The organism is Hymenobacter psychrophilus (assembly GCF_900107135.1).
Lineage (GTDB): Bacteria > Bacteroidota > Bacteroidia > Cytophagales > Hymenobacteraceae > Hymenobacter > Hymenobacter psychrophilus.
On the sequence record NZ_FNOV01000004.1, the window covers coordinates 172,449 to 287,791 of the forward strand.

The 115,343-nt window shown below is 60.5% G+C and carries 93 protein-coding genes (2 of these 93 cut by a window edge); 46 read left to right on the forward strand and 47 right to left on the reverse strand.

Annotated features, from left to right (window positions below; translation table 11 throughout):
- A protein-coding gene (locus tag BLW21_RS07555; RefSeq protein ID WP_092738849.1) for a SusC/RagA family TonB-linked outer membrane protein crosses the window boundary here: on the forward strand, positions 1–2,163 show its 3' portion. It extends 1,002 nt beyond the left edge of the window; only the last 2,163 of its 3,165 coding nucleotides appear in the window; its start codon lies off the left edge, out of view; the stop codon is at positions 2,161–2,163.
- Positions 2,164–2,230: 67 nt separating this feature from the next.
- Complete coding sequence (locus BLW21_RS07560; RefSeq protein ID WP_092738850.1) at positions 2,231–3,811, forward strand: SusD/RagB family nutrient-binding outer membrane lipoprotein; 1,581 nt, start codon at positions 2,231–2,233, stop codon at positions 3,809–3,811.
- Between the two features lie 83 nt (positions 3,812–3,894).
- Here BLW21_RS07560 and prfB read toward each other — a convergent pair.
- From prfB to BLW21_RS07600, 8 genes are all read right to left on the reverse strand, one after another.
- A protein-coding gene (prfB, locus tag BLW21_RS07565; protein WP_217633847.1) for a peptide chain release factor 2 occupies positions 3,895–4,972 on the reverse strand; the annotation gives its coding sequence in 2 pieces (ribosomal slippage) (positions 3,895–4,911 and positions 4,913–4,972; 1,077 coding nt in all).
- A 178-nt stretch (positions 4,973–5,150) separates the two neighbouring features.
- Positions 5,151–6,215, reverse strand: a complete 1,065-nt coding sequence (locus tag BLW21_RS07570; RefSeq protein ID WP_092738851.1) for a branched-chain amino acid aminotransferase — start codon at positions 6,213–6,215, stop codon at positions 5,151–5,153.
- A gap of 221 nt (positions 6,216–6,436) precedes the next feature.
- A complete protein-coding gene (locus BLW21_RS07575; RefSeq protein WP_092738852.1) occupies positions 6,437–6,985 on the reverse strand; it encodes a cob(I)yrinic acid a,c-diamide adenosyltransferase in 549 nt (182 codons plus the stop codon).
- Positions 6,986–7,172: 187 nt separating this feature from the next.
- Positions 7,173–7,892 (reverse strand): ABC transporter ATP-binding protein, encoded by a 720-nt coding sequence (locus BLW21_RS07580; protein ID WP_092738853.1) that lies wholly within the window; start codon positions 7,890–7,892, stop codon positions 7,173–7,175.
- Positions 7,893–7,910: 18 nt separating this feature from the next.
- Positions 7,911–10,934 (reverse strand): tetratricopeptide repeat protein, encoded by a 3,024-nt coding sequence (locus tag BLW21_RS07585; protein WP_139255124.1) that lies wholly within the window; start codon positions 10,932–10,934, stop codon positions 7,911–7,913.
- Positions 10,935–11,090: 156 nt separating this feature from the next.
- Positions 11,091–11,378: an Asp-tRNA(Asn)/Glu-tRNA(Gln) amidotransferase subunit GatC gene (gene gatC, locus BLW21_RS07590; RefSeq protein ID WP_092738855.1), complete on the reverse strand. Its 288-nt coding sequence runs from the start codon at positions 11,376–11,378 to the stop codon at positions 11,091–11,093.
- An 80-nt stretch (positions 11,379–11,458) separates the two neighbouring features.
- Positions 11,459–12,298, reverse strand: coding sequence for a lysophospholipid acyltransferase family protein (locus BLW21_RS07595; RefSeq protein WP_092738856.1), 840 nt, complete (start codon positions 12,296–12,298; stop codon positions 11,459–11,461).
- Between the two features lie 65 nt (positions 12,299–12,363).
- Entirely contained in the window at positions 12,364–12,933 is a 570-nt protein-coding gene (locus BLW21_RS07600) for an NUDIX domain-containing protein (protein ID WP_092738857.1), read from the reverse strand.
- 406 nt (positions 12,934–13,339) lie between these two features.
- On the opposite strand from BLW21_RS07600, the gene BLW21_RS07605 reads away from it, so the two are divergent.
- Together BLW21_RS07605 and BLW21_RS07610 are read left to right on the forward strand one after the other, a co-directional pair.
- Entirely contained in the window at positions 13,340–13,657 is a 318-nt protein-coding gene (locus tag BLW21_RS07605; protein ID WP_139255125.1) for a hypothetical protein, read from the forward strand.
- Positions 13,658–13,829: 172 nt separating this feature from the next.
- Positions 13,830–14,405, forward strand: a complete 576-nt coding sequence (locus tag BLW21_RS07610) for a ribonuclease HII (RefSeq protein WP_092738859.1) — start codon at positions 13,830–13,832, stop codon at positions 14,403–14,405.
- 84 nt (positions 14,406–14,489) lie between these two features.
- On the opposite strand, the gene BLW21_RS07615 is transcribed toward BLW21_RS07610, so the two are convergent.
- Genes BLW21_RS07615 through BLW21_RS07625 form a run of 3 tightly spaced genes read right to left on the reverse strand, consistent with a single transcriptional unit; the run spans position 14,490 to position 16,895 of the window.
- Positions 14,490–14,933, reverse strand: a complete 444-nt coding sequence (locus BLW21_RS07615) for a response regulator (RefSeq protein ID WP_092738860.1) — start codon at positions 14,931–14,933, stop codon at positions 14,490–14,492.
- A 29-nt stretch (positions 14,934–14,962) separates the two neighbouring features.
- Positions 14,963–16,504 carry a sensor histidine kinase gene (locus BLW21_RS07620; RefSeq protein ID WP_092738861.1) on the reverse strand — a complete coding sequence of 514 codons (1,542 nt, stop codon included), beginning with the start codon at positions 16,502–16,504 and terminating at the stop codon, positions 14,963–14,965.
- A gap of 28 nt (positions 16,505–16,532) precedes the next feature.
- Positions 16,533–16,895, reverse strand: coding sequence for a CZB domain-containing protein (locus BLW21_RS07625; RefSeq protein ID WP_092738862.1), 363 nt, complete (start codon positions 16,893–16,895; stop codon positions 16,533–16,535).
- A 186-nt stretch (positions 16,896–17,081) separates the two neighbouring features.
- Here BLW21_RS07625 and gcvT point away from each other — a divergent pair, with 186 nt between their 5' ends.
- Together gcvT and BLW21_RS07635 are read left to right on the forward strand one after the other, a co-directional pair.
- Complete coding sequence (gene gcvT / locus BLW21_RS07630) at positions 17,082–18,188, forward strand: glycine cleavage system aminomethyltransferase GcvT (protein WP_092738863.1); 1,107 nt, start codon at positions 17,082–17,084, stop codon at positions 18,186–18,188.
- 258 nt (positions 18,189–18,446) lie between these two features.
- Entirely contained in the window at positions 18,447–19,172 is a 726-nt protein-coding gene (locus BLW21_RS07635; protein ID WP_092738864.1) for a 2-phosphosulfolactate phosphatase, read from the forward strand.
- A 144-nt stretch (positions 19,173–19,316) separates the two neighbouring features.
- On the opposite strand, the gene aceA is transcribed toward BLW21_RS07635, so the two are convergent.
- Positions 19,317–20,603 (reverse strand): isocitrate lyase, encoded by a 1,287-nt coding sequence (aceA, locus tag BLW21_RS07640; RefSeq protein WP_092738865.1) that lies wholly within the window; start codon positions 20,601–20,603, stop codon positions 19,317–19,319.
- A 192-nt stretch (positions 20,604–20,795) separates the two neighbouring features.
- The gene (aceB, locus tag BLW21_RS07645) at positions 20,796–22,421 is read right to left on the reverse strand and encodes a malate synthase A (protein WP_092738866.1); all 1,626 of its coding nucleotides are present in this window, start codon (positions 22,419–22,421) and stop codon (positions 20,796–20,798) included.
- A gap of 180 nt (positions 22,422–22,601) precedes the next feature.
- Between aceB and BLW21_RS07650 the strand changes: the two genes are divergently transcribed.
- Both BLW21_RS07650 and mltG read left to right on the forward strand, forming a co-directional pair.
- The gene (locus tag BLW21_RS07650) at positions 22,602–24,086 is read left to right on the forward strand and encodes a helix-turn-helix domain-containing protein (RefSeq protein WP_092738867.1); all 1,485 of its coding nucleotides are present in this window, start codon (positions 22,602–22,604) and stop codon (positions 24,084–24,086) included.
- 155 nt (positions 24,087–24,241) lie between these two features.
- Complete coding sequence (gene mltG, locus BLW21_RS07655; protein ID WP_092738868.1) at positions 24,242–25,276, forward strand: endolytic transglycosylase MltG; 1,035 nt, start codon at positions 24,242–24,244, stop codon at positions 25,274–25,276.
- A 125-nt stretch (positions 25,277–25,401) separates the two neighbouring features.
- On the opposite strand, the gene BLW21_RS07660 is transcribed toward mltG, so the two are convergent.
- Positions 25,402–26,925 (reverse strand): hypothetical protein, encoded by a 1,524-nt coding sequence (locus tag BLW21_RS07660; RefSeq protein ID WP_092738869.1) that lies wholly within the window; start codon positions 26,923–26,925, stop codon positions 25,402–25,404.
- Positions 26,926–27,062: 137 nt separating this feature from the next.
- On the opposite strand from BLW21_RS07660, the gene dtd reads away from it, so the two are divergent.
- Both dtd and BLW21_RS07670 read left to right on the forward strand, forming a co-directional pair.
- Entirely contained in the window at positions 27,063–27,503 is a 441-nt protein-coding gene (gene dtd / locus BLW21_RS07665) for a D-aminoacyl-tRNA deacylase (RefSeq protein WP_092738870.1), read from the forward strand.
- Between the two features lie 42 nt (positions 27,504–27,545).
- Positions 27,546–27,872, forward strand: a complete 327-nt coding sequence (locus BLW21_RS07670; RefSeq protein WP_092738871.1) for a nucleotide pyrophosphohydrolase — start codon at positions 27,546–27,548, stop codon at positions 27,870–27,872.
- Positions 27,873–28,087: 215 nt separating this feature from the next.
- Here BLW21_RS07670 and BLW21_RS07675 read toward each other — a convergent pair whose 3' ends face one another.
- The gene (locus BLW21_RS07675; RefSeq protein ID WP_092738872.1) at positions 28,088–29,338 is read right to left on the reverse strand and encodes a ribonuclease D; all 1,251 of its coding nucleotides are present in this window, start codon (positions 29,336–29,338) and stop codon (positions 28,088–28,090) included.
- 237 nt (positions 29,339–29,575) lie between these two features.
- On the opposite strand from BLW21_RS07675, the gene BLW21_RS07680 reads away from it, so the two are divergent.
- Complete coding sequence (locus BLW21_RS07680) at positions 29,576–32,632, forward strand: SusC/RagA family TonB-linked outer membrane protein (RefSeq protein WP_245711836.1); 3,057 nt, start codon at positions 29,576–29,578, stop codon at positions 32,630–32,632.
- A gap of 34 nt (positions 32,633–32,666) precedes the next feature.
- Positions 32,667–34,040, forward strand: a complete 1,374-nt coding sequence (locus tag BLW21_RS07685) for a RagB/SusD family nutrient uptake outer membrane protein (RefSeq protein ID WP_092738874.1) — start codon at positions 32,667–32,669, stop codon at positions 34,038–34,040.
- 135 nt (positions 34,041–34,175) lie between these two features.
- Here BLW21_RS07685 and BLW21_RS07690 read toward each other — a convergent pair whose 3' ends face one another.
- Positions 34,176–35,081, reverse strand: coding sequence for a prohibitin family protein (locus tag BLW21_RS07690; RefSeq protein WP_092738875.1), 906 nt, complete (start codon positions 35,079–35,081; stop codon positions 34,176–34,178).
- Between the two features lie 96 nt (positions 35,082–35,177).
- Positions 35,178–35,651, reverse strand: coding sequence for a hypothetical protein (locus BLW21_RS07695; RefSeq protein WP_092738876.1), 474 nt, complete (start codon positions 35,649–35,651; stop codon positions 35,178–35,180).
- A 182-nt stretch (positions 35,652–35,833) separates the two neighbouring features.
- Here BLW21_RS07695 and BLW21_RS07700 point away from each other — a divergent pair, with 182 nt between their 5' ends.
- Positions 35,834–36,094, forward strand: coding sequence for a hypothetical protein (locus tag BLW21_RS07700; protein ID WP_092738877.1), 261 nt, complete (start codon positions 35,834–35,836; stop codon positions 36,092–36,094).
- Between the two features lie 131 nt (positions 36,095–36,225).
- Here BLW21_RS07700 and BLW21_RS07705 read toward each other — a convergent pair whose 3' ends face one another.
- Entirely contained in the window at positions 36,226–38,163 is a 1,938-nt protein-coding gene (locus BLW21_RS07705; RefSeq protein ID WP_092738878.1) for a CocE/NonD family hydrolase, read from the reverse strand.
- 180 nt (positions 38,164–38,343) lie between these two features.
- Here BLW21_RS07705 and BLW21_RS07710 point away from each other — a divergent pair, with 180 nt between their 5' ends.
- The gene (locus BLW21_RS07710) at positions 38,344–40,944 is read left to right on the forward strand and encodes a M14 family metallopeptidase (protein ID WP_092738879.1); all 2,601 of its coding nucleotides are present in this window, start codon (positions 38,344–38,346) and stop codon (positions 40,942–40,944) included.
- Positions 40,945–41,026: 82 nt separating this feature from the next.
- On the opposite strand, the gene BLW21_RS07715 is transcribed toward BLW21_RS07710, so the two are convergent.
- The 3 genes from BLW21_RS07715 to BLW21_RS07725 all read right to left on the reverse strand — a co-directional run bounded on the left by BLW21_RS07715 (position 41,027) and on the right by BLW21_RS07725 (position 43,659).
- A complete protein-coding gene (locus BLW21_RS07715) occupies positions 41,027–41,362 on the reverse strand; it encodes a hypothetical protein (RefSeq protein WP_092738880.1) in 336 nt (111 codons plus the stop codon).
- Positions 41,363–41,519: 157 nt separating this feature from the next.
- Positions 41,520–42,746, reverse strand: coding sequence for an S-adenosylmethionine:tRNA ribosyltransferase-isomerase (locus BLW21_RS07720; protein ID WP_092738881.1), 1,227 nt, complete (start codon positions 42,744–42,746; stop codon positions 41,520–41,522).
- 145 nt (positions 42,747–42,891) lie between these two features.
- Positions 42,892–43,659, reverse strand: coding sequence for a class I SAM-dependent methyltransferase (locus BLW21_RS07725; RefSeq protein WP_175470897.1), 768 nt, complete (start codon positions 43,657–43,659; stop codon positions 42,892–42,894).
- A 223-nt stretch (positions 43,660–43,882) separates the two neighbouring features.
- Here BLW21_RS07725 and BLW21_RS21485 point away from each other — a divergent pair, with 223 nt between their 5' ends.
- A complete protein-coding gene (locus BLW21_RS21485; protein ID WP_092738882.1) occupies positions 43,883–44,464 on the forward strand; it encodes a hypothetical protein in 582 nt (193 codons plus the stop codon).
- Between the two features lie 306 nt (positions 44,465–44,770).
- A complete protein-coding gene (locus BLW21_RS07735; RefSeq protein ID WP_092738883.1) occupies positions 44,771–45,316 on the forward strand; it encodes a hypothetical protein in 546 nt (181 codons plus the stop codon).
- A gap of 104 nt (positions 45,317–45,420) precedes the next feature.
- On the opposite strand, the gene BLW21_RS21080 is transcribed toward BLW21_RS07735, so the two are convergent.
- Positions 45,421–45,600 carry a hypothetical protein gene (locus tag BLW21_RS21080; RefSeq protein WP_139255126.1) on the reverse strand — a complete coding sequence of 60 codons (180 nt, stop codon included), beginning with the start codon at positions 45,598–45,600 and terminating at the stop codon, positions 45,421–45,423.
- Positions 45,601–45,814: 214 nt separating this feature from the next.
- On the opposite strand from BLW21_RS21080, the gene BLW21_RS07740 reads away from it, so the two are divergent.
- The gene (locus BLW21_RS07740) at positions 45,815–46,567 is read left to right on the forward strand and encodes a hypothetical protein (protein WP_139255127.1); all 753 of its coding nucleotides are present in this window, start codon (positions 45,815–45,817) and stop codon (positions 46,565–46,567) included.
- A gap of 29 nt (positions 46,568–46,596) precedes the next feature.
- Here BLW21_RS07740 and priA read toward each other — a convergent pair whose 3' ends face one another.
- The 6 genes from priA to rpsF form a co-directional block, all read right to left on the reverse strand.
- The gene (priA, locus tag BLW21_RS07745; protein ID WP_092738885.1) at positions 46,597–49,146 is read right to left on the reverse strand and encodes a replication restart helicase PriA; all 2,550 of its coding nucleotides are present in this window, start codon (positions 49,144–49,146) and stop codon (positions 46,597–46,599) included.
- Between the two features lie 295 nt (positions 49,147–49,441).
- Positions 49,442–52,087: a GSCFA domain-containing protein gene (locus BLW21_RS07750; protein ID WP_092738886.1), complete on the reverse strand. Its 2,646-nt coding sequence runs from the start codon at positions 52,085–52,087 to the stop codon at positions 49,442–49,444.
- A gap of 315 nt (positions 52,088–52,402) precedes the next feature.
- The gene (locus BLW21_RS07755; RefSeq protein WP_092738887.1) at positions 52,403–53,659 is read right to left on the reverse strand and encodes a toxin-antitoxin system YwqK family antitoxin; all 1,257 of its coding nucleotides are present in this window, start codon (positions 53,657–53,659) and stop codon (positions 52,403–52,405) included.
- Between the two features lie 102 nt (positions 53,660–53,761).
- Positions 53,762–54,205, reverse strand: coding sequence for a 50S ribosomal protein L9 (rplI, locus tag BLW21_RS07760; RefSeq protein WP_092738888.1), 444 nt, complete (start codon positions 54,203–54,205; stop codon positions 53,762–53,764).
- Positions 54,206–54,315: 110 nt separating this feature from the next.
- Positions 54,316–54,567, reverse strand: coding sequence for a 30S ribosomal protein S18 (gene rpsR / locus BLW21_RS07765; protein ID WP_019947036.1), 252 nt, complete (start codon positions 54,565–54,567; stop codon positions 54,316–54,318).
- 10 nt (positions 54,568–54,577) lie between these two features.
- The gene (rpsF, locus tag BLW21_RS07770) at positions 54,578–54,949 is read right to left on the reverse strand and encodes a 30S ribosomal protein S6 (RefSeq protein WP_092738889.1); all 372 of its coding nucleotides are present in this window, start codon (positions 54,947–54,949) and stop codon (positions 54,578–54,580) included.
- A 467-nt stretch (positions 54,950–55,416) separates the two neighbouring features.
- Here rpsF and BLW21_RS07775 point away from each other — a divergent pair, with 467 nt between their 5' ends.
- The 20 genes from BLW21_RS07775 (at position 55,417) to BLW21_RS21085 (ending at position 81,970) form a co-directional block, all read left to right on the forward strand.
- Positions 55,417–56,694 carry a cytochrome c3 family protein gene (locus BLW21_RS07775; RefSeq protein WP_092738890.1) on the forward strand — a complete coding sequence of 426 codons (1,278 nt, stop codon included), beginning with the start codon at positions 55,417–55,419 and terminating at the stop codon, positions 56,692–56,694.
- A gap of 177 nt (positions 56,695–56,871) precedes the next feature.
- Complete coding sequence (locus tag BLW21_RS07780; RefSeq protein WP_092738891.1) at positions 56,872–59,901, forward strand: TAT-variant-translocated molybdopterin oxidoreductase; 3,030 nt, start codon at positions 56,872–56,874, stop codon at positions 59,899–59,901.
- 112 nt (positions 59,902–60,013) lie between these two features.
- On the forward strand, positions 60,014–61,468 hold the full coding sequence (nrfD, locus tag BLW21_RS07785; protein ID WP_245711837.1) for an NrfD/PsrC family molybdoenzyme membrane anchor subunit: 1,455 nt from the start codon (positions 60,014–60,016) through the stop codon (positions 61,466–61,468).
- Positions 61,461–61,985: a DUF3341 domain-containing protein gene (locus tag BLW21_RS07790; protein ID WP_092738892.1), complete on the forward strand. Its 525-nt coding sequence runs from the start codon at positions 61,461–61,463 to the stop codon at positions 61,983–61,985. Before nrfD ends, BLW21_RS07790 begins: the two co-directional genes overlap by 8 nt.
- Positions 61,985–62,728 carry a c-type cytochrome gene (locus tag BLW21_RS07795; protein WP_092738893.1) on the forward strand — a complete coding sequence of 248 codons (744 nt, stop codon included), beginning with the start codon at positions 61,985–61,987 and terminating at the stop codon, positions 62,726–62,728. The genes BLW21_RS07790 and BLW21_RS07795 overlap by 1 nt, the downstream gene beginning before the upstream one ends.
- Before the next feature lie 9 nt (positions 62,729–62,737).
- The gene (locus BLW21_RS07800) at positions 62,738–64,081 is read left to right on the forward strand and encodes a quinol:cytochrome C oxidoreductase (RefSeq protein WP_317040223.1); all 1,344 of its coding nucleotides are present in this window, start codon (positions 62,738–62,740) and stop codon (positions 64,079–64,081) included.
- A gap of 97 nt (positions 64,082–64,178) precedes the next feature.
- A complete protein-coding gene (locus tag BLW21_RS07805; protein ID WP_092738894.1) occupies positions 64,179–65,255 on the forward strand; it encodes a cytochrome c oxidase subunit II in 1,077 nt (358 codons plus the stop codon).
- 24 nt (positions 65,256–65,279) lie between these two features.
- Complete coding sequence (locus tag BLW21_RS07810; protein WP_245711838.1) at positions 65,280–67,130, forward strand: cytochrome c oxidase subunit I; 1,851 nt, start codon at positions 65,280–65,282, stop codon at positions 67,128–67,130.
- A 260-nt stretch (positions 67,131–67,390) separates the two neighbouring features.
- Positions 67,391–68,473 carry a COX15/CtaA family protein gene (locus tag BLW21_RS07815; protein ID WP_092738895.1) on the forward strand — a complete coding sequence of 361 codons (1,083 nt, stop codon included), beginning with the start codon at positions 67,391–67,393 and terminating at the stop codon, positions 68,471–68,473.
- 57 nt (positions 68,474–68,530) lie between these two features.
- On the forward strand, positions 68,531–69,382 hold the full coding sequence (gene cyoE / locus BLW21_RS07820; RefSeq protein ID WP_092738896.1) for a heme o synthase: 852 nt from the start codon (positions 68,531–68,533) through the stop codon (positions 69,380–69,382).
- 154 nt (positions 69,383–69,536) lie between these two features.
- Complete coding sequence (locus BLW21_RS07825; RefSeq protein ID WP_092738897.1) at positions 69,537–70,124, forward strand: cytochrome c oxidase subunit 3; 588 nt, start codon at positions 69,537–69,539, stop codon at positions 70,122–70,124.
- A gap of 25 nt (positions 70,125–70,149) precedes the next feature.
- The gene (locus tag BLW21_RS07830) at positions 70,150–70,923 is read left to right on the forward strand and encodes a cytochrome c oxidase subunit 3 (RefSeq protein WP_092738898.1); all 774 of its coding nucleotides are present in this window, start codon (positions 70,150–70,152) and stop codon (positions 70,921–70,923) included.
- Between the two features lie 72 nt (positions 70,924–70,995).
- Entirely contained in the window at positions 70,996–71,325 is a 330-nt protein-coding gene (locus tag BLW21_RS07835; protein ID WP_092738899.1) for a cytochrome C oxidase subunit IV family protein, read from the forward strand.
- 3 nt (positions 71,326–71,328) lie between these two features.
- A complete protein-coding gene (locus BLW21_RS07840; protein WP_139255128.1) occupies positions 71,329–71,970 on the forward strand; it encodes an SCO family protein in 642 nt (213 codons plus the stop codon).
- Positions 71,957–72,514, forward strand: a complete 558-nt coding sequence (locus BLW21_RS07845; RefSeq protein WP_092738901.1) for a DUF420 domain-containing protein — start codon at positions 71,957–71,959, stop codon at positions 72,512–72,514. The genes BLW21_RS07840 and BLW21_RS07845 overlap by 14 nt, the downstream gene beginning before the upstream one ends.
- A 69-nt stretch (positions 72,515–72,583) precedes the next feature.
- On the forward strand, positions 72,584–72,859 hold the full coding sequence (locus BLW21_RS07850; protein WP_092738902.1) for a hypothetical protein: 276 nt from the start codon (positions 72,584–72,586) through the stop codon (positions 72,857–72,859).
- Positions 72,846–73,259 carry a DUF983 domain-containing protein gene (locus BLW21_RS07855; RefSeq protein ID WP_245711839.1) on the forward strand — a complete coding sequence of 138 codons (414 nt, stop codon included), beginning with the start codon at positions 72,846–72,848 and terminating at the stop codon, positions 73,257–73,259. The genes BLW21_RS07850 and BLW21_RS07855 overlap by 14 nt, the downstream gene beginning before the upstream one ends.
- A 122-nt stretch (positions 73,260–73,381) precedes the next feature.
- Positions 73,382–77,125 (forward strand): sensor histidine kinase, encoded by a 3,744-nt coding sequence (locus BLW21_RS07860; protein WP_139255129.1) that lies wholly within the window; start codon positions 73,382–73,384, stop codon positions 77,123–77,125.
- Positions 77,126–77,342: 217 nt separating this feature from the next.
- Entirely contained in the window at positions 77,343–81,269 is a 3,927-nt protein-coding gene (locus BLW21_RS07865) for an RHS repeat domain-containing protein (RefSeq protein WP_092738904.1), read from the forward strand.
- Between the two features lie 26 nt (positions 81,270–81,295).
- Positions 81,296–81,970, forward strand: coding sequence for a hypothetical protein (locus BLW21_RS21085; RefSeq protein WP_139255130.1), 675 nt, complete (start codon positions 81,296–81,298; stop codon positions 81,968–81,970).
- 11 nt (positions 81,971–81,981) lie between these two features.
- Here the strand turns inward: BLW21_RS21085 and BLW21_RS07870 are convergent, their stop codons facing one another.
- The 7 genes from BLW21_RS07870 to BLW21_RS07900 form a co-directional block, all read right to left on the reverse strand.
- Positions 81,982–84,045: a beta-N-acetylhexosaminidase gene (locus tag BLW21_RS07870; protein WP_092738905.1), complete on the reverse strand. Its 2,064-nt coding sequence runs from the start codon at positions 84,043–84,045 to the stop codon at positions 81,982–81,984.
- A gap of 153 nt (positions 84,046–84,198) precedes the next feature.
- Positions 84,199–85,551: a DUF58 domain-containing protein gene (locus BLW21_RS07875; protein ID WP_092738906.1), complete on the reverse strand. Its 1,353-nt coding sequence runs from the start codon at positions 85,549–85,551 to the stop codon at positions 84,199–84,201.
- A 189-nt stretch (positions 85,552–85,740) separates the two neighbouring features.
- Positions 85,741–86,850, reverse strand: a complete 1,110-nt coding sequence (locus tag BLW21_RS07880) for an AAA family ATPase (RefSeq protein WP_262490435.1) — start codon at positions 86,848–86,850, stop codon at positions 85,741–85,743.
- A 147-nt stretch (positions 86,851–86,997) separates the two neighbouring features.
- Positions 86,998–88,293 (reverse strand): DUF4350 domain-containing protein, encoded by a 1,296-nt coding sequence (locus BLW21_RS07885; protein ID WP_139255131.1) that lies wholly within the window; start codon positions 88,291–88,293, stop codon positions 86,998–87,000.
- A gap of 6 nt (positions 88,294–88,299) precedes the next feature.
- Positions 88,300–89,133, reverse strand: a complete 834-nt coding sequence (locus BLW21_RS07890; RefSeq protein ID WP_175470899.1) for a DUF4129 domain-containing protein — start codon at positions 89,131–89,133, stop codon at positions 88,300–88,302.
- Positions 89,134–89,212: 79 nt separating this feature from the next.
- Positions 89,213–90,238 (reverse strand): hypothetical protein, encoded by a 1,026-nt coding sequence (locus BLW21_RS07895; RefSeq protein ID WP_092738909.1) that lies wholly within the window; start codon positions 90,236–90,238, stop codon positions 89,213–89,215.
- A 106-nt stretch (positions 90,239–90,344) separates the two neighbouring features.
- Positions 90,345–91,289, reverse strand: coding sequence for a stage II sporulation protein M (locus BLW21_RS07900; RefSeq protein ID WP_092738910.1), 945 nt, complete (start codon positions 91,287–91,289; stop codon positions 90,345–90,347).
- A 95-nt stretch (positions 91,290–91,384) separates the two neighbouring features.
- Between BLW21_RS07900 and BLW21_RS07905 the strand changes: the two genes are divergently transcribed.
- On the forward strand, positions 91,385–92,122 hold the full coding sequence (locus tag BLW21_RS07905) for an RDD family protein (RefSeq protein ID WP_092738911.1): 738 nt from the start codon (positions 91,385–91,387) through the stop codon (positions 92,120–92,122).
- A gap of 234 nt (positions 92,123–92,356) precedes the next feature.
- Here the strand turns inward: BLW21_RS07905 and BLW21_RS07910 are convergent, their stop codons facing one another.
- Positions 92,357–94,381 (reverse strand): DUF4394 domain-containing protein, encoded by a 2,025-nt coding sequence (locus tag BLW21_RS07910; protein WP_092738912.1) that lies wholly within the window; start codon positions 94,379–94,381, stop codon positions 92,357–92,359.
- A 277-nt stretch (positions 94,382–94,658) separates the two neighbouring features.
- Positions 94,659–96,278 (reverse strand): bifunctional GNAT family N-acetyltransferase/carbon-nitrogen hydrolase family protein, encoded by a 1,620-nt coding sequence (locus BLW21_RS07915; RefSeq protein WP_175470900.1) that lies wholly within the window; start codon positions 96,276–96,278, stop codon positions 94,659–94,661.
- Positions 96,279–96,603: 325 nt separating this feature from the next.
- Here BLW21_RS07915 and BLW21_RS07920 point away from each other — a divergent pair, with 325 nt between their 5' ends.
- Positions 96,604–97,071: a hypothetical protein gene (locus tag BLW21_RS07920; RefSeq protein ID WP_175470901.1), complete on the forward strand. Its 468-nt coding sequence runs from the start codon at positions 96,604–96,606 to the stop codon at positions 97,069–97,071.
- A 157-nt stretch (positions 97,072–97,228) separates the two neighbouring features.
- Here the strand turns inward: BLW21_RS07920 and BLW21_RS07925 are convergent, their stop codons facing one another.
- The 9 genes from BLW21_RS07925 to BLW21_RS07965 all read right to left on the reverse strand — a co-directional run bounded on the left by BLW21_RS07925 (position 97,229) and on the right by BLW21_RS07965 (position 109,000).
- Positions 97,229–97,885: a 3-oxoacid CoA-transferase subunit B gene (locus tag BLW21_RS07925; RefSeq protein ID WP_092739009.1), complete on the reverse strand. Its 657-nt coding sequence runs from the start codon at positions 97,883–97,885 to the stop codon at positions 97,229–97,231.
- 117 nt (positions 97,886–98,002) lie between these two features.
- Positions 98,003–98,701, reverse strand: coding sequence for a CoA transferase subunit A (locus tag BLW21_RS07930; protein WP_092738915.1), 699 nt, complete (start codon positions 98,699–98,701; stop codon positions 98,003–98,005).
- Positions 98,702–98,731: 30 nt separating this feature from the next.
- Positions 98,732–99,964, reverse strand: coding sequence for a carboxypeptidase-like regulatory domain-containing protein (locus BLW21_RS07935; protein ID WP_092738916.1), 1,233 nt, complete (start codon positions 99,962–99,964; stop codon positions 98,732–98,734).
- 56 nt (positions 99,965–100,020) lie between these two features.
- Positions 100,021–100,965: a bifunctional riboflavin kinase/FAD synthetase gene (locus tag BLW21_RS07940; protein ID WP_092738917.1), complete on the reverse strand. Its 945-nt coding sequence runs from the start codon at positions 100,963–100,965 to the stop codon at positions 100,021–100,023.
- Positions 100,966–101,055: 90 nt separating this feature from the next.
- Positions 101,056–101,925, reverse strand: a complete 870-nt coding sequence (gene truB / locus BLW21_RS07945) for a tRNA pseudouridine(55) synthase TruB (protein WP_092738918.1) — start codon at positions 101,923–101,925, stop codon at positions 101,056–101,058.
- Positions 101,922–102,728, reverse strand: a complete 807-nt coding sequence (locus BLW21_RS07950) for an undecaprenyl-diphosphate phosphatase (protein ID WP_092738919.1) — start codon at positions 102,726–102,728, stop codon at positions 101,922–101,924. The genes truB and BLW21_RS07950 overlap by 4 nt, the downstream gene beginning before the upstream one ends.
- A 117-nt stretch (positions 102,729–102,845) precedes the next feature.
- Positions 102,846–103,151 (reverse strand): DUF3098 domain-containing protein, encoded by a 306-nt coding sequence (locus BLW21_RS07955; RefSeq protein ID WP_092738920.1) that lies wholly within the window; start codon positions 103,149–103,151, stop codon positions 102,846–102,848.
- A 142-nt stretch (positions 103,152–103,293) separates the two neighbouring features.
- Positions 103,294–104,181: a cell division protein FtsX gene (locus BLW21_RS07960; RefSeq protein WP_092738921.1), complete on the reverse strand. Its 888-nt coding sequence runs from the start codon at positions 104,179–104,181 to the stop codon at positions 103,294–103,296.
- Between the two features lie 211 nt (positions 104,182–104,392).
- Entirely contained in the window at positions 104,393–109,000 is a 4,608-nt protein-coding gene (locus BLW21_RS07965; RefSeq protein ID WP_092738922.1) for a translocation/assembly module TamB domain-containing protein, read from the reverse strand.
- Between the two features lie 226 nt (positions 109,001–109,226).
- On the opposite strand from BLW21_RS07965, the gene tsaD reads away from it, so the two are divergent.
- The 6 genes from tsaD (at position 109,227) to BLW21_RS07995 (ending at position 113,574) form a co-directional block, all read left to right on the forward strand.
- Complete coding sequence (tsaD, locus tag BLW21_RS07970) at positions 109,227–110,228, forward strand: tRNA (adenosine(37)-N6)-threonylcarbamoyltransferase complex transferase subunit TsaD (protein ID WP_092738923.1); 1,002 nt, start codon at positions 109,227–109,229, stop codon at positions 110,226–110,228.
- Positions 110,229–110,372: 144 nt separating this feature from the next.
- A complete protein-coding gene (locus BLW21_RS07975; protein ID WP_092738924.1) occupies positions 110,373–110,768 on the forward strand; it encodes a thioesterase family protein in 396 nt (131 codons plus the stop codon).
- Positions 110,769–110,882: 114 nt separating this feature from the next.
- Positions 110,883–111,488, forward strand: coding sequence for a hypothetical protein (locus BLW21_RS07980; protein ID WP_092738925.1), 606 nt, complete (start codon positions 110,883–110,885; stop codon positions 111,486–111,488).
- A 78-nt stretch (positions 111,489–111,566) separates the two neighbouring features.
- Positions 111,567–112,040 carry an SsrA-binding protein SmpB gene (smpB, locus tag BLW21_RS07985; RefSeq protein WP_092738926.1) on the forward strand — a complete coding sequence of 158 codons (474 nt, stop codon included), beginning with the start codon at positions 111,567–111,569 and terminating at the stop codon, positions 112,038–112,040.
- A gap of 9 nt (positions 112,041–112,049) precedes the next feature.
- Positions 112,050–112,853: a C40 family peptidase gene (locus BLW21_RS07990; RefSeq protein WP_245711840.1), complete on the forward strand. Its 804-nt coding sequence runs from the start codon at positions 112,050–112,052 to the stop codon at positions 112,851–112,853.
- 226 nt (positions 112,854–113,079) lie between these two features.
- Positions 113,080–113,574: an HNH endonuclease gene (locus tag BLW21_RS07995; protein ID WP_092738927.1), complete on the forward strand. Its 495-nt coding sequence runs from the start codon at positions 113,080–113,082 to the stop codon at positions 113,572–113,574.
- Between the two features lie 143 nt (positions 113,575–113,717).
- On the opposite strand, the gene BLW21_RS08000 is transcribed toward BLW21_RS07995, so the two are convergent.
- A complete protein-coding gene (locus BLW21_RS08000) occupies positions 113,718–114,584 on the reverse strand; it encodes an alpha/beta fold hydrolase (protein WP_092738928.1) in 867 nt (288 codons plus the stop codon).
- Positions 114,585–114,733: 149 nt separating this feature from the next.
- Here BLW21_RS08000 and BLW21_RS08005 point away from each other — a divergent pair, with 149 nt between their 5' ends.
- Positions 114,734–115,343, forward strand: partial view of a DUF3298 and DUF4163 domain-containing protein gene (locus tag BLW21_RS08005; protein ID WP_092738929.1) — the 5' portion only. 686 nt of this gene lie beyond the right edge of the window; the window shows 610 of its 1,296 coding nt (coding positions 1–610); its start codon is at positions 114,734–114,736; its stop codon lies beyond the right edge, outside the window.

The following is a 115,343-nucleotide window of genomic DNA, read 5'->3' on the forward strand; positions in this document are numbered from 1 at the left end:
AACACGGGTACTACCTTCCTGAACACGCTCTCGCTGCAGGGTGGCAACGCGAAGACCAACTACTATCTTTCGTTCTCCGATGCAGTGCAGAAGGGTATTGTGCCGGACGATAAGTTCCGTCGCAACAACCTCAAGCTGACGGCCGCTACTACCGTTGCCGAGAAGCTGACGGCCAGCACGTCCATTGCTTACAACCACAACTTTACCGACGTTACGTTCCAGGGCAGCGGAATTATTGACGACCTGTACAACGTTTCGCGCGGTATCAATACCCCGGACTACAAGGACATCAATAGCCCTTTCGGATCGAAAGAAGGTTTCTTCTCGGGCTATTACTACAACCCTTACCAGTCTATCAACGACGACCGGTTTGAGAGCAAGCTCGACCGTATTATCGGCAACGTAACGCTGAACTACGCCCCGGTTGAGTGGTTCAACCTGACCTACCGCGTTGGTTCCGACTACTCTTACGACCGTCGTAATGGGCGGAACGCAATCAAAGTTGGTACTACGGCCTACACCCGCCCAACCGATGATCCAGGGCGCTACAACGAAACCCGCATCTTCCTGCAGGACTTTACTACTGACCTGCTCGGTACGTTCCGGAAAAATGTTACGCCGGACCTGAGTGTGCAGCTTATCCTGGGTGGTAACGTGCGTGCTAGCGAGCAGAATACGCTTTCTACGACCGCCAATGCCTTGGTATTGCCTAACTTCTTCAACCTGGCAAACCGTTCGGGTGAGGCGGCTACGGACACGGAGATATTCCGTCGCCGTTTGATCGGTGCCTATGGTGACTTGACGGTAACTTTCCGTGATTACCTGACGCTGACCGCTACAGGACGTAATGACTGGTCGTCGACGCTGCCTAAGAATAGCCGTTCGTACTTCTATCCCTCGGTAGGTCTGGCCTTCGTCTTCACTGATGCTATTCCGGTCCTCAAGGATAACAATACGCTGACTTACGGTAAGATCCGGGCCAGCTACGCAAAAGTGGGTAACGATGCAACGCCATACTACCTCCAGAACACCTTCCCGGTAGCAGCCGGCTTCCCTTTCGGTGGCCAGACGGGTTTCACCGTAAGCAACCGGGCTGCCAACGACCAGTTGAAGCTGGAGCAGATTACATCGTTTGAGGCGGGTATCGAATTGGGCTTGCTTAATGACCGGGTCAATGGTCAGGTAACTTACTACACGACTACCTCCACCGACCTCATCAGTTCGCTGGCTGTTCCGCCATCGACGGGCTTTACGTCTGCAATCCTCAACATTGGTGAGGTATACAACAACGGTCTGGAAACCACTCTGCGGATTACGCCAGTAAAGCTGGACAACGGTTTCCGTTGGGATATTGGGGCCAACTTCACTATCCAGGACAGCGAAGTGAAGAAGCTGTTCGGCAACGCCCGCGAGCTAGCTGCGGGTGCCGGTAACCCTGTTCCGACATTTATCATTGGCGAGCCTAGCCCAGTTTTGAAGGGCACCGCCTTCCTGCGCGACCCAGCCGGCAACATCGTTGTACGTCCTACGGTTGCTTCTAATGGTGACATCCTGGGTTACGATCCAGTAGCTGATCCTGTACAGCGCATCCTGGGCCGCGTATCACCTAAATACCTGTGGGGTGGCAATACCACTTTCAGCTACAAAGGTCTGCGGGCTACGGTAGTAGTAGACGCCAAAGTGGGCGCGAGCATCTATTCGGGTACCAAGAGCACACTGGCCTTCACCGGTTCGTCGGCTGAGACGGCCGAGTACAACCGCGAAGCATTCGTGTACCCCAATTCGGTGGTAGAAAATGTGGACGGCAATGGCAACGTTACGTACTCGCCCAACACCAACGTTACCTCTGACGGCGGATTTGGCCTGTGGTACAGCCGCTTGAGCAATCCAATTGCGGAGTTCAACATCATCAGCGCCGACTTCCTCAAGCTGCGGGAAGCGTCCATCACCTACGACCTGCCGCAGGGTCTGCTACAGAATACCTTCCTGGGCAGAGCCTCAGTTGGTTTCTCCGGCCGTAACCTGTTGTTGTTCGTGCCAAAAGAGAACAAGTTCATCGACCCAGAAGCCAGCATTTTTGGTACTGGTAACTCGCAGGGACGGGAATTCGGTACCATTCCTACGACTCGCTCTTACGGGGTGAATCTGTCGGTAACTTTCTAAGGCATGTTCGGAAACTTAAATATTCTCACCGAATGTTTAAGTTTCCGGACCCTAACTTCTTCATTATATGACTTTCCTTTTTAAGCGAAATGCGCTGCTCGCGACTCTGGGCCTGTCGCTGGGACTAGCTTCCTGCGACTCGTACCTGGACGTAAATGACAACCCTAACACGCCTACCAGCGCGCCCGCCAGCCAGTTGTTGCCCAACGGTATCCTGCGTACTGCAGTTGTAACCGGCAACACCCTCAATGTGCTGGGCAACTTATACGCCGGTAACTGGGCTCAGGCTCAGGACTTCCTGTTCTATGTGCCCGAGCAGAGCTACCAGTTAACGTCTACCAGCTACTCGAGCATTTGGGATGAACTGTACGCTGGCAGCTTGCCCGACCTGAATGTCATCGTGCAAACCTCGAAAGCCAACGGTGACAAGAACTCGCTGGCTATTGCCCGCATCATGCAGGCCTACAACTACCAGTTGTTGGTTGATGCGCATGGTGACGTACCCTTCACCGACGCCCTCCAGGGTGTGAGCCTGCTCGCTCCCCGATTTGATAAGGACGTCGATGTATACACGGGCCTCATCACATTGCTCGACGAAGCCCTAGCCAACATCACCCCAACTGCTGCTGCCCCTTCTGCCGGCGACATTATTTTCCGCTCGGCCGGAACCAACGAAATGGTTCGCTGGCGGCAATTCGCCAACACGCTTAAGTTGCGTATTTACCTGCGTCAGTCGGGTGCCCGGCCCGCAGTGGCTGAAGCCGGCATCAAGGCTATGCAGGCGGCGAATGCCGACTTCCTCGGCCCCGGTGTACAGGTTGGCGTAAACCCGGGTTTCCTGAATTCGGCTGGTAAAGTCAATCCGCTAGTAGCCCGCGTAGGTTACACCGTAACTGGAGCAGTTACCAGCGGTAGTCGGGCAACTCGCGCCAACACGCTGGCCCTGAACTACCTCAAGGTAACCAACGACACGTTGCGCCTGAAGCAGCTTTACACCAAGCCTGCTACGCCAGCCACGCTTCCCAACAACGTCAAGAACTATCGTGGTATCCAGAGCGGTGCAAACCCTGCCGGCACGTTGGGCTACCAAGCTGTTCTGTCTCCGCTCGGGCCGGGCGTTATCCGGCCTTTCGCCCAGAATGGCTTTGCTCAGCCAGTTTACCTGATGACGGCTGCCGAGTCGTACTTCCTGCAGGCCGAGGCTGTGCAGCGGGGTTGGCTCACTGGTTCCGCCCAGACGTTGTACGAAACCGGTATCAAGGAGTCGTTCAAACTGCTCGGTCTGACCGAGGCCCAGGCAACCACCTACTACTCGCAGACAGCTGCGGTTAACCCCGTTATCAACGACGTGGTTGTGGGTGGCAGCTTCGATACGAAGGCTATTAGCCCTAACTTCACGGCGGCAGCTAATAAGATTGAAGCCATTATCAACCAGAAGTGGATTGCTAACAATGGTATCAATGGCTTCGAAGCTTGGACGGAGTACCGTCGGACCGGTTTCCCTAAGGGCAACTACATCTCGCTGAACGCCGCGACGCAGGCTTTCCCAGTGCGCTTGCCTTACCCGCAAAGCGAAATTTCCAACAACCCCAACACACCAGTAGGGGTGACTATCTTCTCGCCTAAGATTTTCTGGGACGTAGACTAGTCTGGACTTTATGCTTGCATAAGCCAATAAAAAAGGGCTCCTCAATCGAGGAGCCCTTTTTTATTGAGCTATAATCAAGCGGGTCAATTCTGCATCAGATACCCCTTGATATACTCCTCCAGGTCGCCGTCGAGCACGTTTTGCACATCGGTGCGCTCGATGCCGGTGCGCAGGTCCTTGATGAGTTTGTAGGGGTGCAACACGTAGTTGCGAATCTGGGAGCCAAAGTCGATGCGCTTCTTACCAGCTTCCACCACATCGCGGGCGGCGTTGCGCTTGTCCATCTCAATTTGATAGAGGCGCGACTTAAGCATACGCAGAGCGTGCTCCTTATTCATGAGCTGGCTGCGCTCAATCTGCACGGCGATGATGATGCCGGAGGGCGCATGGGTGAGACGCACGGCGGTTTCCACCTTGTTTACGTTCTGGCCGCCGGCTCCACCGGCTCGGAAAGTATCCCAGCTGATGTCGGCGGGGTTGATTTCGATGTTGATGGTATCATCAATCACCGGGTAGGCAAACACCGAGGCGAAGGAGGTATGGCGGCGGCCGCTGCTGTCGAAGGGCGACATGCGCACGAGCCGGTGTACCCCGATTTCGCTTTTCAGATACCCATAGGCAAACTGACCATCGATTTCAAGCGAGGCCGACTTGATGCCGGCACCCTCGCCGGGCTGGTAGCTGAGCTGCCGTACGGTGAAGCCCTGCTTTTCGCCCCACATAATGTACATGCGCATGAGCATTTCGGCCCAGTCTTGGCTTTCGGTGCCACCGGCACCGGGGTTGATGTCGATGACAGCCGACAGTTGATCTTCCTCATCGGAGAGCATGCGCTTAAACTCCAGACGCTCCACCGACTGCTCGGCCGCCGCGAATTCGCGCTGCATTTCGACCTCGGGCACGTCGCCTTCGCGGTGGAACTCATAGAGCACCTCCACGTCATCGACCTGCTTTTCCACGGCCTCATAGTCGTCAGTCCAGACTTTGACGCCCTTCAGCTCGCGCATGGTGGCTTCGGCCTGCTTGGAGTCGTCCCAAAAGCCGGCGGCCATGGTCTGGGCCTCAATTTCTTCTACTTGTTCTTTGCGGGCATCGTAGTCAAAGATACCTCCTCAGGGCCTCAGCGCGGCCCTTCAATTCCTTCACCTGGTCGTGGGTCATGGAAAAAAAGTGTGGGTTCTGAAATAGGAAAACAGCCGGCGCAATGGCTCGGCAATAGGCAAATATCGTGAAAATACCACCGCCGGACGCAACAGAGCCGGCCCCCGCCCGAAAGCAGGAACCGGCTCTGTGCCGGCGTGGCGCCCCAGCGGGCTGCTACAGAAAAAATGGGTTGGCTTTACACCGGCACCATCCAGCCATGCGAGTCGGGAGCCTCGCCGCTGCGGATAGCTGCCAGGGCGGCGGTGGCGCGGCGCGAGAAGGCGTCGGCCGGGGGAGTAGGCAACTCGTAGTCCTGGCCCTGATAGCCGATAACGGCAATAGTCGCAATGGTAGCGGCCGTGCCTACCCCGAAGGCTTCCTGAAGCGTGCCGTTGCGCTGGGCTTCGAGCACTTCAATGGCTGATACCTTACGTTCCTCTACGGGCATGTCCCAGTCGCGGGCCAACTGCAGCACACTGCGGCGGGTGATGCCGTCGAGGATGGAGCTGCTTAGAGCGGGTGTAATCAGGCGGCCGTCAATGATGAAAATGGCGTTCATCGTGCCCGATTCCTCCACGTACTTGTGCTCGGAGGCATCGGTCCAGATGAGTTGGTTGTAGCCTTCCTGCTGGCCCAGCTTGGTAGGGTACATGGCCGCGCCGTAGTTGCCGGCGTTTTTGGCCGCACCCGCGCCGCCTTCGGCCGAGCGCACGTACGTTTCCTCGAAACGAACCCGTAGTGGCTTAACGTAATACAGGCCCACCGGGCAGGTAATAATCATGAAGCGGTATGACTCCGAGGGGCGCACGCCCAGCATGGCATCGGTGGCGAACATGAAGGGCCGGATATAAAGGGCGCTACCGGCATCGGTGGGTACCCAGCCGCTGTCGAGGCGGATGAGCTGCAGCAGGCCCTGCATGAACACTTCTTCGGGCAATTCGGGCATGCACATGCGCCGGGCCGAGGCGTTGAAACGGTGGAAGTTGTCGAGCGGGCGGAACAGGGCTACCGCTCCGTCATGGCTCTTGTAGGCCTTCATCCCCTCAAAAATCGACTGCCCGTAATGGATGGCCGAGTTGGCCGGGCTCACGCTCATATTGCCGTAGGGCACAATGTGCGGTTCCTGCCACTGCCCATCGTGGTAGTCAACCACCAGCATATGATCAGCGAAAGTTTTGCCGAATTCGAGCTGGGCGAAGTTTATTCCGGGCAGGCGTGGGGCGTCGGTGCGCTGGGTAGTAATGGTCAGAGTATCGAGCATGGGGGTGGGATGGTTGAGTAGATGGAGAGGATAAATCAGCCAGCCGGCTGGTGTGGCCCGGGATTCGGCCGGACTTTTACCGGTGGCGAAGTAGCGGCCGATTAGTCGAAAGTTTGGCGGCCAGCAATTTATCAGCCGGCTGCGACCTCAGGGCTTTGGCCAGCTGACTTAAAGATGCGAATTTTCTGCGTAAGCTGCCAAACGCCCGTTAGGCAATCGGGTTACATGCGCGGCTCCCACTTCACTTCCTCGGCATTCAGCTCGTGGGCCATCTGGCGGCTGAGCACGAACAGGTAATCGGAAAGGCGGTTGAGGTACATCACCACCAAATCAGCCACAAACGACTCCTCTCCCAAGTGAATGACCAGCCGCTCGGCCCGGCGGCACACGCAACGGGCCAAGTGGGCAAACGATACTGACTGATGGCCACCGGGCAGCACAAACACCCGTAACTCGGGCAGTGTCTCATTCATGCGGTCTATTTCCTGCTCCAGCAGCGCCACATCTTCGGCGTGCAGGTCCGGAATCTTCATTTTCGATTTCTCGGGGTCGGAGGCCAGCGAGGAACCCATCGTGAACAATCGGTCCTGAATTTCCTTGAGTAGCGGCCGCCGCGCTGCGTTCACTTCCTGGTCGCGCACAAGGCCGATGTAGGAGTTCAACTCATCGACGGTGCCGTAGCATTCGATGCGCAGGCTGGATTTAGGTACACGCGTACCGCCGATAAGCGAGGTGAGCCCCTTGTCGCCGGTTTTGGTATAGATTTTCACGAGGAGGAATTAAGTGAGAGGATGATAGGGTAAAGGGGTAATGAGGTTGGGAGGGAAAAGGTTTGTCATCCTGAGCAGCGCGAAGGACCTTTTCACGATAACATGGCCGCGGTAACGGCCTGTGCTGCCATGGAAAGGTCCTTTACGTTGCTTAGGATGACAAACCTATTTCCCTCCCAGCCAAAAATTACCCTTTTGCCAGCTGGCCGTTCACCACATTTTCATTTACCTCATCCGTTTCTACCAGCCCATCGCGCAGGCGCACGATGCGGTGGGCGTGCATGGCAATGTCCTCTTCGTGGGTTACCATGATGATGGTGTTGCCGCGGGCATAGAGGGCCTCGAACAGCTCCATTATTTCATGGCTGGTGCGGGTGTCGAGAGCGCCTGTGGGTTCGTCGGCCAGGATGATGCTGGGGTTGTTGACCAGGGCGCGGGCAATGGCCACGCGCTGGCGCTGGCCGCCGCTCAGCTCGTTGGGCCTGTGCAGGGCCCGGTCGGCCAGGCCCACGCTCCGTAGCGCCTCGCGGGCCATCTCGTGCCGCTCGGTTTTGCCGTAGCCAGCATAGATGAGCGGCAGGGCTACGTTATCGAGGGAAGTGGCACGGGGCAGCAGGTTGAACGACTGGAATACGAAGCCGATTTCACGGTTGCGCACATCGGCCAGCTGATTGTCGCTCATGTTGCTTACGTCGTGGCCGTTGAGCACGTAGGTGCCACCGGAAGGCGTATCGAGGCAGCCGATGATGTTCATGAGCGTAGACTTGCCCGAGCCTGATGGCCCCATAAAGGCTACGTACTCGCCCCGCTGAATAGTAATGGATACCGATTGCAGGGCGTGAATTTCCTCGGCCCCCATGCGGTACATCTTGGAAATATCGTCGGTCTGGATAATGGGAGGCTGCATAGGGCGAGGGGCTACAGGTTAGTTCCAGGAGTCCTTACGGGCCGCCAGGGCCGCGTCGTACTCCTTGCGAAAGGTACCATAATCCGCTGCCGAAAGCAATGTGCCGAGGCGGTAGAGCGGTGCCTGGGCGTACTCCATCAGGCCCACCGGTACGGCCGCCAGCACGTAGGCCTTCAGCAACGGCACCGATTCGGGGTTGTACTCCACGCCGCGTAGCAGCACGTTGTAGGCCGTCGGAAAGTCTTGCCGGCGGGCGTGGAAGCTGGCGGCGGCCACCAGCCCGTTTTCGGCAAACGGGGCCTGCTGCACCAGCCGGGCGTAGAGGCGGCCGGCCTCGGTGGGCTGCTTGGCCACCTCGGCCAGCACCGCCCGAAAATATAGCCGCTGATATGCATCAAAGCCGGTAAATACGCCTTTTTGCACCAGCTCGCGTAGCTGCGGCCACTGCCGGCCCCGCACGTACAGTTCGCCCCGCAGCACGTTCCAGGCCGAAGCCCCCGCGGCCCCAACGGGCGGCGCCACGCGGGTCAGGGTTTCGCCTACGGCCTCAAGCTGGCCCGCGTTGAGCGCGCGCGGCAGCTGGGCCAGCAGGGCGGTGGTTTGCAGCGCTGGCGCAGTTACGGAAGCGGCGGCCGGCAGCAAAGCCGAAGCTGGCAGCTCATCGCCGCGCAGCACCAGGTACTGGGTTTTTACTGAGTCGGGCACCTGGGTGTAGGTGGTGCGTAGCTCGGGCTGCAGGGCCGTGAGCAGCAGCCGGGCTGCCGCGCCGGCCGGGGCCCCGGCGGCTACTTGCCGGGCCGAATCAGGCTCGCCGCTCAAGGCCAGGGCGTAGGCCAACGGCAACGCCGTTGCCGCACCGTTTTCGCGGGCTTCCTGGAGGCGGCCTGCTGCCGGAGCTGGCAGGCCCTGGTCGAGCAGCCACAGGCCCTGCAGCTGCTGGTAGTAGGCCGCGCCGATTCCCGAGCCGCTGGCCAGAGGCAGCAGCGCCTGCTGCGCCGCTACGGGCCGGCCGCCGTAGTGCTGGGTGAAGGCCCGTAGCAGCGTCAGATGGTCGAGGAAGGGGGTGTTGGCGGGGTTGGCGGTCAGGGCGGGCAGCAGCGGCAGCAGCGTGGTATCGTGGCGGGCCGCGCGGCCGAGGGCATCGTGGTAGAGCCGGGCGAAGCGGGCGTCGTCGAGGCTGCGGGTGGTGTCGGGCAGCGGGGTGGGAGCCGGAGCGGGGCGGCCGGTGAGCTGGGCCAGCAGCAGGGCGTTGGCCTGAAAAGCGACATTCTCGGGGTCGGCAGCCCGGGTAGCAGTTACCAGATCAGCGGCCCCGGTCCAGTCTTGCTGCCGGATGCGGTAGGCCAGCTCGTTGGCCGCCAGCACGGGGTTGGCAGGGTCGGCGGCGGCAGCCCGGGCCCGGTAGTGGGCCACCGAATCGGCGAGGGTGGAGCGGGAGTAAAGCTGCGCCAGGTCGGCATTGAGGGCGGCGTTGGCCGGACTGGCCTGCAAGCCTTCCTGCAGCACGGCGAGGCGGTCGAAGAAGTCCTTCGGCTCGTTGTAGAGGGCGGCCAGGCGCAGCGAAATGCGGGGGGAGGGCCGCCGCTCCAGGGCCCGGCGCAGAATGTTGATTTCGTTCTGGCGCTGCAAACGGAACCGGTAGAGCGCCGCCCGGCCCAGGCTGGCCTTATGGTTGTGCTGGTCGAGCACGTCGCTTTCGGCGTAGTAGCGCTCGGCCAGCAGGGCCCGCGACATATCCTCGGGCGTCAGCTCGCTTTCCAGCCGGGCCAAATCGCCCAGGTTATTGAACGCGCCGGCCTGCACTTGGTCGAGCACGAAGAAGTTGTTGCGCAGGCTCACGCCCACTACGGCCACCAGGCCCAGCGCGTACATGGCGTAAAACGGAAACCGCCGGGGCTGAAACACCACGCGGTATACGGCCTTCTTCTGGCGCAGCAGTGGCCCGAAATTCAGCAGTATGTAGAGCAGAAATGCCCCCCCGACGCACAGCAGGGCCAGGGCCGTAAAGTCGCGGCCGGCCTGCAGCAGCGGGTCGTTGGCAGTGGCCAGGGCGTAGCCGAGCGTGGCCGCCGCCAGCAGCGTGAGCACCAGCAGCAGCGTAGCGGCGGCTCCTGGCGGCACTCCTTCGGGCAGGGTGGCGGCCCGGCGGCGCTGGCCCAGCCAGGCCACTGCCACGGCCGGCAGCAGCAGCAGGTAGGGGTCGAGGTAGAGGCCGGGCAGCACCAGCAGCTGGCTTTGATTGAGGTAGTAGAGCAACAGTGCGCCCAAATACAGCCCACTGGCCAGCAGAAAAGGCCATAAGCCGTAACGACCAGCGGGCGTATCGGCCTGGGTGTTGAGCCAGAGCAGGCCGTGCACGTTTTCGAAAGCCACCCACAGCACCAGCAGCGCAAAGGCCACTGCCCCGGCCGTCGTGAAGTAGGCGCTCAGGTGCAGGGCCGTATAATCGGCCGGGTTGGGGTTGCGCAGAAACAGCAGCAGCCCCAGGCCCGCTACCAGGGCGGCAAATGTGCCCAGCCGGGTGGTAAAGCGTACTTCGGGCCGGAAGGCGTGGAAGTAATACGCCGGCCCCACCAGCAGCGCCAGGCTCAGTAGCAGCACGTACTGCTTGCCCACAACAAACACACCCAGCAGGTCGGCATTTAGCGACATCAGCAGAAAGATGACCAAGGCCATGGCCGCCACGAAATACAGCCGGCCCAGCGGACTAACGGCCGCCAGAAAATAGGCCAGTGCCACGCCCAGCAGCGCCACCAGTCCCAGGGCCGCTTCGGGCCGCAGAAACGGGCCGGCTACGTCGTAGGTCTGGGTAACGAGGTAGCCGTTGGCCTGCACCGGCAGCCGGGCCAGCCCCACGGCCACCTCAGCCACGGTGGTAGGCACGGGTGTTAGCTGGGCTACAGCCTGCAGGGGCAGCACCGCATCGGTAGCCGTGAAGTAGTGCCAGCCGGCCAGCCCCACGGCCAGCGCGGCGCACAAAGCCAGCAGCAACAGCGGCCAAGGCCAGCGGGACGGGTTCGGGGAGGAAGCGGGCGAGGTCAAGCGGGGTAGGGGCGTTTATTGAGTCTTACCGGAACGAGTCATGCTGAGCGCCGCCGAAGTATCGCTACCGCAGCGGTAAATCCAATGGTAGGATTAGTAGTGCGGTAGTGATGCTTCGGCGGCGCTCAGTATGGCAACTTTGTTTTACGCACAACGCTACTCCAGCACCTTCGGTACGCGGAAGTAGTCAGAATCTTTGCGCGGGGCGTTGCTCAGGCCCGCCTGGTGGCTGACCGTATTGTGGGCCTCGTCGGGGCGCAGCACGTTAATCTCCTGGCTTAAGTGCACCAGCGGCTCCACATCGGTGGTGTCGAGCTGGCGGAGTTCATCCACCCAGTTCAGGATTTTGTTCAGGTCGCCGAGCACCTGCTGCTCGTTGGCGGGGTCGAATTCGAGGCGGGCCAGGTGGGCCAAGCCGCGCAGGGTAGCCAGGTCGGTACTCACAGTTACGGGGGAAGTCAGAAGTGAAAGAAAGGGCAGCTGCCAGCCGGCAAGATACGGCCCGCCGCCCGGTTACGCCCGGCTTACTTAACCGGTGCGGGCTGGCGGGTGGGCTCCGGCGCGACGAGCAAGGCCGGGGCCGCCGGGCGCCGCCAGCTGCCCGGGCCGGGAATGCCGCCGGCCTCGGGCCGCAGGCCGCTGGTAATAACGTCGGACACGCGCTGCTGCAGCGCGGGCGCATCGGCGGCGGTCAGGCCCGCCGTGCTGATGGGTGCGTGCACGATGATGGCCAGCCGGGCCCAGCGCACCCGCAGCCCGCCCACATCGGGCAGAAAATGGTGGTTGAGGGGCATGGTAATGGGTACAATGGGCACGCCCGCCGCAATGGCCAGCTGGAAGGCGCCCTCCTTAAACGGCTCCAGCTGCTGGCCGGGGTGGCTGGAAATCTGCCCTTCGGGGAAGACAATAACCGAGCGGCCGGCGGCCAGCTCCTGCCGGGCCCGTATCATCGAGCGGCCCCGGCTCACGGCACTATTGCGGTCGACGGTGATGTAGGCGCGCCCGAAAATGGGTCCCCAAAGCGGAATTTTGGCCAGCGAGATTTTGCCCAGCACATTGGGGCCGCCCGGCAAAGTCTGGAACAGCAGTGGAATATCAATCAGGGAGCTATGGTTGGCCAGATACAGGCAAGGCTGTCCCGGGGGCACCGTTTCGGGGGCCCGCACGGTTTCTACCGGCACGCCCCACATGGCAATAAAAAAGCGCGACCAGCCCTTGTTGATGGCCCGCAGGTAGGGGTGGCCGGCCGGCCAGTGGCTCAGCGCCCACTGCAGGGGGTACGTAACCACGAAGGGCAACACGAACCAGAACGTGGCCCAGGTGGTGTACAGGCGCTGGCCAACGTAACGAAGCAGATGCGTCATACCAGCAAAATTACGCCTTTAAACATGAGGGTCGGATTAAGCGGCCGCTGCCCTGGCTGCCCGCCCTACACGCCCAGCAGGCGGCCCGCTTTCAGCAGGCCAGCTACGCTTACGGCGTCGGTGATGCGGCCGTCCATCACCAGCTGCACGGCCTCGGCCAGCGGTAGCTTCCATAGGCGCAGGTCTTCAGTTTCCTCGGGCTCGGTGTCGCCCTGCTCCAGCTCCTGGGCCAGAAACACGAAGCCCTCCTCATCGGTAACCGAGTTGGAGGTGTGCAGGCGCATGATGTTGGTCCAGCGGCGTGCGAGCAGGCCGGTTTCCTCGCGCAACTCGCGCCGGGCAGATTCGAGCACATCAAGCTCTACCGGCCCACCACCCATCGGAATTTCCCAGCTGTACTCGCTGAGCGGGTAGCGGTACTGGCCTACCAGCCAGGTGTTGCCCTGCTCATCGACCGGCACAATGCCCAAGGCCTTGTTTTTCATCGTAACCACCCCGTAGATACCGGGCGTGCCGGCGGGCGTAATTACTTGGTCCTCGCGCACCTGTATCCAGGCGTTCTGGTACTTGATTTCGGTGGCCTGCACCTGCCAGGGGTTGTGGGTCTCGTCGAAATCGGCGGTGGCGTGGGCCATATGCGGAGTGGGTAAGCAGAAGGTGAAGGGAGAAGCCAAAGGTACGACGGCGGCAAAAAGCGGCCTCTTGGCTGGCTACCCCGCCGGGTAAAAGCACCTGTTGAGCGGGTGAAAGTTTCCGTTGGGCCAAAAAATCCATTAAGGTGGTTCCGCTCGTATACTTTTGACCTACTAATTATTCAGCGCTGGTAAGGTTTATGGAAAGGAAGGCTCTTACCGCGTAGTATTGGCACTCTGGCAGCAATTAGTAGGGTGGATGAATTTAAAAGCTGTCAGCCAATATGATCGAAAAGGCCGCTACCTAGGGTAGCGGCTTTTTTATTGCCCGATTTTGCCAGTGGCCAGCCACACCACGCGGGCCGGTGCAGCCACGCGGCGCGGCCGGGGCCAACCTCCCGCCAAACTGGTGCGTACCCTACTACTGCCGGCCGTTCACATTCCGCCCGGTACCTTACCCATTATGGCCAATCAAGCCCCCAAGCAGCCCCATAACAAGCAGCCCGATAAGGCGCCGCAGGAAGGTGATCCACTATTCAACCTCAAGCACGCCGAAGCCGAATCGGCTCTGGTTGAGAAGAACGGCGGCCTCGGCCCCGTTACCAACGTGTACATGACCGAAGCCGAAGAGTCGGACATCGATAACGGCCCCCGCGACAGCCAGGGCACACGCCGCGGCGAGCAGAACCCCTCGCGCGAGGGCTCCAACGCCGGAACGCATCAGTAATTTCCAGTGCCCGGCGCTTAGTTGCCAGCGCGTAGAACCGCCTAGCACTCCAAGGTTACGTAGGACCTTATCCCGTCAGAACAACCATCTTTGTGGTCGCTCCGACGGGATAAGGTCCTTCCTTTGTTGGGGCGACGGGTCATCCGAAACACTATCAACTGAGCACCAACGTATGCTACTGGTTTCCTACACCGGCGAGCCGCTCGAAGCAGGACTCGATGAGGCCGGCCGGGGCTGTCTGGCCGGGCCCGTTTTCGCGGCCGCCGTGTTACTGCCACCCGATTTCCGGTCGGAGTTCCTCAACGATTCCAAGCAGCTTACGGCCCGGCGGCGCGAACTGGTACGGGTTGAAATCTGCCGCGAGGCCGTGGCCTGGGCCGTGGCCGAAGCCTCAGTAGCTGAAATTGGAACCCTCAATATTGCCCAGGCCAGCTACCTGGCTATGCACCGGGCCACCGACCAACTCCGGCCCCAGCCCACACATCTGCTCGTCGATGGCAACCGGTTCCGGCCGCATGCCGCGCTGCCCCACACCTGCGTAGTGGGCGGCGACGGCCTCTACCGCCACATTGCGGCCGCCTCGGTGCTGGCCAAAACCTTCCGCGACGACCGGATGCGGGAGTTGGCGGCCGCTTACCCGGCCTACGGCTGGCAGCAGAATGCCGGCTACCCTACCGCTGCCCACCGCGCCGCCATCCGCCAGCACGGCCCCACCGAACACCACCGGATGGGGTTTCGGCTTTTGTAAGGCAGGAGGGATATAAGCCAGAAGAGCGGTCCTCAGGTATATCCGAGGACCGCTCTTCTGGCTTATATCCCTTCTTTGAATAGGCTAGCTTTTCAACTTTAACAGATCCAGAAACAGGCTGAAACCATCGACTGTGGTGCCACCTTCACCAAAGGTGTCAAAGCTCAGAGGCTTGATGATATAGCCGCTCACGGCCAGTTGCTGAGCCTTGAGACGGTCGGTTTCCAGGTCGGAGGTAGTCGTGATGAATACGTTCAGATCCTGGAATTCGGGGTCGGCGCGCAGAATTTCTAGCAGTTCCAGGCCGTTCATGCGGGGCATGTTCAGGTCGAGCATAACTACGCTGGGCGGCTGAATGCGGGTCTGGCCGCCTTCGCCCCGAAGTAGGTCGAGGGCTTCGCGGCCGTTGCGGGCCACGTGCAGTGGCACGTTTACGTTGTTTTTGCGCAGTTCGCGCTGCACGTTCATAATATCAAGCTGGTCGTCTTCGACAAGCAGAATAGTTGGTTGCGGGGAGGGGAATGACATGGGCAGGTAGAGCAGCTAAAGATGATAGATTACTTGCCTATACGGGCGGGCGGCTCCGAAGGGCGGGTAAGGCGGGCGGGCACCTGCTTGGGCCAGGTGAAAATGAAGCTCGCTCCGGCTCCCTCGGCCGACTCGACGCGGATGGTGCCGCCGCGGCGCTCCACTATTTTCTTGACGATGGCCAGGCCCACGCCGGTGCTTTCTAGCGTGTCGCGTTCGGTTAGGGTCTGGAAGATGATGAAAATACGCTCGTGGTACTCCGCCGCAATGCCCGGCCCATTATCGGTAACCGAGAAAGTGTAGAACTCGGGCATCTCGATGCAGCCGATTGCCACGCGGGCCTCGGCCGGGTTGTGGTGGTACTTGGCGGCGTTGCTGATCAGGTTGGTAAAGACCTGTTCGAGCTGCACCCGGTTGGTGTGCAGCGTGGGCAGAAAGAAGGGCAGCTCCACCTCGAAGCCGGCTGGCAGCTCCAGCGAATCGATGATTTCGCGCAGCAGCTGGCGTACAAACACGGCCTCATCGGCCTGGGGCGTGCGGCCTACCCGGGCCAAATCCAGGATACCGGTAATCAGGTTCTCCATGCGCCGCACCCGCGTGCGCATTAGCACCAGGAATTCGCGGATGTGGTCCGGTACATCCTGCCCCAAATCCTCCTCAATCCAGCGCGAAGCCGTTTCGATGCCCCGCAGCGGCGCTTTCAGGTCGTGCGACACCACGTAGGCAAACTGGTCGAGCTCTTGGTTGCGGCGCTCCAGCTGCCGGATGGTGGTATTGATGGTATCGGTCATGGTGTTGAGCGAGACGGCCAGCTTGGTCAGCTCGTCCTGCTCGGTATCCGGAATATGGGTGGAGTAGTCGCCGCCGGCAATGCGCTGGGCCTGGCCCACCATGCCCCCGATGCGCCGTGAAAGCTGCCGCACCAGGTAGGCCGCATATAGCAGCCCCAGGGTAATGGTGAAAAGCGTAACGCCCACCGACAGTATGCGGGTTTCGCGGATGCTGCCTTGCAGGCGCAGGCGCTGCTGGTAGCGGGTCTGAGCCTCTTCCCGGTCGAACCCGGCAAACAGTACCCGAATCTGGTCCATCAGAACCTTGCCTGTGAGGCTGGAGGCTATGTTGGCATGTTCGAGGCCATTAATGCCAATCTGGTCCGGGTTGCGGCGCAAAGCCTCGCGCTTCTCGCTGATAAGCAGGTGGGAGTAGGCGTCCCATTGCTCGAACAGCCGCTGGGCCCGTTGCAGCCGCCCGAACTGCTGGCCGGCCACCGGCATTTCGTTGCGCAGGTTGGCAAAACGGCCCAGCAGGTTGCGCTCGCCTTCGTAATAAGGGCCCAGCAGCACCTCATTGTTGAGCAGCATATAGCCCCTAAACCCGGCCTCCATATCAATAATGTTGCGTAGCAGCGAGGTGGCCTCGTTGGTGATGCGCTGCGAGTTGGCCACCCGCTGCGAGTTGCGCAGTACGGCCCGCGAAAGCTGGTAGTTGAGAAACATCACGGCCGCAAACAGCGCCGAAATGGTCAGAAACCCTGCAAAGAGCTTGGTGGAGAGCCGGAGCTTAAGTTTCATGGGCAGAAAGAGCGAGGGCGGGGGCGGCTCAGCTGGCTCGCAGCCGGGCCTCTATTTGGTGCAGCAAATCGACGATGGCTTCGGCCAACGCATTTATTTTGCCCAGGCCGGCCGTAGCCACATCCGACTGCCCGGCCAAGTGCAGGTCCATGAGGCGGCTGCCTTCAACATGAATAAGCCGGTGCAGCCGGTCGAGCTCCTGGGTTTCGGGCAGGTGACCGTAGGCGGGCAGGGCACGCTGGGTGATCCACTGGCCCATGGCACACTGCTCGGGGTCGCGGATGGGCCCCTGCTGCGTGTCGCTGCCGTAGAGAAAGGAACGCAGCTTCGATTTAAAGAGCAGATGCCGGATGCGGGCCGCGTCAAATTCTTGTTTCAGGTCGTCGGTCATGCAGGAAAAGAGGCCGGCAGGGAGTGGAGTGCCGGCGGGGCAGACCGGCAACCGGGGCAGCGTTGAGCCAAAGATAGGCAACCGCCACCGTAACACCCGGCCATAATTGGCTACTTTCGCCCCACCGTCCAACGGCCTCAACCGGCCCGCTCCGGTCGGTACGTTTCACCTTCCCACCCTACTCTCATGTCCGATACGCTCAAAACCGTTCCCCTCAACGACGTGCACCAGCAGCTCGGGGCCAAAATGGTGCCCTTCGCCGGCTACAACATGCCCGTGCGCTACTCCTCCGACCTCGAAGAGCACCACACCGTGCGCCGGGCCGCGGGCATGTTCGACGTCTCGCACATGGGCGAGTTCCGGGTGCGCGGCCCCCAGGCCTTGCCCCTGATTCAGCGCGTGTGCAGCAACGACGCCAGCAAGCTCGCCCCCGGCAAAGCCCAGTACAGCTGCCTGCCCAACCAGGAAGGCGGCATCGTGGACGATTTGCTGGTGTACATGCTGGCCGAGGAAGACTACCTGCTGGTAGTGAATGCCTCCAACATCGAGAAGGACTGGAACTGGATTCAGCAGTTCAACACCGAGGGCGCCGACATGCAGAACGTGTCGGACGAAATGAGCCTGCTGGCCGTGCAGGGCCCCAAAGCCGCCGCCGCCCTCCAGACCCTCACCGACGCCGACCTGAGCGCCATTCCGTACTACTCCTTCGTGCAGGGCACCTTCGCCGGTGCCCCCGACGTCATCATCTCGGCCACCGGCTACACCGGGGCGGGTGGCTTCGAGCTGTACGTGCCCAACGCCTACGCCAAGCAGGTCTGGGACGCGGTGATGGAAGCCGGCCAGCCCTATGGCCTGAAGCCCATCGGCCTCGGGGCCCGCGACACGCTGCGCCTGGAAATGGGCTACTGCCTCTACGGCAACGACATCACCGACACCACCTCGCCCCTGGAAGCCGGCCTGGGCTGGATTACCAAATTCACCAAGGACTTCACCAACTCCGAGAGTCTCAAAGCCCAGAAAGCGGCTGGCGTGGAGCGCAAGCTCGTCGGCTTCCTCATGGACGGCGCCGGCATCCCGCGCAGCCACTACCCGCTGGTGAACGAGGCCGGCGAGGTTATCGGCGAAGTCACCAGCGGCACCCAGTCGCCGAGCCTGAGCAAGGGCGTGGGCCTGGGCTACGTGCAAACCGCCCTAGCCGCCCCCGGCACCCCGATTTTCGTGCAGGTGCGCGGCAAAAACCTGCCCGCCACGGTGGTGAAACTGCCCTTCGTCCCCGGCACGGAAGAGGCGTAACTGGTTGTCAGTTGCTAGTTGTCAGTTGCTAGTTGTCAGTTGTTCGTTGTTAGTAACAGAACAGTCATCCTGAGCGGAGCGAAGGATCCTATCACGTTTGAACGATAATCGTTTTAACGACTCGTTGTTACGTGATAGGATCCTTCGCTCCGCTCAGGATGACGTTCTTTTACTGACAACTGACAACTGACAACTGACAACTGACAACCAACAACCAACAACTAAGCACGAGGCACTACTCACCAAGCACTAAAGTATATGCCTACTCTCGATATCTGTTTCTCCCCCGAGCTGCTGCCGCTCTTCGATTTGAAGGGCAAGGTGGCGGTGGTGGTGGATGTGCTGCGGGCCACCTCCAGCATCGTGACGGCGCTGGCCTCCGGCGTGACGCACCTCGTGCCGTTCAGCGAGCTGGCCGAGTGCCGGGCCATGGTGGCGCAGGGCTACCTCACGGCGGCCGAGCGCGACGGCCGCCAGGCCGAGGGCGTGGACCTGGGCAACTCGCCCTTCGGCTACCTCGATGGGGTGGTGCCGGTGCGGGGCCGGACCGTGGCCATCACGACTACCAACGGCACCCGGGCGCTGCACCTCTCAGCCGCCGCCGATGAAATCGTGGTCGGGGCCTTCCTCAACCTGGGGGCCGTAGCCGATTACCTGCGTCGCCTGAATAAGGACGTGGTGGTCGTCTGCGCCGGCTGGAAGGGCCATTTCTGCCTCGAAGACACCCTCTTCGGCGGCGCCCTGGCCGCCCGCCTGGCCGAAGCGGACGGCTTCGACACCACCAGCTCCGACGCCACCCTGGCCGCCCTCGACCTCTGGGCCGCCGCCGCCCCCGACCTTGCGGGCTACCTGCTCCGCTCGGCCCACGTGCGCCGCCTCAACAGCCTCGAAGCCCACCAGGACATGGACTTCTGTATCCGGGAGGATGAGTACCACCTGGTGCCGGTGTTCCGGGACGGCCGCATTCAATCACTAGAGCACTGATTGGCGCTGATTAATCGTGATTCCGCTGATCTTATGTTCGGCTAAATCCAGTTGGTAAACAAAGAAGCCGTTCCAGTTTGGAACGGCTTCTTTGTTTACTGCTTAACGTCAAAAATCAGCGAAATCCAGATTCATCAGCGGAAATCAGTGATTAAACTGGGCTTCCTCGGTGCTGCCGACCAGGGCGCCGGTGCTGCCGAGGCCGGCGGTTACCACGTCCTGCACGGCGTCGAAGTAGCCGGTGCCCACGAAGCTCTGGTGCTTGACGGCCTTGAAACCCTTCTTTTGGAGGGCAAACTCGCGCTCCTGAAGTTCGGAGTAGCCGGCCATGCCCCGCTCGCGGTAGGCCGAGGCCAGCTCGAACATGCTGGTGTTGAGGGCGTGGAAGCCGGCCAGCGTGATGAACTGAAACTTGTAGCCCATAGCGGCCAGTTCCTCGCGGTAGGTTTCCATTTCGGCCACGCTGAGCTTGGCGGCCCAGTTGAACGAGGGCGAGCAGTTATAGGCCAGCAGCTTGCCGGGGAACTGGGCGTGGATGGCTTCGGCGAACTGCCGGGCCTGCTCCAGGTCGGGGTGGGAGGTTTCCATCCAGATCAGGTCGGCGTAGGGGGCGTAGGCCAAGCCGCGGGCAATGCCGGCCTCCAGGCCGCAGCGGACGCGGAAGAAGCCTTCGGAGGTGCGCTCGGCCTCCTGGAGCACGAAAGGCTGGTCGCGCGGGTCGATGTCGGAGGTGAGCAGGTCGGCGGCGTCGGCGTCGGTGCGGGCTACTACCAGGGTGGGCACGCCCATGACATCGGCGGCTAGGCGGGCGGCTACCAGCTTGTTGATGGCTTCCTGGGTGGGCACGAGCACCTTGCCGCCGAGGTGGCCGCACTTCTTGGCCGAGGACAGCTGGTCTTCGAAGTGGACGCCGGCGGCCCCGGCTTCAATCATCATCTTCATGAGCTCAAACGCGTTCAGGTTGCCCCCGAACCCGGCCTCGGCATCGGCCACGATGGGCACCAGCCAATGCACGTCGCCCTCACCGGCCACGCTTTGAATCTGGTCGGCGCGGAGCAGGGCGTTGTTGATGCGGCGCACCACGGCCGGCACCGAGTCGGCGGGGTAGAGGCTCTGGTCGGGGTACATCTGGCCCGAGTTGTTGGCGTCGGCGGCCACCTGCCAGCCGGAGAGGTAAATGGCGTTGAGGCCGGCCTGCACTTCCTGCACGGCCTGGTTGCCGGTTAGCGCCCCGAGGCCGGCCACGTACTCCTCGGAGTGCAGCAGCTGCCACAACCGCTCGGCTCCGTTGCGGGCCAGCGAGTATTCAATGGTCACGGAGCCGCGGAGCTTCATTACGTCCTCGGCGGTGTAGGGGCGGACGATGCCCTTCCAGCGCGAATTCGTGGCCCAGTCCTGTTCAATGGCGGTAATGCGTTGCTGCTTGTTCATGGAAGTAGGGGGTAAGAGAGGTGAAATGAGAAGGCAAAGTGAAGGCAAAAGCGTAGCTGCCCGCTCCGGAATGCGGGTTTGAAAATGCAGTAAGATGGGGGCTATGCTCAAGGTCCCAGGGCTGAAGCCCTGGGCTACGCAGAGGTCAACGACGCGCTGATTAGCCCAGGGCTTCAGCCCTGGGAGCCCTAGCTACGCCAGCTGGTCGTAGGCGGGCAGGGTGAGGAACTCGATGAACTGCTCGCTCATCACTAGCCGGTCGAAGAGGCGGGCGGCTTCCAGGTACTTGCCCTGGCTGTAGGCTTCTTCGCCGATTTGCTCCTTGATGCGGGTGAGTTGGTCGGGCAGCAGGGCGCGGTAGAGGTCCACGGTTACGGGGCGGCCGTCGGCGAGCTGGGTGCCGGGCGTGTGGAGCCACTGCCACACCTGGGCCCGACTGATTTCAGCGGTGGCGGCGTCCTCCATCAGGTTATAAATCGGCACGCAGCCGTTGCCCCGCAGCCACGATTCGAGGTAGCGGATGGCCACGTCGATGTTGAGGCGCAGGCCGCCCTCGGTGATGTCGCCGGCCGGGGCCTGCACCAGGTCCTGGGCCGTCACGTGCACGTCGTCGCGCTTGTTGTCAATCTGGTTGGCCTGGGGCATGAGCTCGTTGAAGACCGCCATAGCAATGGGTACCAGGCCGGGGTGGGCCACCCAGGTGCCGTCGTGGCCGTTGCGGGCCTCCCGGATTTTATCCTGGCGGACTTTCTCCAGGGCCAGTTCGTTGGCCTCGGGGTCGTTTTTGATGGGAATCTGGGCCGCCATGCCGCCCATGGCGTGCACGCCCCGGCGGTGGCAGGTCTGAATCACGAGCTGGGAATAGGCGCTCATGAAGGGCACCGTCATGGTCACGGCAGCGCGGTCGGGCAACCGGAATTCGGCCCCCAGGCCCAGGCGCTTGATGTAGCTGAAGATGTAGTCCCAGCGGCCGCAGTTGAGGCCGGCCGAGTGCTCGCGCAGCTCCCACAGAATCTCGTTCAGCTCGAAGGCGGCCGGCAGCGTCTCAATCAGCACGGTGGCTTTAATCACGCACTTGGGCATTTTCAAGGACCATTGCGCGAACCCGAACACGTCGTTCCAGAGGCGGGCCTCCAGGTGGCTCTCAATTTTGGGCAGGTAGAAGTAGGGGCCGCTGCCGCGGGCGCACAGCTCGTGGGCGTTGTGGAAGAAGTAGAGGCCGAAGTCGAACAGGGCCCCGCTCACCGGCTCGCCATCCACCAGCAGGTGCTTTTCGAGCAGATGCCAGCCCCGGGGCCGAACCATGAGCACGGCGGTTTTATCGTTCAGCTTGTACTCTTTTTTAGGCGTGCTCAGCGAGATGGTGCGGCGCACGGCGTCTCGCAGGTTGCGCTGGCCCTCCACCACGTTGGCCCAGGTGGGCGAGTTGGAGTCCTCCAGGTCGGCCATGAACACCTTGGCCCCCGAGTTGAGGGCGTTGATAATCATTTTGCGCTCCACGGGGCCCGTGATTTCCACGCGCCGGTCGAGCAAATCCTCGGGGAGCGGGGCTACGGTCCAGGGCTTTTCGCGCAGCATCCGGGTTTCGGGCAGGAAGTCTAGCCGCTCACCGGCCAGCAGGCGCTGCTGCCGCTCTTCGCGGCGCTGGAGCAGGGCCCGGCGGGTGGTTTCGAAGCGGCGGTGCAGCTCGGCCACAAACGCCAGGGCCGAGGGCGTCAGGATTTCAGCGTACTCAGGCGAATACTCGCCCGTCACCTTCACCCGCTCGGGCGTGATGTACGACGGAGTAAGGGTTTGGGGCTCAGCAAAAGGCGACATACTGCTGGGGGTTTAGCGTGAAAAAGAAAGGTACTACCCGAAGGATTGATTCAAAGGTAGTTTAGCGAATTTTATTAAACAAGCGAATATTCGCTAATTATTAAACGAGGTTCTAAAACTGTAGCTTTGCGGGCTTGGCGGTGAGGTAGCTCACCACTTCACTATCTCACTATCTCCCCTATGCTGAGTCACGGCCAGGTTGTGCGCTTGATTTTTGGGCTGAAGCTGCGCGAGCTTCGGCAGGAGCGGGGCCTGACGCCCGCCGAAATGGCCCGCGCCTGCGATGTGTCGGTGTCCTACCTCAACGAGATTGAGAAGGGCAAGAAGTACCCCAAGGCCGATAAGATTCTGAGCCTGAGTAAGGTGCTGGGCGTTAGCTACGACCAGCTGGTGTCGCTGACGCTGAGCCGGCGGCTGGAGCCCATTTCGGAACTGTTGCAGTCGGATCTGCTCAAGGAGTTTCCGCTGGAAATGTTCGGGCTCGACCCATTGCGCATTGTGGAGCTGATTGCCAACGCGCCGGCCAAGATGAACGCGTTCATCAGTACGCTTTTCGAAATTGCTCGCAACTACGAGATGCGGCAGGAAAACTTCTTTCTGGCCGCGTTGCGCTCCTTCCAGGAGATGCACGACAATTATTTCGAGGAGCTGGAGCAGGACGCGCGCACGTTTGTAGTGGAGCACAACCTGGCCACTCCCCCCCCCGACCGGGCTGAGCTGGAGCGGGTGCTCACTGAAAAATATGGGTACACCCTCGACCGGGACGGGCTGCGCGAATACGCCCACCTGGGGCGGCTGCGGTCGGTGTTTCAGCCTAAGTCGCGGCGGCTGCTGCTGCGCCAGGGCCTGAGCGGGGCCCAGGAAGGCTTCGTGCTGGGCCGCGAGGTGGCCTTCAACTATCTGGGCCTGAAGGACCGGCCCTACGTGAATGCCTCGTTTCCGGTGCGCTCATTCGATGAGGTGCTCAACAACTTCAAGGCCTCGTACTTCGCCGGCGCGCTGCTGATGGACGAGGAAACGCTGGTGCGCGACCTGACGGCCCTGTTTGCCGCCAAAACCTGGCAGCCGGCCGATTTGCTGGCTTTGCTCACGCGCTACGATGTGTCGCCCGAGATGTTCATGCAGCGCATTACCAACCTGCTGCCCCGCCATTTTGGGCTGCAGAGCCTGTTTTTCCTGCGCTTCGACCAGGCCAACGCCTCGGCCGATTACCGCCTGACCAAGGAACTGCACCTCTCGCGCCTGCACAACCCCCACGGCAACGAGCTGCACGAGCACTACTGCCGCCGTTGGATTTCGGTGCGGCTGCTGGCCGAGCTGCGCCAGCAGCCGCCGGCTACCGCGGCCCCGGCCTACACGCTCGGCGCCCAACGCTCGCGCTACCCCAACGGCGACGAGTACCTGTGCCTGACGCTGGCGCGGGCTGGCACGGCCACCGAACCCGCCGTGAGCGTTACGGTAGGCCTGCTCTGCGACGACACGCTGAATCAGAAAATCCGCTTCGCCGCCGATCCGGCCATTATGCACAAGGAAGTAAACGAAACCTGCGAGCGGTGCACCATCCCCGACTGCGAGGTGCGTGCCGCCGCTCCGCTCGAAGTGGAGCGCCGCCAGCGCCAGCAGGAGCTGCAGGACGCCGTGGCGGCGCTGGTGAACGAGGCGTGAGCGGGGAATGAACGTAGAAACCTGTCATTCTGAGCAGGGCGAAGAATCTCGCGTGCCGAAGCAATCTTGCTGATAGGCACACTGCTCCACACCAGCACGCCAGATTCTTCGCGCTGCTGAGAATGACGCTGCTGTAATTTCCCCCAAACCGACCAATGCGCAGATTCTGGCTCCTTTTCCTGTTGGCTTTCAGCACCTTGATTCTGGCGGGACTGGGCGCCGCGTGGTGGCTGCTGCAGCGGCCCAATGTGCGCGAGTCGGCCTTCGGGTCGGCCTACCTGCATATCGGTACGGGGGCCGATTACGCGGCGGTGCTCGATTCGCTGCGCCACTACGATCTGCTGAAGGATGAGCAGACCTTCGACCGGGTGGCGCGCTGGTACAACTACCCGCAGCGCGTGCGGCCGGGCCGCTACCGGCTGCGGCCCGAGCTGGGCAACCGGGCCCTGGTAGAAATGCTGGCCCGCGGCGAACAGGATACGGTGGCCTTCACGCTCAACGCCTTCAAGTACAAGCCCCAGCTGGCCCGGCAGCTGGCCCGCGCCTTCGAGGCCGACTCGGTCGGCTTACGGCGTCTGCTCAACGACAACGCCTATTTGCAGCGCCGCTACCAGCTCGACACGACCACCGTGCTCACGCTGTTTCTGCCTGGGCCCTACCGCCTGCTCTGGAACTCCTCGGCCCCGCAGCTGCTCGATTCGGCCGCCGCCACCCACGGCCGGTTCTGGACCGCCGAGCGCCGCCGCCGGGCCGATTCGCTGGGCCTTTCGCCCACCCAGGTGCACGTGCTGGCCAGCATCGTGCAGCGCGAAACGGCCCAGCCACTCGACAAGCCCATCATTGCCGGGGCCTACCTCAACCGCCTGCGCAAGGGTATGCGCCTGCAAGCCGACCCCACACTGCTCTGGGCCATTGGCAATTTCGGGGTGAAGCGGGTGCTGAACAAGGATAAGCTGGTAGACTCGCCCTACAACACCTACAAAAACAAGGGCCTGCCGCCCGGCCCCATCACGTCGGCCAACCGCCAGACCCTCGATGCGGTGCTGCGTCCTACCCAGCACAAGTTCGTGTTCTTCTGCGCCCGCCCCGATGGCAGCGGCTTCTCCGATTTCGCCGAAACCTACGCCGAACACCTGCAAAACGCCCGCCGCTACCAGCGCCGTTTGGATAGTCTGGGAGTGAAAAGGTAAGGAACGTCATTCTGAGCGAAGCCGGAGGCGAAGTCGAAGAATCTCTACCGCTTTGTTGAGGCTGAAAGGATTAGCACTACGGTAGAGATTCTTCGACTTCGCTCAGAATGACGTTCCTTACCTCTTCACTTTTCACCTCTCACCATCTCATACACCCGCAGCTGCGCCGTGTCCTGGCGGGCCTGTTGCTGTCGATTTAGGGTTTGCTGGTAGCTGAGGCCAGTGTATTCGGAGTGCTCCAGAAAGAGCAGGGGCGAGGTGAGGGCCGGCTCGGGCCAGGCAGCCAGCGGCGGTAGGCGGCGTAGCGAATCGAACTGTTGCACGTTGGTCACGCGCCAGTAAGCGTCGAGTAGCACGTAGCGGTAACCCTGGCGGGCCAGCATGGGCAGGGCTTTTTCGCTCGTTATCGAATACACTGTGTCGGGGCGAAAGGGGGCCAGGCCCAGTCCCATAGTGCTGGCGACGGGGCCGCTGCCGTTGGCTGCCAGCCAGGTAGCCACGGCCGGGTAGCTGCTGGGTTGGGCGTAGGCGTACACTTCGCGCTGAATCCGGTAGAGGTTGCCGGCCAGTGCCGCCAGCAGCAGCGCGGCCAGCAACGGCTGTGGCAGCCGCCGCAGCTGCCAGACTTGCCGCAAACTCAGCAAGCCCAGCGCGTACCACAGCCCGTAGGCCCACAGCAGGCCCCGCGGCGCTTTCAGCAGCAGCGACATGCCCGCCAGCAGGCACCAGCCCCACACGGCCAGGTACAGCACGAGCGGCAGCGGCCGGCCCCGCCCGAGCCGGCCGGCCCGCCACTGCCGGCCCAGCAGCACCAGCGGCCCCAGCAGCCCCACCCACACCAGCCACGATTCAAAATCGAGCAGAAAACGCAGGTAGTACAGCAAATCGAGGTGCATGGTAGCCGTGCGGCCGGCGGCGTTGGCGGCCCCAGGGAACAGCACATTGTAGTACACGGCTACCCAAGCGTACCAGCGCAGCCCCGCCAGCCAGCCTACCGCGCTCAGCACGACAAACGGCGCGGCCAGCAGCAGGCCAACCCGCCACCAGCGGCCCCGGCGTAACAACAGCCCATCGGCCTGACACCACTCCAGCAAGGCCAGAATGGGCAGCGTCAGCAAGAATTTGTAGTTGAAGCTCAGCCCCAGCAGCAGCCAGCCGGCGGCCCGATACAGCGTTGCTGGGCCGGGCTGCCGGAGCCGCCGGTAGTAGGCCGCCAGCAACCCAGCGAAGCACAGTAGGCTGCCGGCGCTCATCGTGAAGTCGCGGCCGCCGTAGGTGAGGAAAGTGGCCGTGCCCATCAGCAGCGTGAGCAGGCCGGTTTGCCAGCCCGGCAGCCGGGTTTCGCGGGCAACAAAGGCCGCCAGCAGCCCCACGGCCGCCAGGGCCAGCAAGGCATTAAGCACCAGAAACACCCGGTAGTCGGCAGTAAGCCAAGCCACCGGCGCGTAGAGCAGCATGAACAGCGGGCTGGCGTGCCGGAACAGATGGCGCAGGTCGCCGGCTGCCACTTCCTGCACAATCTGCCAGTTGCGCACCGAGTCGTAGTCGGGCAGCGTGCCCGCCGTGAGGCCGTGCAGCCGCACCGGCACCAGCAGCAGCAGCGCGAAGGCGATATAGTGAGATGGTGAGATGGTGAGCTTGCTGTTCAACGGGCGCTGGTTAAAGCAGGAAAAACCGGGCCAGCAAAGAACGTCATTCGGAGGCAAGCGCTGAATGACGTTCTTTGCTGACCTGAAAACTGCCCGCCAACCATTGGCAGCACGTAAGATTCACCACTTCACCGCCCATGCGTCTTGTACTCCAGCGCGTCCGCTATGCCCGCGTTACTGTGGAAGGCCGCGTTACCGGCCAGATTGGCCCCGGCCTGCTGGTGCTGGCGGGTTTCGCCCCCGACGACGACGCGGCCAGCCTCGACCGGCTGGCCCGCAAAATGGTGCAGCTGCGCATCTTCGCCGACGAAGAAGGCAAAATGAACCGCTCGGTGCAGGATGTGGGCGGCGAGGTGTTGGTCGTGAGTCAGTTCACGCTGCTGGCCGACACGCGCAAGGGCAACCGCCCCAGCTACATCGGGGCCGCGCCGCCACCGGTGGCCGTGCCGCTCTACGAGCAGTTTGTGCAGTTGGTGGCCGGACTGCTGGGCCGCCCCGTGGCGACCGGTGAGTTCGGGGCCGATATGCAGGTAGAGCTGCTCAACGACGGACCCGTAACCATCGTGCTCGACAACTAGCGTTGGCCAACTCCCCCTTATTATCCCTCAAACCCTCGATTCATGACCATTGAAGAAGCCCAGAAAACCGTGGATGAGTGGATCAAGACCACCGGCGTCCGGTATTTCAACGAGTTGACCAACATGGCCATGCTCACGGAGGAAGTGGGCGAGGTGGCCCGCATCATCGCTCGGCAGTACGGCGAGCAGTCGTTCAAGGAATCGGACAAAGACAAGGTGCTGGCCGATGAACTGGCCGATGTGCTGTTCGTGGTCATCTGCCTGGCCAACCAGACTGGAATAGACCTCACCGACGCCCTGCACCGCAACCTGGCCAAGAAAACCCAGCGCGACGCGACGCGGCACAAGAACAACGAGAAGCTGTTTTGAGAAGGGAGAGGTGAGTATTGAGAAGGGAGAGGGGAGAAACCGAACGTCATGCTGAGCGCAGCGCAGCGGAGTCGAAGCATCTCTACCACAATGGTAATCCTGTCGGCTGGTTAGCGTTGCAATAAAATGGTAGAGATGCTTCGACTCCGCTGCGCTGCGCTCAGCATAACGTTCGGTTTCTCCCCTCTCTCCTCTTAATACTCCCTTCTGCCTTCCTACTTCTCAAACGGCCCGGCTACTTTCGAAAAGTCCAGGTTGTGCTGCTGGGCGGTTTCGGTGAGTAGCTGGTGCTGCCAGGGGCGCAGAACCTGGTTGGCGCCCTGCTCGATGATGTCGTTGATGAGGCGGTTGCTGAGCACCAGGTTGGCCATGATGGGGCTGTGGTCGGCGGCCAGGTGGGCTTTGAGCGTGGTCAGCAGGGCTTCGCGGGCATCGGCTTCGGCGGCTTTGGCCCCGCTCAGGCGGCGGCGCGACGGAAAGCCGCGCCGGTCGGCGGGCAGTGGCGGCTCGGGCGCCCGGTCTTCCTGGCTCAGGGCCACCAGGCGGTCGGCGAAGGAGCCGCGCTTGAGTTCGGGGTGCAGGCCGTTGGCATTGCGCAGGTGGCCGGTGCTGGTAACGGGCAGGCGCGTGAGCTCGGCCAGCCGGTCGTTGCTGGCAATCATGTACGACGGCCGGTCGATGTGGCGGGCTACCTCATCGCGCAGCATGAACAGGTCGCGGAACATCGGCAGCTCGTTGGGCTGAATGCGGTATTTGCCGGCCAGGCGCATGTACGGGCGCTCGTCGCGCGAGTAGCGCACGGCTTCGAGGGCCTCGTTTTCCTGCTCGGCCCAGGCCGTGCGGCCCAGGGCGGCCAGCTTGGCGCTGAGCCGGTCGGTCAGTTCGAACAGGTACAGCACGTCGTTGGCCGCGTACTGCTTCTGGGCCTCGGTGAGCGGGCGCTTCAGCCAGTTCGATTTCTGCTCACCCTTGTCCACTTCCAGGCCCAGCTCTTCCTGAATGAGGCGACCCAGCGAGATATTGTTGTCGGCTTCGGCCAGCAGCGTATGCTGCACGCTGGTATCCACGATGTTGCGCACGTGCACGCCGTAGAGCTCATCGAGCAGCAGAATATCAGACTTGCAGCTGTGGAATACCGTGGTGATGGCCGGGTCGCGCAGCACCTGCCAAAGCGGTTCCAAGTCCTCGGCCTCGTTCTCCAGCTCCAATGGGTCAATCAGGTAAACGGTCTGGCCATTGAACACCTGAATCAGGGCCAGGTGGCGGCCGTAGCGGTGGCGCATGTCGTCGAACTCCAGGTCGAGGGCAATGCGGGTGCTTTGGTGCAGGTTGCGGGCCGCTTCGGCGACAGCTGCCGCTTCGGTGATAAATTGAATATCAAGCATTAAGTAATCGGCAAGGATGATAGCCCGCACGAGTTGGCGGACGATGGAGGTAAAGGTAGGTAGCAAGCGGCGTTTGGCCATAAGCAGGAGTGGTCGAACTTGAAGCCATTATGTTTTCAATAAAATATATTGTTTATTGTAGATATATTGCAGTCCTCTCGGAATCCAGACTATTACAGTGGTTGGATTTTGGTTTCGGCAGCAGCGCCCGGCATTGCGTCCCGGCCCCTCCCCGATGCTGTGGCTGCTTCACTTTAGCTGCCTCTCTGAGAGGTCCCACGCATGAGAAAAAACTACTTGTTTCCTCTGATGGGAGGAATGTTGCTGACTGCCAGCGCGGCCGTTGGGCAAACGCGCGTCCTAAGTGGGCGCGTAACGGACGCGGGCGGCTCGGGCCTGCCTGGCGTAACGGTGCTGGAACGCGGCACCACCAACGGCACCAGCACCAGCGCCGACGGTAGCTTCACGCTTAGTGTGCGCCCCGGTGCTACGCTCACCATCAGCTCCATTGGTTTTGTTACCCAAACTCCGAGCGTGGGTGAGCGCACCAAACTCAGTATCACGCTGGTCAGCAACGCCACCGCACTGAGCGAGGCCGTAGTGGTAGGCTACGGCACCCAGGCCAAGCGCGACCTGACGGGTTCGGTCGTGCAGCTGAGCGGCAAGGAGGTGGCCAATGCGCCGCTGCCTTCGTTCGAGCAGGCCCTGCAGGGCAAGGCCGCGGGCGTTTTTGTGGAAAGCGGCAGCGGCAAGCTGGGCCAGGGCATCCGGGTGCGGGTGCGGGGCGTATCGTCCATCAGCGGCGACAACCAGCCGCTGTACGTGGTCGACGGTATTCCGGTCGTGTCGGACAACCTCTCATCAACTTCGGCCACCACCAACCCGATTGCCGACATCAACCCCAACGACATTGCCAGCATCAGCGTGCTGAAAGATGCGGCGGCGACGGCTATTTACGGCTCGCGGGGCACCAATGGGGTGGTGATTGTTACGACCAAGCGAGGCCAGCAGGGCGGCACGCGCTTCACGCTCGGCTACCAGACCGGCTGGAGCACACCTACCAACAAGCGTGAGTTTCTTAATGCCACGGAGTACATTGAGCTACTGACGGAAGCCGGCCTGAATGGTGGCTTCTCGCAAGCTTCCATTAATGCCCGCCTCACCCGCTATGCCGCCCAAGCCGATTACGCCACCAACGGCGTGAACACGAACTGGCAGGACCGCGCTTTCCAGAAGGCTCCGTTCAGCCAGTACGACCTGAGTTTGAGCGGGGGCAACGAAAAAACCAAGTTCTTTTTCTCGGGCCAGTACAGCGACAACAACGGTATTCTGGTCGACAACCGCTACCAGCGCATCAATACCCGCTTCAACCTCGATAACCAGGCGACCGACCGGCTGAAAATGGGCCTCAACATCGGCCTCTCGCGCTCGGTGAACGAGCGGCTGCCCAACGATAACGCCTTCAGCTCGCCCATGCAAATCGTGGCCCTGGCCCCGATTACGCCCTTCATCGATCCGCGCTCGGGCCTGATGAGTGGCCTGCTCGACCCGGCCACCGGCGAGCCGAACACCACGTTCCCATTCTACTACAATCCGCTTATCAGCGTTCAGAACGGCGACTACGTTACCACCTCCTACCGGATTTTGGGCAACGTGTATGCGCAGTACCAACTGCTGCCGGGGCTGATGTTTAACTCGCAGCTGGGTACCGATATTATCAACCAGAGCGAAAACCAGTTCCTGGGCCGCGTTACTTCGCGCAACACCGGCCCTACCAACGGCTTCGGCTTCAACGCGACGACCAACAGCGCCCGACTTGTAGTGAATAACTACCTGGGCTACAACAAAGTGCTGAACGAGGTGCATACCCTCGACCTGACGCTGGGCACCTCGTATGAGGAAACGCAGATTAAAACCAACAGCGTTGAAGGGTCGCAGTTTGCCTCCGATGCTTATAAAACGCTAGTCAGTGCGGCGCAGATAACGGCTGGCTCGTCGGGCGAAACTGCGAGTACGCTGGTATCCTACTTTGGGCGCGCCAACTACAACTACGCCGGCAAATATCTGCTGGGCCTGAGCGCCCGCCTCGACGGCTCCTCCCGCTTCGGTGTCAACAACCGCTACGGCTTCTTCCCGGCTGCATCGGTGGGCTGGTTGGTTTCGGAAGAATCGTTTCTGCAGAATAACGCGGTGCTGAGCTTGCTCAAAATCCGGGGTAGCCTGGGTCGCACTGGCAACCAGGGCATTCCCAATTTCGCGGCTCTGCCCCTGTATTCGGGTACTTCGGGCTATGTGGGCATTCCGGGCCAGCGGCCGTTGCAGCTGGCCAGTCCCGACCTCACCTGGGAGTCGACTACCCAGGCGGATGTCGGCATTGAGTTTGGCTTTCTGGATGGACGCTTCAGCGGTGAGGTGGGCGCATACCTGAAGAAAACCAGCGACCTGGTGCTCTCGCAGCCCGTACCCGGCACCTCGGGCTTCGCCTCCGTGTTCCGGAACGTGGGCGATATGGAGAACCGGGGCATCGAGTTGTCTCTGACCACCCGCAACATTGAAGGTCCCTTTACCTGGACGACCAGCTTCAACGCGGCCCGCAACCGCAACCGCGTAACCAACCTCGACGGGCCGCCTATCCTGGGCTCCAACCTTAACCGGGCGCAGGAAGGCCAGCCGCTGGGCGTGTTCGTGGGGCCGGAGTTCGCCGGGGTAGACCCGGCCACCGGCAATGCGCTCTACTACCTGAACACTCCCGACGCCAACGGCAACAACGACCGGAGCACAACGGACGTCAGCAACGAGGCCGGGCTGGTGCCGCTGGGCGACCCCAACCCAACCTGGACGGGCGGTATTACCAACACGTTCACCTTTAAAGGCTTCGACCTGAATGTGGTGGTAGTGGGCGTGTTTGGCAACAAGATTTTCGACTCCGGGGCGCAGTTCTACTCGGTGGGCTTCAACAACGGACCCGACAACCAGACCCGCGACCAGCTCCGGCGCTGGCGGCAGCCGGGCGACATCACCGATGTGCCGCGGGCCGAGCTGTTCGGCGGCAACGGTATCGCCCTGTCGTCGAAGTTTGTGCGCGACGGCGACTATGGTCGTCTGCGGACCGCTACGCTGGGCTACACGCTGCCCGTAACGCTGGCGCAGCGGGTGCGGCTGCAGTCGGTACGGGTGTTTGCGCAGGGGCTTAATCTGCTCACCTTCACCAAGTACAAAGGCTGGGATCCGGAAGTGAGCACCGACTACCTGGCGGGCAACTCCAACCCCACGGGCAACGGTACTAGTACGCAGGGCAACATCAACCAGGGCATCGATTTCTACACTGCCCCGCAGCCCCGCACCTACACTTTCGGCGTCACGCTGGGCTTTTAGCCCCGGCAACCGGACATCTTAAACCGCTGAACTCATGAAAAAGATACTGTATCAGGCGATTACCGCCGCATTTCTCGGCCTGGGCCTGCTGGTGAGCGGCTGCAACGACAAGCTCAACGTGGAGCCGGTCGATAATATAAATGCCGATGTGGCCCTGAGCACGTCCAACGACGTGGAGGCGGCCATGGTGGGCAGCTACACCGGCATTCAGAACATTGAGGCCTACGGGGGCTACTTTCAGCTGACGAGCGACTTGCTGGCTAATTCCGGCGACATCGAATTCGTTGGCACCTTCATTCCGCCCAACCAGTACCAGCGCAAGGTAGTGCTGCGCGACAACGGCTTTACCGAGAGCACCTGGCTGGTGTCGTACAACGCCATCAACCGGGTAAACAACGTGCTCAGTGCCATCGACCGGCTCGATACGCCGGCCAAGAAGGCCCGGGTGGAAGGGGAAGCCAGATTTATTCGTTCGCTGGTGTACTTCGACCTCGTGCGCCTCTACGCCAAAGCCTGGAACGATGGCAGCCCCCAGAGCAACCTTGGCGTGCCGCTGGTGCTTACACCCACCAGCATCATTGCGCCGGCCAACCAGGTGAGCCGCAACACGGTGGCCGAAGTGTATGCGCAGGTAATTACCGACCTAACGGCGGCCGAAACGCTGCTGCCGGCCAGCAACGGCTTCTTCGCCAGCAAGTACGCCGCCGCCGGCCTGCTGGCCCGCGTGTACCTGCAGCAGGGCAACTACCCCGCCGCCGCTGCCGCCGCCAACCGCGCACTGCAGGTACCCGGCGGGGCCCTGGTGCCCGACTATGCCGATGAGTTTACCTCCAACAACGACCTGCTGGGTAATACGACCGAAGACCTGTTTGCTATTCAGGTAACGGCCCAAAGCGGGCGCAACGAGCTGAACACCTTTTACTCGGCCGACCGCCGGGCCGATATTGAGGTGCAGGACCAGCTGCTGGACCAGTTTGAGGAGGGCGACGCACGGGCTGAGCTATTCCAGACCATCAGCGGTGTGGTGTACAGCGCCAAGTACAACGTGCTCTACGGGAATGTTAAGCTGCTTCGGCTGGCCGAGATGTACCTGACCCGTGCCGAGGCCAACTTCCGGGCCGGCACCAGCGTGGGCGCCGCGCCACTAGCCGATATCAACCGCATTCGGACGCGGGTGGGCCTGCCAGACTTGGCGATGCTTACGCTGGCCGATATTCTCAAGGAGCGCAGGCTAGAGTTGCTCTTCGAGGGTTTCGGGCTGCACGACCTCAAGCGCACCCAGGGCAGCACTTCGCCGCCCAACACGACGGAGGTTCTGCCCTTCAACTCCAATCGGCTGGTGCTCCCGATTCCGCTCCGCGAAATCAACGCCAACCCCAACCTAGTGCAGAACCCCGGCTACGAGTAATCGGCCCCTGGGATTTCAACCAAAAAGCCGCTCCGGATACCGGGGCGGCTTTTTGGCGTTTGAGCGGGATGAGGACTGCCTGCCGCCAGTCAGCCCCAAAAAGCAACAACGCTCAACTAACAGCGCGAATAAAATCTACTTGTCCGAAATCAACACCTGCGAGCCTTTGCCGCCGCCCATGATAATGACTTTAGCGTTGGGTGAGAGGGCAATTTCCTTGTTGGCCTTGATGGATTCGTACTGCAGCAGTTTGTCGCTTAGTTCGTTGTTGATGATTTTCTGGTAATCGGCAATGCCCTGGGCCTCCACGCGCTTGCGGTCGGCTTCCTGACGCTCTTTCTGCAGCACGAACTGCATTTTCTGGGCGTCCTGCTCAGCCGAAATCTTGCTCTCGATGCTGCGCTTAACCGGGGCCGGCAGTTGGATATTGCGAATCAGGAGCTGGTCGAGCTGCAGGCCGTTCTTGCGAAAATCGTCCTCGATGGTTTTGTAGATGCGGGCCTGAAACTCGTCGCGGCGGGTCGAGTACAGGGCCACGGCGTCGTAGTACACGGCATTGTCGCGGATGCGGGTGCGGGCAATGGGCCGCACGATTTTGCTTTCGTAGTCGGCCCCGATGGTGGAGAGGATCCGCGGCGTTTCGGCCGGAATAACGTGGTAGAGGGCCGTTAGGTCAATCACCACTTCCAGCCCGTCGGCCGACAGCACCCGGATGGCGTCGTCGCCGGCCTGCTGGCCCTCGGTCTGGATGGCCGACATGGTGTAGTTCTGGGTTTTGGTGTCGAAGCGCGTGACGTCGACCAACGGATTTACCACGTTCAGGCCGCTGGGCAGCACCCGCTGCTGCACCTGCCCAAACAGCGTCTGCACGCCCACTTCACCGGCATCCACCTGAATAACGGTGCTCAGGGCCACGCCCAGCAGCACCAGCAACCCCCCGCCGGCCAGCAAAGGCACCCGGTAGGCCCCCAGCGCCGACACGTTGCGGCGGGCCGTGAAGCCGACCGCCAGTAAAATCAGCCCCAGAATGGAAAGCAGCATAGCAAAAAGAAAAAAAGGAGCGGATTATTCCGTCAGAAGATAACAACCAAGAACCAAAAAAGGCCGCGCTAGGCGGCCTTTTCGGAAGCGAGGCAGCTAGTCCTCATCGTCTTCGTCGCGGCTGAAATCCAGCGTTGGAACCAGCTGCAGCGCCTCCTGGATGACGCTGTCCATCAGGCGCTGGGTGTCGGCGTCGAGGGTGCGCTCGAACAGGTGCAGTACCTGCTCGCCGTCTTCGTTCACGTAGAGGTTGGCGTAGAGGCGGTCGAACGTGGTAGCTCCCTTCTGCATAGCCTTGTCGATGCCGGCTACGGAGGGGGCCTGGAGGGCATTTTTCAACACGTCGAGTACCTGGCGGGCTTCCTCCATGTCGCCCAGCTCGGCCAGCAGCCGCAGCAGGGCCAGGGCCACGCCTAGCCGCACCCGCTCGAAGCGGTAGGCAATGTCGGCGGGGGCCGCCTGCCCGAAGACGTGATAGGCCTCGCGGGTGGCTGGCGTCAGGTATTGGGTGGCGGCGGCCGGGTCGGCAAAGGCCAGTTCGAGCAGGCGCTGGTAGGGAGAGTTGGGCATCGACAGCAGGAGTGGCGCCGGAGTAATCCGGAAAATCTGGTTTGAAAAATTCTGGCTTGAAAACGGGAACCTTGGGCCGCGAAGGTACGATTACAGGAGCAGCAGTAGCCAAAAAGCCGGCCGACTGGTTATATTAGCAGATTCCCGCTCGTTCCGTTTAACTCCGCACCTGTAGCTCTATCATGACGCACAAAGAAAAATGGCTGGCCTTCGCTCCGGCCGGCCTCCTAGCTATCGGCCTGGGTACCTGTCTGGTGCAATGGGCTTCCGACAAAAAACGCCGCCGCGAATCAACCGCCGAATGGGTTTCGGCCGGTACGGCAGCCCTGCTCGTGCTCAACGCCGGCATCAGTCTCTTCGGCCGCGGCGTGGTAGAAAAAGTCAAGCACGACCTGCGCCATCAGATTCCCGAGCCCGACTACGGCAACATCGGCCGGCTGTAAGGTAAAGAGTCTAAGAAAAACGTCATTCTGAGCGAGGTCGAAGAATCACTTCCGCAATGCTAACCCTTTCGTTAGGTTAGCATTGCGGAAGTGATTCTTCGACCTCGCTCAGAATGACGTTTTCTCTTTTTCTAAAGCACCCGTACTTTCAATTGGGAGGCTTTGGCAGGGGTGTGGTAGAGGCGGTGGGAGGCGGTTTGGAAGTCCTTTTCGTCGGCTTCGAAGATGTTGGGCATGAAGGTCTGGGGGTTGCGGTCGACCATCGGGAACCAGCTGCTCTGCACCTGCACCATCAGGCGGTGGCCTTTCTGGAAAGTGTGGCACAGGTCCTGCACCGTAAAGGGCACGGCCGTTACCTGGCCCGGCACAAAGGCTTCGGGCTGGCTGAAGCTGTTGCGGAACCGGCCGCGCATTACTTCCGAGCGCACCATTTGCTGGTAGCCGCCCAGCTTCACGGCCGGGTTCAGGCGCGGGTTGTCGGGCGTGTCGTTGGGGTATACATCAATAATTTTTACCACCCAGTCGGCATCGGTGCCGGTGGTCGCTACCTGCAATAGTGCCTCAATGGGGCCGGCCAGGGTCAGGTCCTCCGTCAGCACCTCGGTCTGGTAGGTGAGCACGTCGGGGCGGCGGCTGGCAAAGCGCTGGTCGTCGGTCATGTACTCGCGGGTCATGCCCGTGGCCATGTTTTCGTTGGCCGGCACCGGGTGGGCCGGGTCGCTGATATACTGGTCGAACTCGGCCAGGCCGCCGGTGGGCGCCTCGAAGCCAATCTTGCCGTCGGCCTGAAAGTAAAGTGTGCGCTCCTGGGCCTGCCTGGGCGGCCAGGCATCGAAGGTGCGCCAGCGGTTGGTGCCACCCTCAAACACGGTGGCTTCGGGCATGTTGGGCCGCTTGTTGTCCTTGAGGTAAGCTTTGAAAAACGGGGCCTCAATCTCCTTCTGATAGTACAGGGAGGGCGACTCGCCGTAGGCCACGTTGCCCACCACCTCGCCGGTGCCGCGGGCCCAGCCGCCGTGCACCCAGGGGCCCATCACGAGTCCGTTCTGCATGCCCGGATTCTGCTGCTCGATGCTCTCATATATTTTGAGTGCCCCGAACAAGTCCTCGGCATCGTTGAAGCCGCCCACCGTGAGCACGGCGGTTTGCTTGTTGAGATTTTTGAGGTGGGGCCGCAGGTTGCGGGCCTGCCAGAATTCGTCGTAGTTGGGGTGCTGCATCATCTCGTTCCAGAACGCCACCTGCCCCTTGTAGTAGCGGGCGTCGGCATTCTTGAGCGGGCCCATCTTCAGGAAGAAGTCGTAGCCGTCGGGCGTGCCGTGCTTGAAACCGGGGTTGCCGGTGGGCGTGGGCGCGGGCCGGGGCAGGCCGAACGAGGCCAGGAAGTTGAAGGCGTGGGGCAGGAAAAAGGCTCCGTTGTGGTGGAAATCGTCCCAGAACCAGTCGGCAATGGGGGCCTGGGGCGAGGCAGCCTTGAGGGCCGAATGGCGGCTGAGCAGGCCGGTAGCGGTGTAGAACCCCGGGTAGCTGATGCCCCACTGCCCCACGCGGCCGTTGTTTTTCGGACCCTTCTTTACCAGCCACTCAATGGTATCGAAGGTGTCGGTGCCCTCGTCGATGTCATTCTTGCCTTTATGAGCATCCTTTTCAGGCCGCATATTAACGAACTCGCCCTCCGACATATAGCGGCCGCGCACGTCCTGGTAGGCGAAAATGTAGCCCTCGCGCATCATCGTAGAGCTGGGACCCAGGCTCTTTTTATACTTGCCCGCCTCATAGGGGCCCACGGCGTAGGGCGTGCGGCTGAGCATGATGGGGTAGCGCACCTTGTCGGCGTCGTTGGGCGTGTACACCACCGTGTAGAGCTTCACGCCGTCGCGCATGGCAATGCGGTATTCCGTTTTGGTGTAGTGCTGCTGAATGTAGAGCGTATCGGCCAGCACCTGGGCCAGCTGCTGCCGGTCGGCTTCGGAGGTTAGCGGGTACGAAACGGGTTGCTGAGCCCGGGCGGCGAAACCAGCTGTTAGCAGGGCCGCGAGTAGGGTGGGGCGAAGGTAGGAGTGGAGCATAGGTGAGGCTGTTAGCGGACAGCTACCAGCTGGTAGCTTTTGTGCATTTATTGCGTTGATGACCACCTGCATTTAACGCGAACAGCTATCAGCTAATAGCCAACAGCTAAGCAGGGGCTGGTAAATATGCTTTCTTTGAGCCAAAGTTTCACTGCCCTCCGATTTTACTTTCGCTGCTTGATGAAAAACCTACCCCTGCGGGCCCTGAGCCTGCTGCTGCTCGGGCTGCTGACGTGCTTCGGCACGCTGGCCCAGACGCCGGTCCCGGCCGCTTACCCTAACCCGCTGGCCGGTCCGGCCGATGGCCCGTTGCTGACGCCCGCCCAATTCCTGGGTTACGAGTTGGGCGCGCGCTTTACCCCCCACGCCGAGCTGTTGCGCTACATGGCTCACGTGGCTGCTCACAGCCCCGACCGGATGAAGCTGGAGCGCTACGGCAGCACCTACGAGAACCGCCCGCTGGAGCTGGTGTACATTGCCTCGGCCGCCAACCTGGCCCGCCTCGACGATATCCGGCGCAACAACCTGCGGCTGGCGAGCCTCGAACCCGGCACCGTGAGCGGGCCCACGCCAGCCGTGGTCTGGCTGAGCTACAATGTGCACGGCAATGAGGCCGTGTCGTCGGAGGCCGTGATGCAGGTGCTTCACGACCTGGCCAACCCCGCCAATACCACCGCGCAGGGCTATTTGCAGAATCTGGTGGTGATTGTAGACCCCTGCGTGAACCCCGACGGCCGCGACCGGTACGCGCAGTGGTACAACCGCGTGGCCAGCCAGCAGCCCAACGCTTCGCCCCTGAGCTGGGAGCACCGGGAGCCCTGGCCCGGCGGCCGCTACAACCACTACTACTTCGACCTGAACCGCGACTGGGCCTGGCAGACCCAGCAGGAAAGCCGCCAGCGCATTGCCGTGTACAACCAGTGGCTGCCGCAGGTACACGCCGATTTCCACGAGATGGGACCCAACAACCCCTACTACTTCTCGCCGGCCGCCAAACCCTTCCACGCCGACCTAACGGCCTGGCAGCGGCAGTTCCAGGACATTATCGGCGACTACAACCGCCGGGTGTTCGACAAGAACAACTGGCTCTACTTCACCCGCGAAACCTACGATTTGTTCGCGCCCTTCTACGGCGACACCTGGCCGAGCTTCAACGGGGCTATCGGCGTCACTTACGAGCAGGGCGGTGGCGGCGTGGCCGGCATAGCCTACGCCAAAACCGATGGTGATACGCTGACGCTCAGCCAGCGCATCGAACACCACCACGCCACCAGCCTGGCCACCCTGCAGGCCGCCGCCGAGCGCCACCAGGACCTGACCCGCGAGTTCCGCAAGTTCTACGACGACGCCCGCACCCGGCCCAAGGGCGAGTACAAATCCTACGTGCTGGCTGGCTCCTCCGACCCCGGCCAGGTGCGCGCCCTCACCCAGTACCTCGACCGCCAGCAGATTGCCTACGGCTTTGCCGCCAAGCGCACCCGCCAGGCGGGCTACAACTACGCCACCGGCCGCACCGAAACCGTGCAGATTGAGGCCCAGGACGTGGTTATCAGCATGTACCAGCCCAAATCAACGCTGGTAAAAGTGTTGTTCGAGCCCCAGGCCCAGCTGGAAGACTCCCTCACCTACGACCTCACTGCCTGGTCGCTGCCCTACGCTTTTGGCTTGAACGGCTACGCGCTGAAGGGCCAGTTGCCGGTAGTTGGCCGCCAGGTGCCAGTCAGCTCAGTTACCATCAGCAAGAGCACCTCGACCACCAACGATGCCCCTTATGCCTACCTGGCCCGCTGGAACAACCTGCAGGATGTCCGCTTTCTGAGCCGGTTGCTGCAACAGGGCGTGAAGCTACGGGTGGCCGAGGAGCCGTTTGAAACCGAAGGGCAGAAGTACGGCCGCGGTACGCTCATTATCGCCCGCACCGGCAACGAGCGGCTGGGCGCCCGCTTCGATCAGCTGGTGCGTGCCCAGGCCGACTCGGCGGGCGTGCTGGTGCAGGCCGTGCAGTCGGGTCTCTCTACTACCGGCGGCGACCTGGGCTCGCGCTCGGTGCGGCCGCTGGCCGCGCCCAACGTGGCCGTGCTGGCCGGGCCCGGCATCGATGCCACAGCATTTGGCGAAGTCTGGCACTTCTTTGAACAGCAGGTGGGCTACCCCGTCACAGTGCTCGGTACCGACTACTTCGGCAGCGTGCCACTCAGCAAGTTCGACGTGCTCATTCTGCCCGACGGCCGCTACGACGACATCCTGACGGAGAAAACAATGGCCGCCGTGAAAACCTGGGTGCGGGGAGGCGGCCGCCTCATTGCCCTCGAAGGTGCTTCCCGCTTCCTGGCCGGCCAGAAGGACATACTACTCAAAAGCAAGCCCACCGACTCGACCGCTACTGCCAAAAAGGCCCCATACGCCGCCCTGCGCCGCTACGCCGACGCCGAGCGCGAGGGCCTGGGCGGGCGGGTGCAGGGCAGCGTGTTCCGGGTACAGCTTGATAATACGCACCCGCTGGCTTTTGGCTACGGCAGCACCTATTTTGCCCTGCTTCGCGAAGCGCCTAACTACACATTCCTGCCCGAAGGCGGCTGGAATGTGGGCGTGCTCAAAAAGGACAGCTACGCCGCTGGTTTCGCCGGCCGCAAAACTCGCCTCGGCCTCACCGACAGCTTCGTGCTCGGCACCCAGGACCTGGGCCGCGGCCAAATCGTCTATCTGGCCGACAACCCCCTGTTCCGGGCCTTCTGGCAGGGCGGTAAGCTGCTGTTTGGCAACGCCGTGTTCATCCTGTAGTCGAAGTTTTTAGCCGAGTTTTGCCATAAAAAAAGAGCTTGCCCGGGGGCAAGCTCTTTTTTTATGGCAAAACGAAGTCCGTTTAGTCAACGATGTCAACGGCCTTGTTCTTAACTGCCTTAGCGCCTTTCTTCGTGGCACGGGCAGCTTTTTTGGCACCGCGAGCTGTTTTCTTGGCGGCTTTCTCGGCGAAGTTGCCAGTTGCCTGAGCGCCGGTTTCTACCGCGTTACCAGTTGCGTGGGCGCCGGTTTCTACGGCATTGCCGGTGGCCTGGGCCGCGTTTACGGTGCCCTGCTTGGCATCCTGAATTACTTCACCAGCCCTAGTGCGGTCTTCGGTATTGGTGGTAGTGCTGGTTTGAGCGAAAGCAGCCGCCGAAGTGAACGTTAGGGCGGCTAGCAGAAATATCTTTTTCATGGTCGAAAATCAAAAGGAAAGGAAAGAATTTGGGCCTTATACGGCGCAAAACAGAAAGGAACGGAAAAACATCCAACAGCCCATGCCGCCTCCCTCGTTCAAAGCGAGAGTAGCACCAGCAACAAGGCCCGTTGGTACAGTGGCTTTGGGTGCCCGCTTAAGGCAGTAGTAGCGACGAGTCGCCGTAGCTGAGGAAGCGGTAGTCGTGGGCCAGTGCGTGCTCGTACACGCGCCGCCAGTCGGGGCCCAGCAGGGCGGCCACCAACAGCAGCAGCGTGCTTTCGGGCTGGTGAAAGTTGGTGATGAGCCCGCGCACCAGCCGGAAACGGTAGCCGGGCGCAATGAGGAGTTGGGTGGTAGCGTGCAGTGTATCGGAGCCCGTAAGTGCTAACTGAGCCAGCAGTGCTTCTAAAGACTGCTGAATAGATACTTCGACGCCGGGTTCGTAGGGCTGCCACTGGCTCACGTGCCAGGCGGGCAGCTTGGCCGGCTGTTGCACCATTCTGGCCCCCAGCCAGTACAGGCTTTCGAGCGTGCGTAGGCTGGTAGTGCCCACCGGAATTATCGGGCGGTCCGCCGCCAAGTGCTCGTACAGCCGCCGCAACGTGTCGGCCGTTACGCTGAACGGCTCGCCGTGCATGGGGTGGTCGGCCATCTGCCCGGCCTTCACCGGCTGAAACGTGCCTGCACCCACGTGCAGCGTGACGCGGGCGGCGGCGGTGCGGCGCTCGGCCAACTCAGCCAACACGGCTTCCGAGAAGTGCAAACCGGCCGTGGGGGCCGCCACGGCGCCCTCGTGGGCAGCGTACACGGTCTGGTAGCGTACGGCGTCTACGTCCGTATCGGGGCGGTTGAGGTAGGGCGGCAGGGGCAGGTGGCCGGCAGCGCGCAGCACTTCGGCAAACGGCAGCTCGGCCGGCTCCCAGTTGAAGGCAATCAGGGCATAGCCGTCGTGCTGCTCGGTTCGCTCAGCCCGCAGAGTGGCCGACTGGCCGTGGGCCTCGAATTCCAGCGTTACCGGGCCATCCTTCCAGCGGCGGCCGTTGCCCACCAGGCATTTCCAGACGCAGGCGCCGGTTTGCTGCATGGCCGGCTCAATGGCGCGGTGCGGTGCTACCGGCTCTAAGCAAAACAGCTCGACCATGCCGCCCGTGGGCCGCTGGGCAAACAGCCGTGCCCGCACCACCTTGGTATCATTAAAAACCAGCAGGCTATCGGGGGGTAGCAGAGCGGGCAGGTCGCGGAACGTCCGGTCGGCCAGCAGCCCCTGTTGGTACACTAAGAGCTTCGATTGGTCGCGGTTGGCCAGCGGCTCGGGCGCAATGCGCTCGGGCGGCAGCTGGTAAGTGAAATCATGAATAGAGAGCCGGCGCGGGTCAGACATTTTTTAGAGCTGATGGCTGTTCGCTTTTGAGCGATTATGATAAAGCCGTTTGCTTTTGCTGAAATCCAATCAGCAAAAGCAAACGGCAGCGCAAAGAACGGGAGCGAACAGCCAACAGCTGTCAGCTAATGGCTAAGAAAAAAGCCTATTTCTGAAAAAACAGCAGGTGCTGTTGGGGCAGGGTTTCCACCGAATCGGTAAGGCGCAGGCCCACGGCGGCCATTTCGCGGCGGGCCTGCGCCACGCTCATCTTATGAATACGTTTGATAGGCACGTCGGGGTCTTCGGCCCGATACTCGACCAGCGCCAGCCGGCCGGTGGGCGACAGGGCCTGCCGAATGGCGCGAGTCATTTCGCGCGGGTAGTCGAATTCGTGGTACGCATCTACCAAAAGCACCAGGTCTACCTGTCCGGCGGGCAGATTGGGGTTTTGGGTGGTGCCGCGCACCGGCACCACGTTGCGGGCGCCCAGCTTGGCTTTGGTTTCGCGCAGGCTGGCCAGCATCTCGGGCTGAATATCGACGGCCAGCACCCGCCCCTGGGGCACGAGCGCACTCATCTTAAAGGTGAAATACCCCGTGCCGGCCCCAATGTCGGCTACCACATCGGTGGGTTTGAGCTTGAGCGCCCGTAGCAGCTGGTCGGTATCCTCCTCGCGGGCCCGGTCGGAGCGGTCGAGCCAGGCGGCTCCTTCGTGGCCCATTACGTGGGCAATCTGGCGGCCCATATAATACTTGCCGATGCCGTTCAGGTCCTGGGGGGTGCGGCGTTCGTAACCGCTGGTGTCGGGGGCCGCGGCACGGCGCTGCTCGGTAAGCTGAACGGCAGTACCCTCACTCAGCGACTGAGTGCAGGCACCGATACCCAGTGCCAGGGCGCCCAAAGGCAGAAAAAGTCTTATTTGATGGACCATAATCAGGATGCAAATAACGGACTTGTGGCTAACAAGAAGGTCGGCGGAACGGTTCGGCGCGGGGCCGATTGCGGGGTGGCAGCAGCAGTAAGGCTTTTACTTGCTGGACAGAAGAGCCAGGCCAGGCCAGTTGGGCGGACAATTTATCGGGTTTTGCGGGCTATTTGTCTAATTTCGCCCGTATAAGCTGCTTTCACATCTTCCAACCTTTCTTGCTTTTCTTATGAAACACTTGTCCAATCTGTTGCGCAAACTCACGGCCGTAGCGGCCATTGGTATTGCCCTAACGAGCTGCAACCGCGCCGAGTATGCCATGCTGCCCAAAACTGGCTCGGCTTACCACGGCACCCAGCGCGCGACCATCATCAAGCCCGCGCCAGCTCCTGAAGTAGCCGTAGCCCCGCAAGCTGCTGCCGAGGTAGTAGTAGCCCCCGAAGCTGTGGCTCCCGTAGCTACGCCCGCCCCGGCTGTTGCCAAAGCCGCTCCGGCTGCCAAAGCGGCTCCGGCCAATGTTGCCAACGCTGCCAAAGCCGTTAAGTTGAACTTCATGCAGAAGGCGCTGGTGCAGAAAATCACCAAGAATGCCGACAAGCTGGCTGCCAAAGCCGGCATGGTGAAAAAATCGTCGGAAACGGCCGCTACCAACCGCATCGACGGTAAGCTGCGGCAGGGCCTCATTCTGGTTCTTGTTGGTCTGCTGGTGGGCCTGCTGTCCGGAATCAGCAATATCTTCGCTGTTCTGGGCGGTATCATTGTCATTATTGGCGTCGTGCTCATCATCCTGTACCTGCTCGACGAGGTATAAGCAGACTTGCTTCCCAAACGAAAAACGCCCCGGTTGCCAATTGGTGAACGGGGCGTTTTTCGTAAAGTCTGATCTGAGGGCCAGTCAGCGGGCTGCATACGGTAGTATGAGGCAATTTATAGCCTCTTGTAAAGTCAGATATAGCTGAAGGACGGAATGGCTGGTACTAGGCGGTGCAGTACTTTTCATCATCCGTTACACGCGGCCCTGCTTTGGCCACCGCAGGCCCCAATGGGGTTGCGCCTACTGGGAGCTCCATTAGTGCTTGCGGTCCATTTCTGCTATGCGTACCTGTTCCTGACTACCATGATGCGAAATGCCATCGTAACTTCCTTACTGGCCTGTTCCGTGCTGGCCGGCTGCCAGAGCGCCCGCTTCGTGCCAACCCTTCCGCGGGTTAGTGAGTATGGTGCGGCCCGCACGCAACCCGCCGATGCGCCGCAACTGCCGGCTAAGCCCGCCGACGAGCTCGTGCTATCGGCTGCCCTGCCCGGCCCCGAATCTGGGAACGGCGCCACCCAGGAAACCCGGCTGTTATCGTTGGGAGGCAACAACGCGCGGTACGTTCAGGTTGCACCGCTATTCGCCGCCCCCGATACTGCCCTGAACAAGCTATTGCCGCTACCACCTGTCCGCCCAGCCGACTCCTTTACAACGGCCGTGAATGTGGTGGGGGGGATAGTCGTGGCAGGAGGGATTGGCTCCGGAGTTGCCGCCTTCAATTCCGACAAAGACCTGAGCGCAGGCCTGTCCCGGCTGCTGATCGGTGTTGTCCTGCTGGTGGTAGGCGCCACGATGTTATTTTTTCGGGGTAAAAACAGCCGGCGGCGGCAGGCGCAGAAGAACCGGTAGGATGCACTCCGGATAACTTTGTTCCTGAACAAGTCTGAGCGCAGGAGCGAAACAGCCAGCGGCCGATTCCGGGCGGCAGCCCGAACCAGCCCTAATACCTGCTGCTACATCGGGCCCACGTCGGCGGCCACACGCACCTGCTTGAACTCCTTCTGGTCGCGCACCACTTCCGTGAAGGCCGTCATATCGGCTTTGGTGGCTTTGAGCACGGTATGCTCGCGGCTGAGCTTGGTGGGCCTGCTGGTTTCGCTGCTCTCCGGCACCTCCGGTATCTTCGGCCTCATTGGTGGTGGTTTTCGCCGTTATCGGCCCGATCCTCCTCCTTTGGCTGCCGCGACTTTTTGCTTAGCCCTCCCTGGCTTCAGCGCGGGCGGGCTGCTGGCAGAAACAGGACGCCAGAAAGCGGGGGATGCATGCGAATGGCGCCGAAGCATTAAAAAAGCGCGTTATTGGGCGTATTCCCGCTCCTAATCTTATCCCATTCTGTAGCCCCAACTCATGAGCAACCTATCCATAAGTCGTTATTGGCTGATGCTGGTGTTACTGACCGGCTGCCAGAGCACGCGGCCGGCTTCTTTTTCCTTTGCTCAATCACATACTGCTCCATCACATGCTGAGTACTACCGGCGCCAACCGGCACCAGCCGGGGTAATTGCGGAAGTGGAACTGGCCCAACTCACCGCGAGCCTGCCCGATACGGCCGCCGACACGATGCCGGCCCGCCGATCCGGGAACCTGGCTGCCTACTCGTCCCGCGCACTGCCCAAGGCCGCCGTTATTCTGCCTGATACAGTCACTGAGCGGCTTTCGCAGCCGCTGCCCGCTGGTAAGCCCGATCCGCTGACTACGGTTGTGAATGTAAGCGGGGCGGTTTCGCTACTCGCGGGGGTGGGCCTGATTGCGGCCGGGGCCTACAACGACAAGGGTGGTCTCAGCGGGCTGGGCTATGTATTATTTGCCCTACCGCTCCTGGTTATTGGGGTTCCGCTGTTGCTTTTCCAAGGTAAAAACGGCCGCCAGCGCAAGCGCCATGAGGCCCGGGTTGCGGCCCGGCAGCCTACCGCTGTTCCCGCCACCAACAGCCCCGCTGCCAACCGGCCCCTTAAACGGCTGGGGGTAAGCATGATGCTGGCCACCGGTCTGTTACTGTTGCTGGGGTTGCTCGGTGGACCAGGTGGGGTAGCGCTGGCCACGTTTGTGGGCTTGCCCTTGGCGGTAGTAGGACTCGTGTTCTTTATTGTCGGCTCGTAAGGCCGTCCGGGGCGAAGCGGCACTTTGCCCTACATCGGGTCCACATCGGCAGCCAGGCGCACCTGCTTGAATTCCTTCTGGTCGCGCACTATGTCCATGGCGGCCATCACGTCGGCTTTGGCGGCCTTGAGCACGGTATGCTCGCGGCTGAGTTTGATGGTGATTTCCTGGAGGTAGAAGTTGCGGATGCGGAAGATGTAAGGGGCTTCCGGCCCCAGCACGGCCTCGCGGCCCAGCCGGTCCACGAGCTCCTGGGTAAGTAGCAGCGCCGCCCGCTCGCCCACCGAAACGTCGACGTGCTTTACGGTAAGGCGGATGATACGCATAAACGGGGGGTAGCCGTGCTCACGGCGCTGGGTGATTTCGTACTCGTAGAACTCCAGGTAGTCGTTGCGCATCACCTTGTCGAAGATGACCTGCTCGGGGTCGGCGGTCTGGATGATCACGCGGCCCTTTTTGCCCTTGCGGCCCGCCCGCCCGCTCACCTGCACAAACATCTGGAAGGCCCGCTCGTGGGCCCGAAAATCGGGGTAATGAATGATGGAGTCGGCGTTGATGATGCCTACCAGACTCACGTTAGCAAAGTCGAGGCCCTTGGTCACCATCTGAGTGCCCACCAGCACGTTGGTCTTCTGCTGCTCGAAATCGGAAATAATCTGCTGGTAGGAGTTCTTGGCGCGGGTGGTGTCGAGGTCCATGCGCTGCACGTTGGCCTGGGGCAGCATCACCTTCAGGTCGTCCTCGATTTTCTCGGTGCCGAAGCCCACAGTTTTCACGTTGCGTGAGCCGCAGGCCGGGCATTGGGCCGGCATCCGGTCGTGGTGGCCGCAGTAGTGGCAGCGTAACTCGTGGGCCTGCTTGTGGTAGCTCAGGCTCACGGCGCAGTTAGTGCACTTCGGAATCCAGCCGCAGTCGAGGCAGTTGATGAACGGGGCGTAGCCGCGGCGGTTCTGGAACAAAATCACCTGCTCCTGCTGGGCCAGTTTGCTTTCCATTTCGGCCATCAGCTCGGGCGTGAAATGGTTGAGCATGGTCTTCTGCTCCCGGCTCTTGCGCGTGTCCACGAGCACGATTTCGGGCAGGCCAGCCTCGCCGAAGCGCTTGGTGAGGCTCACCAGCCCGTAGCGGCCGGCCCGGGCCTGGTAGTAGGTTTCTACCGCTGGCGTGGCCGAGCCGAGCAGGGTTTTGGAGCCCTGGAAGTGGGCCATCATCAGGGCCACTTCGCGGGCGTTGTAGCGTGGGGCCGGGTCGTACTGCTTGTAGCTCGATTCGTGCTCCTCATCCACAATCGTGAGCGAGAGGTTATCGAAGGGCAGAAACACGGCCGAGCGCACGCCCACCACCACCTGAAACCGGCCCGAGAGCACCCCGTTCCACACCTCCACCCGCTCATTGTCGGAGAACTTGGAGTGGTACACGCCCAGCCGCGAGCCGAACACGCGCATGAGCCGGGTAACAATCTGGGCCGTGAGGGCAATTTCGGGCAGCAGGTACAGCACCTGCCCGCCGCCGTCCAAGGCCTGCTTTATCAGGTCGATGTAGATTTCCGTCTTGCCCGCGCCCGTTACGCCGTGCAGCAGCACAATTTCTTTGGTCTGAAACTCGCGCATTACCGCGTCGCGAGCCTCCACCTGGGTATCACTCAGCGTGAAGTGCATATTGGCCTGGGCATCGTCCTCATCCAGTGGGAAGCGCGATACAATCTGGTCGAATTGCTCCAGAATGCCGTTTTTGATGAGCGTATTCACCGCCGAAGCCGACAGGTGCGGGGCCGAGGTGAGGGCGGCCTTATCCATGCCGCGGTGGTTGGCGTGCTCGTTCTGGTACACTGGCACGCGCTGCAAATAGCGCATCACCACATCAAGCTGCTTGGCTTTGCCGGCCAGCTGCCCGAACAACTCCTCCAGGGCCGCCTCAGCCACGTAGCGGTGCGCCAGCCGCACTTTCTTCACCACCTTGGGCGCAAACTTATCCTTGAGATGCTCGAACAAAAACACCACGTCCTTCTGCATCAACGACTTGATGTACTTGTGGAAAGACGCAATGCCCAGCAGCTCGCCCACCTCGGTAAACGTCAGCGACTTGCCAACTTCCTCGCCGGTGCTCAGCGCGTCCACCACCTTCTGCTCCTGGTCGCCGAGCGGGTAGGGGTGGGTTTCGGGCTCGTAAGCCGGATGCAGCTGCACCCAGCTCTCGGAGCTGAGCTTGAGGGCGGAAGGCAGGGCCGCGTTTATCACCTCGCCCAGGGTGCAGAGGTAGTACTCGGCAATCCAGGCAAACAGCTTCAGCTGGGGCTGCGTGACGACGGGCGCATCATCAATAAACTCCAGGATGTACTTGGCCTGGTACTCCTTGGGCGGCGACTGGTGCACGGCGGCCACAATGCAGCTCAGCGTCCGCTTGGCCCCAAACTGCACTAGCACCCGGCCCCCAATCACCACCTGGTCGTTTAGCTCGAACGGGACGCGGTAAGTATAAAGGCGGGGCAGCGGCAGGGGCAGAATGACGTCGGCAAACAGCGTGACGCGGTCGGCCGCCGGTTCCGGCGCGGGCTGCACAAAATCAAACGAAAGACTCAATAGAAGGCAAAAACAGAAAGAGAAGCATCGGCCGGCCGGCCACCGGCCGCCCCGGCGGAACAGTAAGTAAAGATACAGTACCCGCCGCCCCCGCAAAAACTGCCGCCGCAAATTTCGCCCGCCGCTACAGCGGAGAAGGGCAGCTTGCTTTGTTGGCTAGAGCGGTTTTGAAGGGGCGTTTCGGCGAGGAAAATGTGCCTGGGAGAGGGCCGCACTGATGAGCAAGCCAGACTGCAGAAGCATCGGAATCTGGTGCTAAAAAAGAAACCCAGCCGAGTAGACTGGGTTTCTTTTTTTATTCGTTTTCCGCCGCTTCGGGTTCGGCCTTCTTGGCGGGTTTGGCCGCCGCCTTGGTTCGGGTTTTAGCTGGCGCTGGTTTTGGCTCGGCCGGATCCGCTTTAGCTTTGGCCGAAGTCTTGGCCGCTGCCTTCGGTTTCGCCGCCGCTTTTGGTGTTGTCGCCTTCGCTGTGGCCTTGGTAGCCGCTTTAGCTTTCGGCGCAGCCAAAGGGGCAGCCGTAGCTGGCTCCGGTGTGGCATCGGCCTTATCCGGCTTGGTTGCTACCGCCAACTTAGCATCAGCTTTGGCTGGTGCCTTGGGCTTGGTAGCTGCCCGTTTTTTGGCCGGAGCCTTGGCTGGCTCTGCATCCAGAGCTACTTGCGCATCAGTAGGCGCAACGGCAGCCTGCAGTACTGTGGTCTCGACAGCAGCAGCAGTGGGTGCAGCTGCCGATGCCCTGGGCTTCGCGGCAGGTTTGCGGCGGGCCGGCCGGGCTGCTGCAACCGGTTCTGTTGGTTCTGCAGTGGCTGGCTCTGTTGCGGCGGGTGTTGCCTCGGCTATCGGTTGCTCTTGGGGAGCTTTCGAGTTCGACGGCCGCTTTCTGGCTGCTGCCTTCTTTACCGGGGCAACCGGGCTGGCAGGGGCCGAAGCTACCTCGGGCACTACGACGGCCGGGGTTGCTACAGCCTCAACCGGAGCTGAAGGAACTGCTGATTCGGCCTCTTCGGCAGATGAAGTGGGAGAGGCAACTGTATCTGCTGGTTGTGCTTCGGCCGGAGCGGGCCCCTCGGCATCAATGGCGTATAGCGGCTGGCGGCTGGGCCGCCCCCCGTAGCGGGGCGCCTGCTCGCGCTTGTTGCCGCGGCGGTTATTGCGGCCCCGGCGGGGCTCTGGTGTCGTTTCGGCAGTCGCCGGCTCCGAACCGTCTTCTTCGCTTGGCGCGTTGGCCGTAGCTTCTGGTTCGGTTGGGGCAAGTTGAGGGCGTGGCTGGCGCAGCTCAGCTTCCGTTACGTACACAACTTCCGATGCGGGCTCGTCATCATCTCCAGCCTCGTCGGCAGAGGCGCGGGCGGCGGGCAATGGCTCATCGGGCAGCGGTGCGGGCGCAGTGGCTACAGCGCTGGCTTCGGCTTGCCCTTCGCCCTCGGCCTGTTCGGCGGCCAAACGGGCGTGCTTGCGCTTGGTGCGCTTGGCCCCGCCCCGCGACCGGCGTTTTTTGCGGCGGGCCGCCTCCTCAACTGTTTCCTGCGGATCAATTTCCTCGCTGTCGTCCTCGTTATCGGCATCAGTGATGTCAGTCTCATCCGTCAGGTTGCTGATGGTGGGCGAGTAAGCGTGGTCGTAAGCCGAATCAGAAGTAACGGCCGATTCTTCCGTAGCGGTATCCTCCGTTTCCAGTTCGTTTTCTTCCGCTTCTTCTACCAGCAGGCCCGAACCAGGCCGGATGATACTAGCCTGGGACGTAAGCCGGGGCTGGGCGAATACAGCTCGGCGAATTTCCTTTTTGCCGGCCTCTTTCTTGCCCGCATCTGGCTTGGAAACTGCTTCCGGAGCTGCCGCCGCAGGGGCAGCTACCGCCACGGGTTGGGTTTTTTCTGTAACTACCTGCTCATCGAACGAACCGATATCGATGCGCTCCTCGCCATCATCGTACGTTTCCTCCACTGGAGCGGCAGATTTGGGTTCGGGCAGGTTTGCCAGCTCCCGCTCCACGTGGAGCAGTTCCATGCGTACATCGGCCGTGCCACTGAGCTTGCGCAGGCGCTCCAGCGTGCTTCGCAGAAATTCGCGGTGCTCGGGCGCGGCCGGGTGCAACGGCCGGTGGCCCAGGTTCTGGCGGATGCCTTCCCACTCCTTCTTGAAACGGCCGAAAGCGGCATCGAAGTAGGTCCGCGTAAACCTCTCCCACACGTAGTTCTCGGCGCTTTCCGAGAGGTGCAGCATGTCGGTGGCGTAGAAGCGGTAGTCGCGCAAATCGTCTACCAGCAGTTCGTAGGCCGGGAAGTACGTCACGTCGGGCAGCAACTCGCTCAGGTAATGGCAGGCCACGCGCAGCATGGCCTTGCTGGCCGAGTTGAGCACCAGCGTGTCCTTGAGGTGGCGCACGGGGCTCACCGTAAGCACAAACTGCAACTTAGGGTTGATGCGGCGCAGGTAAGCGTGGGTTTCGGCTACGGCCGCAATTATTTCGTCGGCCGTCAGTAATTCTTTGTCGAAATGCTCGGCCGGCACCTTGTGGCAGTTGCTCACCAGCTCGCCGGTTTCGCGCAGGCGGTAGGCAAAGGCCGAGCCCAGCGTGAGCACCACCACGTCGGCGGTGGCCAGAAACACGCCTACCTCGCGGGCCAGCTGGTTGATATGCTGCAACAGCTCTACCGGCGAGTCGGCCCCGATTTCGGCGTGCAGGTCGTAGCTCTGCCAGCGGCCGCGGGCCTCCACTAGGTGCTGCTGCCAGTCCATATCCTCCCCGGCCGCCGCGCGTAGCAGCTTGCAAGCCGAAATCGGGTTGAACACGGTGCCGAAAGGATTGACCAGGGCCGCGACCTTGAACTCGGTCAGGCGCGCGCCGATGGAATCCGAAAAGCAAGACCCCAGCGTGAGCACCCGGGCCGACGGCGGCAGCTGGTGGGGGAGGGGAGTAAGCGGAATTTCAGTACGAAACATTGGGCTGAATTAGGCCCGGAGGGGCCGGAAGCGGGCGGGCAACCTACTCAACCGCCCGCCTCCGGCCAAACAGACCGGTAAGCGGGGCGCATCGCCGGTAATGGGACGCGGCTCAGTTGCTGCCTTGAAGATGGGAGAGAGATACTGCCGGCCGCTCCGTAAAGCAGCCGACTGAACTGTTGTACGAACAAAGGTCGTAATAAGTGCTGCAGTATACGGCGGCGCCGACAAACAAAATGCCCGGCTGTCAAAGCAAGCAACGTGAAAGAGCAAAAGTAACGTACAGTTCAGCGCTTGTAGTAGGGCTGCGAGATATCAGGGGCGGACACTGCGGTTAATAAGAAATCCCTGCTTCTGCTTGTACTCTTCTGCCGGGGCTCCCGCAGCAGAAGGCGTGGTTGCCATCGTGCTTAACTCCACCAACACGTCATCTCTTGTATTAGAAACTAGTACGATGAATCCTCCTGGTATGTACTTGCCCTGGTAGGTGGCAGGTATCCAGTGAGACATTGCTCTCACTTCTTTCAGAATAACGCTTTTCAATGCAGCATTGCTGCAAGAAACTTCTTTGACATAGCCTGTTGTATCAAGCTCACATCGTACAACTGTTTCAGTTGGCAACTTCCGATACCACGGCTGGCCAGAGTAAGATGCCAGGCTGCGCCGTAGTTGTTCTGCATAATCAGGAAGTGGCAACGAATTGGTTGGAAACCTTAGCGCAGCAAGGATCTTTTGGTCTTGCTGTTGGTGCTGTCGGGTTTCGCATGATACCCCTAGGTCAAATCCATCGGCGAATTTGCTCGGGCTTTCCAATGCAAATACGACATACGGGGTACTTAATGCTGCGGTGCCATAAACAGGCTTGGTCGCCAACCGCCCACTGCGAAATTTGCCCTGCACAAAATTCTCGATGGTGAATGGCTGTCTGTTGTGCCGCTGCATACTCTGCCACTGGCCATTCGGTACGCCGTCGGCTACTTCGCCCCGAAAAATAAATTTGGAGACAATGCGCACCTTCTTGCCCTCTGGTAGGGTCGTGTAAGAAGAGGCCAGTGTGCCTTCCCAGTTGCCATTACCATCAGTCACTCGCTGAGTTCCGGTAGAATCCCAATAAGATTCAATTCGCAGCTGCCCATCCGGCAAGAATTGCACCACCTGCCGGAGCTGTGAGTTGTCATACCAGTAGCGCCATTCCCCGGTTGGTGTGCCGGCAACAAGCTGCCCCCGTAGTGCCATCGTGCCATTGGCATGGAATTGCTCTATGGAGCCGTTTGCCTGGGCATTCTTGTATTGTAGCCGCATAGCTAAACGGCCGGTTTCCATCCAATAATCGAGTACCTGCCCCTTGAAGTCGGCATCAGCCGTCAGGCGGGTATGGCGACGGATGCTCGCACATTGGGGCGGAGTGAGTCTATACTCTGTATCGTAATATAGTAATACACTGTCCGCTTCGATTACACGGTAACAATCTTCTAGTTTTGCCTCTGCAATAAATACGGGAGGTGACTTCAACTGCTGAGCTTTAGTGGCGAACGATAACGTGAGCAGTAAGAGCAGCAAGGCAGAGCGCATTCGAATAAAAATGTGGCGGTGGAGCTGGGAAAGATAAACAAAACGCCCGGCTGCCAAAGCAACCGGGCGTTTTATCTGCCTCAATAGCGTTTCAACGGTAGCTTACTCCGCTACTACGTTAAAGCGAATCTTATGCTTCACCTCGCGGTGCAGGTCGGCCGAAGCTGTGTACTCGCCTACCGACGTGGGGTCGGTGTCGAACGAGAGACGCTTGCGGTCTACCTCAATACCCTTCGCCTTGAGGGCGTCGGACAACTGCAGCGTGGTTACGCGGCCGAAAATCTTGCCGCTCTCACCTACTTTGGCTACTACGTCCAATACCATGTCACCAATCTGGTCGGCAATGGTCTGGGCGTCGCCCTTCACCTTATCGGCCTTGTGAGCGGCCTGACGGACGTTCTCGGCAACGATTTTCTTGTTGGTCTTGTCGGCCAGTACGGCCAGGCCCTGGGGCATCAGGTAATTGCGGCCGTAGCCGGGCTTTACCGTCACGAGGTCGTTCTTGTAGCCGAGGCCCTTAACGTCGTCTTTCAGAAATACTTCCATGATTTTGTTTAGTTGTTAGTGCTTAGCTGGTAGTGCTTAGGCTGTTGATAAAGTCGTTTAGACCAATCCCAGTTCCTAAGCACCAGGCACTAAACACTACGCCCTACCATCTATTTCAACGAGTCGGTTACGTAGGGCATCAGGGCCAGGTGGCGCGCCTTGGCAACGGCCTGGGCTACTTTACGCTGGAACTTGAGGCTGGTGCCGGTAATACGACGGGGCAGAATACGACCCTGCTCGTTGACGAACTTCAGCAGGAAGTTCGGGTCTTTGTAGTCGACGTACTTGATACCGGCTTTCTGAAAGCGGCAGTACTTCTTACGGGCGTCCTGCTTGTGCAGACGCTCGTTGGCGAGACTCATTTTACGTTGCTTAGCCAACTGCTTCGGACGTTTTAGGTTTGGGTTGATTCATTTCGCCTTTGCGACGACGGCCAGCGTATTCCAGGGCGTACTTATCCAGTACGGTGGTCAGGAAACGGATGACGCGCTCATCACGACGGAAGGCCAGCTCCAGCACATCTACGATGTTGCCTTCGCCGGTGAACTCCACGAGGAAATAATACCCGGTGTTTTTTTTCTCGATCGGGTAGGCCAGCTTTTTAAGGCCCCACGATTCAAGGTTGATGATGTCGGCGCTATTTTCCTTAAGCACCTGCGAGAACTTCTCGACCGTCTCTTGCACTTGGCTCTCGTTCAACACGGGAGTCAGAATGAAGACCGTCTCGTAATTTCTTACTGCCATTACGACGGGGTGGAATATGATGTGAAAAAATAAATGAGGGGCAAAGGTATGCTTTTATAGCTTAATAAGCACCTATATAGGAGCACTTTGACTTAAAAGATTTGCAGCCCGGTATTTTAGCAGCAGCGGCACAAACCTTCTCTTTATAGTATAGGTTCTTGACTCGATGCGGAGTAAGTGGGAAAGTGCCCTTAATGTACCCCGGCCGCAACTACTGCCCGGTAGCGCCTAAGGCCCTGAAAGTCGGGGACAAACGGGCGTTTAGAATAAATCTAAGCTTGTTGGCAGGGCCGAAAATTAGCCCGTTCTGGTTTGTTCTCTGGCTTTCCCAAGCTACATTTGTGGCCTTGAAGCACCCCCGCGTTTCTTTTTTTTAGCTAATCTGTGCGATGGATAGCATCCGACTACGTTCCCTTCCCCGCCTCTTTCTAGCTCTGCTACTGGTCTTTGTCAGCTTTGGTTATGCCATGGCCCAGGGAGCTCAGCCAGCAGCCGGTGAAGTAGGCAGTTCTAAAAACCCCAGCGAGGTCGGCGTAACGCCCGGCACCGTGGCCGCTGCTGCTCCGGCCGCTGCCGCCGGCACCACTACTGCCGATCCGGCTGCTATTGCCGCCGGCGATGCCCTGTTCAAAGGCAACTGCGCCCAGTGCCACGCCGTCAACGATGTGGTAGTGGGTCCGGCCCTGGCTGGTATTACTAAGCGCCGCCCGATGTCCTGGATCATTCCTTGGATCAAGAACTCCAGCAAAATGGTGGCTGCCGGCGATGAATACGCCGTGAAAATTTACAATCAGTACCAGAAGCAGCAGATGCCGAGCTTCCAGCTTTCGGATGCTGAAATCACTTCTATCATCGCCTACACTACGTCGCAGGAAGGCGTTGGTGCCGTGCCTACTGACCTGAATGCCAAATCGGGCGACAATGCCATCGTAGATGGTACTGCCGCTGCTAATGGCGAAGCCAGCAGTTCTTCCATGAACATCCTGCTGATTGTCTTGGTGGTGGTGCTGATTGTGCTGGTGGTAACGCTGGTTATCATTGCCAACATCATGAAGGACGTGCTGCGTGGCCGCAAGGACCTTGATGGCCGCGACCGGGAGCAGATGGAGCAGCGTTTCGACTACAGCCGCATCTACAAGTCGACGGCCGTGCGCGGTATTGTGGGCACTGTGTTCGTACTGGCCGTTCTTTACGAAACTATCCAGGGTGCCATGGGCGTGGGCCTGAGCCAGGGCTACCAGCCTACCCAGCCTATTGCCTTCTCGCACAAACTGCACGCCGGCGAAAATCAAATCAACTGCGCCTATTGCCACACTTCGGTGTACAAAGGCAAATCGGCCAACATCCCGTCGCCCAACATTTGTATGAACTGCCACTCGCAGATCAAGACAGAGTCGCCGGAAATCAAGAAAATCTACCGCGCCATTGAGCGCAAGCAGCCTATCCAGTGGGTACGGATTCACAACATTCCGGACTTGGCTTACTTCAACCACTCCCAGCACACGCAGGTGGCCGGATTGGAGTGCCAGACTTGTCACGGACCCATCCAGAACATGGAAGTAGTGTACCAGTACTCGGCCCTGACCATGGGCTGGTGCATCAACTGCCACCGCGAAACGCCCCTCAACACCAAGGGCAACGGGTACTATGATAACCTTGTGAAGCTGCACGATGCCAAAAATGGTGCTGTTCCCTTCACCGTATCGTCGAATGGCGGTACCGAGTGTTCGAAGTGCCACTACTAGGGATTTGAGGAATTGGAGCGAGGTACCTTGGTTTGCATAGAACAGCATCCAGGAATCCAAAACTCCATAATCCCGCCCATTCACAATAACTTCCCAAGTCAAGACAAGCACCATCTTACGGACTGAGTGGCGTCGAATTTAAGACCCCTAGTGCGCAAGACCCCAAGCCCCCAACAAATGCAAGAGTCGCCCAAGTACTGGAAGGGAATTGAGGAGCTGGAAAACTCGCCAGAGTTCATCAAGAACGCTATGACCGAGTTTGCCGACTTCATGCCGGTAAAGGAAGGCCACGGTTCGACGGACGCTAGCATAGCCCCGCGCCGCGACTTTTTGAAGCTCATGGGCTTCGGATTGGCCGCCGCTACGCTGGCCAGCTGCGAAGCGCCCATCCGTAAGGCTATTCCTTATCTCAACAAGCCCGAGGAAGTTGACCCCAGCATCGCCAACTTCTACGCGTCCACCTTCTTCAATGGTCAGGACTACAACAGCGTGCTGGTTAAAGCCCGCGAAGGCCGGCCAATCAAGCTCGAAGGCAACCCTGAGTCGCCCATAACCCGTGGCGGCCTCTCGGCCCGCGCCCAGGCATCGGTACTGAGCCTCTACGACAATGCTCGCCTGCAGTTCTTCACCAAGAAGGGCCAGCGCATTGCTACCGACCAGCTCGACCAAGAGGTGCGTGCTGCTTTGGGGGGAGCCGGCCGCGTGGCCATTGTGTCACCGACCATCATCAGCCCTTCGACCAAAAAAGTCATCAACGAGTTTGCCGCCCGCTTTGGAGGTGCTGAACATGTGATGTACGATGTCAACTCCGTTTCGGCACTGCTACGAGCTAATGGGGGTGTTTTGCCTTCTTATGACTTCAGCAAGGCCGACGTAATTGTGGGCCTCGATGCCGACTTCTTGGGTACCTGGATTTCGCCCGTTGAGTTTGCCCGTCAGTATGTAGAAAACCGAAAGGTGTCGCGCGACAAGCGCACCATGTCGAAGCACTACCAGTTCGAGACCAACCTTTCGCTAACTGGCTCCAACGCTGACGTCCGTGAGTCACTGAAGCCCTCGGCTATGGGTGCCGCCACCGCCGACCTCTACAGCGCAGTCGTTGGTGGGGGCGCGGCTCCTAAGTCGAAGAAACTGGCCGAAGCGGCTGCCGCCTTACGTCAGGCTGGTTCGCGCGGCCTCGTTGTGTCGGGCATCAACGACCCCGGCATTCAGGCGCTGGTAGCTGCCATCAACCAGCGCCTCGGCTCGGCTGCCGTTGATACGGCCACCCCTTCGTTTGTTCGCCAGGGCGACGACGCCCGTATGGCCCGCTTGATTAAAGACATCATTGCCGGCCAGATTGGTGCTGTGATTTTCTATAACGCCAACCCTGTGTACGACCACCCGATGGGTGCCGAGCTAGGTAAGGCATTGCAGGGCGGTAAAGTAACGACCAGCATCTCGCTCAACGACCGGCTCGACGAAACCGGTAAACTTTGCCTCTACGCCGCTCCCGACCACCACTTCCTGGAGTCGTGGAACGATTACGAGCCTAAGCGTGGCTACCTGAGCTTGGCTCAGCCGGTGATTACACCGCTGTTTGCAACTCGTCAGGCGCAGGATTCGCTCCTGACCTGGGCCGGTAATCCCACTACCTACTACAACTACCTGCGTCAGCAGTGGCAGGCCGTACTGGGCAGCACGAATTTCGTGAAAGCCTGGGATAAGGCAGTACACGACGGCGTCGCCCGCGGTTCGGCTTTGCCTGCTCCTGTTGCTCAACTGGAAGCTTCCCTCGACGTGAACAGCGCCATTGGCGCAGCTCGCGCCAATAAGGGTGGTGGTATTGAGTTGGCTATTTACGAGAAGGTAGGCCTTGGCAATGGCGCTCAGGCTAACAATCCTTGGCTGCAGGAGTTACCCGACCCGATTTCGAAGGCTACCTGGGGTAACTACGTAACCGTACCCCGTGCTTACGCCATGGAACAGAAGTGGGAGCAGGGCGATGTGGTGAAAGTGACGGCCAATGGCCAGAGCATTCAACTGCCCATCCTGATTCAGCCTGGCCAGGCAGCCGGTACTATTGGTATTGCTATCGGTTACGGCCGGGAGGCTGCCGGTAAAGTGGCCGACCAGATTGGGGCCAACGTGCTGCCGCTGGCAGCTATGCGCAACGGTGCCATCAGCTATACCACCGCGGTGCAGATTGAGGCTACCGGCACCCAGTCGCCAATCGCCCAGACTCAGACCCACCATACAATTATGGACCGGGAGGAGGTTGTGCAGGTAGCTTCGCTGAAGCAGTACCAAAAGAATCCCAAAGAAGTAACCGAGTACGTAAAGATTCTCACGCCTGAAGGCCTTGAGTCGCCTGAGCGTGTGTCGCTGTGGCAGGATTACGAGTATAAGAACCATCATTGGGGCATGGCCATCGACCTCAATTCGTGCATTGGCTGCGGCTCGTGCGTGATTGGGTGCCAGGCGGAGAACAACGTGGCTGTAGTAGGTAAGCAGGAGGTGATCAACCGCCGCGAGATGCATTGGATGCGTATCGACCGCTATTACAGCTCCGACGCCACCAAGGAGGATTTTGAGGAGAAGGGCAAGCTTGGCACTTACGCAGCTATGGAAGACCCGTCGGCCAACCCGTCGGTGGTGTTCCAGCCCCTCATGTGCCAGCACTGCAACCACGCTCCCTGCGAAACGGTATGCCCGGTACTGGCTACTACCCACAGTTCCGAAGGTCTCAACCAGATGACCTACAACCGTTGCGTGGGTACCCGCTATTGCGCCAACAACTGCCCGTACAAAGTGCGGCGCTTCAACTGGTTCTCGTACTACAGCAACGAGAAGTTTGAAACCGTGAACGGCCACATGTTCACCGATCTGGGCCGCATGGTGCTCAACCCCGACGTAACGGTACGGGCCCGCGGTGTAATGGAAAAGTGTTCGATGTGCGTGCAGCGGATTCAGCTCGGCAAGCTCGAGGCTAAGAAAGAGAAGCGTCGTCCGAAAGATGGCGAAATCGTTTCGGCCTGCGCCCAGTCGTGCCCTACTCAAGCTATCGTGTTCGGCGATATGCGCGACCCCGAGTCGCGCCTGTCGCAACTGTTGAGCCGTGAAGATGGTGAGCGTGCATTCCACGCGCTGAGTTCCATCAATGTGCAGCCCAACATCACTTACCTGACCAAGATCCGCAACACGGATCAACTCGATTTCAACGTTTAATCTCGGCTCTTAGCTTGTTGGGGATTTAGGGAGTTGGTTTTTAGCGCCAGTCTGCCCGCCACGAAGCCAAGTCCCCGAGTCCCTGAAGCCCCAACAACCAAATTCAATCACTATGCAGCACGTATCACCTGTACGGGAGCCGCTCGTTACCGGGGGGAAAACGTACCACGACGTTACCCAGGACGTGTGCCGCCAGGTAGAAGCCGCCCCGAATATTCGGTGGATGGCCGCCCTGAGCGTCGCCCTTCTTCTCCTCGGCGTGTTCTTCTACTCCGTTTACCGCACCCTGTGGTACGGCATCGGCGAATGGGGCCTGAACAAAACCATCGGCTGGGCCTGGGACATCACCAACTTCGTGTGGTGGGTAGGCATCGGCCACGCCGGCACCCTGATTTCGGCCGTACTGCTGCTGTTCCGTCAGAAATGGCGGACCTCCATCAACCGCGCCGCCGAAGCCATGACCATCTTCGCGGTAATCTGCGCGGCCATGTTTCCGGTACTGCACATGGGTCGTCCATGGCTTGCTTATTGGGTATTCCCGTTGCAGAATACGTTTGGCTCGCTGTGGGTGAACTTCAACTCGCCGCTGCTCTGGGACGTGTTTGCCATTTCGACCTACTTCACAGTGTCGCTGGTGTTCTGGTACACGGGTCTGGTGCCCGACTTCGCTACCATCCGCGACCGGGCAAAGGGCCCGATTGCTAAAGTGGCGTATTCCATGCTGAGCATGGGCTGGAAAGGTTCGGCCAAGCACTGGAGCCGTTACGAAACGGTTTCGCTGATTCTGGCCGGTGTTTCGACTCCGCTGGTACTGTCGGTGCATACCATTGTATCGATGGACTTCGCCACCTCGGTGGTACCGGGTTGGCACACGACCATCTTCCCGCCCTACTTCGTTGCCGGTGCTATCTTCTCGGGCTTTGCGATGGTACTGACCCTGATGCTCATCACCCGGGTTGTGTTCAAGCTGGAAGACTATATTACCATTGAGCACATTGCCCTCATGAACAAAATCATGATGGTGACCGGCTCGATTGTAGGTGTGGCTTACATCACCGAGTTCTTCATCGCCTGGTATTCGCAGGTAGAATACGAGTCGTATGCTTTCATCAACCGCGCCACTGGCCCTTACTGGTGGGCTTACGCGGCCATGATGACCTGCAACGTGATTACGCCTCAGCTGGTGTGGTTCCGCAAGGTGCGCTACAGCATTCCGCTCACGTTTATCCTCTCGATTATCGTGAATATCGGTATGTGGTTCGAGCGTTTCGTAATTATCGTTACCTCGCTGCACCGTGACTACCTGCCCTCCTCGTGGGCCATGTTCTCACCTACTATCATCGACGTAGGCATTTACGTGGGTACTATTGGCCTGTTCTTTACGCTGTTCCTGCTATTTGCCAAGTTCTTCCCCGTTATCAACATGGCTGAAGTGAAAGCAGTACTCAAGTACACGGTGGATAATGGACCGACATATACCGGCCACGATCCTCACCACGCCCCTAAACCTGCCACCACCCACGGAGTGCCAGCCTCGGCCCCAGTAAACTACGATAAGCATGACTAAGCGCTTCGCCCTCGGTATTTTCGAAGACGAAGACGTGCTGCTGCACGCCGTGGAAAACGTTCGGGAAGCCGGCGTTAAAATCTACGAAGTCTTCACCCCGTTCCCTATCCATGGCATCGACGATGCTTTAGGCATCGAACGGTCGCGCCTACCTATTGCTGCGTTCTTCTTTGGCCTGACTGGCTTGGCGTTCGCACTTTGGATGCAGATTTACATGCTGGGTTTCGACTGGCCAATGATCATCGGCGGCAAACCGCACATTGCGCTGCCAGCCTTCATTCCGGTATCATTCGAGTTGACAGTGCTCTTCTGCTGCCACGGTATGGTAATCACTTTCTATACTATCAGCAAGCTGTATCCACGTTGGAAAACGCCAGTTCTGGATGTGCGCTCGACTGATGACAAGTTCGTGATGGCCATTGAGGTAAATGAGAACACCGACATGACCAAGCTCACGCAGATTCTGCGGGAAAATGGCGCATCGGAGGTCAACCAAAAAGAAATGTCCAAGTTCTAATGATGCACTCGCTGAAAATATCGCTACAGGCGTCGGCGGTGCTGCTGGCTGCGGCGCTGACCACGGGCTGTAATCAGGCCAACGATACGGGCCTGGAGTACGCTCCGGAGATGTACACTTCCATTCCGTACGAGCCGCTGAGCCAAGTTGGTGCCAACCACATCAACCCTATGGGCATCAACGAGCGGACGCCGGCTGTGGGTACTATCCCGCGCGGTAAGCTGGCTTACTACACGCACATTGCTAAAGACGATGTAGCCGCGGCTGAAACCACGCTGAAGAATCCCTACGCATACACCAAAACCCACTTGGAGGAAGGCAAGGTGCTTTACTCCCGTAACTGCCAGCACTGCCACGGCGAGGAGGGTAATGGTCAAGGTCCGGTAGGTATCAAATTCAAAGGTGTACCTAACTACTCGGCCGGCGCTTATAAGAATCAAAACGATGGTCACATCTACCACGTGATTCAGTGGGGACGCAACCGGATGATGCCACACGGCTCGCAGGTGAACCCTCAGGAACGCTGGAAAATTGCCATGTACGTACGGGCACTACAACTCGGTAAAGGTCCCGATGGGCTAGCCGATATGGTGCAGGTTGGTAGCGCTGATGCTGACGTGCCCACCGCCGATTCGACTATGACGTCGGGTCAGATGAAAACGAACCTTACCAAGGCTGGTTCAAACGAAATGTCGAAGAACCCCGGTGCGGGCGACCCGGCACGGAACGGCGAAGCTATTTAACCCCCTGCTATGGCAACTCTGACGCATCAGGAAAGCGTTACGGCGGAATACCTGGAGGTAACGCCGGGCGCCCGTAAAAACTTCATGCTCATCATCATCGCCGGCGTAGTCGTGCTTGTGGTGGGCATTATCGTCTCGCTGTTCGGCGGTGGCGGCCACGAGGCAGCCGAAGGTGCCGCTGCTGCGCACGGCGCGGCTGCGGGCCATGGCGCTGCTGCGGCCGGCCACGGCGGTGAGCACCACGGCAGCGCGCCTTGGCTCAAGCGCATCATCGTAAGCCTGTGGCACAACAATGTGTTTTTCACGGGTGTGTCAGCTATTGGCACCGTGTTTATGGCCATTCAGTACGTAGCCTACGCGGGCTGGTCAGTGGTTGTCAAGCGCATCAATGAGGCCCTGAGTGCCTGGCTGGTACCGGGGCTGGTGATTATGCTGGTCGTGTTCGGCCTCAACTTCATCAATAATGACCTGTTCCACTGGACCGTTCCTGGTATCATGGAGAAGGGCAACGCCAACTACGACGCCATTATTGCCGGCAAATCGGGCTTCCTGAACATTCCGTTCTACCTAATCCGGACGGTTATTTATTTGGGCCTGTGGATCTACTTCACCAAGCGTCTTCGTGACTTGTCACTTGCCGAAGATTTGAATGGTGGCACTTCTTACTTCCACAAGAGCATCAACGTGTCGGCCTTGTTCCTAGTATTCTACGCCGTAACATCGTCGATGTCGGCTTGGGACTGGGTTATGTCGGTAGACGTTCACTGGTTCTCGACGATGTTCGGCTGGTATGTGTTCGCTTCGTGGTGGGTATCGGGCATTGCAGCCGTTACGCTGTGCGCCATCCTGCTCAAGCAGGCCGGCTACCTGCCATTGCTTAAGGAAGGCCACCTGCACGACTTGGGCAAGTTTATGTTTGGCTTCAGTATCTTCTGGACCTATGTGTGGTTCTCGCAGTTCATGCTGATCTGGTACGCCAATCTTCCGGAGGAATCGGTATACTTCAATCAGCGTCTGGGTGGCTTCAATGGCCAGTACACTTGGTTGTTTTTTGCCAACCTGGCTGTCAACTTCGTTTTTCCCTTCTTGGTGCTGATGACTCGGGATGCTAAGCGTCAAATGATCATGCTCAAAATTGTGAGTATTGCCATCCTGATTGGTCACTGGTCCGACTTCTATTTGATGTTCATGCCCGGAACAATGAAGGGCGATAATGGGTTTATTATCGAGATTGGCATTGCTTTGATCTTCCTCGGTAGCTTCCTCATTCTCATGACCAAGAGACTAGCCCAGGCTTCGCTTACTCCGTTGCATCATCCCTTCCTCGACGAGAGCGTTCATCATACCACCTAATAATTTCAGACATGAGTATTGGAGTGTGGGAAGTTGGGCCTGATAGGATACAGGTTCTCGCTTCTGGCCTCTCAACTCTCACTTCTACATTTCGTCAATGACTACTCTGAGCATTATTCTGGTTCTGGCGCTGTTGCTGGTCGTATTCGGCCTGTTGTTCCGCCTCCAGATTCTGACTTCCATCTTCTCGGGCAGCTCTACTCGCGAGGTGAGTATCAGCAACCGTGTAAATGCTATCCTGTGCTTGGTTTTCCTAGTGGTAGGTGGCGCTTGGTTCGCTTGGTCTTTTGTTGAGAACTTCGACAAAATGAACCCGCCGATTGCTTCTGTCCACGGTTTGGCTACCGATAAGATGTTCTGGACGTCGATGATAATTCTGGGGATTGCCTTCGTGCTGACCCAGGTGTTGCTGTTCTGGTACTCCTATAAGTATCAGCATAATGACAATCGCCGGGCTTTCTTCTTCCCGCACAACAACAAGATTGAGGTTATCTGGACGCTGATTCCGGCCGTGGTAATGGCAGCTTTGGTATTTGCTGGCTGGAAGGAGTGGACCCGTATTACTGGTCCTGCTCCTAAAGACGCAGTAGTGCTGGAGATTATGGGCAAGCAATTTAACTGGTTGGTACGTTACCCCGGTCGTGATCAGAAGTTGGGCATGGTGAATTATCGCCTGATTGATGCTGTAAACGAATTTGGATTCGACTTGAGCGACCAGAACGGCGTCGACGACTTCACAGCTGGTGAAATTCACGTTCCGAAGGGGCATCCGGTACTCTTGCGTATCCGTTCGCGCGATGTACTTCATGCTGTATACATGCCTAACTTCCGGGTACAGATGTACGCTGTTCCAGGTATGCCGACTAAGTTCTGGTTTACACCGACCAAGACGACTGACGAAATGCGTGCTCAGACGAGCAATCCTGCCTTCAACTACGAAATGGCCTGCAATCAGATTTGCGGTCGTGGTCACTTCGCTATGAAGATGACCATAATCGTAGATGAACCAGACGACTATGTTGCTTGGTTCGCTAAGCAGAAATCATTCTCGGAGCAGAACCCAGAAGTATTGGCTAGCTTCAAACAGAAGTCGGACAAACTGGTTGAGAAAGCAACGGCTGTTCCGGCAGCGGCTGCAGTCGTAATTCCTACGGCCGCCAAGGCTTCGCTTTAATCATTCTTACTGCACGTTTTACCTATGGCAGCTAACTTTCCCACGCAAGAGCAGGTGCAGGGTGGCATCGGGGCAACCGAACCGGGCCACGACCACGCGCACCACGATGAGCACCACGAGCAGAGTTTTCTGCAGAAGTACGTTTTCAGCACCGACCACAAAGTAATAGCCAAGCAGTTCCTGATTACGGGTATCCTCTGGGCTGTTGTTGGTGGTACGCTGTCCAGCCTGTTCCGTTTGCAGTTGGGCTGGCCTGAAGCTACGCTCGAATGGCTTAAGCCATTCCTGGGTAAGTGGATTGAGGCTGGTAAACTGAACCCCGAGTTCTATCTGGCTCTGGTAACTATGCACGGCACTATTATGGTGTTCTTCGTGCTGACTGCTGGTCTGTCGGGTACGTTCTCCAACTTCCTGATTCCACTGCAAATTGGTGCTCGCGATATGGCGTCGGGCTTCATGAACATGCTTTCGTACTGGTTCTTCTTCGCATCCAGTGTGATTATGTTTGCCTCGCTGTTTATTGAAACCGGACCTGCCGCAGCTGGCTGGACAATTTATCCGCCGCTTTCGGCGCTGCCTCAGGCTATTTCAGGTTCGGGTGCAGGCCAGACGCTTTGGCTGGTATCGATGGCGCTGTTCATTGTATCGCAGTTGTTGGGTGGCGTAAACTACATCACCACTGTTATCAATCTGCGTACCCAGGGCATGAGCATGAGCAAGCTCCCCCTGACCATCTGGGCGTTTTTCCTGACGGCTATTCTGGGTTTGTTGGCTTTCCCGGTACTGTTCTCGGCTGCCCTGCTGCTGATTTTCGACCGTTCGTTCGGTACTTCTTTCTTCCTTTCGGATATCTACATTGCGGGTCAGGCGCTGCCCAACACGGGTGGTTCGCCCATCCTGTTCCAGCACTTATTCTGGTTCTTGGGTCACCCCGAGGTATACATCGTAATTATGCCTGCCATGGGTATGGTGTCGGAAATTCTGGCCACCAATGCCCGTAAGCCCATTTTCGGCTACCGCGCCATGATTGGTTCGCTGCTCGGTATTTCGCTGCTCTCCTTCATCGTATGGGCTCACCACATGTTCGTAACCGGCATGAACCCCTTCCTCGGATCGGTATTCATGTTCCTGACTTTAATTATTGCCGTGCCTTCAGCTGTGAAGGTGTTCAACTGGCTGGCCACACTGTGGCGCGGTAATATCCGCTTCACTACGGCCATGTTGTTTTCCATTGGCTTTGTATCGTTGTTTATTGCTGGTGGTCTGACGGGTATTGTACTTGGTAATGCTGCTCTTGATATTCAGCTGCACAACACCTATTTCGTAGTAGCTCACTTCCACTTGGTAATGGGTTCGTCGGCCTTCTTCGGTCTGTGGGCTGGGGTATACCACTGGTTCCCTAAGATGTTTGGCCGTATGATGGATGAGAAGCTGGGTTACATCCACTTCTGGCTGACTTTCATCGGTGTATACTTGGTGTTCCTTCCGATGCACTACGTAGGTATTGCCGGCTTCCCCCGTCGCTACTACGCTTGGACTGGTTTTGATACCTTCAGCCAGTTTGCTGACCTGAACAAATTCATCTCGGTAGCTGCTATCGTGGCCTTCATTGGTCAGTTCATCTTCATCTTCAACTTCTTCTACAGCATCTGGCGCGGTCGTCGTGCTACCGAGAACCCTTGGAACTCGACGACGCTGGAGTGGACGACGCCGGTAGTTCCCGGCCACGGCAACTGGCCCGGCGACATCCCAGCTGTGCACCGCTGGCCTTACGATTACAGCAAACCCGGTGCCGAGGAGGACTTCATCCCGCAAACCGTACCGTACTCGCAGACGCAGTCATCTAACCTGCCCTACGAGAAGGAAATGGAATAATCCTCCATTAGTCGCAAACACTTGGAACAGGCCGCCGTACCAACGGCGGCCTGTTTTTTTGCAATCGGCTTAACGAAAAATACATACAGAAGTACAGGTAATTCAGCAGTTTCCGACGAAGCAATATGCTGCTGAGATGGTTATATACCTGAAGTGCAACCGTTGGTGGGAGAACTTGGCTGGCAATCTGTTGTCGGTCGAACTCTTCATCTTTTCATCAGAAAGTGGCTAGCGAATAGCTTGTAGTGAACAGCTCAAAAATGGCAAATCCTGCTTTTGTGCGCCGTTTCCGGTTCGTGGGTATCCTTACCGTGGCAGCCGTGTACGTTTTGATTTTAGTTGGCGGCGTTGTGCGTAGCACCGGGTCGGGTATGGGCTGCCCCGACTGGCCAAAATGCTTTGGTACTTGGATTCCGCCCACCCACATAAGCCAGCTGCCAGCCGATTACAAGGAAGTATATACAGCTCAGCGGGTAGCCAAGAACAAAAAGCTGGCGGCCCGACTCGAAAGCCTGGGTTTCCATCAGGTAGCAGGGGACATTTTCGCTCACCCTTCGCAGTACATCGAAACTGATTTCAACCCGGTGAAAACCTGGATTGAATATATCAATCGGCTGATTGGGGCACTAATTGGAGTATTCGTGTTTGCCACGGTGCTGTTTGCTTTGCCTTATTGGCGGCGCGACCGGCCTGTATTCTGGCTGGCGCTGGCTTCGTTTCTGCTCACCGGGGTGCAGGGCTGGCTGGGCTCATTGGTTGTTTCTACCAACCTGCTGCCCATTATGGTAACGGTACATATGGGGCTGGCCCTCGTAATTGTGGGCCTGTTGCTATACGCAGTTATTCGGTCGCAGCGCCCGGGCGACGGTTTTGAGGAGTGGGTGCAGCCGTTGCCGGGCCTGAAAGCCGTATTGGCAGTAGCAGTGCTGTTTACTTTCTGCCAGATCGTGCTGGGCACTCAGGTGCGGGAGGAGGTCGATCTACTTGCTTCGGTCAGCCATTACCTGGGCCGGGCCGGCTGGATAGACCAGCTGGGCGTTACCTTCAAGGTGCACCGCTCGTTTTCTATCCTGATTTTGCTGCTGAACGCTTATTTAACCTACCGCCTCTACACGCTGTCCTCCCGGGGGCTACAGCGGCTGGCTACGGCTATAGTAGTGCTGGTGGTAGCCGAAATCGTGGCAGGGATTACGCTGGCCTACTTTGCATTCCCGGCCTTCGCCCAGCCTATTCACCTGACGCTGGCCACCGTGCTGTTCGGGGCGCAGTTTCAGGCCTTGGTAGTCTACAACCGGGCTACGAAGATGCAACCGCAGGCGGCTACTCCGGCCGTTGTTGCGTAGCTTTGCAGCCCCGTTGGGCGGCGGTTTTTCGCCGTGTATTCTGTTTTTCTCCCGTTAATGAGTAAGGCTAAGGCGTACTTCCAGTTGATCAAGTTCCGGCTGGCCCTCACGGTGGCTTTTTCCAGTGCTATCGGCTACCTGTTGGGTGCCACTGAGTTGCACTGGGGGCGGGCGTTGTTGGTTATGGTGGGCGGGCTGGCCGTTACGGGAGCCGCCAACACTATTAACCAGATTTTTGAAATCGACCTCGACCGCCAGATGAAGCGGACTGCCCAGCGGCCGTTGCCACTTGGCATTCTCAGCCCCCTGGAAGCCTGGGTGTTTACGTTTCTGCTGGGCGGGGCGGGGCTGGCTTTGCTAACGCTGGTATTCAACCCACTTTCGGCGGCGCTGGCGTTGCTTTCGCTGATTCTATACGGATTCGTTTACACCCCGCTCAAAACTATTTCCCCGATTTGTGTGGCCGTCGGAGCCATTCCAGGTGGGCTGCCACCCCTTATCGGTTGGGTAGCGGCTACCGGCGTTCTGGGCCTGCAGGGCTGGATTCTGTTTGGTATCCAGTTCATGTGGCAGTTTCCGCACTTCTGGGCCATTGCCTGGGTGCTCGACGACGATTACAAGCAGGCGGGCTTCAAGATGCTGCCCTCGCCCGGCAAGAAGGATCTGCGTACTGCGTTCCAGATTATGACCTACACGCTGGTGCTTATTCCGCTTAGCCTACTGCCCTTTTATTTCGGCATGACCGGCACGGTGTACCCCATGGTGGCCGCCGTGTGTGGAGTGCTGTTTCTGATGCAGACGTTCTACCTGATGCGCACGGTTAGTAAGAAGGCGGCCATGAGCATTATGTTCGGCTCCTTCCTGTATCTGCCTATCGTTCAGATTGCCCTGGTGCTGGACAAGATGTAGTGCTTGCCTTGGAAGTGAGATATGAAACGTGAGAAGTGAGACAAAAGCCTCCTTCTCAGTGTTTGAATCAAACAGGTGGGAGTTCCGGATTCTTTCTGTTCCGTGCTCTGCCGCCTGTCTCACTTCTCATATCTCACCTCTCACTTCCATACAAATGCTTGCTAACGAAGCGCTGAATACCAAGGAGCCGGCCACCGGAATACACCCGACCCGGTTTCTGCTCATGCTGATGATGGTCAGCATATTCATGATTTTTGCTGCCTATACCAGTGCCTACATTGTGCGGCGCAACGAGGGCAACTGGCTTGAGTTCAATCTGCCGGCAGGTTTCCTCTATACCACGCTGGTGCTGTTGCTGAGCTCGGCCACGGTGCAGTGGGCCTGGCTGGCCGCGCGTCGCAACGACCTGAAGCAGGTGCGGCTGGCGCTGGTGCTCACCTTTGGCTTGGGCCTGACATTTCTGGTGGGCCAGTGGCTGCTGTGGGGCCAGTTGGTAGACGGTCGCATCTTTTTTGCGGGTACCGATTCCAACCCTTCCGGCTCATTTCTGTATGTATTAACCGGAGTGCACGGTTTTCACCTGATTACAGGCCTTATCTTTCTGCTGGTTGTTGTGCGGAAAAGCTTTAAGTATCAGGTGCATTCCCGCGAAATGCTCTCCATTGGCAACGTTACCATCTACTGGCACTTCCTGGGCGTACTTTGGTTGTACCTGTATTTGTTCTTACTTTTGAACCACTAGATTGTTGTAAACTCCCCCGCACGCTATGTCCACCATTTCCCCGACGACGCAGGCAATTTCCGATTCCGCCCTGGACAAGCCCCGCACCGGCACCTGGGACGGCGGTAATGAGCCCTTCAATGCCAGCTATGGCAAGCTGATGATGTGGTTCTTCCTGCTGTCGGACGCCTTCACGTTCGCCGCTTTTCTGACCACCTACGGCCTTATTCGCCACAAGTACCTGGCATACGCCGGCAAGGTCGAAGATTTCGTGTTTTCCACGGCCTACTGGCCCATTCCGGAGAAGGTGTTCAACTCCTTCCCCGGCTTGCATGGCGTCGATTTGCCGCTGGCTTTCGTGGCCTTGATGACGATGATTCTCATCTTCTCGTCGGTAACCATGGTACTGGCCGTAGAAGCCGGCCAGCGTTTCGATAAGAAGGACGTGCAGAAGTGGCTGTTGTGGACCATTCTGTTCGGTACCATTTTCGTAAGCTGCCAGGCCTGGGAGTGGAGCCACTTTATTGGCGGCACCGACGAGGGTACGCTCATGAACGACGGTACGCGGTTCTTCGGAGCCAACCTGGCTGTGAACCAGTACGGTCCGGTGCTATTTGCCGACCTGTTCTTCTTCATTACCGGTTTTCACGGCACGCACGTATTCTCGGGCATCTGCCTGCTGATTTACTGCTTTATTGCCACCACCAACGGCACGTTCGAGAAGCGTGGCCACTACGAGATGGTGGAAAAAATTGGCCTCTACTGGCACTTTGTTGACCTGGTGTGGGTGTTCGTCTTCACCTTCTTCTACCTGGTTTAATTTTCCTGGCTACGCGGCCGGCTGGTGCTCTTCGGGGCGGCCAGTCGGCTGCCGTGTTTTTCCTCTCTACTCATGGCTAACCACACCACTCAAATGCCGGCCCACCCCGGCGAGATTCCGAAGCCCAATACGGCCTGGATCTGGAAAACCTTCTGGGTTATCACGGCTATTACAGCGCTGGAATTCCTGATTGCCTTCGTTATGCCCTCGAGCACGCTGCGCAATTCCATCTTTATTGTCCTGACTATCTTCAAGGCCTTCTTTATCGTGGCCGAGTTCATGCACCTGAAGCATGAAACCAAAGGACTCATCTGGACGATCCTCATCCCGATGGCCCTGCTGATCTGGTTGCTACTGGCCCTCATCACCGAAGGCAACGCCATTCATAAAGCCATTTTCTAGCCCATGAGGCCCCAACAAGTTTTGCTGTTGGGCCTGATGTTGCTGGTTCCGGTCCTGGCTTTTCTGTTTCTGAAAAGCTTCGGTACCAACCGTTACGCGCTGCCCTTTTACCTGCCCGAGCACGTCGATTCGACGCTGGTGGCCGGAAAATGGCAGCGCGATACTGTTTTCCACCAACTCGGGTCGTTTCAACTGCGCGAGGCTGCCAGCGGGCGCGAGGTATCGGGGGCCGAGTTGCGGGCCCAGAGCCTGTATGTGCTGAGCGCGATGCCGCCGGGCTGTCCGCCTGAGTGCCAGCGACAGACGGCCCAGCTGGTGCGGGTGCAGGAGAAGTTTCGGCAGGAGTCGCGGGTGCGGCTGGCTTCGGTACTCACCGGCCCCGATTCGCTGGCGGCTCGCTACGCCGAGCAGGCAGGCGCCATTGCCGGCAAATGGTATTTTCTGACCGGAAACGAAAGTACGGTAACGCGGTTGTTAGAGCAGGAGCTGCGGCTACCGCCTACTGCCGGCACTTATCCGCTCGTTGTGCAGCTCGTTGACCGCGACGGGTACGTGCGGGGCCGCTACAACGGCACCAGCGAGCGGGATATGAACCGGCTCATCACCGAAATCAGCGTGTTGCTGTACATCTATGAACACCCCTGAACCAATCGTTAATCCTGCCGGAGCCACCAAGTACAAAGTGCTGGCGGCGGTGCTCGGGGCCGTTATTCCGGTAGCGGTAGCCGTGCTGTACTACTTCCCCGGCGTATTTGTCATTCCGGGCCTCAATGTGAAGGCGCTGCCCGCCGTTAACGCTGGGCTCAACTCACTGACGGCCGTGTTCCTGATGTTGGGCTACTACTTCATCCGCCGCAAGCAGGTGGCCCGGCACCGGGCCATGATGGGGCTGGCGTTTCTGCTGGGCTCCCTGTTTCTGGTATCCTATGTAGCCTACCACTCGCAGGTTCCCAGCACCACGTTTGGGGGCCAGGGGCTGATTCGGGGTGTGTACTATTTCATTCTGCTCACGCATATTGTGCTGGCGGCCGCTACGGTGGGGCTGGTGCTGTTTACGCTGTATTTTGCCCTCACCGAGCAGTTTCAGAAGCACCGTCGTATTGCCCGCTGGACGTATCCGGTGTGGCTGTACGTATCGGTGACGGGCGTTATCGTGTATTTCATGATTGCGCCTTATTATAGCTCATAGCAGATGGCGGGGCCGAACCTGCGGCCCGGCTTCGGGGTTATAAGAAAACACGCTTAACACTTCTTCGCCATGAAAAAACTTGCTATAGTGGGCCTGCTGGCCCTGGTTGTCTCGCTGCTCCTGAGCGTGCTGGCCCCGGCGCCCGCCCAGGCCCAGTGTACGCTGTGTAAAACCCAGCTGGTAGCGGGCGGCCAAGACAAGGACAGCTACGATACAACCGGCCTCAACAAGGGCATCGTATACCTGATGGCCATTCCGTATCTGCTGATTGGCAGCGTGGGCTTCTTCTGGTACCGGCACACAAATCAGCAGAAAAAGAAGAAAGCAGGTCATGGCGGAGTCTAAAGCCTATCCCGCGCCGGCCGCTTCCATGCTGACGGGCATTCTGCAGCAACGCTGCCCGCGCTGCCGCCGGGGGCCGATGTTCACGCATTCGTCTCTGAACCTGGCCCATTTCACCGAAATGCCCGCCAGTTGTCCGGTATGCAGCCAGGCGTACGAGCCCGAGCCGGGTTTCTACTTTGGGGCCATGTACATCAGCTTTGCCTTCTCAACGGGCATAATGCTGGTAGTTGGCCTGCTGGTCTATCATTTGCTCGGCGACCCCGATACGTGGGTGTACGTGACGGCCGTGGCCGTAATAACTGTACTGCTAACGCCTTTTAGCCTGCGCTACTCCCGAATTCTGATGCTGTATCTGTTTGGTGGGGTGGAGTATAACCCCCGCTACGGGGCTGCTTCCTGAGTGCAGTGCGACTGGTGGGCCCGCAGTGCCTACCGGCTTAATTGTTCGCCGCCTTCGGGCGGCGTTTTTTTTGGCCCCAAGGTTGTAGGTTTACGGTACTGCCTTACTAGTGGCTTTTCTGTTTGAAACTTCGTCGTCATCTTCCGCTGGTGCTGCTGCTGCTGGGTCTGCAGTGCTTTGTAGCGGCTTACGTGAGTAACCGCTACGGCCAGGATCCGCAGGTGGTATTGCAGGCGTCGGCAACCCGGCTGCAGGAAGTGCTGATGGAAGCCGAGCTTACGGGCGAGCGGGAATCGACCGATGTGCTGCAACGGCTGGCCACAGGCCGCATGGATTTCCGCAGCCTGACGAGCCACACCACTTACCCAACCTTCGTATTCCGGAACGAGCAGCTGCTGTACTGGTCCGACCACGCCGTGCACCCCGACGTGGAGCAGGCCACCCAGCGCTACCACGAGCGGTTGTTGAAAACCCGCTTCGGCACGTTTCTGGTGTTGCGCCACGCCGAGGGTCCCTACATCCTGCTGACCTACATCCCGCTCGAAATTAATTACGGAATCAGCAACCGCTACCTGCGCGACGGTAACGGCCAGGGTATTTTCCAGGGCCAGAATGTGCGGCTGGTAGTAGAGAGGGGCAACACGGGCCGGCCCCGGCTGGTATCGAACGAAGGTAATTATCTGTTTTCGGTAGAAAGCCTGCAGGCCGATGCCATAACGGGCAAATACCTGCCGCTGTGGTTGCTGCTGCTGGGAGTGGGCAGCTATATGACGGCTTGGCTGCTGTGGGCCCGCCGGCGGTTTGCCCAGGGCCAGGCCCTGGCGGGGGTGGTGCTGGTGCTGCTGCCGCTGCTGGTGCTGCGCGGGGCTATGCTGCAGCTGGGGCTGCCGTTCTCGCTGCTCGAGTTCCGCCTCTTCGACCCGCGGGTGTACGCTGCCTCCTGGCTGTCGCCCTCGCTCGGCGACCTGCTGCTGAACGCGCTGCTGCTGGCGCTGGCCGCCTGGTACGGGCTGCGGCTGTTTCGGCGCTACGGGCTGTCGCGGCGGGTGCAGCGGCTGCGGCGCTGGCAGCTGCGCATGGCGCTGGGCACCGGCGTCGTGCTGAGCTTCTACGGGCTGTTGGAGCTACTCTACGATTTTTACACCAGCAGCTTCAGCAACTCCCAGTTGCTGCTCGACATCACCCAGGATATTCAGGTCAGCCCGTTTAAGCTGCTGCTGGGGCTGGCTATTGTGTTGCACACGGGCAGTTATGCAGTGGGCTTCTACCTCCTCACGCAGCTATTTATGCGGGTGGTGCGCCCCTCTACGCGCTACCTGAGCGTGAGTTTGCTGTTGTTCTCGGCGGTGGGGTTTCTGGCAGCGGGTCTGGGCTTGCAGCTGGTGCATTTTACGCTGTTGGGACTGGCCCTGACGTTTTTTCTGGGGCTGCGCGTTACGGGCCTTGTGCCCACGGCGGCGGCGCTGCCCTACCAGCTCTACTTGTTTGTGTTTGTGCTGCTGGCCCTGAGCTCGGCCGTGGGGGCGCTGGCCCTCTATGAGCATTTCAACCGCCAGCTCACCCTCAACAAGCAAAGCCTGGCCAGCAACCTGCTCACCGACAACGACCTGCAGGGTGAGTACCTGCTGGTGGAGCGCGGCCGCGAAATGGCCCGCGACCCGGTGCTGCGCACAATGCTGGCCAGCCCCTTCATCAACCTCGACCTTATCAAGCAGAAAGTAGTGAAATACTACCTGCGCGACTACTTCGACAAGTACGAAGTGCGGGTGCTGCTGTTCCGGCCCGAGGGGCGGGGCGTGGCCATTGGCGGCAACCTGCAAACCACCCGCGACTACCTGCTGCGCAACGCCAGCCCTACCGGCCACCCCAACATTTACCTGGTGCGCGACGGCAGCCGCGCCTTCAACTCGCGGCGCTACGTGGCCTTTATTGCCGTGCCCGCCCCCACGGCCGAGCAGGGCAGCAGCACCATTGCCCTGGAGCTGACGCTGAAAAAGCTCACCGCCAACAGCGTAGTGCCCGAGCTGCTGGTCGACCAAAAGTTCTTTCAGCCCCAGCTGGGTACCGACCTGAGTTACGCGGGCTTCGAGAAGGGCCAGCTGGTGTATAGCGAAGGAGATTTCGATTACATCAATGAGTTGCTGCCGCGCTTCTTCGACGACCCGCGACTGTACACTACAGGCCTGGCCCTGAATGGCTACCACCATCTGGGGGTGCGCGGGTTGGGTAAATCTGACCGGCTGGTGGTGGTGACGACGGCTACGTATTCGTTTGCCGACTGGCTGGCCAATTTCTCGTTTCTGTTTTTGCTCTACAGCTTCTGCTGGCTGCTGCTGATTGGAGCCGTGCTGCTGGCCCGCGGGCGGTACCGGTCGTTGCTGCGCACCAACTTCAGCACCAAAATTCAGGTTTTTCTCAATTTGGGCGTACTCGTGCCGCTGGTAGTGATGAGTGCGGCCATTGCCGGGCAGGTAACCAACTCGTATAAGCGCGACCTGCTGCGCTCCTACCTGCGGCGGGGCCAGGCGGTGCAGGAAAACCTGCTCAAGAACCGGGCGATGCTGGCCCAGGATGCCAACCGCGCCGACCTTGTGGAGCTGGCCGAAAACGTATCGGCCCTCACCGAAACCGACCTCAACCTCTACGACGCCCACGGCGAGCTGCTGGTGAGTAGCCAACCCCTCATTTTCGAGGCCAGCCTGCTGAGCACGCTCATGAATCCGCGGGCCATTACGGCCCTAAGCGAAGATGGCCAGCCGCGGGCCCTGCTAACGGAACGGGCCGGCACGCTCTCGTTTAACGCGCTGTACCTGCCGTTGCGGTCCAATGCGGTGCAGGGTGGCCGATCGGGGCCGGTGCTGGGCTACGTGGGTATTCCGTTTTTCGATTCGGAGAAAGACCTCGATAACAAGCTCACCGAGTTGGTAAGCACCGTACTGAACATCTTCACGCTGATGTTTATCCTGTTTCTGGGGCTGGCCTTTATTGCCGCGCGCCTGCTCACCGAACCGCTCAAGCTGCTCACCGAAAAGCTGCGGCAGACCACCCTCACGGGCCAGAACGAGATGCTGGCCTACGAGTCGGAGGATGAAATTGGGCTGCTGGTACGCGAGTACAACCACATGCTGCTCAAGCTCGATGAGAGCAAGGAGGAACTGGCCATTCAGGAGAAGGAAGCCGCGTGGCGCGAAATGGCCCGGCAGGTCGCCCACGAAATCAAGAACCCGCTCACGCCCATGAAGCTGAGCCTGCAGTTTCTGCAACGGGCCATTCAGGACCGACGCCCGAACTTGGAGGAGTTGCTCACGAAGGTGTCGCAGACGCTTATCACCCAGATTGACGTGCTGACCGACATTGCCACCTCGTTCAGCAACTTCACCAACCTGCCCGCCATGCGCCCCGAGCGCCTCGATGTGGTGCCCATTCTGCGCCGCTGCGTGCATTTGCACCAGAGCCGGCCGGGAGGCGGGGGCATCCGCCTCACGCTGCCGCCCGATATCGGACCCGACCAGTACGTGGTCTTTGCTGATGAAAGCCTGCTGGTGCGCACCTTCAACAACTTGCTCATCAATGCCCTGCAGGCCGTGCCCGAGGGCCGGACGCCCGAAGTGGTGGCCATTCTGGAGCCGCTGGATGCTGAAACGGGCGGACGGGTGCGCATCTGCATTGCCGATAACGGTACCGGCATTTCGGCCGAGGTGCAGCCCCAGATCTTCGTGCCCAACTTCACGACCAAAGCAGCTGGTTCGGGTATCGGGCTGGCCGTGGCCCGGCGCGGCATCGAGAGTGCCGGCGGCCACATCTGGTTTGAAACCGAGGAGGGCGTGGGCACCCGTTTTTTCATTGAATTGCCGCTGGCAGGGTAGCAGAAGATGAAAGTTGAAAGCAAAAGCGAAGAACCGCGCTGACAGCGAAACGCCGCAACGGGCGTTATTCCTGTCGCCGCCGAAAGCCAGCAGACCGTTATGGATTATGCGCAGCGAAGCGCGGCCCCGAGCCGACGGCCCGCCCCAGGTTCAGGCACTAACTGCTGAGCTGAGGCGTTAGACTGGCACCAAAATTCCGGTGTCGTATTTTTACTGAATGAGCAACCGCCTTACGCCCTTTTCACTGCGCTTGCGGGCGCTGCTGGCGGGGCTGTTGCTGTGGTGGTTGCTGCCGGCCGCGGCCTGGGCCCAGCAGCGCCCGGCCGCGCCGGCCGATGCGCCGCCCAGCACCCGGCGCTGCGTATGGGTGCGGCTGGCGGCGAACCAGGATACCACGCTGTTCAGCCTGCAGGATACGCTGACGGTGGTGCCGGCCTCGGTAAGCCTGAATGGCCGCTCGGTGGCCTACGAGCCCGCCACCGACCAGTACCGCTACGTGCGGCCCTCCTCACGCTTTCCGAACCCCGAACCTGGCCTCCCCGATATGGTGCTGCCGCCCGCCGGCCCCGACTCGGTGCTGGTGTGCTACCGGGTGCTGCCGCTGCGGCTGGCCGAGCCGCGCTTCCGGCGGCCCCGCAGCCTGCACGACACGCTGCAGTTCTGGCAGCGACCCACGTTTGGGACCCAGGATTTCTCGGTGAAGGAGCAGATTCTTAACACGCCGGGCATCAACAAAACCGGTAATCTGTCGCGGGGTGTTTCGTTTGGCAACGCCCAGAATGTCTTCGTCAGCTCCTCGCTCAACCTGCAGCTCGAAGGCAAGCTCACCGATAACATCGACCTGACGGCCGCCATATCCGACCAGAACGTACCTTTCCAGCCCGAGGGCAACACGCAGCAGCTGCAGGAGTTCGACCGTATCTACATCACCCTGACCAACCCGCGCTGGAGCCTGACGGCCGGCGACGTGGTGCTGCGCAACAAGCCCGATTACTTCCTGCGCTACTACAAAAACATCCAGGGCGGGGCCGGCGAGGTGAATTTCGGGCAGCTGCCGGCGGGTGGCTTCGGCGGTGGGGCCGGGGCGGGCATCAGCAACCAGCAGCTGTTCCAGTACCCCAACGCGGCGGGTGGCAGCACTGGTACCTTCATTACCACTTCGCCCACCATTGCCCCGGCGGCCGGCTCGGGCCAGGTGCAGCCCGGCACCGCCACGCCGCCCACCGCCGACCCTTACGCGCCGGCGGGGCGCAGTGGTGGCGTGCTCACGCCCAACGGTACCGGTCCCAACACCAGCCAGACCGTAACTACCCGCCGCGAAGCCGGGACGCGGGCGCCGTTGCTGTCGGTGGCGAAAGGGCAGGCCTTTGCTACCACCTCGGTGGCGGCGGGCGGGGCCAAGGGCAAGTTTGCCAGCATTGATATTGCGCCGCTGGAAAACGTGCAGGGCCCGTATCGGTTGCGCGGGCCCAACGGCGAGCAGTTTATCATTGTGCTGGCCAACTCCGAGCGCGTGTACCTCGATGGCCGGCTGCTGGTGCGCGGCTTCGATGCCGACTACATCATCGACTACAACCAGGCCGAGCTCACGTTTTCGCCCCGCCACCTCATCACCCGCAACACCCGCATTAAGGTCGATTACGAGTATTCCGACTTCAACTACGCCCGCTCGCTGGTGCAGGCCAGCCACTACCAGCAGCTGGGCCGTCTGCAGGTGCACGCCAACTTCTACCGCGAAGCCGACAACCCCGACAACTCGCCCAACCTGACCCTGAACGACGGCCAGAAGGCCCTGCTGCGCCGCAGCGGTAACGTGAGCCGCGTAACGGCCCCCGGCGACACGCTCGTGCCCTACGACCGGCGCCAGATTCAGTACCGCCGCGAAACGCTGCCCGACCCCGCCACCGGCCTGCCCACCCGCGTGTTCGTGTACCCGCCGCTCGATACGCTGGCGCTGGTGTACAACGTGCAGTTTACGAACCTGGGGCCGGGGCAGGGCTCCTACAACCTGGGTACTACCCCCGGCGAGGCCAACGCCAACGGCCGCGTGTACACCTTCGTGGGCACGAACCGCGGGACGTATGAGCCGGTGCGGGTGCTGCCCACGCCCCTCAAAAAGCAGCTGATTACGGTGGGTACCAGCTACGCCCTCGACTCGACGGCCACTGTGTTTGTCGATCTGGCTTCCTCGGAGCTGGAGCTGAACCGCTTTGCCGCCGACGGGGCCACCGGCCGGGCCATGCGGGTGGGTTACGTGGTGCAGAACCGGCCCGTGAGCCTGCCGGGACTGGTGGGCTACCAGCTGCGGAGCAATATAGATTACGAGTACACCAGCCGCCGCTTCACGCCCATCGACCGGTACCGCGACATTGAGTTCGACCGCAACTGGAGCACCGGCAATACGCTTATTGGCAACAACCAGACGCCCCGCGAGGAGAACATTTTTAATGCCGGCGTAGGGCTGATAAAAGACGCCAACAACGCCCTGGGCTACCGCCTGAGCCGCCGCTACCGGGCTGGCGAGGTGAGCGGCGTGCAGCACTGGCTCGATGCTGCTCACCAGCTAGGCCGGGTGCAGCTGCGGGGCAACCTGTTTCTGCTGAACTCGCAAGCCGGCCGGCGCGAGTCGCGCTGGGCGCGGGGCGAGGCGGCGGCCCGCTACGTGGGCGGCGCCCTGGAGCCCGGCTACGCCTACCGCTTTGATAAAAACCGCGTGGCCCGCGCCGAGGCCGGCGACTCGCTCACGTCGGCCAACTATTACGACGAGCACGCCCTGTTCGTGCAGAGCCGCGACACAGCCCGCCTAAAGTTTCGGGTAGACTACAGCTTCCGGCGCGACCAGACGCCCAACGCCGAGCAAACCAGCCTGCGCGAGCGGGGCCGGGCCCATACCTGGCAGGGCACGCTCATCTCGCACCTGAGCGCCACCCAGGACCTGAATATTCTGGCCACCTACCGCGACCTGAGCGCCCGCGACACCACCGGCCAGACCCAGCCCGGCGCGCCCGCCCCCGGCTTCGTGCGCGACCGGACCGTGCTGGGCAAACTCGACTGGAACGCCAGCTTCTGGCAGAATACGGTGCGCTCGGAGCTGAGCTACGCCGTGGCCACCGGCCGCGAACTGCGCCGCGACTTCGCTTATCTGGCCGTGCCCAACGGCCAGGGCACCCACTACTGGAACGACCTGAACGACGATGGCCTCCAGCAGAAAAACGAGTTTTTTGAGGCCCAGACGCCCGATGCGCAGTTCCGCACCTACATCAAGGTGTTTCTACCCACCGACGACTACCTGCCCGCCTTCACCAACCGCTTCAGCTACCGCCTCACGCTCTCGGCCCCCCGTGAGTGGCGCGACGCGGCCGGCTGGCGCGAACTGATCAGCCGTTTCAGCACCCTTACCACCGTTACGCTCGACCGCAAAAGCACCGAAAACACGCTCAACGCCCGCCTCAACCCCTTCGCCTTTCAAACCGCCGACTCGCTGCTACTGAGCCTGAACAAACTGCTGCGCAATACGCTGTACTTCAACCGCTCGAACCCTATTTTCGGGGCCGAGCTCACTATTCAGCAAACCCAGCAGAAGGTGTTGCTGACGCAGGGATTCGATACCCGCAACCTGGCCAGCCAGAACCTGCTGTTACGCCGCACGTTGGCCCAGTCGTTCACGGGCCGACTCAACGGCACGCGCGCCATCCGCGAAAACCAATCGAGCTACCTCGAAACGCGCAATTTCCGGGTCGAGCAGTACGAGGTGGCGCCCGAGGTCAGCTACCAGCCGTCCACGGTTTGGCGCTTCACCACCACCTACCTGTTCACCACCAAGCGCAACCTGGCCGGCGCCGATGTGGGTACGAAGGGCACCTTCCACGAACTGGGTCTGGAAACCCGCATTAGCCAGGTGGGCAAGCGCACCGTATCGGCCACCGGGCGCTACGTGGGCGTGGGCTTCACGGGCAACCAGCTCAGCCTCGTGGGCCTGGAAATCCTAAACGCCCTGCGCCCCGGCACCAACTTCACCTGGAACCTGAACCTGGAGCAGCGCCTGAGCAACGGCCTCAACATCACGCTAGCCTACGACGGCCGCAAACCCCAGGGCCTCAACGCCATCCACACCGGCCGGATGCAGGTGGCGGTGTTGTTTTAGGGTGAATTACAGAACCTCGCACTCTTATGAATTACAAAAAATTAAATGGCTGGGCCAGACGAGCATTCTTCCTACTCATGTTCATTATTTTAACACAATGTCGGTCAGACGCGAGATGGGAACAGCCGGTTCAAACTCAAATAGCTAGTGATACTCTTGATGTAACTGCTTTTAATATCGAACACGAAACAAGCAGTCCTGAGTTAGCCGACTGGGTCCTATTTGAAATTGGTCAAGAAATTATATGCGCTCCTTATGGTTGGAAAGCGAAACCAAGAAAACACGAACTTGCTCTCTTGCCACCTAGTAGCACGGATAGTATAGAACGTATAACATTCACTAGAATTTATAAAAATATTGACTCGCTCGATTACAATGCTTTTGCTCGCGGAATAAGTGAAAAAGCCTTTGATGGGTTTGCTGTTCAAGGTGCAGATACATTGAAAAAGCTAGTTTTTCAACATGATTTTGCCTATGAGCGAAACGTTGAATTTATTTATAATACAATAGCCTATAAAGGATATTGTATAGTTTACGTTGATGATAGGTTCGTTTATAAGTATCAAATTACATTATCAAATGATAGATTGAATAAATATAATGGTGATTTGTTTAAAGATATTATTGGTAATTTGCAAATTAATAAAAAATATATTATGAGAAATGAAAATCCGTTAAAGCAACTGATATTCGTTGATTAAACTAAGTGCAACTACCGCAGCTCCACCAGCCGCCGAATAACCGGCAGCACCGCCAGCTCCGTTTGCCCGGCCGGCTTATTTAGCGCGTCGAGCTGCTTCAGGGCGGTGGCTTGCCACTCGGCATCGGGCTTCTGCTGCTTCTCCAGCAGCGCCAGCCGCTCCAGGCCCAGGGCGGCGGCGGCACTCAGGGCGGCCGAGAGCGGGGCGTACTCGGTGAGGGTAGGGGAGGCGGCCAGCAGCGGAATGAGGCGGGAGTGGTTGGCCTGCCAGGCTTGCAACTGCTGACGCATGGCCAGGGCATTGCGGCGGCCGGGCACCATGGTAAACACTGAGCCACGCCCGGCAAGCGCCACGGTGGCTTCCATGAGCGAATCGACCCGGCAGTTGAAGTTTCGGGCTACGTCCGATTCGGCCGGGGCGGCATCGACGAGGCGGTTAAGGGGCGTGCTGGGCGTGTAGGTGAAGCCCTGGAAATGGCGCTTGTATTCCTTGACGGGCTCCAGCACCTGGACCAGCGTGCGCAGCGCAACCACGTCGGTGGGGCCGGCCAGCTGGCGCAGCAGCTGCTCGGGGGCGCTGCGGTGCTGCAGCCCCAGGCCCTCCAGCTGCCGCGACACGGCAGCCAGGCGGCGGTACATGTCGGGTGTGTTGTTCACGTCGCGGGCCGACCACAGCCGCTCGGCTACGGCGGCGGCGCGGGGCCAGATGCGCGAATCCACGATAACGCTGTCGGCAAATTCGCTCCACATGGTAGCCTCACCGCCCCTGATAAGCCGCTGCTGCGCTACGTTGAGTGGGTTATCGACGGGCAGCGGGTCGGTGCCGTAGGCGTTGGCAGCCGACAGGTAAAGGTCGAGGTAGTAGCCGTTGGACAGGATGGCCCGGTTGCCCGCCTTCGCCGCATCGTAGAGGCCCTTTTTACCTCGCCAGCTCTGGATTACCGCATCCTTGGGTAACCCGGGGCCCAGAATTTCGTCCCAGCCCACCATCTGCTTGTTGTACTTGGTGAGGATGCTGAGTACCCGGCGGTTGAAATAGGTCTGTAGCGCGTGCTTGTCGAGCGTTTTACCATCCGGCTTCAGCATCTTTTTGGCCTTGGCAAAAGCCATAATGCGCGGATTGCCGCGCCACTGCCGCCCATCGTTTTCGTCGCCCCCGATGTGGAAGTACGGATCGGGAAACAGGGCCGTCATCTCGCCAAACAGCGTATCGAGCAGTTGGTAGGTGGTTTCCTTTGTGGGGTCGAAGGCCACGTTGGCCAGGCGCCAACTCTGGTACACGGTTTTGTAAAGCGTGTCGCCGGAGGCCAGCTGCGGGTAGGCGGCCTGCCAGGCAATGGTGTGGCCGGGTACATCGAACTCGGGCAGCACCCGAATGCCACGGGCGGCGGCGTAACGCAGCACCTCGCGCACCTGGGCCTGGGTGTAGTACTGCCCGCTTACCTCGTGCAGGCGGGGCAGCGCGCGGCTTTCCACCCGAAACCCCTGGTCGTCGGAGAGGTGCCAGTGTAGTACGTTGAGCTTGGTGGCCGCCATGGCATCGAGGTTGCGCTTGATGACGCTGACGGGCATAAAGTGCCGGGCCACGTCAATCAGCAGCCCCCGCCAGGCAAAGCGCGGCTGGTCCTGGATATCCACTTCGGGCAGTGCTGAGTGGCGGCCATCGGGCTGGGGCAGCTGCTCCAGCGTAGCCAGCGCGTGCAGTACGCCCAGCGTGGTTGGTGCGTCGATGGTGACGCCGGTAGGCGTGACGCGCAGGCTGTAGCGCTCCTCATCAAACAGCTCGGGCCGGCCCACTTTGCCATAGCTGATTTGCAGGGGCAGCGTGGCAGCGTCGCGGGCTGTGGCCGGAGCCTGCCGGTTGAGCCGCTTGAGCGTCCGGGCCACGGCGGCGGCGGTAATCGTGTCGGCCGGCCCCTGTAAGCGGGGGCGGAGCACGACCTTCCAGCCCAGCATACCCGTACCCCAGCGCACCGTTGTAGGCACCGGTAGCAGGTTGCGGGTATCGGTGGTGGTGGGCTGGCAGAAAGCCGGGCGGGCCAGCAGAAACACAAGCAGCAGCAGAAATGGGCGCATGAGAGGCGGAGCGGGCGGGTGGGTCGCAAAGTTAGCAAGGTAGGGGCGGGGCGTACCCCCGCCCGCCCGCCGTTGACCGGCCCACCCGGGATTCGTTCAACAATAATCGTTTAATGGCGGGCGGGAGCAAGCCCCGCCCCTACAGCAGGCCACTCAAATCAGCCCCCGGGCCTTAAATTCGAGGTATTTGTTGATGGTGTTGGCCGTGAGGTTCTGAGGGGCGGTGAGCAGGGAGTGGATGCCGTACTGGTTCAACTCGCGCACGATCTGGCGCTTTTCCTGGGCGAATTTCTCGGCCACCGTCTGGTTGTAGACCTCCTGGGTGGTAGTGGCGGCAGAGTTGAGGTAGGCGCTCAGTTCGGTGTTTTCGAAGAATACGACCAGCAACAGGTGGCTTTTGGCCAGCCGGCGCAGGTAGGGTAGCTGGCGCTGCATGCCGTAAAGCGTCTCGAAGTTGGTGAACAGAATCAGCAGGCTGCGCTGCCGGATTTGGTGGCGCACCGTGAGGTAAAGCCGCTCGTAATCGGTTTCGAGGTACTTGGTTTTCTGCCGGTACAGCACCTCCAGCAGCTGCCGCAGCTGGCCGCTGCGGCGGTCGGCGGGCACCAGCGCGCCGGGCTGATGTGAGAAGGTGATGAGCCCGGCCTTGTCGTGCTTGCGCAGGGCAATGTTGCTGACGACCAGCGTGGCGTTGATGGCGTAATCGAGTAGACTCAGGCCTTCAAACGGCATGCGCATCACCCGGCCCTTATCAATGAGGCAGTACACCTGCTGGGCGCGCTCGTCCTGGTAGTGATTTACGGCCAGCGCGTCGGTGGCTTCGGGGGTAGTAGCGCGGCGGGCGGTGGCCTTCCAGTTGATGCGGCGCGGGTCGTCGCCGGGCACGTAGGGCCGGATCTGGTCGAACTCTAGGCTCTGGCCCACCCGCCGGATGCGCTTTACGCCCACCTCCGTCAGGCGGTTGCTGGCGGCCAGCAGCTCGTACTGCCGCAGCTGCAAAAACGACGGGTACACCGGCACCATGCGGTTCTCATCGAACCGGAACCGCCGCCGCACCAGCCCCAGCGGCGAGGCGGCGTACACGTTCAGGGCGCCGAACGCGTACTCGCCCCGCTTGGTGGGCCGCAGCTGGTAGCGAATCACGCTGGTTTCGCCCGGCTGCACCACGGCCCGAAACAGCACGTCGCGGCGCTGAAACTGATGCGGCACCTCGTCGATGGTTTCGGTGCGTAACGGGAAGCGGTACTGGTTTTCGAGGTAGATAGCTACGTCGTTGTCGGAGCCGTTGGCCAGCTTGTCGCCCAGTACCCGGCGCCCGAACACGCCCCCGCCGGTGCCGTAAAGCAGCGCTGCATCCAGCAACGTCAGCAGTGCCAGCAAACCCAGCGCCAGCTGCAGCGGCACCAGCCAGCCCGGCAGGAAAAAGGCCACGGTCAGCCCGATTACCAGTGCCGTGAGGGCCAGGAAAAAGCGGCGAGTCAGAAATAAGCTACGCAGAAGCTGCATCAGTAAAACCAGAGCTAGAAGCTAGTTTCCCTCCTTGAAAAGGAAGGGATATGGGTGGTTGACCTTGTTGGACGAACTTAATCATCAGTCGTTCAAACTGACGTGCAACGAGCCAGCTACCCCAGCCGCAGCAAGCTACGGCAGCCCCTCTTCAACTGAGGAAAGGCGTATCGTTCATTGTCTTCGTCCTCATCTGGGCACCTCCATCTGCTGCAGAATCTGCTTTACTACATCGTCCGGGGTGCCGCCTTCCATCTCGCGCTCGGGCGTGAGCTGGATGCGGTGGCGCAGCACCACCGGGGCCAGGTACTGGATGTCTTCGGGTGTGATGAAGTCGCGGCCGCGGAGGGCGGCCAGGGCTTTGGCGCCGTTGAGCAGGGCCAGCGAGGCGCGGGGCGAAGCGCCCAGGTACAGGCCCTTGTGGGCGCGCGTCTGGCCCACGAGGCGGGCAATGTATTCCAGCAGCTTGGGCTCCACGTGCTGGCGGCTCACCTGCGCGCGCAGCTGCCGCAGGTCGTCGGCCGATACCACGGGCTGCACTGCCTCCAGCGGGGTGCCGCCGAAACCGGCGTGGTGGCCCTGCAGAATGGCCACTTCCTCTTCCAGAGTAGGGTAGCCCACGCTTAGCTTGAACAGGAAGCGGTCGAGCTGGGCCTCGGGCAGGCGGTAGGTGCCTTCCTGCTCGATGGGGTTCTGGGTGGCCAGCACCACGAAGGGCGTGGGCACCGGATAGCGGACACCATCCTGGGTTATCTGCCGCTCCTCCATCACCTCAAACAGCGCCGACTGGGTTTTGGCCGGAGCGCGGTTGATTTCGTCAATCAGCACCACGCTAGCGAAAATGGGGCCGGGCCGGAATTCAAACTCGCCTTTTTGGGGCCGGAACACCGAGGTGCCCAGCACGTCGGAGGGCATCAGGTCGGGCGTGAACTGCAGGCGGCTGAACGGGACGCTGAGGGTGCGGGCGAGCAGCTTGGCGGTAAGCGTTTTGGCCACGCCCGGTACGCCTTCCAGCAGCACATGGCCGTCGGCGAGCAGGGCCGTGAGCAGCAGCTCGGCCAGGTCGCGCTGCCCCACAATCACCTTGCTCAGCTCACCCCGGATGGCTTCGGCGTGGCGGCTCAGGAAACTCAGGTCGGTGCGCGAAGCTAGAGTGGCCGGCGCACCGGAGCCCGCTGTTGTACCAGCCGCCGTGCCGCTACCAGTAGTTGGCTCGCTACCAAGCGCCACCGGACTGTTTGTATCCGGCTGCGGGGAGTCTATGTGTTCGGGGGAATCCATGTTCAGATTATTCTCCATATTGAGGCTTGATTTGCAGGGTGAGGACTTTATAGTATTAATAAGATCAACAAGATATTTGTGTTAATTGCTTGTCATGAGTCTCTGAGGCGTGATATTGGAATAATCATAAATAAGAAAAAGTCAATTTGATACGATAATACAATTCTAGGCAGCCTGCTGGCGGAAGCGGCTTATTGCCCGGTTTAGCGCCAGCAGCTCCTCGTCCGAAACCTGGCGCGCGGTGAGGGTGCGGTTCATGCGGCGCACCAGTTCATCCAGCTCCGGGCGCGGTACGCCAGCCTTTTGAGCCAGCCGTTCGCGGGTCGATTCATCGGCCAAATCTAGTCCGGGCTCGTGGTAGCGGGCGCGCAGGAAATCATGAAACAGCCCGATTTTCTTCTCCGCAATAAGCGCGTGGTTGCTACCCTGCCGGTAAAGGCTGGCCACGGTGCTCGTGAACAACAGCGTGGTGTTAGGCAGAGGCTTGATGATCGGGATGATGCGCTGCCGCCGCCGGGCCTCAAACAGCACGAACAACGCCAGTCCGGCCAAGCCAGTCCATAAGGCCCAGCGTAGCGCCTCGTGCGCCACCAGCACCCGCAGCAGCGACTGCTCGCCCAATGGTCCCTGCTTCTGGTATTCATCCCAGAAAACCGGCTGGCCCGCCGGCAACCTCGATAGTGCCGCGAAGGCGAAGCCCGCCGTGGCCGGCCGCAACAGGCGCAGGTTGCTGAAGGCGGAAGGAGTTGAGCTCAACAGTATTTCGCCCCGGCCCACCGGCACGCGCACCAGCACCGGCCGGCGGCTGGCATCGTGGGCCAGCACCGTAGCCCGGCTGCCCGCCGTGGCCCGGAAGAAGTACGCCACCTCGGCGGCCGGAAATGGGTAGCTTACAGCAGCCCCGGCCGGCGGATTTACCAAGGTGAGGGTGGTCGTGCGGGCCCGGCTACCGCGGCCGGCCGGGAGCCGGCCAAGCCGTATCCGCCGCAAAAGCAGCAGGCTATCGAGCTCCAGCACCGGGCGCAGCTCTAAACGCAGCGAATCCAGCAGCGCGCCGCTGATGTTCTCGCCCGTAATCAATACATGGCTGCCTTGAGCGGCATAGCGCAGCAGCGCGTTCTGGTCGAGCGGCGAGCAGAAAAAGCCGTCGTTGATGAACAGGTAGCTGGCCCGGCCAGCGCGCAGGGCGGGCACAGTGCTGCCAGCGGTGGTGTCGGGGTTTACATCGGCCCCCAGGCCGGGCAGCAGCTGGTTGGCAATGGGCAGGCGCACAGTGCTGATGGGCTGACCCGGAAACAGGGCCGGCAGCTGGTCGTAGAGCGCGTAGGTGCCGTAGGGAATTTTGTCGCGGTTGATGAATGTGGGGTTCCAGTTGGTTGGCTGGGGCCGGAAATACTCCACCGCCACAAACGCCACGAACAACGCTACCAAACCCAGCAGTAAAGCACGGAAACGAGTCATGTTAGCTTAGGCTACTAGCTTGGAAGAAATCAGCTGCCGGATAAACCCCTGCTGCTGCTCGCGCAGGGCCGGGTACTGCTCGGCCGCGAGGGGCAGCTCGCCGTACCAAACGTACTCGAACTGCCGGGTGAGGGTGCGGAATCCGGCGGCCTGGGGCGTGCCGGCCAGTTCGCGCAGGTAGTCGTGGTTGGTTTTGTCGGGTTGCCACTGAATCAGGTTCCGGTCGGTGAGGTGGCGCAATGTCTGGAGGTAGCCCAGGCGCAGGGCCAGGCGGTAGTTGCCGGCCTGCTCGGCCCGTGCCAGCGCGGCGGCGAAATCGATACCCCGGATATCCTCGGCCAGCGCTTCGTAGGGGAGGGGCAGGGCCCGACTACGGCGGCCCAGTAGCCCTGTTACATCCAGCCGAAGCAGGCGTAGCAGCAGGTAGCCGAAAGCCGCCGCAAACAGCGCGTACACCACGTAGCGGCCCCGCGTTTCGTATGCTTTTCCCGAAAACAGCCCGGCAATTCGCCGCCAAAGCTCCCGCCAGAACCGCGACCACAGGCTGTCGGAGCTGCTTTGCGCGGGTTCAGGCTCCACGTACTGAAACTCGCTCTGCCTGCGCAATTCGGCCAGCCGTTCGGCCGCCGGCCGCCGCAGCCGCCCGGCCGGAGTGGTATCGGCCCGCAGGCGCACGTAGCGTGGCGCGGCTGCGGAGCCCAGCGAGTCGGGCCCGGGCGACAGTATTGGCGGGCGGGGTGGCGCCTGAGCGCGGCCGCTTGCCGGGGCCAGCAGCACCAGGCCCAGCAGCCCGGGGAGCAGAGCGGGATAGAAACAGCGCAGGAAAAAAAGCTGGGGCATAGGAAAGGAAAGTCCTGCGTTGGCCAGGTTATTTGCCTGATTGACAGAGGATAAATGCATTGCCGGCCGCAGGATAGGGCTAGTATTCGCCCTCGTCATCGGGCCGGAGGCCCTGGGGTGCGGCAACGGGCACCGGCGCACCAATGGCCTCCACCATCAGGCGGGTGCCGGTGCCGTCGAGGCGCTCCACCAGGTTGAAATACTGGAAACTCAGGGCGATGAGGATGAAGGGGTAATATAGCAGCGTAACCAGGCTCTGCAGGATGGAATACACAATCATCAGTACCCGCATCGTACCCGTATCCAGCTCGCCGCCCATCATTCCGGCAAAGGGCAGCCCCAGAGCCGTCAGGGCCGTTACCGACAGGATGAGAATCAGGTACATAATAAACGTAATGACCATGAGCAGCCCAAACGTGGACCACCACTTGCCCCAGGCCAGCCGGAAGCTGCGGGTGAGGCTGCCAAAAAAGCCCCGCCCTTCCCGCAGCCACACAATAAAGTAGAGGCTCAAGGGCACAAAAGAGTAAAATATGCCGATGTAGAGCAGCAGCACAAGTGGGAAGATCATCCAGGGAGCCGAGCTCATCGTTGACCCCAACCCGAAGATGACGCCCCCAACAACCATGGAGGCCACCACAAACAGCAGCCCCAGCCCAATAAAAGAGCCCACCATTCCCAGGAACCGGGATTTCACTACCTGCCAGACCTCACCGGCCGTCACCGGCTCGTCGGTCGTGCGGTCGGCCTGGAGCACGACATAGCCGAATACCACCAGATGCACCACCGCAAACAGCAGGATGCCCGAAAGCATCGTCAGCCAGAGCGTAGAAGAGGTAAATACATCTGGCAGTATAGCACTAGTTAACGTGCTATTGGAACTGGTAGGTTTTTTAAGTAGACGCATAGCCTGCATCAACTGACTCTGCAACAGGCTGGTGCCGATGCCGGTGAGCAGCGCCAGCGGCAGCACCAGCACCACCAGCACCCGTGCCAGCGGCGTCGCGTGGGCCCGAATGAAGTCGAACGTGGCTTCCATTTTCTGGCTGAAGTCGCGGCGGCGCAGAAAATCGGTGGGCCGGTTAAAGGCAAGGTAACGGCGCATATTTTTAAGCTTTTAGCTATCAGCGGCCCGCTGTTAGCTTTTGTTGTTTGGTAGTGCGTATAATTCAAGAAATTGCGTTTTCCAGCTAACAGCTAACAGCTAACAGCTAAGTAGCCCGCCGCGCCAGCCACCAGGGATAGGCCACAAAATAGCCCAGAATAAAGGTGGCCGAGAGGCCGATGATGCCCAGGCTGGCGTAGAGTGGCATCTGGGTATGGCGCGTCACGAAGCCCTCGAGAAAGCCGGCCACGATGAACACCGGCACCAACGCCAGCACCAGTTTCATCCCGTCGCGGGCGCCGCGGCGCAGTGAGTCGCGGCGCGAGTAAGTGCCCGGGAACAGCAGGCTTTGCGCCATGATGGCCCCGGCCCCGCCGGCCAGCACAATGGCCGAAATTTCGAGCGTGCCATGAATCCAGATAGTGAGCACTGAGGGCAGCAGCAGGCCTTTCTGGTGAAAGAAGAACTGGAATGCGCCCAGCATCACGCCGTTGCGAAACAGCATGAAAAACGTGAATAAGCCCGCCGTAATGCCCCCGGCAAAGGCATAAAGCGCCACCCGCACATTGTTGAGCGTGATTTGCAGAAACATTAGGCTCTCGTCGGTGCCCTTGTAGATGGCCATTGGGTCGCCCTTCTCAATGTTGGCCAGCGTCCGGTTCACATAGTCGTCGCCGAGTATCAGGCGCACAAACGAGTCGTCGTAGGCAGCCGAAAGCGCCCCGATAAAGCAGGTAAGCAGGAAGAAAGCCAGCGTGGCCAGCAGTATCCGGTGATGCCGAACGATGATAAATGGCAGTTCGCGCAACCAGAAATCGGCGAAGCGGCCATGCTCCTGCTTTTTGTTTTTATAAAGCGACTGGTGTAGCTTGCCCGTCAGCGCATTCAGGTAGGCCGTGGTACCCGAGTCGGGGTAAAAGGTCCGCGAATAAGCCAAATCGTCGGTCAACTCTACGTAGCGCCGGGCTAGCTCCTCGGGACCGGCGGGGGCACTGGCTTCGTAGCGTTGCCAGCGGGCTTCGTTGAGCCGCAGAAAAACCGTTTCGCGCATCGCTTTTACTGCTTGAATAAAAGGCAGACCCGGTCCGCCGGGCTAAATATACACGATTCCAGTGGGCCATTGCGGCTCTTTTTTCAGGCTTTTCTATGAGTACGATTCGCATCCAGACTACCCAGAACGTGGTGCTCGAATACGAGGCTGCCAGCGTGGGCGACCGGGTGCTGGCCCAGGTGCTCGACGTGCTGGTGATGGTGCTGTGGGCCGCGGTGGTCAGCTTCCTGATTCGGCAGGTGGCCGACTCGCAAGATGGCCGGCAGATTATGGCCTACGTGCTGGTGTACACGCCGCTGCTCATCTACCATCCGCTGTGCGAAATCTTTTTCAATGGCCAGAGCCTGGGCAAGCAGGCGCGCAAAATCAAAGTATCCCGCCTCGACGGCACCCGCCCCGGCACCGGCGACTACCTGTTGCGTTGGCTGCTGGGGCTGTTTGAAATCGGGATGACGGCGGGCTCGGTGGCACTGGTAGCTACGCTTTTCAACGGCCGCGGCCAGCGCCTGGGCGATATGGCCGCTGGCACCACCGTCGTGAGCCTGCGCCCGCGCGCCCCCGATGTGCACACGCTCACGGCCGAAACCCAGGTGCCGGCCGGCTACCAGCCCGTTTTCGAGCAGGCCCGCCACCTCTCCGACCACGATGCCACCCTCATTCGCCAGCTGTTTCGCCAGGCCGGTACCCAGGGCGACTATGCACTGCTCAACGAACTGGCCGGCAAAGTCAAATCCGTTACCACCATTTCCACCGACCTGCCCGACGAGTCCTTCATCCGCACCGTGCTCCGCGACCATGCCTACTTCGCCGCCCAGGAAAGCCCGCACGGGTAGCCCTGCATGGCTAACCAATTGCCTTGTAGTAGCTCGGTGAGTATGGTTCCGGCAGTGCAAAATAGAGCCGGAGCGCGCAAAGCAGCAGTACCAGTAGCCTGCAACACAATACTTCTGCCAGCAAAAAGCCCCTGACATTCGCACGTCAGGGGCTTTTTGCTGGCAGAAATGTTGTGTGGTGAGCTGGTATTGCCGGCCAAAACCGAAGCAACCAAGGCTCACATAATCACCAGGCTATTGGGTTACCACGATGCGCTGCACGCCGGCAGACTGGCCATCAACGAGCAGGCGCAGCATGTAGATGCCAGCGCGGTGAGTGGCGGGCTTCCAGTTAAACGTGTGGAAACCGGCAGCGCGGTTGCCCAGGCTCTGGCGCTCCACAGTGCGGCCCAATGCATCGGTCAGCACCAGTTCGGTGGCACCGGCGCCGGGTAGGCGGAAGCTGATTTCGGCGCGGTCGGCCACCGGATTCGGGAACAGGCTGAAGCCAGTGGCGATAGCCTGATTACGGGTGCCGGTAGTGACGCCCGCACCAGCCGCAATGGCTATGTCACGCACCGTCAGGCCCAGGCCAATCTGGCGGGGGCCGGAGGCAGTGCCGGTGAGGCTCAGGTTGTAGAGGCTGGAGTTGGTTGAGGTGCCGGTAGTAGCCACCAGATAGGCCGTGTTGGCGCCCTCAGCGGTGCTGTAAATGTCCATATCCACGTTCGGGCCAGCCACTACGGTTATGCCCGAAGCGCCCACAGTAGCCAGCGTGCCGGCATTGGCGGGGTTCTGGTTGGCCAGAATGTTCAGCGCCTCATCGTAGGCGTAGAGCTGGGTGGTGCGGGTAGTGGAGCCAGTAGGGTTGCCCGGGCCGCTGTAGCTGTTGGTGTAGGCTACCGAGCCGATGGCCGGGGTGGCGGCGGCGTTGGCGTCGCCCGCTGCGTAGGTCAGGGTGCCATCCACGATGGGGGCGGCGGCCCCGTCGTTGGGGTTGAGGCGGAAGTTGGCGCGGTTCACGCCCTCTACCCGGATCCGGTCAACGGTTGGGTTGAAATCAAAGGCAATGCTGCCCGTGCCCAGCGGCAGGTCCAGATTGGTCGTGCCGCTGAGGTTGGTAGCCACGCCGGTAGCGGCGTTAAGCGTGTAGATCTGGCCGGTTTGGGTGGTAGCGTTGTAGCCCAGGGCATACAATGCGTTGTTGAGTGGCCGCACATCCATGCCTACCAGCGTCTGGCCCGTGGCCACGCCCGTAACGCCCACCGACGTGCGGATAGTGCCGGGCAGATTAGTGTCAAAGGAAATGAGGTTGCCACCGGCCAGCGCGTAGGCCAAGTTGCCGGTAACGGCCGCCAGCGTGGCGGGCCGCACAATCTGCAACGCAATGTCGGTTACGGCCACCAGCGGGCCGGTACCCACGTTGTTCACCAGCGTCGCTGCGCCGGTCGTCAGGTTTACCGTGTAGAGACGGGTAACGGCCGAGAAGGTCGCCACGTTAATTTCCGCCACCGTCAGGTAGGTTGTCTGAACGCCGGTAACGGGGTTCACATAGATGTCGAGGTCGGAAACGGTGGTGGCGCCGTTCGTGGTTACGCCCAGCGGGCCCACGGTGAGCAGTTTGCCATCATTGGGCGGGTCCTGCTTCACGAGGCGGTTATTGGCTTCGTCGAGCCCGTAGAGCGTGGTGGCGGTAGTACCGATGTAGCTGTTGGTGTAGGCCGAGGAGCCCACGCCGGGCGTCTGGCCGAAGTTCGGGTCGCCGGTGTTGTAGGCCAGCCGGCCATCGGTGGCAGCCAGGGCGCCATTGTTGGGGTTAAGGCGGAAGTCGGCGCCGTTGCCGGCCGTTACCCGGAGGCGGTCGACGGTGGGGTTGAAGTCGAAGCCGATACGGTTGAGGTCCGTGCCCAGATCAAGCGTGATGGCCGGGCCGGCGGCCGTTGCTACGGCGGTAGTGCGGCTGATGCTGTACACCTGAGCCTGCGTTCCGGTGGCGTTATAGCCCAGCCCGAACAGTTCGCCGGTGTTGGGGCGGAAATCGATGCCTACCAGATTCTGCCCGGCTGTAATGCCCGTAACCGGCAGGTTGGTCAGGAAAACGCCGGGGGCCGTAATGTCAAACGAAACTAGGTTGGTGGTCAGGCTGGTCGTCAGCGAGAGGCCGAAAGCGGTGGTGGTAACGGTTTGGGCCGAAACCGAGCCAGCGGTCAGCAGGCCCAGGGTAGCCAGTACCAGGCTACGACGTAACGCCACCGGGCGAAGGGTAGAGGAAAAGCGCATAAAAGGGTAAAGTTTGGAAATGGAGGGATGGTTAAGATGGGGAAATATTCTCCGCGTCCTTTCGTGTACGTACGTTTAAATACTTTTGGGTTCCACGTGTCTACTATTTAATCTGATTTTAATTGCAGGTAGTCGCAAGCGGCGGTTGTTGCGTCTGAATGCCCGAATTTTGTTGAGCCCGAACCAAAAAAGCCGCCCGCCATTTCTGGACGGGCGGCTTCGGAGCTTGTAGTAGCGTAGTGTAACCTCAGCCAGGGCCGGGTGCTGCCTACCCCGCTTATGCCACCGTGATGGGTGGGTGCAGCGTGGATGTTTTGGGGGCCCGCTCCTCGCCCTGGCTCAGTAGCTTCTCGTCGCGCTCCGAGGTCTTCACCCAGCTTAGCGAGTACAGATCCTTGCGCCGGTCGCGCAGGTTACGCACGGCCCCGCTGGTGTTCAGGTCCTTCAGCAGGTCCAGGTTGAGGTCGGCGATGAGCGTCATCTCGGTGTTAGGCGTTGCTTCGGCCACAATGGAGTCGTGGGGGAAGGCGAAGTCGGAGGGGCTGAACACGGCGCTCTGCGAGTACTGGATGTCCATGTTCTCGACCCGGGGCAGGTTGCCCACCGAGCCGGTAATGGCCACGTAGCACTCGTTTTCGATGGCCCGGGCCTGCGAGCAGAGCCGCACCCGCTGATAGGCGTTCTTGGTGTCGGTCCAGAAGGGCACGAACAGGATTTTCATGCCTTCATCACTCAGCATCCGGCTCAGTTCCGGGAATTCCACATCGTAGCAGATAAGGATACCGATTTTGCCGAAATCGGTGTCGAAGCAGCGCAGCTGGCTGCCGCCGCGCATGCCCCAGTAGCTGGCCTCGTCGGGCGTTACGTGCAGCTTGTACTGCTCGTCCACGGTGCCGTCGCGGCGGCACAGGTAGCTCACGTTATGCAGCTTACCATCCTCGTAAAGCGGCATCGAACCCGCAATGATGTTGATGTTGTAGCTCACGGCCAGCTCCATCATCTTCACCTTGATGGGCTCGGTAAAAGCGGCCATCGAGCGGATAGCCACCGAGGGCGACTCCTCGTTGGTGAGAGCCATCATGGGGGCGTTGAAGAACTCCGGGAACAGCACGCAGTCCGACTTATAGCCCGACACGGTATCCACGAAAAACTCCATCTGCTGGAAGAAGTCCTCCAGGTCTTTGGTGGCGCGCATCTGCCACTGCACAATGCCAATGCGCACATTGGATTTCTGGTTACCGATCAGCTTTTCGGTTTCCTCCTCGTGGTACACGTTAATCCACTCCAGCAGCGTGGCGTAGGCCTTGCTCTCGGAGTCGTAGGGCAGGTAGCCGCGAATAATTTTGCGGACGTAGAAGTCGTTGGCCAGCTGGAAGGTGAGGATGGGGTCGGTCAGTTCCTTGTTGCGCACCATCTCCACGTACTTAGCGGGCGTCATCTCGCCCGAGTGGTTGCTGTAGCCCGGAATGCGGCCGCCGGCCACCATGGCCCGCAGGTTGAGGTTCTCGCACAACTCCTTGCGGGCGTCGTAGAGGCGGCGGCCCAGGCGCAGGCTGCGGTACTCGGGGTCCACGAACACATCGACCCCGTAGAGCGTGTCGCCATCCGCGTCGTGGGTGTCGAACTTGCCGTTGCCGGTAATCTTGGCGTAGGTGTGCTTGTCGCCGAACTTGCTGTACTCCACGATGATAGCCAGGGCGGCAGCCACAATTTTGCCGTTGTCTTCGATGCAAATCTGGCCTTCGGGGAATTTCTTGATCAGGGCGTTGTACTCATCGTTGGCCCAGGAGCCCTCCATGTTGGAGTACACCTTGTCCATGATGGTTTTTACCTCCTTAAAGTCGTTGCGGCGCAGCGTGCGCAGCACCAGCTTATGGGAGGGTTCGGGCGTGGGCATATTGGGCTCCGGATGGGCTGGCATGCCGGGCAACGTATTCTTTTTGGCGGCCTTACCGCCGGTTTTTCCGTGTGAACTCGCGGGCATATACTCAGTTGCTGATTACAGAAGATTGTACCCAAAGGTACGAAAGGGGAGGCGCGGGGTTGACGAAATGGTGAAATGGGGAGGTGAAGAAATGGGGAGTTCACTGTTCCGGCGCCTGGCTACGCGGCTTGCTGGCCCCTATATATGCTTGCACCAATAGCTCCTTAAAACATCAAACTCACCACCTCACCGTTTCACTACCTCTCCACCTCCCCGTCCGTACCTTTGCCGTATGCCCATGCTGCCGGAACGCCGTTTGCAAACCCTGGCCGCCGTGCTCGAAGACCCACAGCGGTTTCCGGCCACGGCCTGGCTGTGTGCGCCGCCGCTGCTGCTCGGTTGGGCCCCCGAAAGCCTTGCGGCCGTGCTGCTCACCGCCGCCCCCGGCCAAACCGTGCCCTGCCCGCCCGGCCTGGCCCGCGTGTTGTTCATGGATGAGGTGCAGCTGCTGATGGAGCGCCTGACGCGCCAGGTACCCGGCGCCACCGCCGAGCTGCGCGTGCAGGTGCTCCACCGCTACAAAACCCAGCACGAGTTTCCCTCCCTCACCAGCCACCCCGACGAGCTGGCGGGCCATCTGGCTGCCGCCGTAAAAGCCGGTTCTCTACTCGCTCCCGCTGCCTTGGTTCACTTCCAGAAGTGCTTTTCCCACTTCACTCTCGAAGCCGCCCGCCACATTCTGGCCCAGGCAATGCTGCGGGGTTGAATGTCAGGTGTTAGCTGAGAGCTACTAGCTGTTGGCTTTCGTTCAGAAAACGCAGTTGTCCCGCAAAAAAAAGTGCGGCACTCATCACAGTGCCGCACCCTTTCCGTTTTTCAGCTAACAGCTAACAGCTAACAGCTAACAGCTAACAGCTAACAGCTCAAATAGCCATTTCCGGTACGCCGCCTTCGGGAACAACCAGCTTGCCGGCGGTGGCGGCCTGTATCTGCTCTACGCTCACGCCGGGGGCCCGCTCGCGAAGCACGAAGCCATCGGGTGTTACATCGAGCACGGCCAGCTCGGTCACGATTTTCTTCACGCAGCCAAGGCCTGTGATGGGTAGCGTGCAGGCTGGCAGCAGCTTGCTGGCGCCGTCGCGCGAGGTGTGCTGCATGGCCACGATGATGTTTTTGGCCGAAGCCACCAGGTCCATGGCGCCGCCCATGCCCTTCACCATCTTGCCCGGAATCTTCCAGTTGGCAATGTCGCCGTTTTCCGATACTTCCATGGCCCCGAGAATGGTCAGGTCCACGTGCTCGCCCCGAATCATGGCAAATGAGTCGGCCGAGCTGAACAGACTGGAGCCGGGCAGCGTGGTTACCGTCTGCTTGCCGGCGTTGATGAGGTCGGCATCCACTTCCGCTTCGGTTGGGAAGGGGCCCATGCCCAGCAGGCCGTTCTCCGACTGCAATTCCACATTAATGCCTGCGGGAATATAATTGGCCACCAGCGTCGGAATACCGATGCCGAGGTTGACGTACGAGTTGTTTTCTACTTCCTGCGCAATGCGCCGGGCAATACCGTGTTTGTCGAGCATGTTTTTGAGAATTAGGGTTGTCATGCTGAGCTTGCCGGAGTATCTCTACCGCATTAGTAACTAGATACTTCGGTGGTAGAGATGCTTCGGCAAGCTCAGCGTAACGTGGTGCTTTAATTACGACTGGCGAACTGTTCTTTGTTCGATGCGCTTCTCGTAATCTTTCCCCTCGAAAATGCGCTGCACGAAGATGCCGGGGGTGTGAATGTGGTTGGGGTCCAACTCGCCGGCGGGCACCAACTCCTCCACCTCGGCCACCGTTATTTTGCCGGCTGTAGCCATCATGGGGTTAAAGTTGCGGGCCGTGCCTTTGAAGATGAGGTTGCCGGCCGTGTCGCCGCGCCACGCCTTCACGAAGGCAAAATCGGCGTGCAGGGCGTGTTCGAGCAGGTACATCTTGCCGTTGAATTCGCGGCTTTCCTTGCCCTCGCCCACCTCCGTACCGTAGCCGGCGGGGGTGTAGAAGGCCGGGATGCCCGCGCCGCCGGCCCGGCAGCGCTCGGCCAGCGTGCCCTGCGGAATCAGCTCCACTTCCAGCTCGCCGGCCAGCAGCTGGCGCTCAAACTCGGCGTTTTCGCCCACGTAGCTCGAAATCATCTTGCGCACCTGCCGGGTCTGGAGCAGCAGTCCGATGCCGAAGTCGTCGACGCCGGCGTTGTTGCTGATGCAGGTCAGGTTTTTCACGCCCCGGCGCAGGATTTCCTGGATGGAGTTCTCCGGGATGCCGCACAGGCCGAAACCGCCGAGCATGAGCGTCATGCCGTCGGTAAGGCCTTCCAGGGCCGCTTGGGGGCCGCTTACTGTTTTATTGATCATGAAAAAAAGAAGTTGGGTGGGCCCGGAAAGTTAGGGCTTTTGGCCGGAAGGCAGCGGGGGGTAGGGCGAGTAGTCGAGTGGGAGAAACTCACCCATCTTCTCGAAGCCCCAGTAGCCGTCGGTGAACACGGCCAGCGGTTCGGCCATCTGTCCGTTGGCCAGTAGCCGTACTCCGCCGGGCCGCAGCAGGTAGAGCGTAGAAATCTGCTTGGTAGGAGCCGGTGGGGTCGTGCTGATGAAAATTGCGGGCGGGCGGTATTGCGGATCGGGCGGCTCGTTGCCGTACGTAACCAGCAGCTGGTCGGTGAAGCGCAGCCAATGCGTGCCATCGGCTCCGAGCCGCCGCACGCTGTCGATGGGCATCGGCTGGGTATAGACGTAGCGGTACAGGCGAGGTTCGGCCAGCAGCGCCAGCAACGAGTCGTTGGGCACGAATGGGGGGCCCACTGCGGCGGCGGCCCGCTGCTGCCGCAGCAGCGTATCGGCCTGGGCACGCTGGGCGTTGGCTACCTGGCGGGTGCGTTGCACCAGGTAGCCCTGCGCCGTCACCTGGTCGTCGTGCACGGCCCGCAGAAAGTGACTCAGCGAGCCATAGTAGGCGGTTTTCCGGTTCTTTTCCCACAGGGGCCGATTCTGGCGGGCCGACAGCTCACTGAAAACCGGCTGGCCCAGGAACGTCACAGTCTGCTGGCTTAAATCGGCTTCAAACTGAAAGCCATGATACCTGACCAGGTAGCCCAACGCCCGGTTTTCAATGGCCACAAAACGCGCACTACTGGCCGTCAGGCGTTGCCGCCGGGCATCGTAGCGTACTATCACATCGCGGGGGTTGATTATCCGGCACTGCTGCGAGAACGACGAATTGCCCAAAAAAAGCGCGACGAAACGCCAGTAGTCGGCGGAGATATTCCGGTGGCGACGCCCCTTCACAATTACCTCCCGCAGTTGGTTGCTGAGCGGGGCTATGAGGGGGGTGAGCTGCATGGCGGCAGGACCACGTAGTTCCACCGACCGTTGGTAGAGGCGGTAGCCCACGTAGGAAACCACAAAATCGTAGCGCCCGGGCGGCACGTCGGGCAGCACGTAGCGGCCCTGCTCGTCGGTGGTGCTGCCGTAGGTGGTATTGGCCAGAAACACGCTGGCGAAACCCAGCGGCGCACGTGTCACCGAGTCGCGCACAGTGCCGCTGATGGCGGTGGTTTGGGCGCTGGCGCCGGCAGCGAAGCAGCAGAACAGCAGCAGTAAAAAACGAGCGAATGGCATGGCAAGCAAGTGGGGTATCCTCTTTGCACTATACACTGGTTGTCTGCACAAAAGCCCTAGAGTGCGGCCCGCGCCGCCCCGGCATCCCGCGCCAGCTGGGCCTTCAGCTCCTCCAGGCCGTCAAACTTTTGCTCGTCGCGCAGCCGGGCCACGAATTCCACCGTCAGGAGCTGGTCGTACAGGTCGCCTTCAAAGCCCAGCAAATGGGCCTCCACGGTCTGAGCTAAGTTGCCGGCCACGGTGGGGCGCACGCCAATATTGAGCATGGCGGGCCAGGTTTGGCCGCCCGCGGTGGTGGCGCGCACCGCATACACGCCGCGGGCGGGCACCAGCTTCAGTGCTTCGGTACAGTCGAGGTTGGCGGTGGGCCAGCCGATGGTGCGGCCCAGCTGCCGGCCTTTCACCACGGTGCCCGTAAAGGGGTAGTTATAGCCCAGGTAGCGGTTGGCCGTGTCCACGTCGCCAGCCTCCAGGGCCCTTCGGATGCGGGTGCTGCTTACGCCCACCGCGTCCACGTCTTCGCGCGGAATTTCCTCCACGCTCATGCCGTAGCGCCCCGAATGTTCGCGCAGGTACTCGAAGCCCCCCTCGCGGTTGCGCCCAAAGCGGTGGTCGTAGCCGATAACGAGCTTGCGGGTGCCTACCGTATCGAGCAGAATGCGCTGGATAAACTCCTCCGACGACCAGGCCGCAAACTCGCGGGTAAACGGGATAATGAGCAGGTAATCGACCCCAAACTCGGCCAGCCGGGCGGCCCGCTCGTCGAGGGTATTGAGCAGGTAGAGGTCGAGCGGCTCGGGGTGGGAGGGGGGCGGGGCCAGCACCAGGCGCGGGTGCGGCCAGTAGGTAATGACCACGGCCGGCCCGCCGCTGGCCCGGGCCACCTCGCGGAGGCGGGCCAGAATCTGCTGATGGCCCACATGGACGCCATCGAACGTGCCGCTGGTAACCACGGCGTTACCGAGGTAGGGGAACTGGGCCGGGTCGTGAATTACCTCCATCGAATCACTGGTTAGCGCCGGGTTAATGGCTGATTAGCGCTGGTTGTACGGCTTACGCTACTCGCTTCTGGGCAGCTAAAGGTACCGTTATTACGCTTCGGGAGCAGTTGGTGGAGAAGCCGCCGCCGGGCCGATAGCATCCGGGGTTTCGGCTGGTTCGGTGGCGTGGGTGTTCTGAAAATACTCCAGGCCAGCGCGGCGCTCGGTACGCGGCTGCCGCTCGCGGCGCGGGCCGAGAGCAGAACGGTTGCCGGCTGCCGGCTCGCCTTCGGGGCGGGGCGGGCGCAAGGCCTCTAGCTGGGCCATGGTGAGGGCATCGGCCAGCTGGTACTCGCCAATGCGGGTGCGCACGAGCTTGGTTAGGTGGGCGCCGCAGTGCAGGGCCGCGCCCAGGTCGCGGGCCAGGCTGCGGATGTAGGTACCTTTGGAACAGGTGATGCGGAAATCTACCTCGGGCAGCGCAATGCGGGTCAGCTCAAACCCGGCAATAGTTACCTGCTTGCTTTTGATAACGGCCTCTTCGCCCCGGCGGGCCACCTCGTAGGCCCGCTCGCCATTGATTTTAACGGCCGAAAACAGCGGGGGCGTCTGGGTGATTTCGCCCACGAACTGCGCCACGGCCGCTTGAATTTCGGCCTCCGTGAGGTGCTCGTAAGGTTGCTCCTGGTCGACGGGCGTTTCCAGGTCGAAGCTGGGCGTCGTCTGGCCGAGGCGGAAGGTGCCGGTGTACTCCTTCTGCTGGGCCTGAATCAGGTCGATCTGCTTGGTTTTTTTGCCGGTGCACAGAATCAGCAGGCCGGTGGCCAGCGGGTCGAGGGTGCCGGCGTGGCCAATTTTGCGGATGCGCAGCGTGTTCTTCACCTTGCGTACCACATCAAACGACGACCAGGTGAGCGGCTTATCGACCAGCAGCACCTCGCCGGTTTCAAAATCAAAATCGGTCAATGTTTTCTCGCTCATAGCAACTGTAAATCAACACCCAATCCAATCATCACCAGTAAAATGCCGCCCACAATAATGCGGTAGATACCGAAGGCGCGGAACCCGAACTTGGTTACGAAACCGATGAAAAGCCGGATGGCCAGCAGGGCTACCACAAAGGCCACCACGTTGCCGAACAGAATCAGCTTGACGTCGGCGCCGGTGAGGCGACCCCCATCCTGGTAGAAATCAAGCAGGTCTTTGGCGGCGGCGGCGCCCATCGTGGGCATGGCCAGGAAAAAGGCGAATTCGGCCGCTGCCTTGCGCGTGAGTTTCTGGGTGAGGCCGCCAATGATGGTGGCCGCCGAACGGCTGACGCCCGGCACTACGGCCAGGCACTGGAACACGCCAATCACGAGGGCCTGGCGGAAGCTGGGCGTGGTGGCTGGGTGGCCGCCCTCCTCGATGCTTTCCTGCGGAAACCACTTATCGACGAACATGAGCACGATGCCGCCCAGCAGCAGCATCAGGGCCACGGTAGTAACCGATTCGAGCAGAATGTCGATGTACTTCTTGAGCGTGAGGCCCACCACGACTACCGGCAGAAAGGCCACCAGCAGCTTCAGGTAGAAGTCGAAGTTCTGGAAGAAGCGCCGCCAGTAAATCACGAGTACCGACAAGATGGCCCCGAGCTGAATAACGACCAAGTAGAGCTTGGTGAACGGGGTGGCCGGAATGCCCATCAGGGCCGAGGCAATAATCATGTGCCCGGTGCTGGAAACCGGTAGAAATTCGGTCAGGCCTTCAACAATGGCGAGAATCAGCGCGTGCCAGTAGGTCATTACAGGACTGGGAAGAAAAGTAGGAGCGGAGGGGCGGACCGGGGATAAAAACGGCTGTCATCCCGAGCATAGCGCATCAATTGCTATGCTCAGGATGACAGCCGTGGCCCTTTTGAATTACCGCTTGTAGGTAGGGGAAGTAGTGGTGACGGGTGGTACGGGCTGGGAAGGCACGGTAGTTACCGTGGCTTCGTCGCGGGCCACGGGGGCCGAAGCGCCGGGGCGGGCCATAATGGCCCAGAACTCGATCAGAAAGCCCACGGCCAGCAGAATCGGGCCCAGCGTGATACCCAGAAACCCTTCGCCATAGTCGGCCGAGTCGAGTGTCATGGTGATGAAGCCGGCCGCCAGCACGGCCAGCCCGATAAACATAAGACGGTAGTTGCGCGGCCCGAAAGCGAAGCGGGGAGTAGTCGGTTCCATGGCAGCAAAGGTAGCGGAGTTGCGGCAAGGTGCCGCCGAAATTCAACGAATACGGGTTTTGAGCGAATGAGTGGGTGAATGCGCTTATCGCAACGGCCGTAGGGGCGGGCACAAGCCCCGCCCCTACGGCCGTTGCGAACCACTAATACAGCTCGTCCAGCGACATGCCGGCGTATTTGCGCACGGCGCGCCAGGAGCTGAGGAAGCCGATGCCCATGCCCAGCGCCATCAGCACAATGCCCAAGGCCGCAAACAGGCGGTCGTCTTCGAGCAGGCGCAGCTCGTTGAGCTGCAGGTAAGCGTACTGCAGCAGCGCCAGCAGCAGCAGGCTCGCCAGCACGCCGCTCACGAGGCCCTGCCACACCGCCCGGCGCAGAAACGGCCACTGGATGAAGCCCGGCGTAGCGCCTACCAGCTGCATGCTCCGGATCAGGAAGCGCTGGGAAAACAGGGCCAGCTTGATGGTATTGTTGATGAGCACCACCACCACAAACGTGAGGATGGCCGCAAAGCCCAGCAGCACCAGGCTTACGGTGCGCAGGTTCTCGTTCACCGACGTAATCAGGCTTTCCACATAATCGACCTCGAACACGCCCGGCAGCTGGCCCAGCTCCTGCTTGATGCGGCTCAGGTTTTTGGTGTCGGCGTAGTCGGCATTGAGCTTGAGCAGGTAGGCGTCGCGCAGGGGGTTGTCGCCCAGAAACTGCTGGAAGTCCTCGCCGGTCTGGTCGATGAGCTGGCGGGCGCCTTCTTCCTTGGAGAGGAAGCGCACCTGGGGCTCGTTATTTTTGCGGGCCACGTAGGGCTTGCGGGCCAGGTCCTGCTGGAGCTGCAGCAGCTGGGTTTCGGGCAGGTCGCGCTGCAGATACACCTGCATCTCCAGGTTTTCCTTCACCAGCGTCGACACCTTGTGGGCATGAATCAGCAGCAGCCCGAACAGGCCCACGACCAGCAGCGCCAGCGTAATGCTGAACACCACCATCAGGTGCGGATAACTACCGAGCTTCTTTTTGCGGGCGGGCTGCTTCATGCGGTGTATTGGTTGATGTTCTGGCATTGCGCCTCATGTGCGCCTCACCCCCTAGCCCCCTCTCCAAAGGGAGAGGGGGAACTAGAGTTTAGTATTTAGAGCTAAAATTTAAGCTGTAAGAAAGCTAGAATATTAGATGCAAAGTTATAAACTAGTTCCCCCTCTCCCTTTGGAGAGGGGGCTAGGGGGTGAGGTGCCCGTCAGAACGACTTTAAATCTCCGTCCGTGGGTCGTTGTCGACCTGCAGCTCGCGGGCTTTGCGGGCGTCCCGGTCGCGGCGGCTCAGGCGCTTGCGGGCAAACAGCTCGCGGATGGTGTCGAACTGCTCGGTGTGCAGCAGCGAGATGCCGGCGCGCGCCTGGTTCACATTCTGGCCCAGGCCGGTGAAGTCGCGCGGGGTGGTTTCGTAGCGCAGCTTGGCCCGGAATTTTCCGTCGGGCCGCAGGTAGTACTCCATGCTCAGGTCGCCGATAACCGAGTTCTGGCCCGTGCCCACCGGCACGCCGCCCGCGCTGGTGCCGGCGTTGCTGTTGCTGCCGAAGCTGCCGTCGCGGGTAACGCGCAGGCGGCCGTTGAGGAAGGAGTAGCTCAGCCGCAGCTGCAGGGCCGCCAAATCGTCGGCCGTGAGGCCATTGATATTGAAGCTGATTTCCAGGTTGGGGTCAATCTGCGAAGTCAGCAGGCCGAGCTGGGTGCTCAGAATCTGGCCCAGGCTGTTGCCCAGCGCGTTGTTGCCACCTTCCAGGCGCGTAACGGCCAGCGAGCCGGGCGGCGTAAGCTGCCGGAATACCACCAGGCTGAATACCTGCCGGTTCAGTTCCTGCTCGTCGTTGCGGATGGCCGACAGGAAGGGGGCCAAATCACCTTCCAGCGACGACGGAATATCGTTGAATTCGAGGTTGAGCTTGATGATGGGCTGCAGAATCGGGCCGGTCAGGTTCATGACGGCCGTGACGGGCACCTGGGAATTATTGGAGTTCGTATTGTTGGTTTGGAACAGTACCGGCGCCAGGCTGGTGCGCTGGGTGTAGGTGGCGGTTACGTTCAGCTCGCCGGCCAGCGGGTCGCCGTTCCAGGCCACGGTGCCGCCGGGCCGCACTACAAATTCCTTGTTTACCAAGCCCTGGAGCGTAAAATTATAGGCTCCCCGCACGATTTCCACCTGCCCGTACATGTTGAAGTCGCCCCGGGTATCAATGTTGAGCCGCAGCTGGCCGGTGGCCGTGCCCCGCATAATGTCGCCGGTGCTCTCATCCAGTAGCAGCTCCACGTAGGCATCGGGCGTGATGTCGAGGTTCATATTCAGCCGCAGGCCCGATACATCGACTTTGCCAGTGGTTGCGGCGGCCGGGTTCTGGGCTGCCAGCACCGCGCGCGCCGAGTCGGAGAGGTTGCGATTAACGAACTTGATGTAGCTGGCCTGCTCGGCCTTGGCCGCGTTATCAAACGGCAGCGACATGCGCGTGCCGGCCTCGCTGCGGGCCGTTACGTTGATGAACAGGTTGTCGGATGGCCCGCGCACCACGGCCGTGCCGGTGGCGTAGGCCTGCCCGAAGTACAGCTCGTTGTCGCGGCGGGTGGTATTGAGCACCTGCAGCTTGCGGAACGAGGCGCTCAGATCCAGCCGCATGTTCTGAAAGCCCCGCTCGTAGATGTTGCCGTTGATAATGCCCGAATTGCCTTGGGGGTCGCGTAAGGTGATGTTCTGCAACGTAATCCGGTCTTCCAGAAACCGGATGCGGTCGGCGAAAGTGTAGGTGGTGCCCAGGTAAATAAACGTGAGCCGGCCATCCGACACATCAATGTTGCCGGTGAGCACCGGGGCCGCAAACAGCCCGCTCACCCGCAAAGAGCCCACGCCGGTGCCGCTCACGTCTTTGAACAGCGTGTTGAGGAAGGGCTCGGCCAGTTTGATGGGCGTCTGCTCCAGCACCCCGTTCAGGTTGAGCTGCTGGGTGTCAGAGCCGGGCGCGATATAACCCGTCACGGCCAGCACCTGGCGGGCGTCGCGGGCCACATTGAGGTTCACATTGAGCCGGGAGAGGGCGTTGTCCCAGTCGCCGCGGCCTTCCACGTTGCCAATCAGCGTCTGGTCCAGCGTCAGCGAGTCTACCTTCAGCGTCGAGTTGATAACCAGCGGGCCGAACACGCCGCTGATGGTGCCCAGCGCATTCACCCGGCCCCCAAATTTCTGCGTGCCGGTCAGGCCATTGAGCGTGGCCAGTTCGAAGTTGGTCACCGTCAGGGCCAGCGGTTTATCGGGGTTTTCCGACAAAAAGCCCTGGGCGCTCACGCTTTGCTCGCCGTTGCTGAGCGTTACGTTCTGGAAGTCCAGTTCGCGGCCACCGCCCGAAATTATCAGCGAGTTATCGGGCGCAATCGTCCAGTTCTTGCCCAGCAAATTCACGCCCGACTGCCGGAAGATGATTTTCACGGCATCTTCCAGAAACACCAGCGCCCCGTTTATCTGAGCCTTGTTGGTGGTACCGGTTTGGGCCAGCGAGGTCGAGAAGTTGATTTTCTCTTGGTCCCACACGCCTTCCACGTAGAAGTTCTCGGTTTTGCCCAGCCCCGGCAGCCGCTGCCGCTCCGACGTTACGCTGGCCTGGGCCAGAATTTCGGGCTGGTAGGGCAGCTTGGACGTCGTCAGGTCAATATCCGCGTTGAACACCTGCACGCTGTCGTAGCGGAAGCTGGCCACCTGCCCGCCGAGCTGGAAAATGGAGGTCTGCCCGTTGCGAAACGAGCCGTCGAAGCGGGTGGAGTCGGCAATGCTGAGCTGGGGCAGAAACAGGTGCAGCAGCGGGTTGGGCCGCTTGAGGTAGAGGTTGAGACCAATCTGGTAGTCGGGCAGCGGCTGCTGGCGCTTGCGGCGGTAGTAGGCGGCAATGGCGTCGTCGTTGCTCTCAAAGTTGAGCTTGTACTCGTACACCAGCGTCTTCACATCCTCGATAACGGTGCTGGGCGTGAAGTCGCCAGCCAGGCTCAGGTTGAGCACTTCCGAGCGCACCCGCACCCGCCGCTCCCCGCCTTCGAGCTGGCTCAGCACGTCGAGCGTATCAATCTCGACGGTACGGCCGGCGTAGCCCACCCGAGAATTGCGCAGGCGGGCATAGCCCAGCAGTGCATCGAGGCGCAGGCCCTCAAACTTCACATCGGCGGTGGTGGCCACCGTTACGCTCTCGGTGGTGAGGCCCAGGGCGCGCAAATCGGCCTTCTGCACCCGGGCCCGCAAATCGAATGCCTGTTCGCGGGGCCGCAGGTTGATGGTGCCGTCAGCGTCGAATTTCAGATTGGGGTCGTTAGCCGCAATTTTACCTGTGAACGAGCGGCGGCTGTACACGCCGTTGGTAACGATATTGCGGTAGCGGTAGCCGTTAAGCCAGATGCTCTGCACGGTGGCGTTGGCCGTAAGCCGCAGGCTGTTGGCCTCGAAGCCCACGCCTTCCACCCGGCCATTAAACGCCACGTCGCGCACCAGGCTTTCGTCGCCCAGCAGCTTACCCAGCTGAAAGCCGCTGGTCCGCAGCTTGCCCTCATAAGTCGAGTAGCGCGGGTCGTCTTTGAGCTTGATGTTGACATCGGACGTAACCGAGCCCAGAGCCGTTTGGAACGAGCCGTTGGCCACAAAGTCGTTGTAGAAACCCAGAAATTGCCCCTTGAGCTTCACCGTGCCCAGCCGCTGCACGTAGGGCCAGCCGTTGGCCGGAATGTAGCGCCGCAAATCGGTGCCGTGCAGCACCGAGGGCTGCAGGCGCATCACAATAAAGCTTTCCTTGAAATTGGGCAGCCCTTCCACGTTGATGTCGCCGCGCACCCGCGTGCCCTTGCCGTAGCTGATGTCGAGGTTTTTGGTGGTGAAGTTGCGCACGTAGCCCTTCGCCTGGCCCGAAATGAGGATGGTTTCGTTCAGGTCGCGCACGGCGGGGTCGGGCGCAAACTTGGCAATGTCGTCGGAGTAGAGGCGGCTGGGCTGCAACCGGGCAATTACCTTCACCGAGTCGTTGAAGTCGGTGAAATTGAGGAAGCGGTTGTACTCGAAGCGCAGGTAATCGTGGAGTTTGCTGTCCTGCACCCGCAGCATCAGCTTGTCGAACTCCCAGAACTTGTCGGCGTAGGTCATGTCGGCCGTCAGCTCGCGCAGGTGGGTGCCGGAGGGCGTATCCACGGTTCGCAGGCCCTTAATGTTGGCGTGGATGGAGTCGCCCCGCAGCCACAGCTGGTCGGCATCGGCGTAGATGCTGTCGAGCTGCATGTGGGCATAGTCCATCGTGCGGCCGTATTCCGGAATGCGCGGCACGTTCTGGCGGTCCAGCACGAACTGCCCGTTGCGCAAACTCAGCGCCTCAATCTGAAAGTCGAAGGGCTTGCCGGTTTTGGTGGTATCGGAAGGCCCCAGCAGCCGCTTCACCGAGCTGATGAACTGGTCGAGGGTGGTGGAGTCGGGGTTGTTTTTATAGGTAACCAGATGAAAGCGCGGCTCTTCCAGCGTGAGACGCCCCACATGCAGGTGGCTGGGGTCGAAGATGCTGAAGAGCTTGATGTCGGCGTCGGCCCGGCCGATGTTGAACAGCTCGTTGCCGCGCCGGTCGAGTACGCGCACGCCTTCGAGCAGCACCCGCGAGAAGGGTCGCACGTCTACCCTGTTTACCAGCACCTTCTGGCCGAGCTTTTCGGTGAGCATCCGCGCCGCCCGCTGGGCCAGGTTGGTTTGCACGCTCGGCACCCGCAACGCCACCAGCGTACCCACCACGGCCAGCACCAGCAGTAGTAGCAGGCCAAACAGCACTTTCAGAATGATGGACAGAAACCGGGGCACGGGACAAAGTTAGGCGCTTCTGGGGAAGCTGGGAGTGAGGAGTTGGTAGTTGGAAGCTGGCAGGCAAAAAAGGTTTAAGCGAAGCATACGGCCGGCGGTGGTAGTTTTGTTAACGAAATCGTTCTTGCGTCGCCCCCCAATCCCCAGCCTCCTGCGGGAGAGGGAGCTGGGAGCTGGGGGGCGACGCAAGGTTCTACGCTCCATTAACTAAGCTCCAAGCTCAAAAATGACCATTCTCGCCATTGAATCTTCCTGCGACGACACTTCGGCGGCCGTACTCATTGATGGGCAGATGCGCTCTAACGTGGTGGCCACCCAACGGGTGCACGAGCAGTACGGCGGTGTGGTGCCCGAGTTGGCCTCGCGCGCCCACCAGCAGCACCTGGTGCCGGTAGTAGCTGCCGCGCTCCAGCAAGCAGGCATTACGAAGGCCGACCTCGATGCGGTAGCCTTCACGCAGGGGCCGGGGCTGCTGGGCTCGTTGCTGGTAGGCGGCATGTTCGCCAAAACGCTGGCCCTGGCCCTGGGCAAGCCCCTGATTGCCGTCAACCACATGCGGGCCCACATTCTGGCCCATTTTATCGAGGAGCCGCGGCCCGCGTTTCCGTTTCTGTGCCTCACCGTCAGCGGCGGCCATACCCAGCTGGTGGTAGTGCGCGGGGCCCTCGATATGGAAATTATCGGCCAGACTATCGACGACGCGGCCGGCGAGGCTTTCGACAAAACGGCCAAGCTGCTCGGCCTGCCCTACCCCGGTGGCCCCCACCTCGATAAGCTGGCCCGCCAGGGCGACCCGCTGCGCTTCCCTTTTCCGGTGGGCGCCATGCCGGGCTACGATTTCAGCTTCAGCGGTCTGAAAACGGCGGTGCTCTACTTCGTAAAGAAGCAAACTGCCCAAAATCCCGATTTCGTGCAGCAAAACCTGGCCGACCTCTGCGCCAGCATTCAGCACACCATCATCCAGACGCTGCTGCGCCAGCTGCGCCGCGCCGCTACCGACCAGGGCCTGACCCAGATTGCCCTGGCGGGCGGCGTGGCTGCCAACTCGGGCCTGCGCCAGGCCCTGCAGGACGAAGCCGCCGCCCAAGGCTGGCAGGTGTTCATCCCGGCCTTCCAATACTGTACCGACAACGCCGCCATGATTGCCCGCACCGCTCAGTTCCAGTACGAAGCCGGCGACTTTGCCACCCAGCTCGTCAGCCCCGACCCGCGGCTGAAGCTGGGGTAGATGCCAGTTGCCAGTGAGAAAGAACGTGTCATGCGGAGCGCAGTCGAAGCATCTCTACCGCTTCGTTGATCTAATAATGATTACTACTGCGGTAGAGATGCTTCGGCTTCGCTCAGCATGACGTTCTTTCCCTAATCCCTCCCAATGACCAATCCCTTCCGACCCGGCGACGAGCAGACCTACCAGCTAACCGTGACGGCGGCCGACTTCGCGGTGCTCAACGGCCGGCTGATTCATCCGGTACTCAGCACTTTTGCGCTGGGGCAGGCCCTGGAGTGGACCAGCCGGCAATTCGTGGAGCAGATGCTCGAAGTGGGGGAGGAGGGCATCGGCACGCTGCTGACGGTGGAGCACCGCGGGCCGGCCTTCGAGGGCGAAACCGTGGAATTTCGGGCAGTTTTTGAGGAGTTGCGCGGTGCCGAGCTGCTGTGCCGCCTGGAGGCCCGGGTAGGCGTGCGGCTGGTAGCCACCGGGCGTACCGGCCAGCGCATCGTTGGCAGCGCGAAGTTGCAGGCCCGTTTCCGGGAGTTGCGGGGATAGGGGCAGCAGGTGGCGGGCAAGGTGGAGTTCGGGGCGGAAGATATTTTTGGCCGAAAACTTGCGTTGGGGGAACTTTTCGGATTCAGTTCTTCTCACCTGTTTTATCCTTACCCTATGCGTACCGCTACTCTGGCCGCCGGCCTGTTACTGAGCTGGCTAACCGGCTGCCGGGCCTTCGACCCGAACCTGCTGGCACCCACGCCCGGCACCCTCGTTGCCCGCCTGCCTACGGCCGCCCAGGAGGCCCACGCCAGTTGGGCTTCGCCTTACCCCACCTCGCCCTGGGAAGCCGGCCGCGACCGGGACCTCAACCACCTGTTCGAGCGGGAAGTGCGCGAAACGCTGGCCGAGCCCTTTGGCGAGCCGCGCTGCTTTTTGCTGCTGACAACCAACACGCTTGATGAGCGCTCGGGCTCGGGCTGGTTTATGGCCTCCACCATGACACTGGGCCTGTTCAACCTGCTGGGCCTGCCGTACTCGCGCAACCGCATGCTGGTGGAAACCCGCCTCGATGTGCTCGACCAGGACCAGAACCTGGTGGGCAGCTACCGGGCCCAGGCCGACGCCAAAGCCCTGGGCAGTATTTTCAGCCCCACCAACTACGCGCAGTCCGATCGGGTAGTGTACCTGCAGGCGGTACGTGGCGGGTTAAGCCAGATTAAGGCCCAGCTGGCGGCCGATGCGCCGCGCCTCCAACCTCTGTTGGCGGGCGGCCGTTAAGCCTTTTTTCCGTTCTTGTGCGGCAATCGGGTCCCAGAGCTTTTTCCGGAACCCGATTGCCGCCAGCTTTCTATTCCTATGGCCCACGCCAAAGACGACAAACCCAAGCACATCAACATCCAGAACCGCCGCGCCCGGTTCGAGTACGCCTTTCTGGTCAATTATACCGCGGGCATAGTACTAAAGGGAACCGAAATCAAAAGTATCCGGGTGGGCAGCGTGCAGCTCGGCGACGGTTTCTGCGTGTTCCATCCCGATGGCAGCCTCTGGGCCCACAACATCACCATCGCCCAGTACACCGAGGGCACCTACAACAACCACGAGCCTATCCGGCCCCGCAAGCTGCTGCTCAATAAACGCGAACTGAAGCAATTGGCTGGTAAAAATCAGGAGCAAGGCCTCACCATTGTGCCCGTGCGCCTGTTCGTGAGCGACCGGGGCTTTGCCAAGCTCGAAATTGCGCTGGCCAAGGGCAAGAAGCTCTACGACAAGCGCGACGACCTGAAAGCCAAAGACCAGAAGCGCGAAATGGACCGCGCCCGGGATTATTAATAAACCATTGTGGAACACGGAATTTGCGCCCTGAGCGCCGTACCGGTACGGGCTGAGGCCACCGATAAGGCCGAAATCGTTACCCAGCTCATTTTTGGGGAATGCTACTCGGTGCTGCTCGTGCAGGGCAACTGGCTGCAGGTGCGCCTGGCCGCCGACCAGTACGTGGGCTGGATGGACAGCAAGCAACACCGCCCCGTATCGGCCGATTACTTCCGGCGCTGGCAGGCCGAAGACCACCCGCGCACGCTTGATGTGGTGCAGATGGTGAGCGACGATAGCACTAAAATGCCCGTTACGCTGGGCACCCGGCTGCCGTTTTTCGATGGCATGACGCTGCACCTCGGCGACCAGCCCTATTTCTACAACGGTGCCGCCACCAACCCACGCAATGGCCACGGCCCCCAGGGTCCCGCCGACGTGCGCCTGAAGCTGCTCCAGAAAATGGCCCTGCAGTACCTGAAAGCGCCTTATTTGTGGGGTGGCAAAACGCTATTCGGCATCGACTGCTCGGGCCTCGTGCAGCAGCTCTACGGCTTGGTGGGCGTGCAGCTTCCGCGCGATGCTCACCAGCAGATTGAGGCGGGCCAGCCGGTGCATTTCGTGGCCCAGACCCGCCCCGGCGACCTGGCTTTCTTCGACAACGCCGAGGGCCGCATCGTGCACGTAGGCCTGCTGCTCGACGACCAGCAGATTCTGCACGCCAGCGGGGAAGTGCGCATCGACCCACTCGACCACAACGGCATCTTCCGCCGCGACCAGCAGCGCTACAGCCACAAGCTGCGCCTGATTAAGCGCATTCTAAGCGAGTAGGAACAGCAAAAAAGAACGGTCATTCAGAGCGGAGCGAAGAACCCCGCGTGCCAGAGCAACTTCTGCGAATAGAAGAACTGTGGCACGCGGGATTCTTCGCTCCGCTCTGAATGACCGTTCTTTCGTAGCTCCTGTCGCCGGTACGCAACCAGAACGGTTTGTCGCTTGTTAATGCGCTTAGAATCATCTAGCTTTCTGGCAGAGTAGGTTCTTTTTTTCGCGCTGTATGGACCATAAGGTGCTTGTATTAAACGGCGACTACACGGCCATTACGCTGTGCAGCGTTCAGAAAGCTTTCGTGCTGCTTTACCTCGAAAAGGCCGAGCTGATTGCCAAGTCGGAGCACGGCGTGCTGCGGACCGTAAGCCGGGCGTATCCCAAGCCCAGCATCATCCGGCTGCAGCGTTACGTGCGCGTGCCCTACAAGGGCATTGCCCTAAGCCGCCACAACGTGATGAAGCGCGACAATTTCGAGTGCCAGTACTGCGGCTCGACCAAAAACCTGACCCTCGACCACGTAATCCCCCGCAGCAGGGGCGGCGACTCGAGTTGGAGCAACCTACTCACGGCCTGCTCGCGCTGCAACCACGCCAAGGGCCACTACACGCCCCAGGAAGCCGGCCTCACCATCCGGCAGCAGCCCAAAAAGCCCACGCTCACCGGCTTTCTCAAGCTTAGCGCCGGCACCCTCGACCATAACTGGCACCCCTATCTACAATAAAACCCGGCAGCCTTACGGCTGCCGGGTTTTTTTAGTGAATAACGAATAGTGAATAACGAATAGCGAATAGTGGAGCGGGAATTACGTATCCTCACTATTCACTATTCACTATTCACTATTCACTATTCACTATTCACTATTCACTAATAACGGTCGGACGTTTTCTGCACGTCGCCGCCGTGCACGAAGGTTATCAGGTCGCGGTTGAGGCGCTCCTTTTCGGGGATGAACAGGCCGTGCGGGGCGCCGGCGTACTCGACAAACTCGGCGTGGGGCACAAAGCGCGTCATCCGCTCGCCACTCACGGCGGGTGGCACCAGCGCATCGTCGCCGCCATGAATGACCAGCGTGGGCACCTGAATAGTACCCAAGTCTTGGCGGAAGTCGGTTTCCGACCAAGCCCGGACACTGAGGATAGTAGCCCGCGGATCGGCAATCTGGCACATGGCCTGGGTCCAGTCGAGGGTGGCCTCACTAACGGGGTTGCTGAGCAGACCCACGCCGTAAAATTTCTTGCCGAAGCCCTGCAGGTAATCGAACCGGTCCTTCTCGAGGCCCTCTACCATTTCGTCGAAGGTCTGGCGGTCCACGCCTTCGGGATTATCGGCGGTTTTGAGCAGGAAAGGCGTAACGGCCGATACGAAAGCCACGCGGCTGACGCGGGCGCCGGCGTGGCGGCCCATATAGCGGGCTACTTCGCCACCGCCCATCGAGAAGCCTACCAACGTTACGTCCTGTAGGTCAAGCTGGTCGAGCACGGCCTTTAGGTCGTCGGCGTAGGTATCGTAGTCGTGGCCCTCGGAGGGTTTGCTGGAGTTGCCGAAACCCCGGCGCGTGTAGGCAATAACCCGGAAGCCCTGCTCGGTGAGGGCGTTGAGCTGGTACTCCCACATTTTGTAGGTGGCTGGCCAGCCATGAATAAGCACCACCGGCTTACCATCACCGTGGTCGATATAGTCGAGCTTAATGTCGTTGCCGCGGGCATCCTGCCCTGTAATGAGGTGATTCATAGGAAAGTCTGTTGAGAATGAAAAAGAAGCCGAAAAGTCCGGCCAGATTCGTGTCTGTACATACGCAAGGTGAATCTGGACCGATGAAATAATGCCAAGAAAATGCACGCCGCCGAGCGAGTGCCGTCAATCTGCTTTCTTTGGGGGCTATGAACCTACTTTCCCGCTTCCGTCCCTCTCTGCTGCTGCGGCAGCTGCCTGCTCCGCTGGCCCTCGGCCTGTTGCTACTGAGCGCCTGTAATTCCGGCACCGAGCAATCGGGGGCGGCCACCGATACTGCCGCCGCCGCCGCGCCCGAACCCACCAACGACAACGGCTCTTGGTACCGGCAGTACCGCGGCCTGCTGCCCGGCTCCTCCGATAGCGTAACGCTGCACCTGCAGCGGCTGGGCACCGAGCCCGGCGACGACCGCCCGGCCCGCATCGTGGGTTTCTACGTCGGTGCCGATGGCCAGCCCTACGAGCTGGGCGGCGACACGGGCAGCAAAGGTGACAGCCTCAACCTGCGCGACCTGAGCAAGGGGCTGGCTGCGGCTGTGGCCAGCGGCGATGCTGACGATGAAGACGAACCGCTGGAAACCGGTCCGCAGTGGCTGTTTAAGGAGGACGCCAACCAACTGGTAGGCAGCCACAACGGCCAGCCAGTGCAGCTGCAGCGGCTGCGGCCGGGCTCCGGCGTCCGCTTTGCCGCCCGCAATTTCGTGGCCGATGTGGTGCCTCGCCCCGACCATCCGGAAGACAGCATTCGCGGCCACCGGG

Excerpts from the sequence above, each read along its gene's own strand:
- BLW21_RS07560 (WP_092738850.1), top strand. The coding sequence starts at position 2,231 with ATGACTTTCCTTTTTAAGCGAAATGCGCTGCTCGCGACTCTGGGCCTG.
- BLW21_RS07570 (WP_092738851.1), bottom strand. The coding sequence starts at position 6,215 with ATGCTCGATACTCTGACCATTACTACCCAGCGCACCGACGCCCCACGC.
- BLW21_RS07580 (WP_092738853.1), bottom strand. The coding sequence starts at position 7,892 with ATGCAGCCTCCCATTATCCAGACCGACGATATTTCCAAGATGTACCGC.
- BLW21_RS07595 (WP_092738856.1), bottom strand. The coding sequence starts at position 12,298 with ATGACGCATCTGCTTCGTTACGTTGGCCAGCGCCTGTACACCACCTGG.
- BLW21_RS07600 (WP_092738857.1), bottom strand. The coding sequence starts at position 12,933 with ATGGCCCACGCCACCGCCGATTTCGACGAGACCCACAACCCCTGGCAG.
- BLW21_RS07610 (WP_092738859.1), top strand. The coding sequence starts at position 13,830 with ATGCTACTGGTTTCCTACACCGGCGAGCCGCTCGAAGCAGGACTCGAT.
- BLW21_RS07615 (WP_092738860.1), bottom strand. The coding sequence starts at position 14,933 with ATGTCATTCCCCTCCCCGCAACCAACTATTCTGCTTGTCGAAGACGAC.
- BLW21_RS07620 (WP_092738861.1), bottom strand. The coding sequence starts at position 16,504 with ATGAAACTTAAGCTCCGGCTCTCCACCAAGCTCTTTGCAGGGTTTCTG.
- BLW21_RS07625 (WP_092738862.1), bottom strand. The coding sequence starts at position 16,895 with ATGACCGACGACCTGAAACAAGAATTTGACGCGGCCCGCATCCGGCAT.
- gcvT (WP_092738863.1), top strand. The coding sequence starts at position 17,082 with ATGTCCGATACGCTCAAAACCGTTCCCCTCAACGACGTGCACCAGCAG.
- BLW21_RS07635 (WP_092738864.1), top strand. The coding sequence starts at position 18,447 with ATGCCTACTCTCGATATCTGTTTCTCCCCCGAGCTGCTGCCGCTCTTC.
- aceA (WP_092738865.1), bottom strand. The coding sequence starts at position 20,603 with ATGAACAAGCAGCAACGCATTACCGCCATTGAACAGGACTGGGCCACG.
- aceB (WP_092738866.1), bottom strand. The coding sequence starts at position 22,421 with ATGTCGCCTTTTGCTGAGCCCCAAACCCTTACTCCGTCGTACATCACG.
- BLW21_RS07650 (WP_092738867.1), top strand. The coding sequence starts at position 22,602 with ATGCTGAGTCACGGCCAGGTTGTGCGCTTGATTTTTGGGCTGAAGCTG.
- mltG (WP_092738868.1), top strand. The coding sequence starts at position 24,242 with ATGCGCAGATTCTGGCTCCTTTTCCTGTTGGCTTTCAGCACCTTGATT.
- dtd (WP_092738870.1), top strand. The coding sequence starts at position 27,063 with ATGCGTCTTGTACTCCAGCGCGTCCGCTATGCCCGCGTTACTGTGGAA.
- BLW21_RS07670 (WP_092738871.1), top strand. The coding sequence starts at position 27,546 with ATGACCATTGAAGAAGCCCAGAAAACCGTGGATGAGTGGATCAAGACC.
- BLW21_RS07675 (WP_092738872.1), bottom strand. The coding sequence starts at position 29,338 with ATGGCCAAACGCCGCTTGCTACCTACCTTTACCTCCATCGTCCGCCAA.
- BLW21_RS07680 (WP_245711836.1), top strand. The coding sequence starts at position 29,576 with ATGTTGCTGACTGCCAGCGCGGCCGTTGGGCAAACGCGCGTCCTAAGT.
- BLW21_RS07685 (WP_092738874.1), top strand. The coding sequence starts at position 32,667 with ATGAAAAAGATACTGTATCAGGCGATTACCGCCGCATTTCTCGGCCTG.
- BLW21_RS07690 (WP_092738875.1), bottom strand. The coding sequence starts at position 35,081 with ATGCTGCTTTCCATTCTGGGGCTGATTTTACTGGCGGTCGGCTTCACG.
- BLW21_RS07695 (WP_092738876.1), bottom strand. The coding sequence starts at position 35,651 with ATGCCCAACTCTCCCTACCAGCGCCTGCTCGAACTGGCCTTTGCCGAC.
- BLW21_RS07700 (WP_092738877.1), top strand. The coding sequence starts at position 35,834 with ATGACGCACAAAGAAAAATGGCTGGCCTTCGCTCCGGCCGGCCTCCTA.
- BLW21_RS07705 (WP_092738878.1), bottom strand. The coding sequence starts at position 38,163 with ATGCTCCACTCCTACCTTCGCCCCACCCTACTCGCGGCCCTGCTAACA.
- BLW21_RS07710 (WP_092738879.1), top strand. The coding sequence starts at position 38,344 with ATGAAAAACCTACCCCTGCGGGCCCTGAGCCTGCTGCTGCTCGGGCTG.
- BLW21_RS07715 (WP_092738880.1), bottom strand. The coding sequence starts at position 41,362 with ATGAAAAAGATATTTCTGCTAGCCGCCCTAACGTTCACTTCGGCGGCT.
- BLW21_RS07720 (WP_092738881.1), bottom strand. The coding sequence starts at position 42,746 with ATGTCTGACCCGCGCCGGCTCTCTATTCATGATTTCACTTACCAGCTG.
- BLW21_RS07725 (WP_175470897.1), bottom strand. The coding sequence starts at position 43,659 with ATGGTCCATCAAATAAGACTTTTTCTGCCTTTGGGCGCCCTGGCACTG.
- BLW21_RS21485 (WP_092738882.1), top strand. The coding sequence starts at position 43,883 with ATGAAACACTTGTCCAATCTGTTGCGCAAACTCACGGCCGTAGCGGCC.
- BLW21_RS07735 (WP_092738883.1), top strand. The coding sequence starts at position 44,771 with ATGATGCGAAATGCCATCGTAACTTCCTTACTGGCCTGTTCCGTGCTG.
- BLW21_RS21080 (WP_139255126.1), bottom strand. The coding sequence starts at position 45,600 with ATGAGGCCGAAGATACCGGAGGTGCCGGAGAGCAGCGAAACCAGCAGG.
- BLW21_RS07740 (WP_139255127.1), top strand. The coding sequence starts at position 45,815 with ATGAGCAACCTATCCATAAGTCGTTATTGGCTGATGCTGGTGTTACTG.
- BLW21_RS07750 (WP_092738886.1), bottom strand. The coding sequence starts at position 52,087 with ATGTTTCGTACTGAAATTCCGCTTACTCCCCTCCCCCACCAGCTGCCG.
- BLW21_RS07755 (WP_092738887.1), bottom strand. The coding sequence starts at position 53,659 with ATGCGCTCTGCCTTGCTGCTCTTACTGCTCACGTTATCGTTCGCCACT.
- rplI (WP_092738888.1), bottom strand. The coding sequence starts at position 54,205 with ATGGAAGTATTTCTGAAAGACGACGTTAAGGGCCTCGGCTACAAGAAC.
- rpsR (WP_019947036.1), bottom strand. The coding sequence starts at position 54,567 with ATGAGTCTCGCCAACGAGCGTCTGCACAAGCAGGACGCCCGTAAGAAG.
- rpsF (WP_092738889.1), bottom strand. The coding sequence starts at position 54,949 with ATGGCAGTAAGAAATTACGAGACGGTCTTCATTCTGACTCCCGTGTTG.
- BLW21_RS07775 (WP_092738890.1), top strand. The coding sequence starts at position 55,417 with ATGGCCCAGGGAGCTCAGCCAGCAGCCGGTGAAGTAGGCAGTTCTAAA.
- BLW21_RS07780 (WP_092738891.1), top strand. The coding sequence starts at position 56,872 with ATGCAAGAGTCGCCCAAGTACTGGAAGGGAATTGAGGAGCTGGAAAAC.
- nrfD (WP_245711837.1), top strand. The coding sequence starts at position 60,014 with ATGCAGCACGTATCACCTGTACGGGAGCCGCTCGTTACCGGGGGGAAA.
- BLW21_RS07790 (WP_092738892.1), top strand. The coding sequence starts at position 61,461 with ATGACTAAGCGCTTCGCCCTCGGTATTTTCGAAGACGAAGACGTGCTG.
- BLW21_RS07795 (WP_092738893.1), top strand. The coding sequence starts at position 61,985 with ATGATGCACTCGCTGAAAATATCGCTACAGGCGTCGGCGGTGCTGCTG.
- BLW21_RS07800 (WP_317040223.1), top strand. The coding sequence starts at position 62,738 with ATGGCAACTCTGACGCATCAGGAAAGCGTTACGGCGGAATACCTGGAG.
- BLW21_RS07805 (WP_092738894.1), top strand. The coding sequence starts at position 64,179 with ATGACTACTCTGAGCATTATTCTGGTTCTGGCGCTGTTGCTGGTCGTA.
- BLW21_RS07810 (WP_245711838.1), top strand. The coding sequence starts at position 65,280 with ATGGCAGCTAACTTTCCCACGCAAGAGCAGGTGCAGGGTGGCATCGGG.
- BLW21_RS07815 (WP_092738895.1), top strand. The coding sequence starts at position 67,391 with ATGGCAAATCCTGCTTTTGTGCGCCGTTTCCGGTTCGTGGGTATCCTT.
- cyoE (WP_092738896.1), top strand. The coding sequence starts at position 68,531 with ATGAGTAAGGCTAAGGCGTACTTCCAGTTGATCAAGTTCCGGCTGGCC.
- BLW21_RS07825 (WP_092738897.1), top strand. The coding sequence starts at position 69,537 with ATGCTTGCTAACGAAGCGCTGAATACCAAGGAGCCGGCCACCGGAATA.
- BLW21_RS07830 (WP_092738898.1), top strand. The coding sequence starts at position 70,150 with ATGTCCACCATTTCCCCGACGACGCAGGCAATTTCCGATTCCGCCCTG.
- BLW21_RS07835 (WP_092738899.1), top strand. The coding sequence starts at position 70,996 with ATGGCTAACCACACCACTCAAATGCCGGCCCACCCCGGCGAGATTCCG.
- BLW21_RS07840 (WP_139255128.1), top strand. The coding sequence starts at position 71,329 with ATGAGGCCCCAACAAGTTTTGCTGTTGGGCCTGATGTTGCTGGTTCCG.
- BLW21_RS07845 (WP_092738901.1), top strand. The coding sequence starts at position 71,957 with ATGAACACCCCTGAACCAATCGTTAATCCTGCCGGAGCCACCAAGTAC.
- BLW21_RS07850 (WP_092738902.1), top strand. The coding sequence starts at position 72,584 with ATGAAAAAACTTGCTATAGTGGGCCTGCTGGCCCTGGTTGTCTCGCTG.
- BLW21_RS07855 (WP_245711839.1), top strand. The coding sequence starts at position 72,846 with ATGGCGGAGTCTAAAGCCTATCCCGCGCCGGCCGCTTCCATGCTGACG.
- BLW21_RS07865 (WP_092738904.1), top strand. The coding sequence starts at position 77,343 with ATGAGCAACCGCCTTACGCCCTTTTCACTGCGCTTGCGGGCGCTGCTG.
- BLW21_RS21085 (WP_139255130.1), top strand. The coding sequence starts at position 81,296 with ATGAATTACAAAAAATTAAATGGCTGGGCCAGACGAGCATTCTTCCTA.
- BLW21_RS07870 (WP_092738905.1), bottom strand. The coding sequence starts at position 84,045 with ATGCGCCCATTTCTGCTGCTGCTTGTGTTTCTGCTGGCCCGCCCGGCT.
- BLW21_RS07875 (WP_092738906.1), bottom strand. The coding sequence starts at position 85,551 with ATGCAGCTTCTGCGTAGCTTATTTCTGACTCGCCGCTTTTTCCTGGCC.
- BLW21_RS07880 (WP_262490435.1), bottom strand. The coding sequence starts at position 86,850 with ATGGAGAATAATCTGAACATGGATTCCCCCGAACACATAGACTCCCCG.
- BLW21_RS07885 (WP_139255131.1), bottom strand. The coding sequence starts at position 88,293 with ATGACTCGTTTCCGTGCTTTACTGCTGGGTTTGGTAGCGTTGTTCGTG.
- BLW21_RS07890 (WP_175470899.1), bottom strand. The coding sequence starts at position 89,133 with ATGCCCCAGCTTTTTTTCCTGCGCTGTTTCTATCCCGCTCTGCTCCCC.
- BLW21_RS07895 (WP_092738909.1), bottom strand. The coding sequence starts at position 90,238 with ATGCGCCGTTACCTTGCCTTTAACCGGCCCACCGATTTTCTGCGCCGC.
- BLW21_RS07900 (WP_092738910.1), bottom strand. The coding sequence starts at position 91,289 with ATGCGCGAAACGGTTTTTCTGCGGCTCAACGAAGCCCGCTGGCAACGC.
- BLW21_RS07905 (WP_092738911.1), top strand. The coding sequence starts at position 91,385 with ATGAGTACGATTCGCATCCAGACTACCCAGAACGTGGTGCTCGAATAC.
- BLW21_RS07910 (WP_092738912.1), bottom strand. The coding sequence starts at position 94,381 with ATGCGCTTTTCCTCTACCCTTCGCCCGGTGGCGTTACGTCGTAGCCTG.
- BLW21_RS07915 (WP_175470900.1), bottom strand. The coding sequence starts at position 96,278 with ATGCCCACGCCCGAACCCTCCCATAAGCTGGTGCTGCGCACGCTGCGC.
- BLW21_RS07920 (WP_175470901.1), top strand. The coding sequence starts at position 96,604 with ATGCTGCCGGAACGCCGTTTGCAAACCCTGGCCGCCGTGCTCGAAGAC.
- BLW21_RS07925 (WP_092739009.1), bottom strand. The coding sequence starts at position 97,885 with ATGCTCGACAAACACGGTATTGCCCGGCGCATTGCGCAGGAAGTAGAA.
- BLW21_RS07930 (WP_092738915.1), bottom strand. The coding sequence starts at position 98,701 with ATGATCAATAAAACAGTAAGCGGCCCCCAAGCGGCCCTGGAAGGCCTT.
- BLW21_RS07935 (WP_092738916.1), bottom strand. The coding sequence starts at position 99,964 with ATGCCATTCGCTCGTTTTTTACTGCTGCTGTTCTGCTGCTTCGCTGCC.
- BLW21_RS07940 (WP_092738917.1), bottom strand. The coding sequence starts at position 100,965 with ATGGAGGTAATTCACGACCCGGCCCAGTTCCCCTACCTCGGTAACGCC.
- truB (WP_092738918.1), bottom strand. The coding sequence starts at position 101,925 with ATGAGCGAGAAAACATTGACCGATTTTGATTTTGAAACCGGCGAGGTG.
- BLW21_RS07950 (WP_092738919.1), bottom strand. The coding sequence starts at position 102,728 with ATGACCTACTGGCACGCGCTGATTCTCGCCATTGTTGAAGGCCTGACC.
- BLW21_RS07955 (WP_092738920.1), bottom strand. The coding sequence starts at position 103,151 with ATGGAACCGACTACTCCCCGCTTCGCTTTCGGGCCGCGCAACTACCGT.
- BLW21_RS07960 (WP_092738921.1), bottom strand. The coding sequence starts at position 104,181 with ATGAAGCAGCCCGCCCGCAAAAAGAAGCTCGGTAGTTATCCGCACCTG.
- tsaD (WP_092738923.1), top strand. The coding sequence starts at position 109,227 with ATGACCATTCTCGCCATTGAATCTTCCTGCGACGACACTTCGGCGGCC.
- BLW21_RS07975 (WP_092738924.1), top strand. The coding sequence starts at position 110,373 with ATGACCAATCCCTTCCGACCCGGCGACGAGCAGACCTACCAGCTAACC.
- BLW21_RS07980 (WP_092738925.1), top strand. The coding sequence starts at position 110,883 with ATGCGTACCGCTACTCTGGCCGCCGGCCTGTTACTGAGCTGGCTAACC.
- smpB (WP_092738926.1), top strand. The coding sequence starts at position 111,567 with ATGGCCCACGCCAAAGACGACAAACCCAAGCACATCAACATCCAGAAC.
- BLW21_RS07995 (WP_092738927.1), top strand. The coding sequence starts at position 113,080 with ATGGACCATAAGGTGCTTGTATTAAACGGCGACTACACGGCCATTACG.
- BLW21_RS08000 (WP_092738928.1), bottom strand. The coding sequence starts at position 114,584 with ATGAATCACCTCATTACAGGGCAGGATGCCCGCGGCAACGACATTAAG.